This window comes from Kribbella sp. NPDC050241 (assembly GCF_044459685.1).
Lineage (GTDB): Bacteria > Actinomycetota > Actinomycetes > Propionibacteriales > Kribbellaceae > Kribbella.
Genome location: NZ_JBITJE010000007.1, coordinates 280173 through 384043 on the forward strand (window position 1 = coordinate 280173; position 103871 = coordinate 384043).

111 protein-coding genes and 3 tRNA genes (1 of these 114 only partly in view) are annotated in these 103871 nt (G+C 68.1%); 41 read left to right on the forward strand and 73 right to left on the reverse strand.

Translation table 11 applies throughout. The features are described from left to right. A protein-coding gene (locus ACIBG5_RS30315) for a S8 family serine peptidase (RefSeq protein ID WP_396394903.1) crosses the window boundary here: on the reverse strand, positions 1-2795 show its 5' portion. The gene continues 1228 nt to the left of window position 1, outside the view; only the first 2795 of its 4023 coding nucleotides appear in the window; the start codon lies at positions 2793-2795; its stop codon lies off the left edge, out of view. Between the two features lie 155 nt (positions 2796-2950). Here ACIBG5_RS30315 and ACIBG5_RS30320 point away from each other — a divergent pair, with 155 nt between their 5' ends. Beyond that, positions 2951-3727 (forward strand): TrmB family transcriptional regulator, encoded by a 777-nt coding sequence (locus ACIBG5_RS30320; RefSeq protein ID WP_396394904.1) that lies wholly within the window; start codon positions 2951-2953, stop codon positions 3725-3727. Beyond that, the gene (locus ACIBG5_RS30325; protein ID WP_396394905.1) at positions 3727-4230 is read left to right on the forward strand and encodes a winged helix-turn-helix domain-containing protein; all 504 of its coding nucleotides are present in this window, start codon (positions 3727-3729) and stop codon (positions 4228-4230) included. The genes ACIBG5_RS30320 and ACIBG5_RS30325 overlap by 1 nt, the downstream gene beginning before the upstream one ends. Here ACIBG5_RS30325 and ACIBG5_RS30330 read toward each other — a convergent pair. Next, positions 4224-4754 (reverse strand): hypothetical protein, encoded by a 531-nt coding sequence (locus tag ACIBG5_RS30330; RefSeq protein WP_396394906.1) that lies wholly within the window; start codon positions 4752-4754, stop codon positions 4224-4226. The genes ACIBG5_RS30325 and ACIBG5_RS30330 overlap by 7 nt on opposite strands. Before the next feature lie 88 nt (positions 4755-4842). On the opposite strand from ACIBG5_RS30330, the gene ACIBG5_RS30335 reads away from it, so the two are divergent. Together ACIBG5_RS30335 and ACIBG5_RS30340 are read left to right on the forward strand one after the other, a co-directional pair. Continuing rightward, positions 4843-5349 carry a sigma-70 family RNA polymerase sigma factor gene (locus tag ACIBG5_RS30335; RefSeq protein WP_396394907.1) on the forward strand — a complete coding sequence of 169 codons (507 nt, stop codon included), beginning with the start codon at positions 4843-4845 and terminating at the stop codon, positions 5347-5349. Further along, on the forward strand, positions 5346-5960 hold the full coding sequence (locus ACIBG5_RS30340) for an anti-sigma factor family protein (protein WP_396394908.1): 615 nt from the start codon (positions 5346-5348) through the stop codon (positions 5958-5960). The genes ACIBG5_RS30335 and ACIBG5_RS30340 overlap by 4 nt, the downstream gene beginning before the upstream one ends. 1 nt (position 5961) lies before the next feature. Here ACIBG5_RS30340 and ACIBG5_RS30345 read toward each other — a convergent pair whose 3' ends face one another. The 4 genes from ACIBG5_RS30345 to ACIBG5_RS30360 form a co-directional block, all read right to left on the reverse strand. Beyond that, entirely contained in the window at positions 5962-7221 is a 1260-nt protein-coding gene (locus tag ACIBG5_RS30345) for a hypothetical protein (protein ID WP_396394909.1), read from the reverse strand. A 7-nt stretch (positions 7222-7228) separates the two neighbouring features. After that, complete coding sequence (locus ACIBG5_RS30350; protein WP_396394910.1) at positions 7229-8764, reverse strand: alkaline phosphatase D family protein; 1536 nt, start codon at positions 8762-8764, stop codon at positions 7229-7231. 145 nt (positions 8765-8909) lie between these two features. Continuing rightward, positions 8910-9284, reverse strand: a complete 375-nt coding sequence (locus ACIBG5_RS30355; protein WP_396394912.1) for a DUF1304 family protein — start codon at positions 9282-9284, stop codon at positions 8910-8912. Further along, the gene (locus tag ACIBG5_RS30360; protein WP_396394913.1) at positions 9281-9655 is read right to left on the reverse strand and encodes a cupin domain-containing protein; all 375 of its coding nucleotides are present in this window, start codon (positions 9653-9655) and stop codon (positions 9281-9283) included. The genes ACIBG5_RS30355 and ACIBG5_RS30360 overlap by 4 nt, the downstream gene beginning before the upstream one ends. 149 nt (positions 9656-9804) lie before the next feature. On the opposite strand from ACIBG5_RS30360, the gene ACIBG5_RS30365 reads away from it, so the two are divergent. Continuing rightward, positions 9805-10845, forward strand: coding sequence for a helix-turn-helix transcriptional regulator (locus ACIBG5_RS30365; RefSeq protein ID WP_396394914.1), 1041 nt, complete (start codon positions 9805-9807; stop codon positions 10843-10845). On the opposite strand, the gene ACIBG5_RS30370 is transcribed toward ACIBG5_RS30365, so the two are convergent. The 7 genes from ACIBG5_RS30370 to ACIBG5_RS30400 form a co-directional block, all read right to left on the reverse strand. Then, positions 10846-11958, reverse strand: coding sequence for an N-acetylglucosamine-6-phosphate deacetylase (locus ACIBG5_RS30370; RefSeq protein ID WP_396394916.1), 1113 nt, complete (start codon positions 11956-11958; stop codon positions 10846-10848). Next, positions 11949-12692, reverse strand: coding sequence for a sugar isomerase domain-containing protein (locus ACIBG5_RS30375; protein WP_396394917.1), 744 nt, complete (start codon positions 12690-12692; stop codon positions 11949-11951). The genes ACIBG5_RS30370 and ACIBG5_RS30375 overlap by 10 nt, the downstream gene beginning before the upstream one ends. Continuing rightward, positions 12685-13425, reverse strand: coding sequence for a 6-phosphogluconolactonase (locus ACIBG5_RS30380; RefSeq protein ID WP_396394918.1), 741 nt, complete (start codon positions 13423-13425; stop codon positions 12685-12687). The genes ACIBG5_RS30375 and ACIBG5_RS30380 overlap by 8 nt, the downstream gene beginning before the upstream one ends. After that, positions 13425-14261: a fumarylacetoacetate hydrolase family protein gene (locus ACIBG5_RS30385; RefSeq protein WP_396394919.1), complete on the reverse strand. Its 837-nt coding sequence runs from the start codon at positions 14259-14261 to the stop codon at positions 13425-13427. The genes ACIBG5_RS30380 and ACIBG5_RS30385 overlap by 1 nt, the downstream gene beginning before the upstream one ends. Further along, positions 14258-15784 (reverse strand): hypothetical protein, encoded by a 1527-nt coding sequence (locus ACIBG5_RS30390; RefSeq protein ID WP_396394920.1) that lies wholly within the window; start codon positions 15782-15784, stop codon positions 14258-14260. The genes ACIBG5_RS30385 and ACIBG5_RS30390 overlap by 4 nt, the downstream gene beginning before the upstream one ends. Positions 15785-15846: 62 nt before the next feature. Continuing rightward, complete coding sequence (locus ACIBG5_RS30395; protein WP_396394921.1) at positions 15847-16755, reverse strand: carbohydrate ABC transporter permease; 909 nt, start codon at positions 16753-16755, stop codon at positions 15847-15849. After that, a complete protein-coding gene (locus ACIBG5_RS30400; RefSeq protein ID WP_396394922.1) occupies positions 16755-17636 on the reverse strand; it encodes a carbohydrate ABC transporter permease in 882 nt (293 codons plus the stop codon). Before ACIBG5_RS30400 ends, ACIBG5_RS30395 begins: the two co-directional genes overlap by 1 nt. Positions 17637-17827: 191 nt before the next feature. On the opposite strand from ACIBG5_RS30400, the gene ACIBG5_RS30405 reads away from it, so the two are divergent. Genes ACIBG5_RS30405 through ACIBG5_RS30435 form a run of 7 tightly spaced genes read left to right on the forward strand, consistent with a single transcriptional unit; the run spans position 17828 to position 26701 of the window. Then, complete coding sequence (locus tag ACIBG5_RS30405) at positions 17828-19153, forward strand: ABC transporter substrate-binding protein (RefSeq protein ID WP_396394923.1); 1326 nt, start codon at positions 17828-17830, stop codon at positions 19151-19153. 57 nt (positions 19154-19210) lie between these two features. Further along, complete coding sequence (locus ACIBG5_RS30410) at positions 19211-20278, forward strand: Gfo/Idh/MocA family protein (protein ID WP_396394924.1); 1068 nt, start codon at positions 19211-19213, stop codon at positions 20276-20278. Continuing rightward, positions 20275-22458, forward strand: a complete 2184-nt coding sequence (locus ACIBG5_RS30415; protein ID WP_396394926.1) for a heparinase II/III family protein — start codon at positions 20275-20277, stop codon at positions 22456-22458. The genes ACIBG5_RS30410 and ACIBG5_RS30415 overlap by 4 nt, the downstream gene beginning before the upstream one ends. After that, on the forward strand, positions 22451-23212 hold the full coding sequence (locus ACIBG5_RS30420) for an amidohydrolase family protein (RefSeq protein WP_396394928.1): 762 nt from the start codon (positions 22451-22453) through the stop codon (positions 23210-23212). The genes ACIBG5_RS30415 and ACIBG5_RS30420 overlap by 8 nt, the downstream gene beginning before the upstream one ends. Beyond that, positions 23209-24012 carry an amidohydrolase family protein gene (locus ACIBG5_RS30425; RefSeq protein WP_396394929.1) on the forward strand — a complete coding sequence of 268 codons (804 nt, stop codon included), beginning with the start codon at positions 23209-23211 and terminating at the stop codon, positions 24010-24012. The genes ACIBG5_RS30420 and ACIBG5_RS30425 overlap by 4 nt, the downstream gene beginning before the upstream one ends. Beyond that, positions 24005-25372, forward strand: a complete 1368-nt coding sequence (locus tag ACIBG5_RS30430; RefSeq protein WP_396394930.1) for a hypothetical protein — start codon at positions 24005-24007, stop codon at positions 25370-25372. Before ACIBG5_RS30425 ends, ACIBG5_RS30430 begins: the two co-directional genes overlap by 8 nt. A 21-nt stretch (positions 25373-25393) precedes the next feature. Then, complete coding sequence (locus tag ACIBG5_RS30435) at positions 25394-26701, forward strand: aspartate aminotransferase family protein (protein ID WP_396394931.1); 1308 nt, start codon at positions 25394-25396, stop codon at positions 26699-26701. Positions 26702-26788: 87 nt separating this feature from the next. Here the strand turns inward: ACIBG5_RS30435 and clpX are convergent, their stop codons facing one another. The 5 genes from clpX to ACIBG5_RS30460 form a co-directional block, all read right to left on the reverse strand. Continuing rightward, positions 26789-28084 carry an ATP-dependent Clp protease ATP-binding subunit ClpX gene (clpX, locus tag ACIBG5_RS30440; RefSeq protein ID WP_360370783.1) on the reverse strand — a complete coding sequence of 432 codons (1296 nt, stop codon included), beginning with the start codon at positions 28082-28084 and terminating at the stop codon, positions 26789-26791. 227 nt (positions 28085-28311) lie between these two features. Then, positions 28312-28923 (reverse strand): ATP-dependent Clp protease proteolytic subunit, encoded by a 612-nt coding sequence (locus ACIBG5_RS30445; protein WP_396394932.1) that lies wholly within the window; start codon positions 28921-28923, stop codon positions 28312-28314. A gap of 29 nt (positions 28924-28952) precedes the next feature. Next, positions 28953-29576 (reverse strand): ClpP family protease, encoded by a 624-nt coding sequence (locus tag ACIBG5_RS30450; protein ID WP_131349683.1) that lies wholly within the window; start codon positions 29574-29576, stop codon positions 28953-28955. 415 nt (positions 29577-29991) lie between these two features. Then, on the reverse strand, positions 29992-31395 hold the full coding sequence (tig, locus tag ACIBG5_RS30455) for a trigger factor (protein ID WP_396394933.1): 1404 nt from the start codon (positions 31393-31395) through the stop codon (positions 29992-29994). A gap of 77 nt (positions 31396-31472) precedes the next feature. Further along, a tRNA-Pro gene (locus tag ACIBG5_RS30460) sits at positions 31473-31545 on the reverse strand. Positions 31546-31675: 130 nt separating this feature from the next. Between ACIBG5_RS30460 and ACIBG5_RS30465 the strand changes: the two genes are divergently transcribed. Then, positions 31676-31749: transfer RNA gene (locus ACIBG5_RS30465), tRNA-Gly, on the forward strand. Between the two features lie 104 nt (positions 31750-31853). Here ACIBG5_RS30465 and ACIBG5_RS30470 read toward each other — a convergent pair. Beyond that, on the reverse strand, positions 31854-32213 hold the full coding sequence (locus ACIBG5_RS30470) for a hypothetical protein (RefSeq protein WP_396394934.1): 360 nt from the start codon (positions 32211-32213) through the stop codon (positions 31854-31856). 153 nt (positions 32214-32366) lie between these two features. Here ACIBG5_RS30470 and ACIBG5_RS30475 point away from each other — a divergent pair, with 153 nt between their 5' ends. Continuing rightward, positions 32367-32873 carry a DinB family protein gene (locus ACIBG5_RS30475; RefSeq protein WP_396394936.1) on the forward strand — a complete coding sequence of 169 codons (507 nt, stop codon included), beginning with the start codon at positions 32367-32369 and terminating at the stop codon, positions 32871-32873. A 17-nt stretch (positions 32874-32890) separates the two neighbouring features. On the opposite strand, the gene ACIBG5_RS30480 is transcribed toward ACIBG5_RS30475, so the two are convergent. From ACIBG5_RS30480 to ACIBG5_RS30495, 4 genes are all read right to left on the reverse strand, one after another. Continuing rightward, positions 32891-33304 carry a cytidine deaminase family protein gene (locus ACIBG5_RS30480; protein ID WP_396394937.1) on the reverse strand — a complete coding sequence of 138 codons (414 nt, stop codon included), beginning with the start codon at positions 33302-33304 and terminating at the stop codon, positions 32891-32893. Between the two features lie 103 nt (positions 33305-33407). After that, positions 33408-33776 (reverse strand): YciI family protein, encoded by a 369-nt coding sequence (locus ACIBG5_RS30485; RefSeq protein ID WP_396394938.1) that lies wholly within the window; start codon positions 33774-33776, stop codon positions 33408-33410. Between the two features lie 184 nt (positions 33777-33960). Beyond that, positions 33961-34512, reverse strand: coding sequence for a GNAT family N-acetyltransferase (locus ACIBG5_RS30490; protein ID WP_396394939.1), 552 nt, complete (start codon positions 34510-34512; stop codon positions 33961-33963). 55 nt (positions 34513-34567) lie between these two features. Further along, the gene (locus ACIBG5_RS30495; protein WP_396394940.1) at positions 34568-34948 is read right to left on the reverse strand and encodes a VOC family protein; all 381 of its coding nucleotides are present in this window, start codon (positions 34946-34948) and stop codon (positions 34568-34570) included. 124 nt (positions 34949-35072) lie between these two features. Between ACIBG5_RS30495 and ACIBG5_RS30500 the strand changes: the two genes are divergently transcribed. Beyond that, a complete protein-coding gene (locus ACIBG5_RS30500) occupies positions 35073-35588 on the forward strand; it encodes an AAA family ATPase (protein ID WP_396395017.1) in 516 nt (171 codons plus the stop codon). 2 nt (positions 35589-35590) lie between these two features. On the opposite strand, the gene ACIBG5_RS30505 is transcribed toward ACIBG5_RS30500, so the two are convergent. The 4 genes from ACIBG5_RS30505 to ACIBG5_RS30520 form a co-directional block, all read right to left on the reverse strand. After that, positions 35591-36166, reverse strand: a complete 576-nt coding sequence (locus ACIBG5_RS30505) for a nucleotidyltransferase domain-containing protein (protein ID WP_396394941.1) — start codon at positions 36164-36166, stop codon at positions 35591-35593. 165 nt (positions 36167-36331) lie between these two features. Next, complete coding sequence (locus tag ACIBG5_RS30510) at positions 36332-36859, reverse strand: DinB family protein (protein WP_396394942.1); 528 nt, start codon at positions 36857-36859, stop codon at positions 36332-36334. Continuing rightward, positions 36856-37047, reverse strand: a complete 192-nt coding sequence (locus ACIBG5_RS30515) for a hypothetical protein (protein WP_396394943.1) — start codon at positions 37045-37047, stop codon at positions 36856-36858. Before ACIBG5_RS30515 ends, ACIBG5_RS30510 begins: the two co-directional genes overlap by 4 nt. 32 nt (positions 37048-37079) lie before the next feature. Further along, complete coding sequence (locus tag ACIBG5_RS30520) at positions 37080-38957, reverse strand: hypothetical protein (protein ID WP_396394944.1); 1878 nt, start codon at positions 38955-38957, stop codon at positions 37080-37082. 186 nt (positions 38958-39143) lie between these two features. On the opposite strand from ACIBG5_RS30520, the gene ACIBG5_RS30525 reads away from it, so the two are divergent. The 5 genes from ACIBG5_RS30525 to ACIBG5_RS30545 all read left to right on the forward strand — a co-directional run bounded on the left by ACIBG5_RS30525 (position 39144) and on the right by ACIBG5_RS30545 (position 46509). After that, positions 39144-40370, forward strand: a complete 1227-nt coding sequence (locus ACIBG5_RS30525; protein WP_396394945.1) for an MFS transporter — start codon at positions 39144-39146, stop codon at positions 40368-40370. A 318-nt stretch (positions 40371-40688) separates the two neighbouring features. Beyond that, positions 40689-42353, forward strand: coding sequence for an ABC transporter ATP-binding protein (locus ACIBG5_RS30530; RefSeq protein ID WP_360457805.1), 1665 nt, complete (start codon positions 40689-40691; stop codon positions 42351-42353). Then, positions 42350-44221 carry an ABC transporter ATP-binding protein gene (locus tag ACIBG5_RS30535; protein WP_396394946.1) on the forward strand — a complete coding sequence of 624 codons (1872 nt, stop codon included), beginning with the start codon at positions 42350-42352 and terminating at the stop codon, positions 44219-44221. The genes ACIBG5_RS30530 and ACIBG5_RS30535 overlap by 4 nt, the downstream gene beginning before the upstream one ends. Before the next feature lie 143 nt (positions 44222-44364). Next, positions 44365-45321 (forward strand): phosphotransferase family protein, encoded by a 957-nt coding sequence (locus ACIBG5_RS30540; RefSeq protein WP_396394947.1) that lies wholly within the window; start codon positions 44365-44367, stop codon positions 45319-45321. A 39-nt stretch (positions 45322-45360) separates the two neighbouring features. Then, complete coding sequence (locus tag ACIBG5_RS30545; RefSeq protein ID WP_396394948.1) at positions 45361-46509, forward strand: AAA family ATPase; 1149 nt, start codon at positions 45361-45363, stop codon at positions 46507-46509. Here ACIBG5_RS30545 and ACIBG5_RS30550 read toward each other — a convergent pair. Continuing rightward, the gene (locus ACIBG5_RS30550; protein WP_396394949.1) at positions 46506-46940 is read right to left on the reverse strand and encodes a PaaI family thioesterase; all 435 of its coding nucleotides are present in this window, start codon (positions 46938-46940) and stop codon (positions 46506-46508) included. The two genes, ACIBG5_RS30545 and ACIBG5_RS30550, sit on opposite strands and share 4 nt — an antisense overlap. Before the next feature lie 71 nt (positions 46941-47011). Between ACIBG5_RS30550 and ACIBG5_RS30555 the strand changes: the two genes are divergently transcribed. Then, entirely contained in the window at positions 47012-47614 is a 603-nt protein-coding gene (locus tag ACIBG5_RS30555) for a TetR/AcrR family transcriptional regulator (RefSeq protein ID WP_396394950.1), read from the forward strand. Between the two features lie 79 nt (positions 47615-47693). Continuing rightward, positions 47694-48410 carry an MFS transporter gene (locus ACIBG5_RS30560; RefSeq protein WP_396394951.1) on the forward strand — a complete coding sequence of 239 codons (717 nt, stop codon included), beginning with the start codon at positions 47694-47696 and terminating at the stop codon, positions 48408-48410. Between the two features lie 15 nt (positions 48411-48425). On the opposite strand, the gene ACIBG5_RS30565 is transcribed toward ACIBG5_RS30560, so the two are convergent. The 10 genes from ACIBG5_RS30565 to ACIBG5_RS30610 all read right to left on the reverse strand — a co-directional run bounded on the left by ACIBG5_RS30565 (position 48426) and on the right by ACIBG5_RS30610 (position 56376). Next, positions 48426-50114, reverse strand: coding sequence for a SulP family inorganic anion transporter (locus ACIBG5_RS30565; RefSeq protein WP_396394952.1), 1689 nt, complete (start codon positions 50112-50114; stop codon positions 48426-48428). A 130-nt stretch (positions 50115-50244) separates the two neighbouring features. Further along, positions 50245-51090: a hypothetical protein gene (locus ACIBG5_RS30570; RefSeq protein WP_396394953.1), complete on the reverse strand. Its 846-nt coding sequence runs from the start codon at positions 51088-51090 to the stop codon at positions 50245-50247. Then, positions 51091-51819 carry a CDP-alcohol phosphatidyltransferase family protein gene (locus ACIBG5_RS30575; RefSeq protein ID WP_396394954.1) on the reverse strand — a complete coding sequence of 243 codons (729 nt, stop codon included), beginning with the start codon at positions 51817-51819 and terminating at the stop codon, positions 51091-51093. A 176-nt stretch (positions 51820-51995) separates the two neighbouring features. Further along, the gene (locus ACIBG5_RS30580; RefSeq protein WP_396394955.1) at positions 51996-52439 is read right to left on the reverse strand and encodes a nitroreductase family deazaflavin-dependent oxidoreductase; all 444 of its coding nucleotides are present in this window, start codon (positions 52437-52439) and stop codon (positions 51996-51998) included. A 47-nt stretch (positions 52440-52486) separates the two neighbouring features. Next, entirely contained in the window at positions 52487-52924 is a 438-nt protein-coding gene (locus tag ACIBG5_RS30585; protein ID WP_396394956.1) for a nitroreductase family deazaflavin-dependent oxidoreductase, read from the reverse strand. A 75-nt stretch (positions 52925-52999) separates the two neighbouring features. Further along, complete coding sequence (locus tag ACIBG5_RS30590; RefSeq protein WP_396394957.1) at positions 53000-53413, reverse strand: hypothetical protein; 414 nt, start codon at positions 53411-53413, stop codon at positions 53000-53002. Positions 53414-53427: 14 nt separating this feature from the next. Next, positions 53428-53856 (reverse strand): SRPBCC domain-containing protein, encoded by a 429-nt coding sequence (locus ACIBG5_RS30595; protein ID WP_396394958.1) that lies wholly within the window; start codon positions 53854-53856, stop codon positions 53428-53430. 48 nt (positions 53857-53904) lie between these two features. Continuing rightward, positions 53905-54354: a hypothetical protein gene (locus ACIBG5_RS30600; protein WP_131363917.1), complete on the reverse strand. Its 450-nt coding sequence runs from the start codon at positions 54352-54354 to the stop codon at positions 53905-53907. A gap of 33 nt (positions 54355-54387) precedes the next feature. Next, positions 54388-55485 (reverse strand): PP2C family protein-serine/threonine phosphatase, encoded by a 1098-nt coding sequence (locus tag ACIBG5_RS30605; RefSeq protein WP_396394959.1) that lies wholly within the window; start codon positions 55483-55485, stop codon positions 54388-54390. Between the two features lie 66 nt (positions 55486-55551). Continuing rightward, positions 55552-56376 (reverse strand): Fpg/Nei family DNA glycosylase, encoded by an 825-nt coding sequence (locus tag ACIBG5_RS30610; protein ID WP_396394960.1) that lies wholly within the window; start codon positions 56374-56376, stop codon positions 55552-55554. 16 nt (positions 56377-56392) lie between these two features. Between ACIBG5_RS30610 and ACIBG5_RS30615 the strand changes: the two genes are divergently transcribed. Next, positions 56393-56599, forward strand: a complete 207-nt coding sequence (locus ACIBG5_RS30615; RefSeq protein WP_396394961.1) for a hypothetical protein — start codon at positions 56393-56395, stop codon at positions 56597-56599. Here ACIBG5_RS30615 and ACIBG5_RS30620 read toward each other — a convergent pair. From ACIBG5_RS30620 to ACIBG5_RS30630, 3 genes are all read right to left on the reverse strand, one after another. Then, positions 56563-57030 carry a ribose-5-phosphate isomerase gene (locus ACIBG5_RS30620; RefSeq protein WP_396394962.1) on the reverse strand — a complete coding sequence of 156 codons (468 nt, stop codon included), beginning with the start codon at positions 57028-57030 and terminating at the stop codon, positions 56563-56565. The genes ACIBG5_RS30615 and ACIBG5_RS30620 overlap by 37 nt on opposite strands. Positions 57031-57046: 16 nt before the next feature. Next, the gene (locus ACIBG5_RS30625) at positions 57047-57856 is read right to left on the reverse strand and encodes a hypothetical protein (protein WP_396394963.1); all 810 of its coding nucleotides are present in this window, start codon (positions 57854-57856) and stop codon (positions 57047-57049) included. 74 nt (positions 57857-57930) lie between these two features. After that, positions 57931-58545 carry a DsbA family protein gene (locus ACIBG5_RS30630; protein ID WP_396394964.1) on the reverse strand — a complete coding sequence of 205 codons (615 nt, stop codon included), beginning with the start codon at positions 58543-58545 and terminating at the stop codon, positions 57931-57933. Between the two features lie 108 nt (positions 58546-58653). On the opposite strand from ACIBG5_RS30630, the gene pepN reads away from it, so the two are divergent. The 3 genes from pepN to ACIBG5_RS30645 all read left to right on the forward strand — a co-directional run bounded on the left by pepN (position 58654) and on the right by ACIBG5_RS30645 (position 62755). After that, positions 58654-61224, forward strand: a complete 2571-nt coding sequence (gene pepN, locus ACIBG5_RS30635; protein ID WP_396394965.1) for an aminopeptidase N — start codon at positions 58654-58656, stop codon at positions 61222-61224. An 85-nt stretch (positions 61225-61309) separates the two neighbouring features. After that, complete coding sequence (locus ACIBG5_RS30640) at positions 61310-61840, forward strand: hypothetical protein (RefSeq protein WP_396394966.1); 531 nt, start codon at positions 61310-61312, stop codon at positions 61838-61840. Positions 61841-62176: 336 nt separating this feature from the next. Beyond that, positions 62177-62755, forward strand: a complete 579-nt coding sequence (locus tag ACIBG5_RS30645) for a hypothetical protein (protein WP_396394967.1) — start codon at positions 62177-62179, stop codon at positions 62753-62755. Here the strand turns inward: ACIBG5_RS30645 and ACIBG5_RS30650 are convergent. The 8 genes from ACIBG5_RS30650 to ACIBG5_RS30685 form a co-directional block, all read right to left on the reverse strand. Then, positions 62725-63321, reverse strand: a complete 597-nt coding sequence (locus ACIBG5_RS30650; RefSeq protein WP_396394968.1) for a GNAT family N-acetyltransferase — start codon at positions 63319-63321, stop codon at positions 62725-62727. The two genes, ACIBG5_RS30645 and ACIBG5_RS30650, sit on opposite strands and share 31 nt — an antisense overlap. Next, positions 63318-63716 carry a DUF5130 family protein gene (locus ACIBG5_RS30655; protein ID WP_360456241.1) on the reverse strand — a complete coding sequence of 133 codons (399 nt, stop codon included), beginning with the start codon at positions 63714-63716 and terminating at the stop codon, positions 63318-63320. Before ACIBG5_RS30655 ends, ACIBG5_RS30650 begins: the two co-directional genes overlap by 4 nt. Beyond that, entirely contained in the window at positions 63703-63984 is a 282-nt protein-coding gene (locus tag ACIBG5_RS30660; protein ID WP_396394969.1) for a hypothetical protein, read from the reverse strand. Before ACIBG5_RS30660 ends, ACIBG5_RS30655 begins: the two co-directional genes overlap by 14 nt. A gap of 138 nt (positions 63985-64122) precedes the next feature. Further along, positions 64123-64626 (reverse strand): hypothetical protein, encoded by a 504-nt coding sequence (locus tag ACIBG5_RS30665; protein WP_396394970.1) that lies wholly within the window; start codon positions 64624-64626, stop codon positions 64123-64125. Positions 64627-64708: 82 nt separating this feature from the next. Next, the gene (locus ACIBG5_RS30670; RefSeq protein WP_396395018.1) at positions 64709-64924 is read right to left on the reverse strand and encodes a lytic polysaccharide monooxygenase; all 216 of its coding nucleotides are present in this window, start codon (positions 64922-64924) and stop codon (positions 64709-64711) included. After that, the gene (locus ACIBG5_RS30675) at positions 64857-65114 is read right to left on the reverse strand and encodes a lytic polysaccharide monooxygenase (RefSeq protein ID WP_396394971.1); all 258 of its coding nucleotides are present in this window, start codon (positions 65112-65114) and stop codon (positions 64857-64859) included. The genes ACIBG5_RS30670 and ACIBG5_RS30675 overlap by 68 nt, the downstream gene beginning before the upstream one ends. Next, positions 65098-67215: a 4-alpha-glucanotransferase gene (gene malQ, locus ACIBG5_RS30680; protein WP_396394973.1), complete on the reverse strand. Its 2118-nt coding sequence runs from the start codon at positions 67213-67215 to the stop codon at positions 65098-65100. Before malQ ends, ACIBG5_RS30675 begins: the two co-directional genes overlap by 17 nt. 53 nt (positions 67216-67268) lie before the next feature. Next, positions 67269-68270, reverse strand: coding sequence for a hypothetical protein (locus ACIBG5_RS30685; RefSeq protein ID WP_396394974.1), 1002 nt, complete (start codon positions 68268-68270; stop codon positions 67269-67271). A 45-nt stretch (positions 68271-68315) separates the two neighbouring features. Here ACIBG5_RS30685 and ACIBG5_RS30690 point away from each other — a divergent pair, with 45 nt between their 5' ends. Next, positions 68316-69113: a mechanosensitive ion channel family protein gene (locus ACIBG5_RS30690; protein WP_396394976.1), complete on the forward strand. Its 798-nt coding sequence runs from the start codon at positions 68316-68318 to the stop codon at positions 69111-69113. Here the strand turns inward: ACIBG5_RS30690 and ACIBG5_RS30695 are convergent. The 5 genes from ACIBG5_RS30695 to ACIBG5_RS30715 form a co-directional block, all read right to left on the reverse strand. Next, the gene (locus ACIBG5_RS30695; protein ID WP_396394978.1) at positions 69061-69753 is read right to left on the reverse strand and encodes a GNAT family N-acetyltransferase; all 693 of its coding nucleotides are present in this window, start codon (positions 69751-69753) and stop codon (positions 69061-69063) included. The two genes, ACIBG5_RS30690 and ACIBG5_RS30695, sit on opposite strands and share 53 nt — an antisense overlap. A gap of 93 nt (positions 69754-69846) precedes the next feature. Then, positions 69847-70275: an OsmC family protein gene (locus ACIBG5_RS30700; protein WP_396394980.1), complete on the reverse strand. Its 429-nt coding sequence runs from the start codon at positions 70273-70275 to the stop codon at positions 69847-69849. A gap of 28 nt (positions 70276-70303) precedes the next feature. Then, the gene (locus ACIBG5_RS30705) at positions 70304-70723 is read right to left on the reverse strand and encodes a globin (protein ID WP_396394982.1); all 420 of its coding nucleotides are present in this window, start codon (positions 70721-70723) and stop codon (positions 70304-70306) included. Between the two features lie 15 nt (positions 70724-70738). Further along, positions 70739-71158, reverse strand: a complete 420-nt coding sequence (locus tag ACIBG5_RS30710) for an acyl-CoA thioesterase (protein ID WP_396394983.1) — start codon at positions 71156-71158, stop codon at positions 70739-70741. Further along, complete coding sequence (locus ACIBG5_RS30715) at positions 71155-71580, reverse strand: thioesterase family protein (protein WP_360456212.1); 426 nt, start codon at positions 71578-71580, stop codon at positions 71155-71157. The genes ACIBG5_RS30710 and ACIBG5_RS30715 overlap by 4 nt, the downstream gene beginning before the upstream one ends. 90 nt (positions 71581-71670) lie before the next feature. On the opposite strand from ACIBG5_RS30715, the gene ACIBG5_RS30720 reads away from it, so the two are divergent. Further along, positions 71671-72426: an SDR family oxidoreductase gene (locus ACIBG5_RS30720; protein WP_396394984.1), complete on the forward strand. Its 756-nt coding sequence runs from the start codon at positions 71671-71673 to the stop codon at positions 72424-72426. An 11-nt stretch (positions 72427-72437) separates the two neighbouring features. Continuing rightward, positions 72438-72893 (forward strand): MaoC family dehydratase, encoded by a 456-nt coding sequence (locus ACIBG5_RS30725; RefSeq protein ID WP_360456206.1) that lies wholly within the window; start codon positions 72438-72440, stop codon positions 72891-72893. A gap of 12 nt (positions 72894-72905) precedes the next feature. Here the strand turns inward: ACIBG5_RS30725 and ACIBG5_RS30730 are convergent, their stop codons facing one another. From ACIBG5_RS30730 to ACIBG5_RS30740, 3 genes are all read right to left on the reverse strand, one after another. Further along, positions 72906-73790: a GNAT family N-acetyltransferase gene (locus tag ACIBG5_RS30730; RefSeq protein WP_396394985.1), complete on the reverse strand. Its 885-nt coding sequence runs from the start codon at positions 73788-73790 to the stop codon at positions 72906-72908. A gap of 68 nt (positions 73791-73858) precedes the next feature. Continuing rightward, a complete protein-coding gene (locus tag ACIBG5_RS30735; RefSeq protein ID WP_396394986.1) occupies positions 73859-74686 on the reverse strand; it encodes a retropepsin-like aspartic protease in 828 nt (275 codons plus the stop codon). Next, a complete protein-coding gene (locus ACIBG5_RS30740; protein WP_396394987.1) occupies positions 74687-75595 on the reverse strand; it encodes a GNAT family N-acetyltransferase in 909 nt (302 codons plus the stop codon). Positions 75596-75845: 250 nt separating this feature from the next. Between ACIBG5_RS30740 and ACIBG5_RS30745 the strand changes: the two genes are divergently transcribed. Beyond that, a complete protein-coding gene (locus ACIBG5_RS30745; protein WP_396394988.1) occupies positions 75846-76376 on the forward strand; it encodes a hypothetical protein in 531 nt (176 codons plus the stop codon). Here ACIBG5_RS30745 and ACIBG5_RS30750 read toward each other — a convergent pair. Beyond that, positions 76367-77338 carry a helix-turn-helix transcriptional regulator gene (locus tag ACIBG5_RS30750; protein ID WP_396394989.1) on the reverse strand — a complete coding sequence of 324 codons (972 nt, stop codon included), beginning with the start codon at positions 77336-77338 and terminating at the stop codon, positions 76367-76369. The genes ACIBG5_RS30745 and ACIBG5_RS30750 overlap by 10 nt on opposite strands. Positions 77339-77391: 53 nt before the next feature. Between ACIBG5_RS30750 and ACIBG5_RS30755 the strand changes: the two genes are divergently transcribed. After that, positions 77392-77961, forward strand: coding sequence for a TIGR03086 family metal-binding protein (locus ACIBG5_RS30755; RefSeq protein WP_396394990.1), 570 nt, complete (start codon positions 77392-77394; stop codon positions 77959-77961). Here ACIBG5_RS30755 and ACIBG5_RS30760 read toward each other — a convergent pair. From ACIBG5_RS30760 to ACIBG5_RS30770, 3 genes are read right to left on the reverse strand one after another with little or no spacing between them, the layout of a single operon-like run. Beyond that, positions 77958-78713, reverse strand: a complete 756-nt coding sequence (locus ACIBG5_RS30760) for an SDR family oxidoreductase (RefSeq protein WP_396394991.1) — start codon at positions 78711-78713, stop codon at positions 77958-77960. The genes ACIBG5_RS30755 and ACIBG5_RS30760 overlap by 4 nt on opposite strands. Beyond that, positions 78713-79933 (reverse strand): acetyl-CoA C-acetyltransferase, encoded by a 1221-nt coding sequence (locus ACIBG5_RS30765; protein WP_360456184.1) that lies wholly within the window; start codon positions 79931-79933, stop codon positions 78713-78715. Before ACIBG5_RS30765 ends, ACIBG5_RS30760 begins: the two co-directional genes overlap by 1 nt. A gap of 12 nt (positions 79934-79945) precedes the next feature. Then, entirely contained in the window at positions 79946-81091 is a 1146-nt protein-coding gene (locus ACIBG5_RS30770) for an acyl-CoA dehydrogenase family protein (RefSeq protein ID WP_396394992.1), read from the reverse strand. Positions 81092-81164: 73 nt separating this feature from the next. Between ACIBG5_RS30770 and ACIBG5_RS30775 the strand changes: the two genes are divergently transcribed. Beyond that, positions 81165-81764 carry a TetR/AcrR family transcriptional regulator gene (locus tag ACIBG5_RS30775; protein ID WP_396394993.1) on the forward strand — a complete coding sequence of 200 codons (600 nt, stop codon included), beginning with the start codon at positions 81165-81167 and terminating at the stop codon, positions 81762-81764. Between the two features lie 56 nt (positions 81765-81820). Here ACIBG5_RS30775 and ACIBG5_RS30780 read toward each other — a convergent pair whose 3' ends face one another. Next, positions 81821-82396 (reverse strand): YceI family protein, encoded by a 576-nt coding sequence (locus ACIBG5_RS30780; RefSeq protein WP_396394994.1) that lies wholly within the window; start codon positions 82394-82396, stop codon positions 81821-81823. A 127-nt stretch (positions 82397-82523) separates the two neighbouring features. Between ACIBG5_RS30780 and ACIBG5_RS30785 the strand changes: the two genes are divergently transcribed. After that, positions 82524-82988, forward strand: a complete 465-nt coding sequence (locus tag ACIBG5_RS30785; protein ID WP_396394995.1) for a MarR family winged helix-turn-helix transcriptional regulator — start codon at positions 82524-82526, stop codon at positions 82986-82988. Positions 82989-83029: 41 nt separating this feature from the next. Here the strand turns inward: ACIBG5_RS30785 and ACIBG5_RS30790 are convergent, their stop codons facing one another. Further along, entirely contained in the window at positions 83030-84397 is a 1368-nt protein-coding gene (locus ACIBG5_RS30790) for an FAD-dependent oxidoreductase (RefSeq protein ID WP_396394996.1), read from the reverse strand. Between the two features lie 92 nt (positions 84398-84489). Here ACIBG5_RS30790 and ACIBG5_RS30795 point away from each other — a divergent pair, with 92 nt between their 5' ends. Both ACIBG5_RS30795 and ACIBG5_RS30800 read left to right on the forward strand, forming a co-directional pair. Beyond that, a complete protein-coding gene (locus tag ACIBG5_RS30795) occupies positions 84490-84954 on the forward strand; it encodes a MarR family winged helix-turn-helix transcriptional regulator (RefSeq protein ID WP_396394997.1) in 465 nt (154 codons plus the stop codon). 43 nt (positions 84955-84997) lie between these two features. Continuing rightward, positions 84998-85864, forward strand: coding sequence for an aminoglycoside phosphotransferase family protein (locus tag ACIBG5_RS30800; RefSeq protein ID WP_396394998.1), 867 nt, complete (start codon positions 84998-85000; stop codon positions 85862-85864). Here the strand turns inward: ACIBG5_RS30800 and ACIBG5_RS30805 are convergent. From ACIBG5_RS30805 to ACIBG5_RS30815, 3 genes are read right to left on the reverse strand one after another with little or no spacing between them, the layout of a single operon-like run. Beyond that, positions 85861-86487 (reverse strand): dihydrofolate reductase family protein, encoded by a 627-nt coding sequence (locus tag ACIBG5_RS30805; RefSeq protein WP_396394999.1) that lies wholly within the window; start codon positions 86485-86487, stop codon positions 85861-85863. The two genes, ACIBG5_RS30800 and ACIBG5_RS30805, sit on opposite strands and share 4 nt — an antisense overlap. Continuing rightward, complete coding sequence (locus ACIBG5_RS30810) at positions 86484-86960, reverse strand: SRPBCC domain-containing protein (protein WP_396395000.1); 477 nt, start codon at positions 86958-86960, stop codon at positions 86484-86486. The genes ACIBG5_RS30805 and ACIBG5_RS30810 overlap by 4 nt, the downstream gene beginning before the upstream one ends. Beyond that, the gene (locus ACIBG5_RS30815; protein WP_396395001.1) at positions 86957-87295 is read right to left on the reverse strand and encodes an ArsR/SmtB family transcription factor; all 339 of its coding nucleotides are present in this window, start codon (positions 87293-87295) and stop codon (positions 86957-86959) included. Before ACIBG5_RS30815 ends, ACIBG5_RS30810 begins: the two co-directional genes overlap by 4 nt. Before the next feature lie 165 nt (positions 87296-87460). Here ACIBG5_RS30815 and ACIBG5_RS30820 point away from each other — a divergent pair, with 165 nt between their 5' ends. After that, positions 87461-88492: an alpha/beta hydrolase gene (locus ACIBG5_RS30820; RefSeq protein WP_396395002.1), complete on the forward strand. Its 1032-nt coding sequence runs from the start codon at positions 87461-87463 to the stop codon at positions 88490-88492. 24 nt (positions 88493-88516) lie between these two features. Here the strand turns inward: ACIBG5_RS30820 and ettA are convergent, their stop codons facing one another. After that, positions 88517-90199: an energy-dependent translational throttle protein EttA gene (ettA, locus tag ACIBG5_RS30825; RefSeq protein WP_396395003.1), complete on the reverse strand. Its 1683-nt coding sequence runs from the start codon at positions 90197-90199 to the stop codon at positions 88517-88519. 144 nt (positions 90200-90343) lie between these two features. Here ettA and ACIBG5_RS30830 point away from each other — a divergent pair, with 144 nt between their 5' ends. Both ACIBG5_RS30830 and ACIBG5_RS30835 read left to right on the forward strand, forming a co-directional pair. After that, positions 90344-90841 carry a single-stranded DNA-binding protein gene (locus ACIBG5_RS30830; RefSeq protein WP_396395004.1) on the forward strand — a complete coding sequence of 166 codons (498 nt, stop codon included), beginning with the start codon at positions 90344-90346 and terminating at the stop codon, positions 90839-90841. Positions 90842-90920: 79 nt separating this feature from the next. Further along, positions 90921-91538, forward strand: a complete 618-nt coding sequence (locus ACIBG5_RS30835; protein ID WP_396395005.1) for an SRPBCC family protein — start codon at positions 90921-90923, stop codon at positions 91536-91538. Positions 91539-91669: 131 nt separating this feature from the next. Here ACIBG5_RS30835 and ACIBG5_RS30840 read toward each other — a convergent pair whose 3' ends face one another. From ACIBG5_RS30840 to ACIBG5_RS30850, 3 genes are all read right to left on the reverse strand, one after another. After that, positions 91670-93349 carry an ABC transporter gene (locus ACIBG5_RS30840; RefSeq protein WP_396395006.1) on the reverse strand — a complete coding sequence of 560 codons (1680 nt, stop codon included), beginning with the start codon at positions 93347-93349 and terminating at the stop codon, positions 91670-91672. After that, positions 93346-96435, reverse strand: a complete 3090-nt coding sequence (locus tag ACIBG5_RS30845) for an AAA family ATPase (RefSeq protein ID WP_396395007.1) — start codon at positions 96433-96435, stop codon at positions 93346-93348. The genes ACIBG5_RS30840 and ACIBG5_RS30845 overlap by 4 nt, the downstream gene beginning before the upstream one ends. Before the next feature lie 467 nt (positions 96436-96902). Continuing rightward, positions 96903-98531, reverse strand: a complete 1629-nt coding sequence (locus ACIBG5_RS30850; RefSeq protein WP_396395008.1) for a PrsW family intramembrane metalloprotease — start codon at positions 98529-98531, stop codon at positions 96903-96905. A gap of 159 nt (positions 98532-98690) precedes the next feature. Here ACIBG5_RS30850 and ACIBG5_RS30855 point away from each other — a divergent pair. Then, positions 98691-98767, forward strand: a tRNA-Arg gene (locus tag ACIBG5_RS30855). A 194-nt stretch (positions 98768-98961) separates the two neighbouring features. On the opposite strand, the gene ACIBG5_RS30860 is transcribed toward ACIBG5_RS30855, so the two are convergent. The 3 genes from ACIBG5_RS30860 to ACIBG5_RS30870 all read right to left on the reverse strand — a co-directional run bounded on the left by ACIBG5_RS30860 (position 98962) and on the right by ACIBG5_RS30870 (position 101109). Further along, the gene (locus ACIBG5_RS30860) at positions 98962-99702 is read right to left on the reverse strand and encodes a hypothetical protein (protein ID WP_396395009.1); all 741 of its coding nucleotides are present in this window, start codon (positions 99700-99702) and stop codon (positions 98962-98964) included. Continuing rightward, entirely contained in the window at positions 99699-100214 is a 516-nt protein-coding gene (locus ACIBG5_RS30865; RefSeq protein ID WP_396395010.1) for a sigma-70 family RNA polymerase sigma factor, read from the reverse strand. The genes ACIBG5_RS30860 and ACIBG5_RS30865 overlap by 4 nt, the downstream gene beginning before the upstream one ends. Before the next feature lie 574 nt (positions 100215-100788). Next, the gene (locus ACIBG5_RS30870; RefSeq protein WP_396395011.1) at positions 100789-101109 is read right to left on the reverse strand and encodes an Lsr2 family protein; all 321 of its coding nucleotides are present in this window, start codon (positions 101107-101109) and stop codon (positions 100789-100791) included. A gap of 593 nt (positions 101110-101702) precedes the next feature. Here ACIBG5_RS30870 and ACIBG5_RS30875 point away from each other — a divergent pair. Continuing rightward, positions 101703-102467, forward strand: coding sequence for a phosphotransferase (locus ACIBG5_RS30875; RefSeq protein WP_396395012.1), 765 nt, complete (start codon positions 101703-101705; stop codon positions 102465-102467). Positions 102468-102838: 371 nt separating this feature from the next. Beyond that, the gene (locus ACIBG5_RS30880; RefSeq protein ID WP_396395013.1) at positions 102839-103528 is read left to right on the forward strand and encodes a hypothetical protein; all 690 of its coding nucleotides are present in this window, start codon (positions 102839-102841) and stop codon (positions 103526-103528) included. The last annotated feature ends 343 nt before the right edge of the window (positions 103529-103871 follow it).

Genomic DNA, 103871 nt, shown 5'->3' on the forward strand with positions numbered 1-103871 from the left:
TCGGCCGGAGCCGTCCCGGTGTTCTGCACCGTGAACCGGGCTGTCGCGACGCCGCCCGCCTTGACGTCCATGGTCACGGCACCAGGTTTCACAGACAGTTCCCCGGCCGACAGCCGGAGGTCGACCCGGCTGATCCGCCGGCTCTGCACCTGCACCCGCTCGGAGCTGTCCTGGTAGTCGACGAAGCTCGTGCCCACTGTCTGACGTCCGGCCGGCGAGAACATCCAGTAGAAGCCGTCGCCCACTCCGCCATCGGCCGGCGTCGCCGCGGTCCGGACGGTCCGATCCGCAAGCTGAACCGATGCGCCGTTGAGCACCGCACCGGTGTTCCGGTCACTGACCTGTCCGAGCACCAGACCGCCGGTCACCGGACCGCAGGTCAGGTCACCGACGAACACGTCGTCGACCTGCCAGAAGTAGGTGTTGTACTTCGCGTCCCAGTAGTGGAACCGGACCCGGACGCCGTCCTTGCCGGCAGCCTGCGGGATCGGTACGACGGTCCGCTCCGGCTGTACGTCATCCGGCTGGTCCAGCACCGTCTGCCAGGTCATGCCACCGTCCAGACTCAGATCGACGTCGCTGTTCTCGCTCAGTGACTGCAGGTTCTGGCGGAAGGTGATCACCGGCGACTTCCGCCCGCGCAGATCCAGCGCCGGCGACACCAGGCTCGCGTCGAGCACGACTGGATTGCCCGGAGTCTGCCCGATCGCGAACCCGCCGTTGCCGCCGGTCCGGTTTCTCGTCCGGTATGGATCGTCGAACCGCCATCCGTTGTTGGTCCAACCAGCCGGCTGACCGTGATCGAAGTCCGTCGAGACTCCGGCATAGCTGTAGCCAGGGGCAACACACGAGTCCGGATCAACCGTCAGCGACACATCCCGCCTGACATCCTGTCCGCGGACATCGATCGCCACGGAGCCGGCCCGGTACCCCGGATAGACCGCCTCGACCTTGTAGCTGTACGACGCGTTGGCCGGCAACTCGAAGCTGTAGCGACCGTTCTCCGGCTTGGTGTAGAAGACTCCACCCGGCACGTCGTCGACCGTGAGCTTGGCGTACAACGGCCAGCCCTGACCGGATCCGTCCTCGACCGTTCCCGACACCGTGACCCGCGGCATCGAGCGCAGCCGCACCGCCACCTGAGTCGTCTTCCCCGCGGTGACAGTCACCTGCGCGGTCCCACCGTCGTACCCGAACGAGGACGCCGCGACGCTGTACGTGCCGACCGGAAGCGGCAGCGAGTACTTCCCGTCGTCGCCGGCCGTGCGCTCCCGGCTGACAGGCCCGGTGATCTTCAACCCGGCCGACGGAATCGCCTTGCCGGTCCGTGAGTCCGTCACCGCGACGGCCAGCGTTCCGGTGTCGCCCACCGGTGCGGAGTCCACCAAGGCCAACGCGTTCAACCGGCCCTCGCCGTACACGTTGTTGTCGGCATCTGTCCCGCCACACTGTCCGTCCGGCGTATCCGCGCTGCTCCCGTCGAGCAGAGCGCGCGTCGCGTCGACATCACCCACCAGCCCGGGGGCCGCCGACCACAGCAGTGCTACCGAGCCGGCCACGTGTGGTGCGGCCATCGAGGTACCACTGGCGTAGGCGTAGCCGCCCGGAACGGACGACCGGACGTCGACACCAGGTGCGGACAGGTTCGGCTTGGTGACACCGTCCTGGCCGCTGCCGCGGCTGGAGAAGTCCGCGATCGTGTCGTTCACGTCGTACGCGCCGGTCGAGTAGTTCGACGCCAGGCTGCCCGGTGAGCCGCTGGTGTGGCAGCTGAGGCCGTTGTTCCCGTTGGACCACACCGCGAATATGCCGGACGCCGCCCACGCCTTGGTGATGTCCTCCATGAACGGATCGTTCGACGGTGTCTCGCTGCCCCAGGAGTTGTTGATGATCTGCGGGCGACGGCCGGCGTCGGGGTTCTGTCCGGCCAGGTCGGTCGGCTGCAGCATCCACTGGCCCGACGCGATCAGCGACGCGTCGCTCGGGCAGCACCCGTTCGCCGCGATCCAGTTCGCCTCGGGTGCGACTCCGATGCCATCGGCGCCGATCATCGTGCCCATCGTGTGGGTGCCGTGACCGTCGTGGTCGCACGGCACCGGTCCGCAGGTGCCGGCCGCGTCGAACCAGTTGTAGTTGTGGTCGAACGTCCCGTCCGGCTTCGTGCCGCGGTACTGCTGGACCAGGGCGGGATGGTCGTACTGCACACCGCTGTCGATGCTGGCGACGGTGATCCCGGCGCCTCGATCGCCGTACTGGTTCCACACGTCGTCGGCGTTGATGTTCGCGATACCCCACTCGACCGCCGCGGCCTCCTTCGCCGCCGCGGTCTTCTTGTCCAGTTCGGGCGGCTGGTACGACGTCGTGGCGTACAGCCCCTCGACGTCGGCCGACGCGGCGAGTTGCTCGGCCATCGCCAAGCTGCCGCCGGTGACGCGGATCGCATTCGTCGCCCAGAACGACTGGTACGACGTCCCAGCCGCGTCGAGCTGGGCCCGGATGTCGTGTTGCGACGACTGGGCGGCGCGCTGCAGCGCCTCGGCGACCGCCGTGCCACGCGCCTTCCAGTCGTCGATGGCGGCAGCCGTCGACAGGTCCGGCTGCGTGCCGAACCGGACCCAGAAGGCGACGGGAGCGACCGACTTGCGGGTCAACTGGTCCCGTAGTGCCGGCTGGATCTTGTCCGCCCGTGGCGTCCCGGCCGGCGAGGTTGCCGCCGGTGGATTCGCCCGGGCCGGAGCGCTGAGCAAGGTTGCGAGCAGTGCGATGCAGGCGATGACGGCCGCCCGGAGTCTCATATGCCGACCTTTCCGTGGAAATGGCAGGGTGGCCGGTGACTTTATGTCGCCTCGGCGGCAGAAAGCGGGGCAAACTGTCGGCACTTTGTGGGCAGATGTCGTCCAGCGACTGGAGAACTTGTTGACTGGAGCTAGGACGTCCGGGAGGGAGCCAGATGGACACGGAGTCGTTGCTGGAAAAGCTGGGTCTGTCGAAGACCGAGGCCAAGGTCTACCTCTGTCTGCTCGGCGAGGCACCACTGCCCGCCGCGACCATCGCCGACCGGACCGGGACCTCGCGCAGCAGCGTCTACCTGGTACTGCGTTCGCTCGTCGACAAAGGACTCATCGACGCGGGCGCCGGCTACAGCAGCCGCTACCACGCCGCTCCCCCGGACCGGGCCTTGGCCGCACTGCTGGAACGCGAGCAGCAGGAGCTCGAGAACCGCAAGCAGCAGGTCGAGCAGGTGTTGCCGGACCTGTCCAAGTTGTTCGAGCAGAGCACCGGCGCGGACGGCGAACTCGTCGAGATCCTCCGCACCCCGAGCCTGGTCGGTCAGCGGTTCGACCGGCTCCAGTCCGAGGCACGCGAGAGCATCGACGTGGTCGTCCGCGGACCGCTCCAGGTCGGCGGCTCGAACGAGGGCGAGCTCGGCGCGCTCCGGCGGGGCGTCCGGGCCCGGGCGATCTACGACAAGGCGATCCTCGCCGATCCGGTGGTCGCGAAGAACCTGCCGTCCTGGACGTCGGGAGGCGAGCAGGCGCGAGTGTATCCGGGCGCGCTGCCGATGAAGTTCGCCCTGTTCGACGCGCACACCGTGGTGATGCCACTGGTCGCGCCGGGGGTCACCGGCGTGGTCGCGATCATCGTCCGCAACGACGAACTCGCGGCCGCACTCGAGTTCCTCTTCGACACGTTGTGGAGCGCCTCCGAACCACTGAAGCAGGCCTGATGGACGGCACCGCCGCTGTCCCGGTCGTCGTCTGTATCGCCAGCAGTCCCGAGGAGCGCAGCCGGCTCGCCGCTCAGTTCGACGGCATCGGTGTGCTCGTAGTCGCGTCCGACCCCACTGTCGCCGGTCAGTTCCTCCGCCAGTTCCGCGGATCCGGCGGAGGCCATCCCGCCGGCGACGCGTCCGTCGTACGCGTAGGCGGTCTGCGCCTGGACGATCACGAGGCGACCTGGCACGGCGTGCCGTTGCCGTTGACACCGCACGAGTTGAAGGTTCTCGCGTGCCTGGCGGAGCGGCCCGGCCGGATCTGGACGTACCAGCAACTGCACGACCGGGCCTGGGACGGTTCGTACTTCACCGGACCCGCGGCCGTGCAGTCGGTGATCAAGCGCCTCCGGGCCAAGCTGCGGCTGGCCGGCGTCCTGGTCCACATCGACGCCGCGCGCGGCCTCGGCTTCCGCCTGGTCGACGGGAAGGACCTCCGGCTGATCCGCGGTCAGTAGCCATAGCCCCCGTTGCCGTTGCCGGAGCCGGACGAGGTCGACGGAGCCGGCGAGGGAGCCGCGGCCGTGGTGGTGGCGGCGTGCCAGGTGAAGCTGGCGCCGTCGAACTCGTCGGTCAGGTCCTGGCCCTTGTGCAGGCCCGCTGCGGTGTCGAGGCGGAAGGTGTACAGCGGCTTGCCCTGGAAGGTGAGCTGGCTCTTGCCTGTGTCGGACCGCTGGACGACCCCGAGACCGTCCATGGCCTTGGCCGCGCTGTCCGTTCCCTCGACCGGCATCCAGAATTCCAGGCAGCCGGCCGTGCACTTGATCATGCCGCCGGCCTCCTGATCGGCGAAGTAGACGGTCTTGCCGGCCGGATCGACCAGGGTCTGGCCGATACCGCTCACGTCCTTGACCGACACGGCGCCGTTCGCCGCAGGGGCAGGTTGGTCACCGGCGGCCTGCTGGTTGCTGCCACCGGCACCGCACGCGGTCAGCGTGGCGAGCGCTGCGGTTGCCCCGAGCAACAGATTGAAAGCTCTCATGGGATGTTCTCCTCTCCGGGACAACTACGCACGCGCTCCGGAGATGGTTCAGTTGAACCTTTGACGGCTCTGGCGCGTATCTCCTTGTGTGGATGACGAAACGGTGATCCGCGCGCTGTACGACAGGTACCGGCGACCGTTGTTCGGCTACGTCCTGCGTTCGGTGGGCGGCGATCACCAGTACGCCGAGGACATCGTGCAGGAGACGATGGCCCGGGCCTGGACACATGCGGACCAGCTGGATCCGGAACGGGCCGGTCCGTGGCTGTTCACGGTGGCGCGCAACCTCGTCATCTCCGGGCGGCGCAAACGCGTGGCCCGCGTCACCGAGGTGCCGTTGGACGGGCGGCGCGACCCGGCGGCCGAGGCCGACGACATCGACCGGGTCCTGCAGGCCTGGCAGGTGGCCGAGGTTCTGCACGAGCTGAGTCACGACCACCTGCAGGTGATCGTCGAACTGTTCTACCGGCGGCGAACTGTCGCGGAAGCCGCCGTCGTGCTGGGGATCCCGCCCGGGACGGTGAAGTCGAGGAGCTATTACGCGCTGCACGCGTTGCGGGCCGCACTGGAGGAACGGGGAGTGACGGGGTCATGAAGTGTCCGGAGACCATCGCTATCGGGGCCTACGTCCTTGGTGCCCTGGACAGCGCGGAGCGCCACGCCACTGATCAGCACCTGCGCACGTGTGCGTCCTGCCGCGAGGCGTTGCTCCAGTTCGCACCTCTCCCCGGCCTGTTGCACACCGTTCCGCCCGACGACATCGAGGCGGAGGATCCGGCGCCACTCCCACTGCCCCCACGTCCGGTACGACGTACCCGTCGGTGGATCCTGGCTGCGGCGGCCACCGTCGCGGTGGTGACGGCCGGCGGGGTGGTGGGCTGGCAAGCGATAGACACTCCGGACTCTGTGACGTGGACGGCGACGAACGGCGTGAGTGGGATCGACACGACGGCGGAGCTGACCAGCAAGGGCTGGGGTACCGACATCCAGTTGCGGATGACCGATCTGAAGCCCGGGGAGCACTGCGAGCTCCTCGTCCACGGCCGGGACGGCAGCGTGGAGACCGCGGGCTGGTGGGCGACCACGAGTACCTACAAGGCGAACGTCCCGGCAAGTACGTCGATCGCGCTGAAGGACATCGAGCGGCTCGAGGTGGTGACCTCCGGGAACACAGTGCTGAGCACGGTGTCCCCGGAGACGCGTTGAATCACCAGCTGTTGTTGGAGATTCCGGTGCCCAGATAGATCTGGTCGTACGTGTTGCCGTCGTTGTCGTCGGTGTAGGCGACAGCGACCTCGGCGAACGGTGAGACGGCCACCGTCATCTGTTCCTGGCGCAGGTCCGGGACCGAGCTGAGCTGTTGCGCCGACAGCCGGCCGGTGTCCGTGCCGGTGGTGCCGAAGCCGCGGACCCAGACATCGAGGTCGGTGGCCTGAACCGTCCAGCCGACGACCGTCTGGGCCTGGTCGTCGATGCCGATCGACGGTGCCTTGGCGCCGGTCGCGACCTGGACGTCGGCGTACCGGGCCGTGCCGGTCGATGTGAAGTTGCGCGTCCACGACCCCGCGGTCCCGGTGTGGTCGGACTCCCACGCGACCGCGAAGTCACCGTTGAAGTTCGCCGCCACCGCTGGATGCGTTTGCTGACCAGTGGTGTTGGAGTTCGCGACCCGGCGGGACAGCGTGGCCGCACCGTTGGTCCGGGCGAGCCGGATCAGCCCGACCTCGTACGATGCATTGGCGTCGCCGTCGTCCTCCCAGACGACAACCGCATCGCCGGAGGCCGACGCCGCGACATCCGGGTTGTGGTGCTGGCCGGTCGTGGTCGACGCTGTGACTTCCCAGGCGCGGGTCGTCGGACCTGTGAACCCGGCCGCCTTGACCGTCGGTTGGGTGCCGGTCTGGATGTCCTCCCACACAACGGTGAACGCGACCGCCGCAGTCGACGGTGCACCGTCCGGATCAACCGACACCCGCGGGTTGATCTGCTGGCCGTCGGCGCTGGTGTTGGCGTTGCCCGATGCGGTCACGGTGCCCGCGGTGTTCAGGACGCGGTACGGGATGTTGTAGAAGCCGTTGCCGTCCGGGTCGTCCTGCCACACGACGACCGCGTTGCCCTTGTCGTCCAGGCCGACGTCCGGGTGCAGGTGGCGCCAGTTCGTCACCCCACTGCTGCCGGCGGCGGACACCTTCTTCTCGTACAGCGCGGTCCCGTTGTGGTACGCCCGCACGAAGATCTCGCTGTGCACGTTGTCGGTCGCGTTGTCGGTGTCGCGGTCGTCCTCCCACGCCACGGCCACGTAACCGTTGCGGTTGGTCGCGATCGACGGCGCGTCCTGGTCACCGGTCGACACACTGTTGGCGGTCACCCAGGTCGGTGCGGCGATGTGCGCGTCCGCACTGGGAGCGGCGAGTACGGCGGACGACAGCAGGGTGATGGCTGCGACAGCAGCTGCGGAAAGCTTCATGATCCCCTCACACAGCCTGCAGGCCGGGCTGGCCCTCTTGGATGACGAACGACTTCGCGGTCGTTGCGGCCGCACCGTGTTCCGACACCTTCGCCACCGCACGGAAGTCGGCGCGCAGCTGCGTCGGGCTGATCGTCGTCCGGACGTAACCGCGACGGTTGTTGTAGAACTTCAGCCACGGGTTGGTCCCGACATCCGGGATCGTGGTGGCACCGTCGCCGTCACCGCTGGACGTCACCGAACTGGTGACCAGCTCGGAGCCGATGGTCGCCGAGTTCGCGTTGTTGTAGTCGGCCTTCAGGTCGCTCGCCCAGGCGCGGTGCACGTCGCCGGTCAGTACGACGGGGTTGCGCGTACCGCGGTCGACCCAGCCCTGCTGGATCCGGGCCCGGGACGCGCGGTAGCCGTCCCACGAGTCCATGCTCGCGCCGGTCGAGTTGAACCGCCGCGCGAAGAACACCTGCTGACCGATGATGTCCCAGGTGCCCAGGTGCTGGTTCAGACCGTCGAGCAGCCAGGTCTCCTGCGCATTGCCGGGCAGGCTGCGCGAGGCAAGGTCCGCATCCGAGCAGATCTTCCAGCCGTCGCCGCAGGCCTGGTCATTGCGGTACTGGCGGGTGTCGAGCATGTGGAACGTTGCCAGACTCCCCCAACGCAGCCGCCGGTACAGCGGGATGCTGTTGCCGCTGTTGGCCTGGGCCGGCCGCAGCGGCATGTTCTCGTAGTACGCCTGGTACGCCGCCGACCGCCGTGCGGTCCACTGCGCGGCCGTCAGCGCCGGAGTGTTGTTCTCGCGGATCGTGCCCGCGTAGTTGTTCTCCACCTCGTGGTCGTCCGGCACGACGATCCACGGCGCGACCGCGTGCGCGGCCTGCAGATCCGGGTCGGTCTTGTACTGCGCGTACCGCCGCCGGTAGTCCGCGATCGTCACGATCTCGGCCCCCAGGTGCAGCCGCGGCCGCCCGGAGGTGGCGCCGTACTCGTAGATGTAGTCGCCCAGGTGCAGGATGACGCCCGGGTTCTCCTCGGCCATCCGGCGATAGACGGTGTAGTACCCCTCCTCGTAGTGCGAGCAGGAGGTGAACGCCATCGTCAGGTCGCGTCCGGCTGCGCCGATCGCGGGCGTGGTCCGGGTGCGGCCGACCGGCGAGACGTGGCCTTGGGCACGGAATCGGTAGAAGTAGTCGGAGTCGGGGTTCAGATTGCCGGCGACGACATGGACGGAGTGGGCGGTCGCGTACGTCGCGGTGACCTGGCCGTTGGCGACCAGCGTGCTGAAGGTGTCGGTGGTGGACACCTGCCAGTCGACGACGATGTTCGTGTCGGTCATCCCGCCGTGGCCGTCGGCGTTCAGCGGCGAGGGGGCCAGCCGGGTCCACAGCACGACGCTGTTTGCGTCGGGCTCACCGGACGCGATGCCGAGCTGGAACGGGTACGGTACGGCGGCGGTCGCCGCGATCACGGCCGAGCGGACCGGCAGAGCGCTGACGCCGGCCGCGGCGAGTCCGCCGAGGACAAGGGTTCTGCGACTGATTGGGCTCATGAGCCTCACCTTCACGGGTACTCAGGGCGGCAGGGTCCCCGGCTGGATGAAGCTGATGGTGACATCCGGAGAACCTTGAGTGATGGTGCTTGATGCCCATAGTTGCGCAAGACCCGTAAGTTTCCTACACCTCGCGCCGTACTGCTCAGTTGAGGGCGAGGATGAGCAGCACCGCCGCGGGGACTCCCTCGAGGAGCGCGTTGAACCACAGCTTCCGCTGCGACACGACCAGGACGACGGCCATGAACGTGTGCTGAGCCGCGGTGAAGACGACCAGAGCCTGTCCTTGCGCGACGTGATCGTTGCGCGCGAGCAGCACGCCGACTACCAGCGCGATCGCTGTGGTCAGGTTGTAGAAGCCCAGGTTCACGGTCCACAACCGGACCGCGTCGAAGTCGCGAGGCTTGGTCAGGAACATCGGGTACAGCCGCGGGTTCCGGTACAGGAACGACTCCATCACGAACACCGACACGAGCATCACCGCGATCACGATCGCCAGCACCTGCGTCGCCGTACTCATGACCGCACCTCGGCGAGCTCGGCGAAGAGCGCGCTCATCCGGCCGGTCTGGCTGATGGCGAGGAACTTGGCCGATGGCGTGAGCACGGAGAACGTGTTCAGCGTGCCGGCCGGGATGGTGATCGAGGCGCCTGGGCCGAGGTCATAGCCCTGATCGCCTGCCTGCACGAGGATCCGACCGGTCAGGACGTAGAACGCCTTGCTCCAGGACTCGCTGTGCGGTGGCGCGGCCGGGGCGCGCGGTGCGTCGATCTCGAACACCTCGTACTGCGCGCCGGTGTGCTCGCTGCCGACCTTGACCGTCACGATCGCGTCCGGGGCGGCGTACTCCGCGCCCGTCCCGGCTGTGCTCAGGTGTACCGACTCGTTCATGATGCCTCCCTTGTGGCTGCGACTGTCTGGCTGCGACGGTAGGCAGCGGTGAGCGGCGGTTCCATCCCGTCCGCCGGGGGTCTGGATCGCCGTGGATTCCCCACATTTCAGGGATAGGCGGGTCCGGTACGGCGGCGCATACTGAGCCCATGTGGGAGGGCCGGGCGCGAGCCGCGCGCCGGGACATCGCGGCACTGGCGACGTCCGGACTGAGCGTCGCGGAACTGCACGCCGCGGCGATCGAGGTGGTCGAGCAGGTCGTCGGCAGTGAGCTGACCTGCTGGGCCGCGATGGATCCGGGCACGCTGGTGATCAGCTCGATGACGAGCGGCCGCGACCACATCCCGCCCGAGTACGAACCCACACTGGCCGAGACGGAGTACGCCGGCACCGTCCCGAACTCGTTCGCCGACCTGGCCCGCCGGCCGTACCCCGTGGCGCGACTGTCCGACCTGCCGTACCGCGAGGTCGTCGGGCACCGGCGGCTGAACGAGATCTGGCGGCCACTCGGGATCGAGCACGAGGTGCGGGCCGCGTTCACCGTCGACGGGGACTGCTGGGGCGCGGCCGGATTCGTCCGGAGTGGTCCCGAGTTCAGCGACCGCGAGGTCGAGTTCCTCGGCTCGGTGGCGCCGGCGATCGGTGCGGCGACCCGGGTGGCGGTGCGGACCGATGCGCACGGCTACAAGGGCGGGGGCGGACCGTCCATCGTGGTGACCGGCCCGAGCGGTGAGCCGCGCGCGATCACCGCAGCCGCGCGGACCTGGCAGGCCGAGCTCAACGAGATCGCACCTGGGCGGTTCAGCACCCTTCTGCGTGCCGTGGTGACCGGGACTCGGGCGGCCGGAACGTTCCAGGCACGGGTGCAGACCGCGACCGGTGGCTGGGTGGTGCTGCAGGGCAGCCGGCTCATCAGCGACGACGACCAGTCAGAGGTCGTCGTCACGATCGAACCGGCCGGTGGTCACCACCTGGTCGGCATGCTGCTCGCGGCGTACGGACTGACCACCCGGGAGCGTGAGATCTGCCTCGAGGTCATCTCGGGCCACAGCACAACGGAGATCGCCGACCGGCTGTCGATCTCGCCGCACACGATCCAGGACCACCTGAAGTCGGCGTTCGCCAAGGTCGGTGTGCGGAGCCGCGGCGAACTCGTCGCCACCCTGCGCCCGGACGACCTGACGCGCTGATCAGCAGGCGAGAGTGCGGTCGCCGGGTTGCCAGCCGAACGTGATGACGTCCTCGACCGGAACGCCGGGCCGCAGCCGGCCGTCCGTCCCGTCGATGATCCGGCGGGGCGTCGTGACGGCCATGGTGAGGGCCTCGGGCAACGAGAAGGCGGCGGCGGCCCAGGCGACGCCGTCCGCGAGCGGCGCGGCCGCTCCAGCCAGGTACGGCGTACCGCGGACGACCAGCCGTCCGTCATCGGTGAGTTCCACCTCGCCGCCGACAGACGACGAGTACACCCCCGGTGGCCGGCCGCCGGTCGCCACCGAGTCAGAGACCAGGAAGGACCGATCCAGGCCCTTCGCGCGGACCATCGCCACGAACGTGTCCGCCGGGAGATGGTGGCCATCGGCAATGAACCCGGCGCTGAGCCGGTCCTCGGCCAATTGTGCCCACAGGTAGTTCGGGTGGCGCGGCAACTGGGCGTGCGCGCCGTTACCCAGATGGGTGGACAGCGTCGCGCCGGCCTCGGCCGCGGCACGGATCTGCGCACCGTCCGCGTGGGTGTGCCCGACCGCCACTCGGGTGCCGGCGGCAACGACCTCCGCGATGAAATCAGCGCTGTCAGGCCAATGCGGAGACACGGTGATCAAGCCGACGAGTCCGTCCGAGACGTCCTGGCAGAGCTCGAACTCGGCCAGATCGGGCGGACGGACGAAGGCCGCGTCGTGAGCGCCGCGCGGACCGTCCTGGTCGGAGATGTGCGGACCCTCGAGATGCACGAACGGAACGGCAGCCGCAACCTCGGCGTCCTGCCGCCTCGCCTCGGCCACGATCCCGAGAGCACGACGGTTGCGCTCCGGGCTCGCCGTGATCAGCGTCGGCACGAAGACCGTGACTCCGACCCGCCGCAAGGCCTCCCGCAGACCGCGGACCGTGTCGACGGACAGATCGTCGCCGTTCAGGTCGTACCCGGCGTACCCGTTGACCTGCAGATCGACGAGTCCCCGGCTGATCCACGGCAGGTCTGCGTCTCCGGGCGCTCGCTCGATGCGGGAGATCAGGCCGTCGACGTACTCGAGGTGGAGGGTCTCCCCCGACCACGGGTCCCGGCCGGACAACCTGTCTAGAGCCACCGCACCCGCTCCCTGAACCTGCCGACGAAGGCCGCGTTCGCCTCGTCCCCTCCGGGTGCGTTGCCGCTGCGCCACACCGGCGGTACGACGTCCTGCTCGATCAGCCGCTCGATCGTGGCCAGCACCATCGTGTTGAGCGTGAACGCGTTGGCGAAGGTGGAGACCGCGGCGACCCGCTCGGGCATCCCGGCGACCTCGATCACCGCGTCGCCGATCGGGACCTTGGTGTCCACGGCAACGTCGACGACCTCGTGCAGGTTCGCACCGGAGGGATGCCGCGCCGGATGCGACTTCGCCGTCTGCTCGGCGTGCTCACGGGAACTCACGCCGATCGTCCGCGCGCCGCGCTCGCGAGCGGTCAGGGCCGCGTCGATGAGCGCCGCGTTGATCCCGTAGGCGTTCACCAGCAACAGCAGGTCGTCCGGGCCGAGCCCGGCGTTCTCGATCACCATCCGACCGTAACCCGGCGTGCGCTCCACGGCCATGGAGCGGAGCGCACCGTTCGACAGCAAGGTGCCCTCGTCGAGGATCGCGGAGACGTGCATCAGACCGCCGGCCCGGAAGAAGATCTCCTGGGCGGCCAGGTTCGAGTGCCCGCCCGGTCCGTACACCTGGATCAGCTGATCGGCGGCAACCTGCTCGGCCATCAACCGGGCAGCGGCCGCGATGGACTCGCCTTCCTCCGCCTCGATCCGGCCGAGCAACGCCGTGATCGCGGTCAGGTACTCACTCATCGGGACTGGCCTCCTGATCGAGATACAGCCGGGCCCGCGGATGCGTCCGCAGCGCACTCGCCGGTACGCCGGGATCCACCGGACCGTGCAACGTTCGCCGTACGGCGTCCGCCTTGGCCGGACCGGACACCATGCAGAAGATGTCGCGCGCCGACAGCAGGAACGGAACCGTCAGCGTCCAGGCATGGGTGGGTACGTCGTCCAGCGACACGAACAGCCCTTCGTCCACCTGCTGCCGGCGGCTGATCTCGTCGAGTGCGACCACCTGCACGACGTCGGTGGTGGTGAAGTCGGCCGGCGGTTCGTTGAACGCGAGGTGCCCGTTGACACCGATCCCCGCCAGCACGATGTCGATCGGCGCGGCCGCGACCAGCGCTGCATAGCGAGCCGCCTCGGCCACCGGCTCCGCGCCGCCGGCCGGGTCGAAGACAGCCAGCGGCGCCGGGGCGGTGAAATGCCGGCCCAGCCACCGGCCGAAACGTTGCTCCGCAGCGACCGGCAGCCCCACGTACTCGTCCATGTGGAACGCCTCGACCCGTGACCAGTCGATGCCCTCGGCAACGGACAGCGCCGCCAGCGTGTGCTGCTGGCTCGGCGCCGCCGCGAGGACCAGCCGGGCCGAGCCCTGCGCCTGGATGATCCGGCGCAGGGACTCGGCCGCGGCCGCTGCTGCCGCCGCCCCGACGGCTGCGGGATCCGGAAGCGTCTCGACCTCCAGCTTGTCGACGACCATCAAGGCGCGGAGACCAGCCGGTTGTGCTGCTCACCCAGGCCGTCGGCCCACACGCGCACGACATCGCCCTTGCGCAAGAACCGCGGCGGCTTCTGTCCCGCACCGACGCCGGCCGGCGTGCCGGTGCTGATCACGTCGCCCGGGTAGAGCGTCATGTACTGCGAGATGTAGTGCACCAGGTGCGCGACGCCGAAGATCATGTTCGCCGTCGAGCCGTCCTGCAGTACGTCGCCGTTGACGTCCAGGCCGAGCTTGATCGCCTGCGGATCGGGGACCTCGTCGGCGGTCAGGATCCACGGACCCAGCGGGCAGAAGGTAGCTGCGTTCTTGCCCTTGTCCCACTGGCCGCCACGCTCCAGCTGGAAGTGCCGCTCCGACACGTCGTTGGCCAGCACGTAGCCGGCGACGTACTCCAGCGCATCCGCCTCGCTGTCGAGGTAGGCCGCCGTACGCCCGATCACGACGCCGAGCTCGACCTCCCAGTCGGTCTTCTCGCTGCCGCGCGGGATGACGATGTCGTCGCGAGCGCCGACCACGGTGTCCGGTGCCTTCATGAACAGGATCGGCTCGGCCGGCGCGGCCTGACCGCCCTCGGCCGCGTGGTCGGCGTAGTTCAGCCCGACGCAGACGATCTTGCCGGGGCTGAGCGGTGCGGCGAGCCGTACGTCGTCCAACGCGGCAGCGGTCCCCACGTCGGCGAGGGCCGCGGTGGCGCGCTCCCGGAGACCGGCCGGGTCGAACGCCCCGGGCTCCCCGGCCAGCGTCACCACCCGGTCGTCCTCGGTCAGCACGGCGTCACGCAGACCGTCGTCGGTGTGGACACGTAGCAATCTCACTGATTCCTCCAAGGAGCTTGTTTGGCCCAGTTCAGATACGCGATACCCAATGCGTGCGAGCCTTGCACCGGATCGAGCTGCACGGCGTCGTACACGCGGAGGGCCTGCTGGTAGACAAGGAGATCCTGCTCAGCGTACGCACCCCATCGTGCACACTGCACCGCGTTCGCGGGCACCGCGGTCCCGGTCCCGTCCACCCGGAACCAGACCTCGGTCTCGGACCGGACCACCCGCTGCGTGAACGTCTTGGTGAACCGCAGCACGTCCGTGGCCACGTCGGTCTCGATCTTCGCGTCGTACGCCGCGTGCACGAACTCGGTACTGATCGCCGCGTGACTGATGTCCTCGATCTGGGTGGACGCGGAGTACCCCGGCGTGTACTCCGAGATCCCGGCGGTCTTCGGGAAACCGGCGTACATCTGGCTGTACGGCGGCCAGTAGGGCCAGACGTAGGCGCCGTCGGCAGCGAGGGTCAGACCTGCGCGGTACGCCTTCAGCATCTCGACGACCCGCGTCCGGTAGCGCTGCTGCCGTGTCACGCGGTAAAGCTCGACCAGCACCTGGCCGAGACCCTGGCTCTGGTTGTACGGCTGGATCGTGCCGTCGAACGGGATCGGCGCACCCTTGGGCCAGACGTAGTCACCGGTCCCGTCCGCGTGGGAGACCCACTCCCGGTCGTGGAACGCCACAGCCACGGTGGCCGCGTCAAGCAGGTCCATGGCCACCTTCTGCCTCGGGCCACGCCGCAACTTCGGCGACTGCAGCACCATCCGGGCATAGCGGGCGAGCGGGAACGCAATCATCCCGGTGTGGACGGCGAACACGTAGTACTGCGACTCGAAGGCGATCGTGGTCGCCGCCGGGGCGGGGCCGGCGGCGGGCGCGGTCCGAAGGTCGACAGCAGTCCAGCGGAGCCCTGTGGTGTAGGCGTTGTTGACCGCCGTCACGACGTACGACGTGGCAGCCGGATCGAGGGAGACACCGCGCAACGTCACAACACCGGTGGTGGCCGGGTTGCGCAGGATCAGGTCGAAGGTGTCGCCGCTGACGTTCGACACCTCGGCCGTCGACTCGGCCGCCCTGCTGCCGGCCCAGCGCAGTTGCACGGCCGACTTGCCCTCGCCGTCCGGGAGCACGCCATGGCCCGCGGTGTAGTTGCCGGCCGTGCGCCACACCTTGCCGGACCGGCCGGCGTAGTCCTTCACGTGGCGGGCGTGGTCGGTGGTCGCCATCACGTGTTTGGCGCGCTGCTCGAAGGTGTTCAGGTAGCGCTCGTCCTCGTACGCCTCGTACATCCGGAGCAGGCTGAGCAGGAAGTAGGACTCGCCCCACGCGTACACCCCGGCCTCGTTGTTCTGCGGGTCGGACGCGAGATACCCGGCCTGGGCCACGTCGAAGGCCTCGGGCGAGTCGTAGACGATTGGCGCGGCGGACGCCTGGAGAGCCGGAAGCCCGGTCCAGGCGAGGGCTCCGCCGGCGGAGCCGAGGAGCAAAGTACGGCGACTGAGCTGCGGATTCAACATGATGCCTCACTGGGGTGGACGGGAAAGGCGGGAACCACACGGGGGCGGGCGGACGTGGCGACTCAGCCTTTGACCGCACCGCCCATGCTGTTGAGGATGCGTTTCTGCAGGAACAGGAAGACCATGACGACCGGGACCAGCGAGATCACCGTGCCCGCGGCCAGACCGCGGACGTCGGTCCCGCTGACGCCGCTCAGGTAGGCGATGCCGAGCGCGATCGGGAACTTGGACTGACTGGTCAGCGTGACCAGCGGCCAGATGAAGCTGTTCCAGACCGAGACGAAACCGAGGATCGCCAGCACGGCCAGCGTCGGAGCGACGATCGGCACCGCGATCCGCCAGAAGATGGCGAACTCGTTCGCACCGTCCATCCGGGCCGCCTCGACGATCTCGTCGGGGATCTGCGAGAACGCCTGGCGGAGCAGGAAGATCCCGAGCGACGAGAGAATGGCCGGCAGGATCACCGAGGCGAACGTGTCGGTCAGGCCCAACTGGCTCATCACCAGGAAGCGCGGGATCAGCATCAGCTCACCCGGCAGGAACATGATCGACAGGAACAACAGGAAGAACACGCCGCGGCCGCGGAACGCGATCCGGGCCAGCGGGTAGGCGGTGAGCGCGGAGACCACCAGGTAGATCGGGACCGTGATCCCCACGTAGATCAGCGAGTTCACCAGGAACCGGGCATACGGGATCGTTGTCCACGCCTCCCGGAACCAGTCGGCCACCGGCGGGCGCGGGATGAGGTCGGGCGGGAAGCCGAACACGTCCTGGCTGGCCGGCTTGGTGGCCGAGCTCAGCAAGATCAGGAAGGGGCCGATGAACAGGGCCGCCACCGCGATCAGCAGTACGTAGAGCCCGATCCGCCGTACCGTGCGCCGGGAGGTCCCGGCCGGCGTCGGTTGCGATGTGGGCGGAGCGACGCGTGGCAACTGCCCGGCACGCCGGGCCAGTCGGCTCCGGGTCGCCATCAGCCGTCCCTCCGCCGGGTCACGACCAGGTTGAAGCCGGCCAGGACGATCATGATTGCCCACAGCAACAGGCCGACGGCGCTCGCATAGCCCATGTCGTAATCCTCGAAGGCCTTCGACCAGATGTAGTAGCCGAGGGTGAGTGTGGAGTCGAGCGGACCGCCGCGGGTCAGCACGTAGACGGACTCGAAGGCGCGCATCGCCTCGAGCATGCTGAGGATCAGCGTGACCGCGAACGTCGGCCGCAGCGACGGGACGATGACGTGTCTGAGCCGCTGCCAGCTGTTGGCGCCGTCGATCGTGGCCGCCTCGACCTGGTCGGGCGGGACCGCCTGCAGTCCGGCCAGGTAGATCATCATGAACAGGCCCGCGTTCTTCCACGCCTCCAGCAGCACCACCGTCGGCAGTGCCCAGTGCCGATCGAGCAGGAAGTCGATCGGACCCGCCCCGACCAGGCTGAGCAGCCAGTTGATGACGCCTTCGCGGTTGAAGACGTACCGCCAGGCGACCGCCACCGCGACCATCGAGGTGATCACCGGCAGGTAGTAGAGCATCCGGAACGCCTGGATCGCGCGCAGCTTCAGGTTCACCAGCATCGCCAGGAACAGCGGGACGACCACGGTGAGCGGCAGGAACATCACCACGAACAGCAGTGAGTTGCGCAGCGCGATCCAGACCCGCGGGTCATGCAGCAGCCGGGAGAAGTTGTCCAGCCCGGAGAACCGGACCGGGCTGACGATGTTGTAGTCGGAGAAGGCCAACTGGATCGCGATCACGGCCGGCCAGGCGAACATCGCGGCGTACATCAGCAGCCCGGGCAGCATGAACGCGTACGGCGTGTACCAGTGCTGACCGACCACGCGGCCCCGGAGACCCGGCATGCCTTCCGCCTCTCGTGTCTGAAACCTGGCTTTCAGCTTCGCGGTTATGCGGAACCGTAGCTCACCACACCCGCCGCCGGAAGCGCTAATTGGCAAGATTTTGGAAGTCATCGGTTGACGCCGGCCGATCGATGGCAAACACTGTGGTGTCTGTAAGCACCATTTAGGACACACATCCCGAGGAGCTCGCAATGTCGCGACGCACACGATCCCTGCTGAGGAGACGCCTCGTCCCCACCGTCGCGATGGTTCTGGCCTTGCCGCTGGCCCTCGCCGGATGCGTTTCCGGCAGTCCGGCCGGCGGAGACGAGCCAGAACAGCAGTCGACCGACGCCTACTCCGGCGAGGTCGAGTGGTGGACCATCAACCTGCAGAAGAACTACGGGCCGGACATCCAGAAGTGGATCGACGCCTACCAGAAGGAACACCCGAAGGTGTCGATCAAGTGGGTCGACGTCCCGGGCCAGGACATCACCACCAAGCTGCTGGCGGCGATCGCCGGCGGCAAGGTGCCGGACGTCGTCAACTTCACGTCCGCCACCACCGGCCTGTTCGCCGGCTCGATGGCCGACCTGAACGGCCTGTTCAGCAAGGAAGACGTCGCCGCCTACCTGCCGAACCTGGCCGACCCGCTGGTTGCCGACGGCAAGCGGATCGCGATCCCCTGGTACAACGGCGGCACCTCGCTCGCGTTCTACAACAAGGATCTGCTGGCCAAGTCCGGCTTCGACCCGGCCACGCCGCCGAAGACGTACGACGAGGCGCTCGCCCTGGCCAAGGCGTACCACGACGCGACCGGCAAGTCCGCGACCAACTTCATGGCCTACTCCAGCGTGGTCCAGGCTGACGGCGTCAAGCTGCTGTCGGAGGACGGCAAGTCGGCGGCCTTCAACACGCCGGAAACGCTGGCTCTCGTGGAGAAGTTCAAGACCCTCTTCAGCTCGGGCGCGATCGCACCCGGCAGCCTCGGCGAGAACCAGCGCGATCTGCCCCAGTCACTGGAGAACAAGCTGATCGCCTTCAACCCGGCGGCCGTGTCCAGCTCACTGCTGAACGTCGAGAAGAACTCCCCGGCCGTCTACAAGTCGATCGTCGTGGGACCGCCGGTGACCGGTGCCGACGGCAAGTTCTACATGCCCGGCCAGCAGGTGATGGGTATCCCGGCCAAGTCGGACAACCAGGCCGCCGCGGCCGCGTGGCTCAAGTACGTCGCCGCGCCCGAGCAGCAGCTCGCGCTGTGCAAGCTGGTGCCGATCTACCCGTCGTCGGTGAAGGCACTGGCCGACCCGTTCTTCACTGACATCCCCGGCACCACGTCCGCCGACGAGGCGCGCAAGATTCTGCTGGACACGTTCAAGAACAGCGTGGACGCGTCAATGGGTTCGGGCAACGACGAGCAGCTGCGGAAGCTGTTCGACGACCAGATCCGGGCGTACATGTCCGGGACCAAGTCCGCCAAGGATGCGCTGGACGCCGCCGAGAAGGCGTGGAACGACACCCTCGCGAAGGGCAAGTGAGTTGGCGCTCGCGTCGGACAAACCGGTGAGCCGCGGAATCGAAAGGTCGGTGGGTTGGTGAGCAACGGGGTGCGGATCGGGATCGTCGGCGCCGGGATCATGGGGCGAGGCAATGCCTTGTCCCTGTCCGGGCTGCCGGAGGTCGAGGTCACCGCGGTGACCAGTCGTTCGGCGGACTCCGCCGGACGGCTGGCCGACGAGATCGAGGGGCGCGGTGCACCGCGGCCGGCGATCCATCCGGACCTGGAGGCCGTGCTGGCCGACACGTCGGTGGACGCGGTCGTCCTGACCACGCCGGATCATCTGCACGGCGAGATGATGGTCCGGGCCGCCGAGGCCGGGAAGCACATCCTGGTCGAGAAGCCGCTGACCACGTCCGTCGCCGAGGCGGACGCGGCGGTGAAGGCGATCCGCGAGAACGGTGTGGTCGCGATGTGCCTGTTCAACCACCGCTGGGTTCCCGCCTACGCGCAGGCCCACGATCTGCTCGCGGATCTCGGTGATGGAGCGGTCGCGTACGCCCGCAAGGACGACACCATCTTCGTGCCGACCGAGATGCTGTCCTGGGCCGACCGCACGACCTGCGCCTGGTTCCTGTCCAGCCACGACATCGACCTGGTCTCGTGGCTGCTGCGCGACCAGGTCCGCCGGGTCTACGCGACGGCCCGGTGGGGCAAGCTCCGGTCGCTCGGCATCGACACCCCGGATGCGATCCAGATCCAGGCCGAGTATTCGCGCGGGGCGGTGGCGACGTTCGAGTCTGCGTGGATCTACCCGAACACCTTCCCGACCACGGTCGACTCCTACGTCTCGGTCGTCACCGACAACGGCGTGGTCCAGCTCGACCGGCAGAAGGAGAGCGTCGTGGTGGCCCGCCCGGACGGGTACAGCTACCCGAGGAACATGCTGCAACGGGTGATGCACGGCATCCCGGCCGGTGCGTACGCCGACGCGATCGCGCACTGGGTCACCTGCTGCCGCACCGGCAGGCAGCCGCTGATCACGATCGAGAGCAGCCGGAACGTGACCGCCGTACTGGAGGCCGCGCACACCTCGATCGAGACCCGGCAGCCGGTCGACGTCTCGATGCTCGCTGAGCTGGCGTCCGACTCAGGGAACGCATGAACGCCACCACAGGCCCCGAGAAGCCGCGACACATCGACGGCCGGATCAACCGGATCGGGACCGACGACCTGATCAAGGCGTTCGGCTCCCCACCCGGCGTCCAGGACGTCGGTGCGTTGCGTGCCTTCGTCGCGGGCAGGCTCCGGCGGCCGGCGTGGCCGCTCCAGGAGTGGACCGACGCGATCCGATCCACGTCCGCGGCGGACGACGTACTCGCTGCGGCAGCTCCATTGCTGACCGGGGTGGAGGTGACCGGGCGCGAGCGCGGCCGGTCGCAGCGGTACGGCTTCCACTACCTGGGCTGGCTGTCGCCTGGTGTCCATGCGTGGATGTTGACCGGCTACGACCGGTACCTGCACGCGTTCGAGCAGCACCTCGAGGACTGGGTCGAGCAGCGTGACTCGGTGACCGGCGAGTGGCCGGGTCTGGACGTCATCTGGTACTCGCTCGGTACGTGGGCGCGCTGCCGGAATCTCCTGCCCACGCTGGAGGTTCTGACCGACTCAGCGCTGTCGGACCGCGCATGGGGCAGTCTCGTCGCCACGCTGGTCGGCGGAGCCCGCTGGGCGTACGACGAGCATGACGTCTTCCGCCATGGGAACTGGCAACTGGTGTGTGCGACCGAACTGCTGCACATCAGCGTCGTTCTGCCTGACCTGGTTGAGGCCAGGAGCTGGGCGGAGCGGGCGCGTGAGCGCATCGACGAGCACTTGCTGCTGGACGTCTACGGAGACGGCGGGCACTACGAGCGCTCCCCCGGCTATCACAAGATGTGCCTGACCGCGCTGCAGACGGCCGCTCTGCTCGACGCGGACGTGGCGGCGCACCCGAAGGTCGCCGCCATGCACCAGTGGTTGTGCGAGCTGGTCTCCCCCGGCGGCTGGATCCCGCACCTGCAGGACAGCGGCATCGAGTGGCCGGCCACGTCACTGCTGCGTGGCAGCTACGTGCTCGACAACCCAGCGCTGGCGCGGATCGCCGCGCAGTGGCTGTCTGCCGAGGACTTCGGGGTCGAGGCGGCGGCGCTACCCGCTTGGGACGACGCGGACAGGCAGCGGCGTTGGCTGGACACGGTTGCCACTGCACGGGAAGAGGCAGTGCCCACTCCAGCGCGGAGCACCGTCCTGGCCGACACCGGCTATGTGATCCTGCGCAGCGACGATCTGCAGGCCGTCATCAACTACGGACCGCATATCGAGCACGAGCTCGAGTCGCACTCACATCGCGCAGTACTCGACCTGGTCCTCGAGGGCTGGCAGCGACCGCTGCTGTGGGAGGCCGGTGGTCCGCCGAGCTATGACGATCCGGACTACCTGACCTGGTACCAGTCCGGTCGGGGTCACAACACCGTGCTCGTCGACGACCAGGAGCTGAGCACGGATCGCGGCGTACACGTCGATCCGCTCGTCGACACCGGGCAGGTCGCGGTCTTCTCCGGTCGCCACCACGGCAGCCTCGTACCGCAGTCGCGCACCATCGCGATGGTGCGCGAGGAGCCGGCCGTCGTGGTGGTCTCCGACGACAGCGCCGCCGGGGAGCACACGTTCCGCGCGCACTGGCACGCCCTCAACCCGTGGCAGCAGGTCGGTCCCCTCGCGTACGACGCTTCTGCCGCGGAGGGACCGGGGTTGCTTCTGCTCGAGACGGGCGATCCCTCGACCACAATGGTCGAGACATCTGAGGGCGTCGCCCGGCGCCCGCTCGTCGACAAGCCGGTCGCGGAGTACGGTCCGCTCTACTCGCTCGGGCTCACGCGTGACAGTGGGGAGTTCACCACCGTTCTGCTCCCGCATGCCAACGCTCAGGTGCCGGAGGTCTCGGTCACCCGTGACGACGACGGGTTGACGATCGATCATGGTGACACCGTCGACCGGGTGAGCCCCTCGACCTGGGTCCGGACCCGGTCCGGAAGGTTGTCCTGGGCAACTGGTTGGCGGACCCGCGCGCTGCTCGACCTGCTACGCACTTCGGAGGACGTGGACGTCTCGGCCACCGTCGCCGACGGGGCGCTTCGCCTCGAGGTGACCTGCTCCGGTCGTTGTGGGCTGTGGACCCGGCCGCTTGGTGACATCCGGCTCGACGGCGTGCTCGTCACCGCGGAGAGCGATGGCGACGGCTGGGCGCACCTCACCCTGCCGTACGCGGGGCGCTGGACGGTCGATGGGGCTCGCCATGACTGACGATGCCACCACCGGATGGTTCGACGCGCGCATCGTGACCGGTGCGCACCCGTCGTCCCTGGTGCCGTCCACCGACCGCGACGAGATCGCCGCTCACCTGGACGCCTATGCCATGTCGGGCGCTCTGGTCAGCGCGATGGCGTCGTGGCTGCATGACCCGCTGGGCGGTAACGCCGAGGCGACCGCGGTGGCCAACAGCCTCGCGGACCGCGGTGTGCTGGCCTGCTGGACCGCGGTTCCCACCACGCCGGGCGAGCTGGACTCGCTCGACAAGCTGGTCGCGCAGGCTCTGGCCGAAGGCGTCGCGGCGTTCCGGATTCATCCTCACTCCCACGGGTACGCACCGGATGCCTTGCTGGAGCTCTATGCAGCACTCGAGGGCAGCGGACTGCCGCTCTGCGTCGACACCGCGGAGATCGGCTGGTCGGACCTGGATGCGATCGCCACTCGCTTTCCGATGCTGCCGATCGTCGTGTCGAATCTCGGCTACCGCCAGTTGCGCAGGCTGTGGTCGGCGCTGCGCGACCACGACAACCTCTCCGTCGATCTCGTCGACTTCGCTGCGCACCAAGGCGTGGAGTGGCTCGCCGCGGAAGGGCTGAGCGATCGGCTGGTGTTCGCGACCGGACTCGGCGTACGTGATCCGGGCGAGAGCATCGTCCGTCTCGCCTGGTCCGGGCTCGACGACGACACGGTCACCCGGATCGGTGCAGATAACGCACGCCGGTTGTTCGCGGCAGGAGGACTCTCATGATCGGACGCCGGCCGCACCACCGGGTCGTCGACGTGCACGCGCACCTCGGGCCGTACTCGCTGTTCTACATCCCCGATCCCGACGCCGCGACGATGGTGTCGGTGATGGACCGGACCGGGACCGAGGTCACCGTGGTCGCCGCGAACCGCGCGATCCAGCAGGACGCGCACCTCGGCAACACCCAGGCCCTCGCCGCCGTCGACGCGCACCCCGGCCGGATCGCGGCGTACGCGGTCATCAATCCGTGGCAGGACCCGGAGCGCGAGCTCGAACGGCTCGCCGCCGACGAGCGGTTCGTCGGCATCAAGGTGCACCCGTCCCTGCACAAGTACCCGGTCACCGGAGCGCGGTACGCCGCCGTGTGGGCCTTCGCCGAGGAGACCGGTTGCCCGGTGCTCAGTCATTCCGAGCATGGATCGGCGTACGACGCTCCGGTGCTGTTCGAGGCGGTCGCGGCGAAGTACCCGCGGGCGCCGATCATCCTCGGCCACGCGGGCATCACGCCGGCCGGAGTGGACGAGGCGATCGAGGCCGCGGCCGGGCATGAATCGCTGTGGCTGGAGGTGTGCGGCTCGCAGATGACCGGGCCGCTGATCCAGGCGATGATCGATCGGGTCGGTAGCCGGCGGGTGCTGTTCGGCTCCGATTTCCCCTTCATCGACCAGCGGATGTCGCTCGGCCGGGTGGTGTGCGCGCCACTGACGGCAGGTCAACGCCAAGATGTTCTCAGCGGGAATGCCCGCAGACTGTTCCGGTGGCGCCAGCTGCCGGGAGGGACAGGGGAGGACGTCGATGAGTGAGGAACTCAGAGCGGCGGAGCCGGCGAACGGTGATCGCCTGCCCGCGGTGACCGTCGGGCTCTTCGGCCCGCGCAAGCTGGTGCGGATGATGTCTGAGGTGGCGATCGACGTCGCGCTGCGGCCTCAGAACCGGGTCCGGTTCGTGCCCGGCGGGTACGACGACCCGGGTGAGGCCGAGGAGCGCTACCTGCGGCTGCGGGACCGGATCGACTCGGCAGTGTTCCCCGGGCCGTGGGTGTTCGACCTGGCGACCGACGGGCACTGGCTGACGGTTCCGTCGACGCATCTCCCGCTGACCGGCGCCGCGCTGTACGCCGCCCTGCTCCGGGCGTCACTCACCATCGAGGACGTCGATCTCAGCCGGGTGAGCATCGACTCGCTGTCCGCGGCGGACGTCGAGGAGGCGTACGGCGAGATCGGCCTCGACACCACCAACGTCTACGACATTCCGTACGAGGGGCCGGAGTCGGTCGCAGGTTTCGCGGCCTTCCACCGAGAGAAGTGGGAGCAGCAGCACACCACGGTCGCCCTGACCACCATCCTCGCGGTCGAACGCGAGCTGCGGACCCAGGGCATCCCAGTGCTGCGGGTCGCCCCGACCCGAGCAAGTGTGCGGGACGCCCTGGAGACTGCGGTGCTGCTTGGCCAGGGCACCCGGATGGGCGCACACCAGCTCGCGATGATCGCCGTCCAGCTCATCCCGTCCGGCACGTCTCGCGCCGAGTCGGGTGACTACTGGCAGCAGGAGCTCGCACTGCTGACCCACCAGAAGCTGCTGTCGGAGGCACGACAGGTCGGCGCGTCGGTGGCGCGCCGGTCAGACACGTTGTTCCTCGTCACCACGACCCACGGTGCGCTGGTCCGGCTGACCGAGCAGTTCACCGTCGCCCCGTTCCTCAGTGCTCTGACGGCGCAGCTCGGCGTGCCCGTTGCCGTTGGTGCCGGTGCCGGACAGACGGCGCGAGCTGCCGAGGCCAACGCGCTGATGGCGGTGGAGGACTCCGTCAACGCCGGCGGCAAGGTAGCGGTGTACCTCGACGACACGAACGTGCGGACCGATCTCGCGCCGGGTCCGGCGGTCACCGAGACCGCGCCGCAGGACAGTACGCCGTCGATCGATCCGCGCGCGCTCGAGATCGTCACCTCGATCGCAGCCGCGACCACACCGGTGGCCGGCCAGCAGGTGGTCGTCGACGTCGAGAGCGTCGCGGACATCATGCAGGTCACCCCACGGACCGGCCGCCGGATGCTCAAGGAGCTGGTCGAGGCCGGCCTGGCCTGGCCGGTGCCGCCGGCGCGTTCGACCGGTGGCGGCCGTCCCCGTCAGCAGTTCCGGCTGCTCACCGAGAAACTCGACTGATCCGCCCCTTTGGAGGATGTTGTGCAGACCGTTGCCCGAGGCTACGAACGCACCGAGCGCCTGTACGAGCGCGCCCGCCAGGTGATCGCCGGCGGCGTGTCCAGCGACGCCCGGCGCGCCGACCAGCCGCTGTTCGTCGACCACGCCCGCGGTGCAGAGCTCTGGGACGTGGACGGCAACCGGTACGTCGACTACGTGCTCGGGCAAGGCCCCAACCTGCTCGGCCACGCGTCCCCGCTGGTCGCCGAGGCGGTCTCCGCCCAGGTCAGCCGCGGCGTCGCGTACGCCGCTCAGCATGAGCTGGAAGCGGTCGTCGCCGAGCGCCTGTGCTCGATGGTCCCGTCCGCGGAGCTGGTGCGCTTCAACAGCGTCGGCTCCGAGGCAGTGCACGGTGCGATCCGGCTGGCCCGCGGCCACACCGGCCGACCGAAGATCGTGAAGTTCGAGGGCAACTACCACGGCTGGCTCGACCCGGTCCTGTACAGCGTCCACCCCGACCTCGCCCTGGCCGGCGACGCGCAACACCCCGCTGCCGTCGGCGGTACGGCGGGCCAGCCCCGCAACGGTGCGGAAGACCTGATCGTCCTGCCGTACAACGATCTGCCCGCTGTCGAAGAGGTCTTCGCGGAGTCCGGCGACCAGATCGCCGCGGTCATTCTCGAGCCACTGCTGTGCAACACCGGCTGCATCACCCCGCAGCCCGGCTACCTCGCGGGACTCCGGGAGCTCACCCGTCAGCACGGCGCCCTGCTGATCTTCGACGAGATCATCTCCGGCTTCCGCGTCGCTCCCGGCGGTGCCCAGGAGTTGCTCGGCGTCGTTCCCGACCTGTCCGCCTTCGGCAAGGCGATGGCCGGTGGCATGCAGGTCTCGGCGCTGGTCGGAACCCGCGAGGTGATGGGATCGATCGCCAACGGGACAGTGGCTCATGCCGGCACCTTCAACTCGCACCCGGTCGCGATGGCCGCGGCAGACGCAGTACTGCGCCATCTCGACGTGCACCGCGACACCGTGTACCCGCCGCTGGTCGCCGCGGGCCAGCGGTTGATGGCCGGTCTGCGGGAATCGGCCCAGCGGCATGGCGTGCCGATGCTCGTCGATGGGCCCGGGCCGGTGTTCCAGACCTACCTGACGGACCAGGCCGAGGTGACCGACTACCGGTCGTTCGCGGCCTGCGACCGGCCGGCGATGACCAGATTCCACGCCGGGCTGTACGCGGCCGGGATCAACATCGTCCCCCGCGGCCTGTGGTTCCTGTCCACCGAGCACACCGACGACCAGATCGACGAGACGATCCGGGCAGCGGACGACGTGCTGGCCTCGTTGTAGCGTCCGTCGGCAGCTCGTATCCACCACGAGAAGGAGGCCGGTAGTCCGCCGTACTGCGGACTCCCGGCCTCCGTTTCGAGACTTGCTTTACGCGGTCTTCTCGCGGCGCTCGCGCTTGCGCTCGATCTGGTCGCGCGGGATCAGCGTGGGGTTCACGTTCTCCAGTACGACCTCGCCGGTGACGACGACCTTGGCGACGTCCTCGCGGCTGGGCACCTCGTACATCACGTTGAGCAGGACCTCTTCCATGATCGCCCGCAGGCCGCGGGCGCCGGTGCCGCGCAGCAGCGCCTGATCGGCGATCGCCTCGACCGCGTCGTCACTGAACTCCAGCTCGACGTTGTCGATCTCGAACAGCCGCCGGTACTGCTTGACCAGCGCGTTCTTCGGCTCGGACAGGATCTTGATCAGCGCATCGCGGTCCAGCGGGGACACCGTGGTGATCACGGGGAGCCGGCCGATGAACTCGGGGATCAGACCGAACTTGAGCAGATCCTCCGGCATCACGTCGGCGTACCCGCCGAGCTCCTTCGGCTTCTCCGGCTCGCGCGAGGTGTTGAAGCCGAGCGTCTTCTTGCCGACCCGCTGCTCCACCATGTGGTCGAGGCCGGCGAACGCGCCGCCGACGATGAACAGCACGTTGGTGGTGTCGATCTGGATGAACTCCTGGTGCGGGTGCTTGCGGCCACCCTGCGGCGGCACCGAGGCCGTCGTACCTTCCAGGATCTTCAGCAGCGCCTGCTGCACACCCTCGCCGGAGACATCGCGGGTGATCGACGGGTTCTCGCTCTTCCTCGCGATCTTGTCGACCTCGTCGATGTAGATGATCCCGGTCTCGGCCTTCTTGACGTCGTAGTCGGCCGCCTGGATCAGCTTGAGCAGGATGTTCTCGACGTCCTCACCGACGTACCCGGCCTCGGTCAGCGCGGTGGCGTCGGCGATCGCGAACGGAACGTTCAGCATCCGGGCCAGCGTCTGGGCGAGGTACGTCTTGCCGCAGCCGGTCGGGCCGATCAGCAGGATGTTGGACTTGGCCAGCTCGACCGCTTCGTCCTTGGCGTGCCGGCCGGCGCTCGAGCTGCCTTGACCGTCACGGACCCGCTTGTAGTGGTTGTAGACCGCCACCGCGAGTGCCTTCTTGGCCACGTCCTGTCCGACGACGTACGCGTTGAGGAAGTCGTAGATCTCGCGCGGCTTGGGCAGCTCGGTGAGTCCGACCTCGGAGCCTTCGTTCAGCTCCTCCTCGATGATCTCGTTGCAGAGATCGATGCATTCGTCGCAGATGTAGACGCCGGGACCGGCGATGAGCTTCTTGACCTGCTTCTGACTCTTCCCGCAGAAAGAGCATTTCAGCAGATCGCCGCCGTCACCTATGCGTGCCACCGGGACAGATCCCTTCTCTGAGCAGTCGAACCGTGGGCCAAGGGGGCGTAGAGGCCGCTCGGACCGGGTGCCGTGTGGCACCTCGGATCCCGATTCGACGGTACCGCGCCGATGGCCGAAAAGCCGCGCCCGCCGCCGCGTTGTGACTACGCCGCTGGCGAACGCGCTCCGCTATTGACAGCCCTCGTGTCAGCACCGTCGAACCGGGTCAGACCTGACTGAGACGCTCAGACACCGGCCGGAACCGGGGCCTTGAGGGTCTCAAGCACGTCGTCGATCAGGCCGTACTCGATTGCCTGCTGAGCGGTCAGGAACTTGTCCCGCTCGATGTCACGCGAGACCTCCTCCAGCGACTTGCCGCTGGCGTCGGCGATCATCTTCTCCAGCAGCGCGCGCAGCCGGAGGATCTCGTTCGCCTGGATCTCGATGTCGCTGGACTGCCCGTAGGTGCCCTCAGTGGCCGGCTGGTGGATGATGATCCGGCTGTTCGGCAGCGCCAGCCGCTTGCCCGGCGTACCGGCCGCGAGCAGTACCGCGGCGGCCGAGGCGGCCTGGCCCAGGCACACCGTCTGGACGTCCGGCTTGATGTAGCGGACGGTGTCGTAGATCGCGGTCAGCGCGGTGAACGAGCCGCCCGGGGAGTTGATGTAGATGCTGATGTCGCGGTCGGAGTCCATCGACTGCAGGCACAGCAGCTGCGCCATCACGGCGTTCGCGATCTCGTCGGTGATCGGCGTACCGAGGAAGATGATGCGGTCCTCGAACAGCTTCGTGTAGGGGTCGATCCGGCGCATGCCGTACGACGTGCGCTCCTCCCACTGCGGGATGAAGTAGTTCATGGTGCGTCCTTAACTGACGGAGTGGGAGATCAGGAGTTCGGGCTGCCGGAGGTCAGCTGCGCGGCGCTGGCGACCACGTGGTCGATGAAGCCGTAGTCCTTGGCCGCGTCGGCGGTGAACCAGCGGTCCCGGTCGGCGTCGTTCTCGACCTGCTCGAGCGGCTGGCCGGTGTGCTCGGCGATCAGCTTGAACAGCTGCGCCTTGATGTGCAGCGACTGCTCGGCCTGGATCTTGATGTCCGACGCCGTACCACCCATACCGCCCGACGGCTGGTGCATCATGATCCGCGCGTGCGGCAGGGCGAAGCGCTTGTCCTTCGCACCGGCGCAGAGCAGGAACTGGCCCATCGAGGCGGCCAGGCCCATCCCGACCGTCGCCACGTCGTTCGAGATCCACTGCATGGTGTCGTAGATCGCCATGCCGGAGTCGACCGAACCGCCCGGCGAGTTGATGTACAGCCAGATGTCCTTGTTGGGGTCCTCGGCGTTGAGGAGCAGCATCTGCGCGCAGATCGCGTTCGCGTTGTCATCGCGAACCTCGGACCCCAGGAAGATGATCCGGTTCTGCAGCAGGCGCTGGTAGATGTGGTCGTCGAGTCCGCCGGATCCGTTGCCGCCCGCGGCGGTGGGGCTGGCTGCAAATGTCTCGTTCACGAAGCCGACATTACTGGGCGGGGGCGACAGACCTAAGGCTGGGCCACAGGTGTTCGCTCACGGCGCACCGTGTCTGCCGTGAGCGAATTCCGGAAGCAGCCGCCTGCGAGGTTCGCGGCGCCGTACACAGGCGGCTGCGGTCTCCGGTGAACACCGTTCACCCCGGTTGGCCGGGAGTCACCAGCCGCAGACTGCGACCGCGCCGGAAGCGTCGGCGGGAACTCGATCCCGGGGAGTTCCGGCGCTCTCAGCAGGTACTTCGACCCGGGCGGCCGGCTGGTCCTGCACCGGCACGCGTGGTTCATCGAGGGAACAGGTCATGGCGCCAACGCTAGGGCGGCCGCCTTTCAGTTCCCTTTCAACGGCGAACGGCCCGGAACCACAGTGGGTTCCGGGCCGTTCGGCGTACTGCTGGTCAGGCCTTCGCGGGCTCCTCGGCCGGAGTCTCCTCCGCCGGGGCCGCCTCGGCCGCCTGCTCCGCATCCGGGTCGGCGTAGCTGCCGTCCGGCTGCAGGGTCTTCAGCTCGACCACGTTGCCGGAGGCGTCGGTCACCTTGGCGTTCTCGACCAGGTGGGCGAGCGCCTTGCCGCGGACGACCTCGGAGACCAGGCTCGGCACCAGGTTGTTCTCGACCGCGTGCTGGGCGAACTGGTCCGGGCTGACGCCGGAGCGCTGCGCGTGCCGCACGATGTGCTCGGTCAGCTCCTGGTCGTTGACGCTCAGCTCCTGCTGCTCGGCCACCAGGTCGAGCACGAACTGCGCCTTGATCGCGTCCTCGGACCGCTTCTTCAGGTCCTCGTCGAACTCGTCCTGGGTCTGCTCCTCGCCCTCCAGGAACTGCTCGAACGTCATCCCGGAGTACCCGAGCTGCTGCTCCAGGTTCTCCTTCCGGGCGGCCAGCTCGTCGGTCAGCAGGCCCTCGGGCACCGGCACCTCGACCAGGGTCAGGATCTTCTCCAGTACGGCGTCGCGTGCCTCGCCGGCCTGCTCCAGCCGCTTGCCGCGCTCCAGGCGGCCCTGCACGTCCGCCTTCAGCTCGTCGGCGGTGTCGAACTCCGACGCGGTCTGCGCGAACTCGTCGTCGAACTCCGGCAGCTCCTGCTCCTTGACCGCGGTCACGGTCACCTCGACGTCGACGTCCTCGCCCTTCAGCGAGCCGCCGACCAGCTGGGTGACGAAGGTCTTGCTCTCACCGGGGTTCAGCCCGACGACCGCCTCGTCCAGGCCGTCCAGCAGCTGGCCGCTGCCGACCTGGTAGGACAGGCCTGTCGCCTGCGCCTCCTCGACCTTCTCGCCGTCCTTGCTGGCGGACAGGTCGAGGGTGATGAAGTCGTTGTCCTGGACCGCGCGCTCGACCGGGTTCAGCGAGCCGAACCGCTGCCGCAGCGCCTCGATCTGCTCGGTCACATCGTCGTCGGAGACGGCGATGTCCTCGACCTCGGCCTCCAGGCCCTCCAGGTCCGGCAGCGTGATCTCCGGGCGTACCTCGACCTCGGCGGAGAACTGCAGACTCTCCTTGTCGTTGAACTCGGTCACGTCGACCTCGGGCCGGCCGATCGCCTTCACCTGGTTGTCACTCACCGCCCGCGAGTACAGCTTCGGCAGCGCGTCGTTGATCGCCTCCTCGAGCACCGGCCCGCGGCCGACCCGCTGGTCGATCACCTGCGGCGGGACCTTGCCCTTGCGGAACCCCGGGACGGTGATCTGCGAGGCGATGCTCTGGTACGCCGCGTCGAGGCTCTGCTTGAGTTCCTCGAACGGCACCTCGACGATGAGCTTGACCTTGGTCGGGCTCAAGGACTCGACGGTGCTCTTCACGGTGGCGGTTCTCCTTGATCGATGACGTTCACAGCGTGGGCGACAGCCCGCGCTGCAGCGGTGCTGCAGGGGGTTTGTCGGGGCGACAGGACTCGAACCTGCGGTCTCCTGCTCCCAAAGCAGGCGCGCTAGCCACTACGCTACGCCCCGCAGTGACCGGACGAGTCTAGTCGACCCGAACCAGTGCTCGCGCCACCACCCCGACCGACCATGCCGATCAGGACTCCACCCGTGGCGTTTTGAGTCCACCCCAGGGTATGTGGAATCATGTCCGAGCACCGCGGGTGTAGCTCAATGGTAGAGCCCCAGTCTTCCAAACTGGCTACGCGAGTTCGATTCTCGTCACCCGCTCCAACAGAAGCAGGCCCCAGCCACAGGGAATCGGCTGCTGGGGGCCCTCTCACTCCGGCGGGGATCGGCCGCCTCGCCGCCGATTCGGACGACCTTGCCAGCAGGATTCAGCGGGTGGGGTTCGGCTCGATGTAGTCGGGGGCGGGGTCGGTGGTGAAGCGGGTTGCGGCGATGGTTGTCGAGCCGGTGAGCCAGGCCTTCGCGATTCTGTGGCCGCCGTCCATCAAGCGTCCGTCTGCCGACAGGATCACCGGGTACCGGAGATCGGCCTTCTGGATACGGTCGGCGTGCTGGGCGACCATTCGGCAGGTGACCGGTCCGCCACCGAACCAGCAGTCCTCGTCGAACTCCCGGATGGTGTCGATCAGCACCAGCTCGACCGGAAGATCTTCCGCCAACTTCCAGAGCCGTTCGGTCAGGTAAAAGGCTCGGCCGCCGGGCACAGTGCGTGAGTGTCGTTCAGGCATCGCACCATCATCACTCGTTGGTCCACTCGGGTTTAGCGGCGTCGACGTTGCGACGTACTTGGGAACGGCGTTGATGTCGGCGTGGTGGCAGGCCTGCGTTGGGCTGTCTTAGCCGGCTGGCCAAGGGGGCGACACGTGGGTAGGGTCGCCCGGGTGTCGACGTGGACCACGCCTGAGCGACCCGAGCCGCCGTACAACCCGGTCGATGAGCGGGCCGCGCTCGAAGACCGCCTCGAGTTCCAGCGGACGACCTTGCTGCTGAAATGCGGCGGGCTGACGCCGGAACAACTGGCGCTGCGGTCGGTGCCGCCGTCGAAACTCTCGCTGCTCGGCCTGGTTCGGCACCTGTCTGGAGTCGAGGCCTGGTTCCATGCGTACGACGGGCAGCCGGACCACCTGTTCTTCTGGGACTACGCGCCCGGCTCGAAGGAAGGCTCCGAGGCGGTCGACATCGCGCATGCCGCCGACGATCTGGCCAGCTATCAAGCAAGCGTCGCCCGGTCGCGTCGGGCCGTGGCCGGTCGCAGTCTCGACGAAACCAGTCCCGGCGAGGACTACACCCTGCGGTGGATCTACCTGCACATGATCGAGGAGTACGCCCGCCACAACGGCCACGCGGACCTCCTCCGCGAACGCATCGACGGCACCACGGGCGAATAACCAGCCCGCCGGTTGGCTCAGTCCAGCGAGACGGGCCAGTCGTTCTCGGGGAGGAGTTCGCGGAGGGTCGACGTTCGGTGGCGGCCCAGAATGACCTCGGTATCAAGGTTTGCCGGGTCGATCTGGCGGATGAACTCTCGGCAGCGCCCGCAGGGCGGCACTACGTGCAACGCGCCGTGGTCGTCGGCTTGGCAGACGGCCACGATCCTCGCGATTTTGTACTCACCGGCAGTCACCATTGCCGCGATGGCAGCGTGCTCGGCACAGAATCCGGTACCGGAGGTGGTGTCGATACACACGCCGACGTACACACTGCCCGTGTCAGTGACGAGAGCCGAGGCCACATCTCCGAAGACTCGATCACCGACATGGTGAGGACGCAGTACGGCCGCGGCCGCGTCGATGAGGCTGTCGTTACTTTGAACGATCACGCACGGGAACCTAGCGGCGAAGTCCAGCTCGGGGCTATGGGATCTCGTCAGTGACCCAGGGCAGAAGCACGATCCTCTATCCTGGGCCGTTCGCTTCCGACGTTCAGGTGGTCTCGGGCTCGGCGGCGGTTGCGTACTGGAAGCGTCGTACTTCCTGTGGCCAACCGCAGGCCACCGCGATCTTTCCCGCCCACAGCCGCGCAGCCTCCTCGTCGGCCACGTCGACGACGGCAAAGCCGCCGAGGTACTCCTTGGTCTCGATGTACGGACCGTCTGTGAACAGCGGGGCACCGCTCGACGCGTCGACGCTGAACACGGGCGCAGCGTCGTCGAGGCCGCCGGTGAAGATGAGAACGCCGGCAGCCTTCATCTCTGCCCTCAGCGCGGTAGTCCGCTTGGACGCCGCGCGTAGATCGTCGTCCGTGAGATCGGGCACCCATACGTCGTTGAATGCGATGAGGTACTCCGTCATGTCTCCTCCTTCGCGGGGCGGCCCCTACGGCCACTCTCCACCTTCTCCACGAACGGCGGCAGCCCGATCCGACACCGCATCAGAAGGTCACAGGTCGCACCGCTCGCCGAGCTGCCGCTGCCGAGGTAGTCCTCGAGCGCCGTCCGAGCACCTGCCTTATTGCCACGGGCAGTCGGCAGGGGGCTCAGGCGTGGGTGTTTTGGATGGCTGGGCGGTGGAGGACGTAGCGCAGCATGGTGCCTGACTCGCCGTACTCGCTGGGGTCGGCGATTCCGTCGTACGTGAGGCCGGCGCGTTCGGCTGTGGCGCGGGAGGCGAGGTTGCGTTCGTCGATGGTCGCCACGACACGGTCCACCGGCCAGTTCTCGAACGCCCAAGCGGCCACGAGTGGGATCGACTCGGAGGCCGCACCTTTGCGCCTGCTCGCGGGGAAGACCACGTAGGACAGGTAGGCACTCCCCTGTCCTCGATCCGCTACGTCGATGCCGCCTGCGAGTACGTCGCCGAGCCAGATCCCCCAGGCACGCTTGCTCCCGGAACTCGCCCAGCTTTCGCGCGTCTCGCGGATGTACCGCACGACGTTCTCCCGCGGAGCGCGCCCCGGCGCCTCGAACCACCGCTGCTGCTCCACGTCATCACCAGCGTGCCAAGTATCAACATCGCCCATCGTGAGCACCCGCAAGACCACCCGAGCCCCCACCAACACAGGCCAATCCGAGTCCGCAGTTCCAGCCACCAACGGACCGTAGCAGTCGGCCGTGTCGCCTTGGCTTCCGCTGAAATACCGTAGGTCAGTTGGGCATCCAACAGAGGCAGAACGGGTGGCCGGCGGGGTCGGCGTACACCTGGACGCCGCGTGGGGCTGTGCGGTCGTCGGCGGCTTTCAACAGTCGTCCGCCGAGGCTGATCACCTGCTCATGGGCTGCGTAGTGGGCCTCAAGCCCTTCGAAGTAGAAGTCGAGATGCATCTGCTGGGGCGCGCCATCGGGCCAATCCGGCGGCACATGGTTCGGAGCGGACTGGACACCCAATGCCCACTCGCCATCGACCCAGATCGCGCGCCATCTGTCGCCCCACGCCTCGACAGTGCCACCCAGGAACGCCGCCCAGAACGCACTCTCCGCATCGATATCCGCAGCGTCGAACACGATCATCCGATGTTTGATGTCCATGGCTCGTCAGTGTGGCAGCACGCGGTACGTCGCACGCGCGACCGGCATGGACGCAGACCGAACACACCTCAGCGTGGGCTAGGGTCGCCGCGTGGGTCGGGTTGGGGATGGGACTTCGCGGTTGGTGGTTCTGCGGGGGAATTCGGGGTCGGGGAAGAGCACTACGGCGCAGGCGGTGCGGGAGCGGGTGGGCCGTGGGGTTGCGTGGATCGAGCAGGATTATCTGCGCCGGATCCTGCTGCGGGAGCACGACAGACCCGGTGCGCCGAACGTCGGTCTGATCGACCAGACCGCGCGCTACGCGCTGGAGAACGGCTACCACGTGATGCTGGAGGGCATCCTGTACAGCCCGACGTACGGCGACATGCTGCGGCAACTGATCGCGGATCACGTGGGCCGGACCGGCGTGTACTACTTCCAGCTCTCGTTCGACGAAACCGTCCGGCGCCACGCGACCCGCCCGCTGTCCGAGGTCGTCACCACCGAGCAGATGCGCGACTGGTACCAGCCGTGCGACCTGCTCAACGTTCCAGGCGAGCAGGTGATCGATCCGTCCAGCAGCCTCGACGAGACCGCCAGTCGCATCATCACCGACCTCACCTGGACCACGGGCGGCCGCGCGGCGAACCCACTCGACTGAGCTCAGTGCAGCGCAGGGAACCAGAGGTGGTCGGGAGCGATGCGATCGCGGAGCCAGTGACGGCGGTCGGCGTCCAGGAGGTGTACGACGTCCGCGAAGTCGTCGTTGTCCTTCGGCCGGCCACCGCGTGACTTGAACAGGAGCACGATTTCCGGCGCGAGGTACGGCGTACCGTCCGGCGACGTCAGCGTGATCTCGATGAGCGGCTTCCGGATGGTGCCTCGGCCGCGGTGGAAGACCCACTCGTCGGCGTCGGATGCGGCGAGCAGGATCTGGATCGGGCAGGGGTTCGCGTCGTCGGGGAAGACGAGCGCGTCGGGGCCGGGGGTGAGTTGGTCGTCCGGTTCCCACGGACGGCGCGTGCCGGACTCGGGGTGCTGGACCATGGGCCGCGGCATGGTGAACGTCTTGGCGACCTGATCGAGATCGCGGGCCAGAACCAGTACATCCACGTCGCTGTGCGGCCGACGTACCCGGCCCGCGAACAGATCCAGCGCCCACCCGCCGGCCACCCAGTACGAACTTGGATAGCCGTCGAAGAGAGAACGGGCCGCCCGCAACTGATCAAACGAATCCACAACAGGACTCCTCGCATGAGTTGGATGCGGTGAGCCCCGAGAGGGTCAGAGCCGCCGGGGAGATCGGCGAGGCGGCACCGCGCAGATAGACCGCATGTGCACCACCTCCTTCACGCTCTGACTCGACCGCAGGCTAGCAGCGCAGTGCGCCGACCACCCAGGCAATTACCGAGCGCGGAAGTGGTGCGCGGCCTCCTGGACTGTGGTCCACCGGTCGGACTGCTGCTCGCCGTGGATCAGCTCACGGATGATGTCGGCGTGACCGGCGTGCTGGGTGGTCTCCGCAACCATGCGGATCAGGAGTACGCCGAGGGTGGTGGCCTGATGGCCCTCGCTCCAGTGCGCCACGTGACCGGGACTGTCGAGGTCGAGCTCAGCGATCGTGTCGTCGGAGTGAGCCCAGGCCTGCCGGTACACGCCGGTGATGTACTCGCTCGACTCGTCCGGCGTCGCCCACATGTCGATCTCGTCGTACGGGTTGTCCCTGAACCACGACGGCCGCTCGACCGGAGGACGCCCGAACGCCTCCCCCAGGTACCCGTACTCCAGCCCGGCCAGATGCTTCACCAACCCCAGCAGATTGGTGCCGGTCGGAGTCAACGGCCGCCGCCGGTCGTACTCCGACAGTCCGTCCAACTTCTCGAGCATTACAGCCCGGCTCGCTTGCAGCGCGCGCGACAACTCCCGCTTCACGTCGGTACGTCCAGTGCTGTGAGGAGGTTGTCGACGACCTTCGATGGTGGCGGCGTCGCGTCGACGATGAGGGCGCCGTACCGCGCGTTGTTGAGTTCCGCTGTGGCGTGCCAGGCGAGCTCCAAATCGTCATCCCGGTCCGCCGACTTCCCCACCCCAGACCCGCCAGTCACGTACACCAAAGACACCCGCGCATTCTCCACCCAGCAGCGCGGTCGAGCTACGGGTTCTGGCGGAGGAAGGCGATGCCGTCGATGGTGGCTGGGGCGGTGGACGTGGAGATGATCTTGACGGCGCCGGAGCGGTAGGGAGTGATCGGGAGGTAGGTGACCTTGCGGGCCGTGGTGGTGGCGGCCAGGGAGACCGTGCCGATCTTGATGTTGGCGTGGTAGATGTCGACGCGGCCTTGACCGGGACCGTGGATGGCGACCAGGGCGATGCGGGCGCCGGCCTCGGCGGTCTTGGTGAGGTAGGCGCCGTTCGCCTTCAGGATCGAGGTGGTGCCCTTGAACGCGAGCGTGCTGGTCGAGCGGGTGACGGTGCCGGCCGAGGTGAGCGCGCGGTCGTCCTGCGGTGCCACCGAGCAGAGCTGCGCCGACCACGCGGTCGTGTTGCCCAGGTAGTCACGCGCCCGAACCATGAAGCACTCGTCCCAGCCGAGGCGTGGGGTCCACGCGATCGACCGGATCTTGGTCTTCTGCCAGGCCGGCGGGTAGATCCACGCACCCAGCGGGTTCCCGGGCGACGCGACCTTGTAGACGATGTCGTACGAATCGACGTCCGTGTCGTCCTTGTACCCCCAGCTGAACACCGCCGACCCGAGCTGCACCCGGTCCCCGATCCGCAGTGTGATCAGACCGGGCGCCGTACCGTCGACTTCACTGCAGTACGACGTACTCCACCCACTCAGGTTGCCTGCGTAGTCACGTGCACGGACCTGCCAGCAGGTGTCCGTGCCGAGCGGCGCGGTGGTGCTCGCGGCGGTGCCCTTCAGCCCCTGCCAGCCTGCCGGCTGGTTCCAGGCGCCGTACGGCGAGGTGCGGTTGGGGCGCGTCTGGGTACGCAGGTCGTAGGTGGCGACACCGGACGCGGGAGAGTTCGGGTCGGTCGGGTCGGTGAAGGCCCACTGGAACGAGAGGCTCGTGTTGTCGCGGATCCGGTCGCCCGCGGACGCACTGGTCAGCACCGGCGCAGTGGTGTCGGGCCGCTGCTGCGGATCGGCAGCGAGCCAGGTCAGGCTGATCACCCGCGCCCGGTTCTGCGGGTCCGCGTACACGATCTTGGTCGCACCGGAGCCGTCGGTGCTGAGGCTGGCCGGTGCAGTGCGGATCGGTCCGTAGAGGCGCTGCCCTAGGGCCTGGTCGTTCAGATCGGTGACCAGCAAGTTCCCGGACGCGGTCTGGACCGTGAAGCCGTTGCCGACCTGGGCGTCGGCGGCCACGATCAGGTTGCGCGGAGCCTCCGGACCCTTCACGTCGACCAACTGGTTGCAGCCGCTCAGCAGCGCCCAGCGTCCGTTGACACGGCCCGGACCGACCGTGCACGCGCTGGCGACGAGGATGGTCTTCTCTGCGTTGGTACTCAGGTCCTTGCCGATCAGCTGACCGGGCTCAGTCACCTTCCACACCGTGCTGTCGGCCATGGCGAACGGCGGCGCGTAGTCCGCCAGCTTCGCCTTGGTCGCGACGTCGTACACCTCCACAGTGGCGGCGTTCGGCGTACGGTGCGACACGAGCTTGCCGCCCTTGCCCAGCACGACCTCATCGGTCGCCGGGAACGTGAGCCCGCCGACCTTCGCCGTACCGGAGTCAAAGGTGAGCAGCGACGACCCCTCCAGCTGGAGCGGCTTGGTGTCGTTGGAGCCGCCGGTCGCGGTCCAGGTGGTGCCGTTGTTGCTGGTCTCGTAGACCGCGTGGTCCGTGGTGTCCGACGCGACCACACGCGCCCCGGACATGCCGACATCAGCCACCGTGCGGCCGGCGACCAGCGTCCCCTCCCCCAGGTGCTGCGGTGGATCGGCGGCCATGACCTGACTGGCAGCCAGCGGAACGAGTACGACGACACAGGCGGCAGCCACCTTGACCCGCAGATTCAACACCAGACTCCCCCTCGCGGCGCTCCCCAGCACCTCTGCACAAGGGGGCACCCTAGCCACCAACCCCCAACCAAGGGAAGTCGCCCCATCACCGACGGCCAGGGCCCGTGTTTCGCGTGCAGTGAACACGCTCTGCCGGGGGCGAACACAAGTAGTCGCATGACTCTGCTGAGTGACAGGTTGCTTGGCATGGCATGGGTTGTGAGGGGCGAGTTCCGCAAGCTGTGGATCGGGCAGCTGGTGTCGGCGTCGGGCAGTGCGATCACCACTGTGGCGCTGCCGCTGGTGGCTGTCGTCACGCTGCAGGCGTCCGCACTGCAGATGGGTCTGCTGTCCGCTCTGAGCATCGCGCCGCACCTCGTCTTCGGCCTGCCGGCCGGTATCTGGGTCGACCGGTGGCCGCTGCGCCGCATCCTGATCGTCACGGACCTCGGCCGCGCCGTACTGCTCGGAACCATTCCGTTGGCCGCGGCAACGGATTCGCTGCGCATCGAGCAGCTGTACGTCGTCGCCGTACTGACCGGAGTGCTGACTCTGCTGTCGGACACGGCGTCCCTGACCATGCTGCCGTCGCTGGTGCCGCGGGAGGATCTGATGCGGGCCAACAGCGCCGCTCTGCTCAACCTGAACCTGGCCTCGACCATCGGTCCGTCGGTGGCCGGCTTCCTGGTGCAGCTGGTGACTGCGCCGTTCGCGATCCTCGTCGACGCCGCGTCGTACCTCGTCGCCGCTACGGCGTCGTACCTGATCCGCGAGCCGGTACGGGCGTCTGCGGCGCACACCCGGGCGCGCCTGACCACCGGGCTGCGGGCGATCTTCAGCGACCGGATCCTGACTTCTCTGACGCTGTCCGCGACCACGGCCGCACTGGCCGGCGCGATGCAGGGGCCGCTGGTCGTCCTCTACCTGGTGCGTGAGCTGCACTGGTCGCCCGGGTTCGTCGGCGTCGCTCTGACCGCGTTCGGTGTCGCTGCCGTGGCAGGGACCTTCGTCGCCACCGCCTGGTGCAGCCGGGTCGGCATCGGCCCCGCGTACATCTCCGGCGTACTCCTGGCTTCGCTGAGTGGTGTTGCCCTGGCCACGGGCGTCACTCCGATGATCTACGCCGCTCAGGCGCTGTCCGGGCTCGGCATGGCGCTCTTCGGTGTTCCCCAGCGCACTCTCCGTCAGTCCCTGGCCCCGGCCCACCTGCTCGGTCAGGTCACGGCCACCTGGCGGACGGTCGTGATCGGAGGCCAAGCCGCCGGCGCCGCCACCTCAGGCGTCCTGGCCACCGCGATCGGCATCCGGCCGACCCTCCTCCTGGCCACCGCAGGCATGCTCCTCGGCGTCCTGATCGCTCTCGTCTCCCCGCTCCGGACCTTCCGTTCGCTCCCGGCCATAGACCCGCAGCCGCGATCGATGGCTGAAGACTGATTGCGAAACGTGATGAGTGTGACGGCTGCTACCGCGTGGGGCGGGAGGCGCTTATTGCAACAAGTGGTAATTCATCCAGAGGGAATGGAATTGGGAGGACAAGCGCTTACCTGGTGAGCGATACTGGAAAGTGCGCCGTTTTCCGGTCGCGAAAACCCCTTACCGAGCATGATGGGAAGTGCGCCCGTCCAGATGCCGTCCGAGCACCCTGCCCAAGCGCCGTCGATCGCTGCCCCTACCACCCGAGTCCCTGCACGCAGCCGCAACCTCTGGCGGCTCCGGCCCTACCTCCGGCCACACCGCTGGCGCCTGTCGGTGATGTTCACCACCGCCATGCTGGGTGTGGGCGTCAGCCTTACCGTTCCACTGGTCACCCGGGCCATCATCGACGGCCCGGTCACCCGCCACGAGCTGGACCTCCTGGTCCCGCTCGCTTTCCTTGCCCTCGGGCTGAGCATCGCCGAAGTCCTGCTGGTCTGGGCCCGCCGGTGGGCGCAGTCCCGCACCGTCAGCGACCTCGAGGCCACCCTCCGGCACGACCTGTACGTCCGGCTCCAGTCGCTGCCGATGGAGTTCCACACCCGCTGGCAGAGCGGTCAGCTGCTGTCCCGGGTCACCACGGACCTGTCCATCATCCGCCGGTTCATGGGCTTCGGCCTGTTGTTCCTGGTGATGAACATCCTGCAGCTGGGGGTCGTCACCATCCTGCTGCTGCGGCTGTACTGGCCGCTCGGCGTCGTGGTCCTGCTGGCCGCGGTGCCGATCATCACGCTGTCGCTGAAGTTCGAGAAGAAGTACCTGCTGATCTCCCGCAAGGTCCAGGACCAGCAGGGCGACCTGGCCACCCGGGTGGAGGAGTCGGCGCTCGGCTTCCGGGTGATCAAGGCCTTCGGCCGGCGCGGGCACGTCCAACGGCAGTTCGACGACGAGGCCGTCACGCTCTACACCACCGAGGTGGAGAAGGTCCGGCTGGCGTCGCGGTTCTGGAGCTTCCTCGGCGTGATCCCGAACCTGACCCTGGTGATCGTGCTGCTGCTCGGCGCCCTCGCAGTGGGCCGTGAGGCGATCACGCTCGGCACTCTGGTCGCGTTCATCACGCTGATGCTGTCCCTGATCTGGCCGGTCACCTCGCTCGGCGCGATCCTGGCGATGGCTCAGGAGGCGATGACCGCGGCGGACCGGATCAGCGAGATCCTCGACACCTACTCGGTGATCAAGTCGGGTCCGGACGAGCTGGTGAACTCGAAGGGTCATCTGCGCTTCGAGCATGTCGGCTTCCGGTTCTCCGACGACTCCAGCGAGATCCTGCACGACATCAACCTCGACCTCACCCCCGGTACGACGCTCGCCCTGGTGGGCGCGACCGGGTCGGGCAAGACCACGCTCACCGCACTGGTCCCCCGGCTGTACGACGTGACCGCGGGGCGGATCACCATCGACGGGCACGACATCCGTGACCTGTCGCTGGTCTCGCTGCGGACCGCGGTCGCCTCCGCGTTCGACGACCCGACGCTGTTCTCGATGAGCGTCCGGGAGAATCTGACGCTGGGCCGGCCGGACGCCTCCGAGGCCGATGTCCAGCAGGCCCTGCAGGTCGCGCAGGCCGAGTTCGCCAACGAACTGCCGTGGGGCCTGGAGACCCGCGTCGGCGAGCAGGGCATGTCACTGTCCGGCGGTCAGCGCCAGCGGCTCGCGCTGGCCCGGGCCGTGCTCGCCAAGCCCGCCGTCCTGGTCCTCGACGACACGTTGTCCGCACTCGACGTGCACACCGAGGCCCTGGTCGAGGAGGCACTGCGCAACGTGCTCTCCGAGACCACCGGCATCGTGGTCGCGCACCGCGCGTCGACCGTGATGCTGGCCGACAAGGTGGCCCTGCTCCAGAACGGGACCATCACCCACGTCGGAACCCATCACGATTTGCTCGAGCAGGTCCCGGCGTACCGGAACCTGCTCGCGGCGGAGGAAGAGGAGGTGCACGCATGACCACGACCCAGCAGACACCTCCTCCTGAGGAAACCAAGGACGACGAGGCGCAGCAGGACACCTGGCGGGGTCAGTTCGACGAGGACCCCGACCGGGAGTTGTCGAGGGCAACGACCGTCCGGCTGAAGGAGGACTCCCGCAAGCTGCTCGGTGAACTGCTCCGGCCGCACGCCAAGCTGATCTGGCTGCTGGTCGTGATCGTGGTGGTCGAGAACGGTGCCCGCCTCGCGGTCCCGTACCTGGTCCACCTCGGCATCGACAACGGCATCCCGCCGATCATCGCCGGCGAAGGCTCGCGGGAACTGATCACCGTCGTGTCCCTCGTCCTGGTGATGGCCCTGCTCCAGGCCTTTACCCGGCAGCTGTTCCTGATGCGGTCCGGCCGGCTCGGGCAGACCATCCTGCTCGGCCTGCGCAAGCGGGTGTTCGACCACTTCCAGCGACTCAGCCCGTCGTTCCACGACAAGTTCACCTCCGGCCGGGTGATCTCGCGGTTGACGTCCGACGTGGGCGTGATCGACGAGATGCTGGCCAACGGGTTCGACGGCCTGGTCACGGCAGCCCTGACCCTGATCGGTACGTCGATCCTGCTGCTCACGCTCGACCTCAAGCTCGGTCTGATCGCGCTGCTGTCGTTCCCGGCCCTGATCCTGCTGACGGCTTGGTTCCGGAAGCGGTCGGCGGTCGTGTACCGGCAGACGCGTGAGGCCGTCGTACTCGTCATCGTGCACTTCGTCGAGTCGATGACCGGGATCCGCGCGGTCCAGGCGTTCCGCCGGGAGCCGCGCAACGAGGACATCTTCCACGGCGTCAACGACCGGTACCGCCAGGCCAACCTGAAGTCGTTCCAGCTGAACGCGATCTTCATGCCGTCGATCAAGGGCGTCGGCAACATCACGATCGTGGCGATCCTGGCGTACGGCGGTTACCAGGCCTACCACGGTCACGTGACGGTCGGCGTACTGACCGCGTTCCTGCTCTACCTGCGGCAGTTCTTCGAGCCGCTGCAGGACATCTCGCAGTTCTACAACACCTTCCTGTCCGCGAGTGCGGCGCTGGAGAAGCTGTCCGGCGTCCTGAACGAGACGCCCGATGTCCCCGAGCCGATCGAGCCGGCCAAGCCCGGTCGCGCGCGGGGTCACCTCGAGTTCCGCAACGTCCGGTTCAACTACGTCGACGACGTACCGGTCCTGCCCGGTCTCGATCTGGACGTGCCGGCCGGTCAGACCCTGGCCCTGGTCGGTACGACGGGGGCCGGCAAGACCACGATCGCCAAGCTGGTGGCGCGGTTCTACGACCCGTCCGACGGCCAGGTGCTGCTGGACGGGATCGATCTGCGGGACCTCACCGAGGACGACCTGCGCAAGCGGGTCGTGATGGTGACGCAGGAGAACTTCCTGTTCACCGGCTCGGTGGCCGACAACATCCGGTTCGGCAAGCCGGAGGCCACGATGGAAGAGGTGGTCGACGCGGCCAAGGTGATCGGCGCGCACGACTTCATCACGGCCCTGCCGAACGGGTACGAGACGTCGGTGGAGAAGCGCGGTTCCCGGCTGTCCGCCGGCCAGCGCCAGCTGGTCGCGTTCGCCCGGGCGTTCCTCGCGGATCCCGCCGTACTGATCCTGGACGAGGCGACCTCCAGCCTCGACATCCCCAGCGAGCGGCTGATCCAGCGCGCGCTGCGGACCATCCTGGCCGACCGTACGGCGATCGTGATCGCGCACCGGCTGTCCACGGTGGAAACCGCGGACCGCGTGATCGTGCTCGAGCACGGCCGCATCATCGAGGACGGCGCCCCGCGCAACCTCATCACCACCGGAGGCAGCTACGCCGGCCTCCACCAAGCCTGGGAAGAGTCCCTGGCCTAAACCCCCTCCCCGAACTGCCCTCGGTCCCCAACGGACCGAGGGCAGTCCGCTTTCCCGGCCGCGTGCGACGTCGTGCGCGGACAGCTAGGGGGTGGCAGAAATGGCGCACGCAGATTCGAGCAAGCGAGGTAGCCTCGGCCGTGATGAGGTGGTTGGAGGAGTGCTCGCCGTCGGCGGTTGCCGGGGCGTTGCGGGAGGTTGTGCCTGCGTTGGGCGATTGCTCGATCGTGCTTCGCGAGACGTTGGGCGAGGAGGATCCGCTGTGGTGGGCGGCGAGTGCGGTCGTCGGCGGACGGTTCGTGGCGAAGTTCGCGTGGTCGCCTCCTGCCGGGCTTCGGCTGGCGCATGAGATCGCCGTTCTGGCGGCGTTGGCACGCGAGCCGGGCATTCCGTTCCTGCCGAACGTAGTTGCTAGCAGCACCGATCCACTGCTTCTCGTGACCGAACTGGTGCCTGGCAAGTCGCTGTTCGAGGTCGTGGACTCGCTCGACCGGGACGATGTGGGTCGGCAGCTCGCGCACTTTCTGGCTGCGTTGAACCGTTCAGCGACCCTGGAACGCGTCGAAGCCGTCATCGGCGAACTTCCCCCCGCGATCCTCCAACCAGCCGCAACCAAGGATTTGCGCCACCGGTTCCCGAAATGGGCTCGTCCCGATCAGCGCCCGGCGGTCATGCAGTGGTGCGACTGGGCGGACGACGTACTGGCGACGCCGGGCCCGAACGTACTGGTCCACGGCGATCTGCACGGCGGCAACCAGGTATGGGAGGGCGAGCACCTCCGAGTAGTCGTCGATTTCGAGACCGCCGGCCTGGCCGAGGCCGAGTACGACCTGCGCGCCCTCCCCGGAACGGGTCCCGGCGTCGAGCTGCTGACCGCGACCCTCCACCACTACAAGCAGCTCACCGGCCATGAACTGTCAGCCGAGCGCGTGATGGCCTGGCATCTGCGCAATGCCCTCGGGGATGCACTCTGGCGCAGCGAAGCGGGCGTCCCGCTACCGGATCACCGAACACCGCACGCCTGGGTCGACGACCTCGCCCAGCGCTTCACCGCCCTGGGCATCGACCCGGACGCGCGGCCGCTCCTCCGTTCTGTCTGACAGTTCGTTCTGTCGGAGCAGGTCGGTAGCGTGACGGACATGCTCACGACGCTGGCGGTGGAGAACTACCGGTCACTGCGCCGCGTTGTGATGCAGCTGCGCGGGCTCAACGTCGTGACCGGAGCCAACGGGACCGGCAAATCCAGCCTCTACCGAGCACTTCGCCTGCTCGCCGACGCCTCACGCAATGGGGCGGTCGCCGCGTTGGCCCGAGAGGGCGGTCTTCAGTCGACGCTCTGGGCTGGGCCGGAGCAGGTACGCAAGAATCGGCCGGTTCAGGGCACGGTGCGGACCGGGCCGGTGAACCTGCGACTGGGATTCGCGGGTGACGACTACGGCTATCTGATGGATCTCGGGCTGCCGGTACCGCATGGTTCTGTGTTCGATCTCGATCCGGAGATCAAACGGGAAGCCCTGTGGGCGGGGCCGTTCCTGCGGCCGGCATCGCTGCTGGTGGAGCGCGTCAACCGCGAGGTGCGGATCCGCGCCGGCTCCGGCGAGTGGTTGCGCGGTGGTCACCAGCTCCAGACCTTCGACAGCATGCTGAGCGAGTTCGCCGATCCCGAACGCGCGCCGGAGCTGCTGACCGTGCGCGAGCGGCTGCGGTCCTGGCGCTTCTACGATCACTTCCGTACCGACGCCGATGCGCCTGCCCGTCGTGTGCAGATCGGCACGCGTACGCCGGTGCTCGGTCCGGACGGCGCCGACGTCGCGGCCGCGTTGCAGACGATTCGTGAGATCGGCATCAAGGGTGCGCTGGACGAGGCCATCGAACTGGCGTTCCCGGGCAGCACCCTGGCCATCGTCAATGCCGGCGGGCGGTTCGAGATCTCGTTCCGGCAGCACGGGTTGCTGCGGCCGTTGTCCGGGGCGGAGTTGTCCGACGGGACGCTGCGGTACTTGCTGTGGGTCGCCGCGTTGCTGACTCCGCGACCGCCAGAGCTCCTCGTGCTGAACGAGCCCGAGACCAGCCTGCATCCAGACCTCCTGCCGGCCTTGGCGAATCTCGTCGTCACCGCCGCCAAGGAAGCCCAGGTCATCGTTGTGACGCACTCCCGGCCGTTCCTCGCCGCACTGGATGCCCTGGATGACCTGCACACGATCGAACTCGTCAAAGACCACGGCGCCACCACGATCGCCGGCCAAGGCCCACTCGACGAGCCCGCCTGGAAGTGGCCGTCGCGCTAGGCGGCTGACGGGAGGTCGATGACTCGAGCGGTGGCGGTTGCGGTGGCGACGATCTCGTTGTCGGTGCCGTAGAGCGTTCCCTCGAGCGCGGCGTGGTCGTCGACGCGGGTGACGACGCGACCGTGGCCGATCAACCGGCCCATGCGCGCCGGACGGACGAACGTGGTGTTGAGGTCGAGCGTCTCGATGAACCGGCCGGGCGGGAGCGTGGCCAGCAGCGCCGGGCCGACGGTGTCGTAGAGCATCGCGGCGAGGAAGGCGCCGAGGACCTCCCCGAACGGATTGGTGAACGCCTCGACTCCGGCGAACGCGACGGAGATCGTGCCCTGCTCCGGATCGGCCTCGAGCAGTTCGAACCCGAGCGTGCGCGCCGCGTGCGGTATCGGCGCCCGCCCTTCCACGCCGTCCCAGAACACTCCGGTGCGAGTCATCCTTGCCTCCTCCGATCGACTCTCCGGCGAATAGCGAATCACAGATTCACTATTCATGCTAGGCTTTTCGTGTGCCGCAGGTGCTGAAGGATGACGTCCGGTCCCGGATCCGCGCAGCCGCACTCCGGGCGTTCGCCGTCCACGGGTACGCCGGCGCCACCATGGCCGGTGTCGCGGCCGAGGCCGGGATGGCACCGGCGAACCTGTACCGCTACTACCGCAACAAACAGGAGTTGTACGACGCCGTCGTACCGGATGAGGTCGTCAACACGCTGGAGCAGGTGGTCGGTCGCCGGGTCGACGACTTCGCCGCGCTGGTGAAACGTGCCGGCACGACCACGGATGTCGCGGACGACATGATGCGGTTCTGGCTGCAGTACCGGCTCGAGTCCGTCGTGATCCTCTCCGGTGCGGCGGGGACGCGGCACGCGGACGTCGTCGCGCGCATCAACAGCCTGTCCGTGGAGGCTCTCGTCAACGCGCTGCCGGCCGACTCGGTCGCGGCCGGCGACCTCGACCTGTTCGAATCCATCTGGACGAACACCTCGAGAACCGTCGCCCGGATCCTGCTCCACAACGAGACCGAGGCGGACCTCCGTGCCACGATCACCAGCTTCTGGCGCTACCAGGTCGCCGGCCTGACCGCCCTCCTCCGCCACCTCGCCCAGCGCTAGCCGCTTTCACGCTGCTTTCGCGGCGGGACCGGGGCGGCGGTGACAGCGATCTGAAAGTTGCGCCGCCTAGCGTCGGCGCATGGCCAGCCGTCCGACCATCCGCGAAGTCGTGGGCGTGGCCGAGTTCCGAGCCTTGTGGATCGCGCACGCGCAGTCCCGGCTCGGCGATCAACTCGCCCGGGTCGCAATCGCCGTACTGGTCTTCGACCGGACCGAGTCCGCCGCCGTCACCGCGTTGACGTACGCCCTGTCGTTCCTGCCGCCGTTGGTCAGCGCCCCACTGCTGACCGGGCTGGCGGACCGGTTCCCGCGCCGTACGGTGATGGTGGTGACAGACCTGAGCCGCGCGGGTCTGGTGACCGCGATGGCGATCCCCGGCCTGCCGGTCGCCGTACTGGCCGCACTGCTGATCGTCGTCGTCGGACTGCAGCCGCTCTACAGCGCTGCTCGCAACGCGATCCTGCCGACCGCCCTGGAGGGAGACCGGTACGTCGTCGGAGTCGGCCTGGCCAGTGGGACCGACAGCATCGTCCAAGTAGCCGGTTTCGCAGCGGGCGGAGTGCTGGTCAGCCCTGACCGGATCGCACGTCGCGCTGGCGCTGAACGCGTCATCGGGCTTGCCTCGGCGGGATTGCAAGCGGTCCAAGGTCTCGGTGTCGCCGCTGCCGGAGCGGTGGCAGGAGGGACCTCACCGTCAACCGCGGTAGGTGTCATGGATGCCGCCGGCGCGTCGCTCGCCATCTTCGCCGGTCGATCCTGGATCGCTGCCGCGAACCGGGCGGCAGAAGTGCCGTGATATTGCTTGCGGCAACTATTCCGGCGCCGTGGTCTCCAGACGGAAGGCCTCGACTGCGGTGGGCAGGGTGTAGAAGAGGCGGTCGGGGCCCAGGCGGTCGAGGAAGCCGGCGGCGTCGAGGTCGTCGCGGAGGTCCTGTTTGACGCGGGCCAGGGCGAGGACGATGCCGCGGGAGGTGAGGTCCTCGCGGAGGGAGTCGAGCGCATCGATGGCGGTGATGTCGATCTCGACGTTCGCCTCGGCGTTGAGGAGCAGCCAGCGGACCGGCGCGTCGGCGTCGTCGACCGCGGCCATCGCTCGGCGACGGAAGTCCTCGGCGTTCGCGAAGAACAGTGGCGAGTCGTAGCGATACACGACCAGACCCGGGACCGGCCTCGCGTCCGGGTAGTCGTCGATGTCATGCATGCCGGCGATCCCCGGGACATAGCCCAGGATGCCGTCGTGCGGGCGGGCGACGCGACGCAGTACGTCGATGACCGACAGGGCGACCGCGACCAGGACGCCGTACAGGACATCCAGCGCGATCACGCCAACCGTGGTCGCCATCGCCAGCAGGAACTCGCTGGTGCGGAAGCTGGCGATACGGCGGAACTCGGCCAGTTCGATCAGCCGTAGGGCGGCGAACACCACGAGCGCGCCGAGCGCGGCGATCGGGAACGTCGACAGCAACGGGCCGGCGAAGAGCAACGTCGCGACGATGACGGCTGCGGCGACGAGCGAGTACACCTGGCTCTTCGCGCCGGTGGCCTCCGCGAGGGCGGTCCGGCTTCCGCTGCTGCTGATGGGGAAACCACGAACCAGGCTGGTGGACACGTTGGCCAGGCCGAGAACGAGCAATTCACCGTCGGGGTCGACACGCTCTTGACCACGGGACGCGAACGCGCGCCCGGTCAGCACCGTGTCGGTGTAGCCGACGAGGGCAACGCCGAGGGCCGGCAACGCGAGCAGGCCGACGTCCGCGACCGAGATGTCCGGAAGTCGCGGAACGGGAAGGCCGCTGGGCACGTTGCCGACCACGGTCACTCCCTTGTCGCCCAGCCCTGCCGCCCACGTCACCAGGGCAGCGAGCGCGACCACGATCAGCGGACCCGGGAGTCGCGGCGTCCAGCGAGCGAACGCGAGCAACAACCCCAGCGAAGCCAGTGACAACACCAGCGGCGCCGCCTGCCATTCGGCGTACAGACGAATCACGGACAGTACCTCGGCGGGCGGCGAGTCGCCGGTCACCGGAGCACCGGTCAGGCGGCCGAGCTGGCCCGTGATCATGATCACCGCGATGCCGGCCAGGTACCCGACCAGCACCGGCTTGGACAGCAGGTCCGCGAGGAACCCGAGACGCGCAAGCCATCCCAGCACGCAGATGGCACCGACGATCAGCGCCAGTACGGCGGCCAGTTGCGCGTAGCGGACCGGATCACCCGCTGCGAGCGGCCCGATCGCCGTGGCTGTCAGCAACGCGGTCGTCGACTCCGGGCCGAGCGACAGCAGTCGCGACGAGCCCAGCAGGAAGTACAACAGCAGAGGCCCGATAGCCGCCCACAACCCGGTCACCGCCGGCAACCCGGCCAGCTGCGCGTACGCCATCACCTGGGGCACGAAGTACGCCGCCACCGTGACCCCGGCAATCACATCCGGCCGCAACCAGCCCAGCCGATACTCCCGAAGCGTCGCCACCCCGGTCACCGACACAGACCACCTACCCATGCCCATCCCCCTACCCACGCCCTGCCCGACGAGACCACAAGTACAACACCGCCACCCCACCCACACCGCACAGTCCGCCGAGACGTTGAAGCGCGGGCGGCAGCCCGCAACACACCGGGCGGGTGGGGAACTACCTCGGGTCGGGTTTGACGGATTCGAAGCGGACGAGGATCAGGGAGCCTGCGGCGGAGAGGAGGAAGCCGGCTATTGCGGCGGGCCACCAGCCGGAGCGGACCGCGTCGTCGAGGACGAAGACGCCGACGGCGGCTGGGGTAATGGTCTGCAGGGCGATCATCGGAGTGGTTGCCAGCGTCACCGACCCACGCTGCAACGCGAGCGAGTAAAGAATGAACGCCATCGCCCCACTGATAGGCAGCGTGTACGTCGTGGGGCTGCGAAGCAACTCACCCACCGACCCGTCCTGCAACAACCGCGCCGAGATCGCGACCCCGGCGTACCCGAGACCAGCCAGCAGACCAAGCAACGCCGTAGACACACCACGCTGCGACCGACTCGCGAGCGCACCAAGAACCGCAATCGCGACCAAACCGACGATGACCCCGATCGTCAGGCCGTGATGCTCCGTGCTCTCCCCCGCATCCCCCGCCGACACTGCCAGCAGCCCGAGCCCCACACAGACCGCAAGCACCGCAGACCACTCGAGCGCACTCAGCTGATCCGACATCAGTCGCGTCGCAAGCAACGCGGTCACGACCAGACTCACCGCGATCCCCGCCTGCGCGAGGTACAGCGGAAGGAGGCGAAGGGCAACGAAGTGCAACCCGAAGCCGGCCAGGTTCAGCACCAGCGCACCAACGAACGCCGGCTGCTTGAGCAGCGCGACCACGAACCCGCCGAGCCGCCGGGGATCCAGCTCAGACTCGGTCGGGACCTTGCGCGAGCCGACTGCCTGCAGGATCGAGGCGATACCGAAGAGCACCGCGGCGCCGAGCGCCGCCCCCAGACCTAGGACCACTCAGGCAACCTTGCGGCGTGGGACCCAGAAGGTCATGTAGAGGCTCAGCACCGCGTAGTACAGAAGGTAGGCCAGCGAGACGGCGACCACGATCGCGTTCGGGTCGGGCATCTGGGCGAGGAGTACGGCGTACGACGCCAGCCAGATCGCGGTGGTCAGCAGGTTGAGCGACCGGAACGCCTTGGTCCGGGACGGGTAGACGTACTTGACCGGGATGAAGACCAGGATCGAGCAGACCACCAGGATGATGCCGGTGACGACCGGGGTGAGGCTGAGGACGACCACGTAGAACGCGACCACGTTCCAGTAGCTGGGGAACCCGAGGAAGAAGTGGTCGTCGGTCTTCGCGTCGACCCGGCAGAACTGGTAGCTGGAGGCAAGCAACGGCAGCGCGGCGAGCACCGCGCCGAGCGCGCCGGAGGGCAGGTAGTCGCCGGTCCAGAGCAGCACGATCGGGGCGAATGCGTAGGTCAGGTAGTCGACGATGTTGTCCAGCATCGCGCCGTCGAACCACGGGAGAGTCTCCTTGACCCGCAGCCGGCGGGCCAGCATCCCGTCGGTCCCGTCGATCACCAGCGCTGCCAGGCCGAGCCAGAGCGCACGGACCGCGTCCCCGTCGATGGCGGCGATGACGATCAGCAGCGCGAGCACCGTTCCGCTCGCGGTATAGGCATGCAGTGCCAGTCCGGCCAGACGCAACCGCGTCGACCCGACGAACGGTTCCTGCACCGCGTCGTGTGTGGTCAGGACGACTCCCAGAACTCGGTCGACGCAACGCGCCGAACTACCGAGCCCAGCGTCTCACAGTCCCTGGACCGCTCTGAGCAGCCTGTACCGTTCCGCCGTGGAACTGTTCACAGACTTTACTGGGATGACATAGGCCCCGCGTGACCGACGGCGTCGTCTCAGTTACTGACCGGGTCCAGCAGGAACAGTGGGATCTTCCGGCTGGTCTTGGTCTGGTATTCGGCGTACGGCGGGTACGCGTCGACGGAGCGCTTCCACCACTCGTCGTACTCCGCGCCCTCGATCTCGCGAGCGACGTACTCGTTGGTGACGTCGCCGTCCTGCAGGGTGATCTTCGGGTCGGCCTTCAGGTTGTAGTACCAGACCGGGTTCTTCGGGGCGCCGCCGAGCGAGGCGACCGCGGCGTACACGCCGTCGTTCTCGACGCGCATCAGCGGGACCTTGCGGAGCTTGCCCGACTTGGCGCCGCGCATGGTCAGCAGCACCACCTTGAGCCCGATGATGTCGACCGCGTCGGTGGTGCCGGCGGCTTCGACCTTCTCGACCTGGTTGCGGACCCAGTCGGTCGGGCTCGGCGCGTAGTCCTCATTGCTGGTTGTCATGTCACCAATGGTAATAGTGACGCATCACCATCACTAATCGCGGCGCGTCACACCGGGTCGAGCAGGAACAGCGGGATCTTGCGGGTGGTCTGGTCCTGGTACTCCGCGTAGAACGGGAATGCGGCGACCGCCCGCTGCCACCACTCGTCGTACTCCGCACCATCGATCTCGCGGGCGGCATACTCCTTGGTGACGGTGCCGTCCTGCAGGGTGATCTTCGGGTCGGCCTTGAGGTTGTGGTACCAGACCGGGTTCTTCGGAGCACCGCTGGTCGACGCGACCGCCGCGTAGACGCCATTGTGCTCGACCCGCATCAGTGGGACCTTGCGGAGCTTGCCGGACTTGGCACCGCGCATCGTCACCAGCACCACCTTCTGCCCGCGGATCTCGACGACGTGGGTGGTTCCGGCCGCCTCGACCTGCTGGACCAGGTCGCGAACCCAGTCCCTCGGGCTCGGGGCGTACTCGTCGTTGGTGGTTGTCATGTCACCGATGCTAGATCGGTGATGCATCACTATCGCCGGTTTTTCACCTTCTGGACAGCGGACCTGGTGCGGATGTCATCGGGAGGGAGTCTTCGTCGTGCGTCGGTAGCGTTCGGGGTCGCCGTACTGGTGGCGTAGCTGCATTTCCGACAAGGGTTCGATCCCGGTGAAGACGGACCAGATCAGGCAGTTCCGCACGGAACTGTCCTTCGCGTCGAAGACGATGCTTGTTCCCGGTCCCTCGTCAGGGACCTCCGTCAGCTCCCAGGTACCGGTGCCGGATATCCGTTGGTGCTCGAAGGCGTCGTCCTCCTTGCTGCAGAGGTTGTTGAGCGCGATGTTCGTGGCCACGAACCGGCCGTCGTCGTAGAACTCCATCCGCCCGCCGGACTGGCTTTCCCAGCTGCCGATGGCATCTGCCCGCGTCGCCGCGGGTTCGATGGTGCATCCGAACGTCAGCGCGACAGTCGCCGCGACCAGGGCGGCCATCCGCAGGTGAAGTCTCACAGTGTCGGCGCCAGAGCCGCCAGCGCCACCAGGCCGGCTTCCCAGGACTGGGCGGATTCGTCCGGGTGGGCCAAGGCGGGCGGATCCAGACGGTCGAAGCCGGACTCGACCACACCGAGCCGGGCACCGTCGCCCTCCGGCGTGAGGGTGAACTCGACCAGGTTCGCGTTACCCGGCGCCGGGTCGGTGTCCGCCTCGACGGCGTACCGGTAGGCGAAGCGACGGCCGGGCTCGACCTTCTCGACGAAGCCGAGGTAGCGCCCGTGCTCATCCCACTGCAGCACGATCCGGCCGCCCGGCTTCAGGTCGATGTCGGCCCCGCCGAACGCGTACCACCGGGTGAAGTTCTCGCCCTGGGTCAGCGCCGCCCAGACCTGGTCCGGCCGCGCCTCGACGTACACCTCACGTTCCACCCTGCTGTCCATGGCCACCACCCTGCCAGCGGCGGTAGCCGCAGACCAGCCGGCCGGGGTTCACGGCGCGCAGGACTGCAACTGCCTGGCGGTCGCGATGGTGGCCTCGATCCAGCGCCGGCGGAGGAAGTGCGCCTTGAGCAGCCGATGTACGCCGTCCAGCACGACCAGGCGGCCGCGGTACGCGACCAGGTTGATCGGGTGGTCGAGGTCGGAGTCCATCACCCGCTGGTAGCTGGCGCGGAAGTTCATCGGGGTCTCGGCGACCTGGTTCGGGGTGATCTTGAACCGTTCGCCGTCGAGCTGCCACAGCGGCAGGTCGAACATCCAGACCAGGTCGGCGATCTCCACCGGTTCGACCTTGAGGTCCAGCGCCCACAGCTTCTCCAACTGCCAACGGTCCGGCGGGAACGCGTCCCGGACCGCGTCGGGCATCAGCGCGACCAGTTCCTCGAACGACACGTCCGGCGCCGCCCGGTCAGCATCCTTGTCGAAGCCCTCGCTCGTCACGATCGTGCAGGCTACGCCATCACGAGCGCAGGCCTAGCCGTGGGCCAGGCGGTGGATGATGACGATCGCCGAGTCGTCGCCGGGGCCGCCGGCATTCGCCACCAGCGCTTCAGCGCCGCCCAGAAAGCCCTGTCCGACAAGGCGTTCCGCGTGCCCGGCCAGCCGGTCGGTGCCGCGGACGATGTCGCGGCGAGGTGTCTCGACCATCCCGTCGCTGTAGAGGAAGAGCGCGTCGCCGAGCTTCAGCTGCCCATGGTTCACCGCGAACTCCGGCGCCTCCATCAGCCCGAGCAGCGGCCCGTCGGACTCGCGCGTCTGCCAGCGCCCGGCCCACGCATCGAACAGGATCGCGGGCGGGTGACCAGCGGTCCGTACGTCGAAGTCCCCGGTCAGCAGGTCGACCGCGACGTGCACCACGGTGGCGAAGTCGTCGTCCCAGTCCTGCCGGCGGATGTAGCGGTTCGCCGACGGCAGGAAATCCTGGGCCGGGACGACGCCGAGCAGCCCGCCGAACGCACCGGATAGCAACAGCGCCCGGGTGCCGGCATCGATTCCCTTGCCCGAGACATCGACCAGCGCGACCTCGAGTGTCTGCTCGTGCGTCGTCGACACCACGAAGTCACCGGAGAACGTCGACCCACCGGCCGAACGGATCGCCACCTCGAGCCGCCAGCCGATCGGAATCTCGGGCAGGTCGCTCTGGGCCGTCAGCGTGTCGCGCAGCTCCATCAGCATCGACTCGCCGCGCGTCCCCGGAACGCCGAGCTGGTTGCGCACCTTCGCGTTGGTGATCACGATCCAGCCGATCACCCCGAGGACCAGCACGAACCCGGTCTTCGGCAGCGCCGCTGGACGGGACATGACGACGAACGAACTGACCGTCAGCGTGAACAGCGTCAGGACGAGCAATTGCTTGAAGCGCAGCAGCAGCCCGCCGAGCAGCAGCGGGATGATCAGCGCCGACGCCGGGAAGTGCGTCTTCCAGCTCAGGCTGGCGACGGCGAAGACCACCGTCATCAGCAGGATCGCGGCGAACGCCATCGGGTGCGACCGGCGCGCACGGCGTACCAGCGCGTCGACCCGGCGGCCGACCCGTCGCACTACTCCAGCGAGACCGCCGCGCCAGTTCATGGTGTGAAGAACATAACGGCACTCCCTGGTCCGCGCATATCATCGTCATACAACTGTTGGCTGCCATCACTTGCGAGTGAGACCTGTCCGCTGGCATTTGGGGCACCAGAAGAGGTTGCGCCCGGCCAGGATCTCGGTCCGGATCACCGAGTGGCAGACGTGACACCGCTGGCCCTGGCGGCGGTAGACGTACACCTCGCCGCCATGATCGTCCTGCCGTGGGTCACGGCCCATCGCCTCAGGTGTGTGGTCGTCGGCAACGGTATCGATGCGGCCGGTCTCGACGCCGTACTTCATCAGCTCGAGCAGGTCGTTCCACATGCCTTGCCACTCGCGCTTCTTGACCAGGTGGCCGCGCGTCATCGGGTGCAGCTTCGCGCGGAACAGTACCTCGGCGCGATACACGTTGCCGACACCGCTCAGCACACCTTGGTCCATCAGCAACTGGCCGATCGGCAGCTTGCTGCGATGGATCCGCTTCCACGCCAGTTCCGGGTCCGCGTCGTCGCGCAGCGGGTCTGGCCCGAGCCGCGCGATCAGCACCTCGCGTTCGCCGTCGGCCAGCACCTCGCACACGGTCGCCCCGCGCAGATCGGCGTACGACGTGGCGTTCTGCAGGCGGAGGCGGACCTGGCCGACCGGTTCGGGCACCGGCGCCGTACCGAAGTCGACCTTGCCGATCAGACCGAGGTGGATGTGCAGCCAGCCGGCGCCTTCGAAGTCGGCGAAGAAGTGCTTGCCATGGGCCTCGGTCTGCCGCAGCACGTGGCCGTTCAGCAGCGCGGCGCCGTCGACGAACCGGCCCTGCGGACTGGACGCCTGGACCGGCCGGCCGCCGAACGCGTCCCAGACGTCGCTCGCCAGGCGGTGCAGGGTGTGACCTTCAGGCATGATTCCTCTTATGGGGATGACCAATGGAACGCAGGGCTCGTCGGGAGCCAAGGGCCGCAGCGGTCCGCCCACGCCGGCCGTGGTCGGCACGGGCCGCTCGATGCGGGCCCGCGACGTCTCCCGTCCCCGCCGGCCCGCCGACCGCCGCCCGGCCAAGACCGGGACAGCCGCCGACGCGCCGGAGGATCACGACAGCGGCGGCAGTTCGCCGGTCGACTCGTAGCCCGACAGCATGTCGATCCGGCGGGTGTGCCGCTCCTCGCCGGAGTAGTCGGTGGCCAGGAACGTCTCCACGAACCCGGTCGCCTCCTCCTCCGAATGCATCCGCGCGCCGACGCTGATCACGTTGGCGTTGTTGTGCTCCCGGCCGAGCCGCGCGGTGTCGGTGCTCCAGGCCAGCACCGCCCGGACCCCCTTCACCTTGTTCGCGGCGATCTGCTCACCGTTGCCCGAGCCTCCGATCACGATGCCGAGGCTGCCCGGCTCCTCGACCACCGCTACCCCGGTCCGCAGACAGTACGGCGGGTAGTCGTCGACGGCGTCGTACACGGCGGGGCCGTGGTCCACGACGTCATGCCCGGCAGCCGTGAGGTGCTGGACCAGGTGGTTCTTCAACTCGAAGCCGGCATGGTCAGAGCCGATGTGCACTCGCATGGCCAGAAGTCTCGCATCAGCTCGCAGGCCGCCGTACGCCGCCCGGCACGGTCAGCGCCGCGGTCAGAGCCGTCACGTCCGCGTAGGCCTTGTCGTACTGCGTTCCGCGCGGGTGCAGGGTGAACACCGCGACGATGGTGCGATCGTCCACCCCGACCGTCCCGGTGGTGTGCAGTGCCTCGCTGACCAGATCCAGCGGGATGTCGACCGGCTTGGCCTTGTCGGAGCCGTAGCCGCTCGAGCCGAGGAATCCCGACCAGCCCTGCTTGATGCTGAAGTCCGGGTCGAAGACGGACGCGATCCCGAAGTACTGGTCGAAGCCGTCAGTGCCGAGGCGGGTCGGCTCATGCAGCAGGCCCATCACGTACTCGCGCACCGGTGCCGGAGCCTCGTCGAGGATGTGGCGATAGATCCGGACCGTGTCCGCGGCGGTGATCGCGACGTACCCCCAGAAGCCCGGGTGCGTGGCCGGCGGCGCGGCCGTGTGGGTCAGACCGAGCCGCCGAACCATCCGCTCGACGATCCCCGCACCACCGAGGTGATCCCAGTAGTAACTCGCCGCGTCGTCGTCGCTGCTGCGCAGCATGACCTCGAGCCGGGCCCGGTCCTCGGCCGGGACGTCGTACGCCGGTCCGCTGTCCCAGAGCAGGTCGAGCACGATCAGCAGCTTCACCACCGACGCCGACCGGAACCGATGGTCGGCGTTGTGTTGCTGGACGAACTGCCCGGTCCCGCGGTCGAAGACGGCGATCCCCGCCGTCAGTCCCGGGGGCACGGCAACGGTTTCGGGAAGTTCGCCACGCAACGTCATATGGTCCCTACTCACCGCTCGAGAACTACTTGGTGAGTAACCTTCACCATCCGGGCGGTGCGAATTCAAGCCTTGAATCACAGACCGAATCAGTCGAAGATCGGGCCCCGGTCGCGGGTGCGCTTGATCTCGAAGAAGCCCTCGGTACCGGCCACCAGGCGGACGCCGTCCCAGAGCTTGCCTGCCGCCTCGCCCTTGGGCGCAGGCGTGACGACGGGGCCGAAGAACGCGGTGCCCTCGACCGAGATCACCGGCGTACCGACCTCCATGCCGACCTGGTCCATGCCGGCGTGATGCGACTTCTTCAGCGCGTCGTCGAACTTGTCGGTGTCGGCGGCCTCGATCAGCGACGCGGGCAGGCCGACCTCGGCGAGCGCCTCCTGGACCACGTCACCCTTGCCGTCGCCGATGCCGCGGCCCTCGACGTGGATCCGCCGGCCGAGCGCGGTGTACAACGGCAGCAGCACCTCGTTGCCGTGCGCCTGCTCGGCCGCGATCAGCACGCGGACCGGGCCCCAGGCGTTGGTCAGGAAGCTCTTGTACTTGTCCTCCAGATATTCGCGGCCATCGTTCAGGACGGCCAGGCTCATCACGTGCCAGGTCGTCTTCACATCCCGGACTTGCTCGACCTCGAGCATCCAGCGAGACGTCATCCAGGCCCAGGGGCAGGCCGGGTCGAACCAGAAATCGGCGGGGGCAGTCATGTTCTCGATCATACAAAATCAAACAATCAGGCACCGGTTTGGTATCCATGCGCAATGTCGCGGGGAATCCGTCGGCGAAGCCAGGAGCCAGGTGCATAGGATGCCGACATGCCTGGAACCAACCTGACGCGCGACGAGGCGCGTACCCGTGCGGGCGTGGTCAGCGACGTGAGCTACGCGATCGAGCTGGACCTGTCCAACGCCCCGAGTGGCTCCCCGACGTACCCGTCGGTGACCACCATCACGTTCGCCGCCGAGGCGGGCGCGAGCAGCTTCGCCGACCTGATCGCGGAGAAGGTCCGCGAGGTGACGCTGAACGGCCGCGCGCTCGACCCCGACACGGTGTACGACGGCGCGCGGATCCAGCTGGACGGGCTGGCGGACCGCAACGAGCTCCGCGTGGCCGCCGACTGCCTGTACTCGCGCACCGGTGAAGGGCTGCACCGCTCGGTCGACCCGGCCGACAAGGAGACCTACCTCTACACGCAGTTCGAGGTGCCGGACGCCCGCCGGGTGTTCGCCACCTTCGAGCAGCCGGACCTCAAGGCCCCTTTCACCTTCACCGTGTCCGCACCGGCCCGCTGGGTCGTCATCTCGAACGCTCCGGCCCCTGAGCCGACGCCGTACGCCGGTGCGAACGGCGAGGAGCTTGCCCGCTGGGAGTTCCCGCCGACCGAGCGGATCTCGACCTACATCACCGCTGTCGTGGCCGGGCCGTACCACGTCGTCACCGACGTGTACGAGGGCCCGCACGGGTCGTACCCGCTGTCGCTGCTGTGCCGTCCTTCCCTGCAGGAGGCACTGGACATCGACGACCTGTTCGAGGTGACCAAGCAGGGCTTCGAGCTGTACGAGAAGGCGTTCGGTACGCCGTACCCGTTCCACAAGTACGACCAGGCGTTCGTGCCGGAGTACAACATGGGCGCGATGGAGAACGCCGGCTGCGTGACACTGCGGGACGAGTACCTGTTCCGCAGCCGCACCACCCACGCTGAGATGGAAGCGCGCGCCAACACGGTGCTGCACGAGTTGGCGCACATGTGGTTCGGCGACCTGGTGACCATGACCTGGTGGGACGACCTGTGGCTGAACGAGTCGTTCGCCGAGTGGGCCAGCCACTGGGCGCAGGCGGTGGCCACGACCAAGTACGCCGGTGCCTGGACGACGTTCTGCAACGCGCGGAAGAACTGGGCGTACCGCCAGGACCAGCTGCCCTCGACGCACCCGATCGCGGCCGACATGGTCGACTTCCACGCGGTCGAGGTGAACTTCGACGGCATCACCTACGCCAAGGGCGCGTCCACGCTGCGGCAGCTCGTCGCATTCGTCGGTGAGGACACCTTCATCACCGCGCTGAAGGAGTACTTCGCCGACCACGCCTTCGGCAACACCGAGCTGACCGACCTGCTCAAGCCGCTGGAGAAGGCGTCCGGCCGCGACCTGGACGACTGGACCGAGCGCTGGCTGCGGACCGCCGGGGTGAACACACTGCGGGCCGACTTCGCCGTCGACGCCGAGGGTGCGTTCACGTCGTTCGCGATCGAACAGACCGCGACGGAGAAGTTCCCGGTACTGCGGCCGCACCGGCTGGCGGTGGGTCTGTACCGCCGGACCGACGACGGACTGGTCCGCACCGAGCGGTTCGAGGTGGACATCGACGGCCCGCGCACCGAGCTGCCCGAGCTGACCGGCGCCACCCAGCCGGATCTGGTGCTGCTGAACGACGACGACCTGACCTACGCCAAGATCCGCCTGGACGAGCGGTCCCGGGCCACGCTGGTCGAGTCGATCGACCAGCTGTCCGAGTCGCTGCCGCGGGCACTGGCGTGGGGCGCTGCCTGGGACATGACCCGCGACGCGGAGATGCCGGCCAGCCAATACGTCGGCATCGTGCTGCGCGGGATCCGGGCCGAGACCGATCTGACCGGCGTACGGTCGCTGCTGACGCAGGCGACCAGTGCCATCAACCTGTACACCGCCCCGGCGAACCGGCCGGCGCTGCGGACGCAGTTCGAGGAGACGTTGGCGAGTCTGCTCGCGGACGCCGAGGCGGGCAGCGACCACCAGCTCGCGTTCGCCCGGGCGTACAGCTCGGCGGTGTTCTCCGACGCCGGCGCGGACCGGCTGACGGCTTGGCTGGACGACCGCGACCTGCCGCCCGGTCTTGTCGTTGACACCGACCTGCGCTGGACGCTGATCGTCGCACTGGCCCGGCTGGGCCGGATCGACGCAGCGGAGATCGACGACGAGCTGACCCGCGACACCACCATCACCGGTGGCGAGCGTGCGGCTCAGGCGCGGGCAGCGCGGCCGACCGCCGAGGCCAAGGAAGAGGCGTGGCGGATCGCGGTCGAGTCCGGGGACACCCCGAACGAGACGCAGTTCAGGACCATCCTCGGCTTCCAGCAGCCGGGCCAGGAGGACCTGCTCCGGCCGTACGTCGAGAAGTACCTGAGCGCGGCCAAGGATGTCTACACCCGCCTCGGCTCGTCGATGGGCGAGAACGTGCTGGTCTACCTGTCGCCTCGGCACCTCCCGGAGCAGTCCACCCTGGACGCGCTCACCGGGTGGCTGTCGGTGGAGTCGACGTCGGTCGACGCCCCGACGCTCCGCTACGTCACCGAGGCCCAGGCCGACCTGACCCGCGCGATCGCGGCGCAGGAGCGCGACGCCGGCTGACCCGTCCTCCCGCACAGCGCCGGCCCCACTCCGATGTGGGGCCGGTGCTGTCGTGGTCGGCCTGATGACCTGTAGAACTGATGGGGTGCCCGCTTCTGACCCCGCCCTGGCCGGTGCGGCAGCCGTTGCGCTGACCGGACTCGCAGAGGCGTACCGCCCGCGACCTGTCACGCCGCTGATGCCCTGGCGGTACCCGCACCGGCTCGTGAAGCCGTACGTCGTCACCGCACGCGGACGGCAGTGGGACGACCACATGGTGGAGGTCGCCCGTGCCACCGCCACCAGGCAACTCGAGTTCGACGACGCGATGGGCGCGCTCGGTCTGGCCGTGGTCGTGCTGCACCTCGGCGACGACGCGATCTACCTCGTCGTACAGAGCTGGTCGAAGGACTTCCAGTCGCGGCTCAGCATCTTCAGCGGGATGGAGGCCGACGATCTGCGGCCGGCCCCGATCGGCGCGGGTCCCTGCGTCTGGGAACAAGAGGTCCTCAGCCACGAGCGTGCGTCGTACGTGACTCACATCCTCGGCGCAGGTGTCGACATCGACGCCTGGCTGGACGACGCCCTCGACACCCGGCCGCAACCCAAACTCGACGGCATCCCCTCCGGGACGTAGCTCCAGTCACCGCTCCGACGCAGCGCGTGAGGTTCAAACGATTGCTCGTCGGCGCATCGTGAGGACACGTGCGCGGACGGCGATTCCCTTGTGGAGAAGGAGATTCTCGCCACCTGAAGAAGACTCACTTACTCGCTGGTTCGGTTTAAGCTGCGGGTGATTCAGCCGATTGCAGGGAAACTGTGGGGAGAGGCCCTTGCCGTGACACCCGTGGATCACCGCAGGCCGCCCGCCCGGGCAGCACGGAGACATCACCGCCCTTCACGGCACCGCGAGTCCCCCGCGGAGCAGCCGCGGAAGGCCCAGCGGTCGCACAGCGCCATCGGCGCTTCGATCGTGGCCGCGGCCGCGATGCTTGCTGTGTTCGCGTTCATCCTGACGCGGGGATCGGCCGGGCCGACGACCGACGACGGTCTGCGGACGGGCGCCGTACCGAACGGCGCCGCGGCTCCAGCCGAGGGTGGTGCGACAGCGAGTCCGGATCCGGAGCCGTCGGCCGGCACGGCCAAGGCGGACCGCAAGCCGCCACCCAGCACGCCGGCACCGAAGGCGCGCGCCACTACGCCGGCGGTCAACACCGGCCCGACCTCGCCGGCCTTCAAACGCGGCCAGTGGATCGCGGTCCTCGACAAGTACCCGACCGACGTCGGCCTGGAGGCCGACACGGTCGCGAAGGGTACGGCGGCCAAGCTCATCGCGGCCGGCGTGCCGGCGAAAGCCATGCTGGTCAACGGTCAGTACCCCGGCCTCGCGGACAGCTCCATGGAGCCGATGACCGACAGCTGGGTCGTCTACCTCGGCCCGGGCTCATCGTCGGAGCAGGTCCTCGAGGTGTGCTCCGCGCCGAGGACCCAGAAGGCGTACAGCAACCCTGCCTGCCCCACCTACGAGCCTGCGGCCGCGCCGGGCAGCTGAGGCGGCGGATCGGTCGCGAGCCGCGCATGCAGGTGCGAGTCGTGACGCTCGCCGTTCGCCTCGACGAAGTAGTCCCGCATGGTCCCTTCCAGGTGGAAACCCGCCCGCGTCGCCACCCGGCACGAGCCCTCGTTGATCAGCGAGTGGTCCAGCGAGAGGCGGTGCAGCCCGAGACCATCCGACGCGAACGCCCACCGGGCCGCCGCGTCGAGTGCACGGGCACCGAGCCTGCGGCCGCGCGCCGAGGGGCTGACCCAGTAGGCGACGACCGCCTGCTCAGGCACCCGGTTGACGTCGCGGACTGACACGGTGCCCACCACCTGGTCCGTCGCCGCATCCGCGATGGCGAACACCGCGCTGCCACGCGCCCAGCCGTCGATCCGCGGCTCCAGCCACCGCCGGGCGCGATGTTCCGCCGGAGTGCGGATCACCGCTGTACCTCCGGTCCAGCGCAGGATGTCCGGGTCGCGCAGCGCATCGGCCACCTCGGTTTCGTCCGACCGGACGAACGGACGCAGTACGACGTCGCCGAGCTCGATCCGGCGTGGCTGGAGCGCCGGGCTCACTGCTTGTGCGGCTCGTTCGCGTGCAGCAGCGGCGCCTGGTGCGCGTGGGTGCCCAGCTGCTGGACGCCGGTGACCAGACCGCCGGTCAGGTCACCAGTGGCGAACGAGGTCTGCATCGCCAGCGCGGCCAGACCGGCTGCCGTGTCCGACAGCTGCCGCTTGGCGAGCGCTCCGGTGACGATCTCCAGGCGGCGCCCCGCGGGGTCGACGTACACCAGGACTGTGTGGTCCGGGTCCTCGAGCTCGTTCAGCAGCTCCAGCGCGAACGGGCGGGTCTCGGAGTCCGCTCCACCGACGTACACGGAGAAGTGCAGGCCGGACACCTCCTCGGCGTGCCGGACCGCTCGCTCGATGTCGTAGAGCTGGTCAGGAGTGAATGCGTCACCAGCTGGCACTTGCGCCTCCGGTCGTGCGGGCGACGCCGCTGCCGGCGGTCGCGGGGGTCCCCGGCGCACCGGGCAGCTCGGGCAGATGGGCCGGGTCCGGCTTGGTCGCGACCGGACCGTTGATCCAGACCGGCGGAGCCCACCAGGACAGGCCTGGGCGGTAGCGCGGCCCCTTCGCGATCGACGGCGCGAAGACCAGCAGCGCCACCACCGCGATGACCAGCACGGGGATACCGACGAACACCAGCACGGTGTGGCCGGAGAGCAGAGAGATCACGCTCCAGAGCCTAGTCCCCCACCCCTCCACGGTTGCCCCGGGGCTCACCCCGAGACAACCATGAAGAAGAGACAAAGCTGTCAGCAACCACCGCGGTTGCTCCCTCCAGCACAGCGCGAAGCGCTGTTGGTTCTTCTCTCAGCAACCACCGCAGTTGTAGTACGTGATGTCCCAGTGGTTGCCTTCGTTGGCGTAGATGTTGCCGGCGCCCGAGCGCCACTGCTGGGCGCCGTCACCACGGTCGGCGATCCGGGTGAAAGTGCCGCGGATGTAGTTGCTGACACACGTGTACACCGAGATGTCGACCTTGTAGCCGTTGCGGTGGCTGTAGGTGCCACTGGCGTGACCAACCTCGGTCCCACCCGTGATGTTCACGGCGCACCCACTCGCCTGCTTCAGGGTGCGGACGCCGTACACGGTGGAGTCGTTGATGTTCGTGAACGACGTACAGGTCGGGTTGTTCCAGTCCGAGCAACCGCCGCTGGACGACCAGGTGATGCCGGCGGCCCTGAAGATCGCGGTCGCCTGCGAGTGCGTGAGCTTGGTGAGCGCGGACGCCTGGTCGACGGCGACCACCGCGGGCAGCAGCCCGGCGATGACGGCGACGACGGGGATGAGGACACGACGGAGCACTGACTTCATGGGGGACACTCCTCGAAATACGGGGCGGATATTTCAAGGAGTGCACTTCCCCCGAAAGTAATTCACGAAACGTCCCGTTGAATCAGAAATTAACGTCCGAACACTGGTAGAAGGCGTTCGCGGTGTCGTTGATGGTCCACACCGCCAGGATCATGTGCCGTCCGGACCGGTTCGGCAGGGTGCCAGGGTGGCTGACGTCGTTGGCGGGCGGCCGCCGTTCATCGGCACCGTCAGGAACGGGTCCAGGTCGAGCGCGGCGGGTGAGTGGGACGTTCTGATCCCACCCCTGCTTGGTGATGTAGTACTTGAAGGTCGGTGGTGGAGTGCGGTGCGGTCAGGTGCCAGTTGAACGTGTAGCTCGCACCCGAGGTGAGCTGAGTGGCCGGCCACGCTCCCCCGCGCTGGTCGACACATAGAAAACAACCGTTCAAATCTATTGTCAACGGTTCGTAAGCACCCGTGCGCAGAAAGCTAGATGTTGAGGGCACCGATCAGTCGGCGGAGGCGCTGGTTGTTGGGCAGGTCCTCGATCATCACGGGCTGGCCGTCCGGGCCGCCGAGCGGCACGCGCCAGTTCGGGTACTCGTCCGTGGTGCCCGGTTGGTTCTGAGTACGACGTTCGCCGACGGCGTCGGTCAATGCCACGCCGACCAGCTTCGCCGGCGTATGAGCGACGTACTGGTGCAGCGCCTCGACGATGCGCTCCACGTCGCCGTCGGTGTTGCTGAGCAGATGTCGCTCGCGGAGCGCGTTCAGCCAGGAGTCGCGATCCGCCTCGTCCACTGCGAGCTCCTCCTCGACCGGTCTGGTGAGCAGACCGAGCCGGTTGCGCAGTTCGACGTGGTCGCCGGCGAGGTAGCCGGCCGTCGGGGGCAGGTCGTGAGTGGTGACCGTGGCCAGGCAGAGCTCCCGCCAGCGCTCCGGTGCCAGCGGGTTGCCGTCCCGGTCTCCCTCGAACCACAGCACCGACGTACCGAGGATGCCGCGCTCGGTCAGGTAGTCACGCACCCACGGCTCGACCGTGCCGAGGTCCTCGCCCACCACCGTCACGCCGGCGCGCGTCGCCTCGAGTACGAGGATGCCGACCAGCGCCTCGTGGTCGTAGCGGACGTACGTGCCCTCGGTCGGCCGCTCCGGCGACGTCACCCACCAGAGCCGGAAAATGCCGAGGATGTGGTCGATCCGGAGCCCGCCACCGTGCCGCATCACCGCCCGGACCAGATCCCGCCAGGCGGCGTACCCGGTCTCGGCCAGTGCGTTCGGCCGCCACGGCGGCTGCGACCAGTCCTGACCCTGCTGGTTGAACGCGTCCGGCGGTGCACCGACGTGGATGCCGGGAGCCAGCACATTCTGCAGCGCCCAAGCGTCCGCGCCATCCGGATGTACGCCGACAGCCAGGTCATGGACGACGCCCAGCGACATGCCCGCGGCCCTGGCCCGCGCCTGGGTGCGAGCAAGCTGTTCGTCCATCTGCCACTGCAGCCAGCAGTGGAACTCCACCGCGTCGGGATTCTCGTTGCGGAAGGCAACAACAGCCGGTGCGGTCGGCTCCTGCAGTTCCTCCGGCCACTTGCTCCACTCCGGCCCGTGCACGTCGGCGATCGCGGCCCACGTGGCGAAGTCGATCAGCCCCTGGCTCTCGCGGTCGCAGTAGGCGCCGTACTCCGCGATCCGGCCGATCGACGGGCGGACACCGAACAGCAGCTGCAGCGCCTCCCGCTTCGCCGCCCAGACAGTGTCGCGGTCCAGCGCGGTCGGGTCCTCGCTCAACGCCCGCGTCTGCAGGCTGAGTGCCCGGACCCGATCCCGCTCCGCCGGCGCCAAGTCGCCGTACTCGTCGATGTCCTCGATCCGCAGGTAGATCGGGTTGGCGAACCGCCGCGAGGCCGGCAGGTACGGCGACGGCTCCATCCGGCCGGACGTCTCCGCGGCGTGCAGTGGGTTCACCAGCACGAAGCCGGCGCCCAGGTCGTTCGCGGACCAGGCGGCGAGGTCGGCTAGGTCATGCAGGTCACCGATCCCCCACGACCGGCGCGAGCGAACCGAGTACAGCTGCAGAACCCAGCCCCAGGTACGTCGCAGCCTCTCCGGCTCCAGCTTGCGCGGTGTGACGATCAACGTGCTGACCGAGATCTCCGGACTGGTCCCGACTCGCGCGCAGAGCCGGTGGTACCCGAGCGGCAGGTCGCCCGGCAACTGGAACGTCGCCTCACCGAGCTGCACACCGTCGATCCACTCCGGCTCGACCCAGTGGTCCTGCTGCGGGATGTCACGCCGCTGCCCACCGTCCTCGAGGTCCACCCACACCTCGGCGCTGGACCCATGCGGCAGGTGAACGGCGAACCAGGGCGTCCACCCCTCCCGCATCACCACAGTGGCGGGCAACGTACGACGCCAGCGCGTCTGCTGGTGCTCCGCGAGCGCGTCGGCCGCCTTCTCCGGCGTGGAAGCGTCCACCCCGAGCGCCGCGAGCACGGCGGCGACCACCTCGCTCGAGACGATCACATGCTCGCCCTGCCAGTTCCAGTACTCCGTCGCCACCCCATGGGCAACCGCTAGCTCGACAAGGGCCGGAGTAGGAGCAGTCACCTCAGCGAGTCTGCCGCATCAACCGCCGTACTGCGTAACGCCGCGCGCCGCGTTCACTGGTTCGCGTTGGAGCGGCGACGGCTCAGCAGCAGCACGGCGAACAGCAGCGCGGCACTGGCGACGACCAGACCGATGGCCACACCCGCGACGTTGTCGGTCAACTGATAGAGCGCGGTCGGCCAGATGACCAGCAGGATCGCGCAGCCCACCACGGCGTACGCCGATGCGTGCCGGCGACCGTACGCGACCAGCAGAGCGGCCGGACCGGCCGTGCCGACGGCCAGAGCCATGATTTCGCCGCGCTCCTGGACCAGCCAGCAGATCGACGAGCTGAACATCGCTGCCCCGGCCAGCGACCACGCGGTCACCTGGTCCCGCACCAGTCCGAGCAGCGCCATCACGAACGCCACCAGGATGAACCCGGTCCCGGCGATCCCGGCCGTATTGGTCGCCGTACCGTCGTCCGGAGTGAGCACGTCCGCGGTGAGCACCAGGACGCCGACGGCCAGGATCCCGAACGTTGCTACAAGCAACGAAGAGCCGGCCAGCCACCACACCCCGATCGCGACCAGCGCCAGCGCCACCGCGACGCCGATGACCCGCCCCGTCTCCCCCTCGATGGCGACGTACGTCGCGAAACCGGCCACGCAGCAGCCGAGAGCCGCCAGCGCCGAGCTCAGCTGGTCCTGACGGCGCAGCAGCGCGAGGATGGCGGCGGCGCCGAGCAGGACGATCGTGGCGCTGGTCCCCGTGGTGACCCGGGCGGCGTGGCCCATCTCACCCCAGTTCGCGATCGTCAGCAGCGCGACCGCTCCCAGCAGCAGTGCACCGCCGATGTAGCCGAGCACCTCGATGAGCGCGCCTGCATGCGACACAGCCGGCGGGGCCTTCGGCTTCGGTGGCTGGGCGGGAGCTTCCGGCCGGCCCCGCCCAGGATCGGCCAGCGCCGCGTCGATCTCGGCGTCCGCAGCGTCTCGCAGAGCGTCGGCCTGGTACTGGCGCAGCACACCAGCGCTCACGAGCCGGGACAGCTCGTCATCCAGCCGGCTGGGCATGCGATCGCGTCTCCCTTGTCAGCCTTACTAAGATCGGGCGGCGAGATGCCTATTCTGACCAGCTACCTTGTGTCCACGATCAGTCACCCCCTGCTTTCGCTGCCTAAGGACTTCCCGACGTTCTTCCGGATGGGCAACGACGGCAAGCTGGAGGTGACCGACCAGATCTTCATGGTCCCGGCCCGGATCGCCGGGCTGATCATCGGTTTCTTCGTGCTGCGCTGGGTGCTGCACAAGCTGATCCGCCGGTTCGCCCGGCGGACCGGCAACGGCGCCGTCGCCGGGGTGCTGTCGAAGTCGAAGATCGGCCAGGGCTTCGTCGAGAACAACCTGGCCGGCGAACGCCGGACCCAACGGGCCGAGACGATCGCCTCCCTGCTGTGCAGCACGGTGACGATCGTGCTGACGTCGATCCTGGTGGTGATGGTGCTGGCCGAGCTCGGCTTCAACATCCTCCCGGTGATCGCGTCGGCCAGCATCATCGGTGTCGCGCTCGGCTTCGGCGCGCAGACGCTGGTGAAGGACTTCCTGGCCGGCGTGTTCATGATCTTCGAGGACCAGTACGGCGTCGGCGACCTGATCGACATGGAGAAGGCCACCGGTGTGGTCGTTGCCGTGGGGCTGCGCATCACCACGCTCCGAGGCGAGGACGGCACCACCTGGTACGTCCGCAACGGCGAGGTCCTCCGCGTCGGCAACCTGACCACCCGGGACCCAGCCAGCACCGGGTCGTCCGGGGTCGGCAGCGCGACCGAGAAGGAGGAGGCCGAGGCTGAGGCCGCGATCGAGGCTAAGGGCGACGAAAGTGCGGCGACCAGAAAGCAGGACGGAAGCCGAGCTTGAGGTAGAGCCGTTCCGCGTCCGATCCCTCCACCACCTGCAGCGTGAGCCGCCCACCGGCCGCGTCCCGCCGCGCCTGGGCGAGCAGCGCCGAGGCCAACCCGCGTCCCCGGTACGCCGGTTTGGTGGCGACCGCGTAGATCCCGGTCACCGGTCCAGACCGCAGGACCAGCGTCACCGCAGCCGGGTCGCCGTCGACGCGTAGGACGTAGAGCGACTGCTCCGGCGCGGAGTAGTTCTTCACAGCCTTCTCGCGGAGCATCGCCCGCCACCACTCGATGTCCGGATCGTCGTCGTCGAGGAAGGCGGCACCCTGCACCTCGGCGAACGCCACCGCGTCGTCGTCTGTCGCGATCGGCGTGATCGGGTCACCGTCGACTGCGTCCGGCGGCGCCTCCATGTGCACCAGCACCTCGGTCGCCTCGAACCCGGCGCCAGCCAGCCGCTCTTCCCATCCGTCCCCGCTCCACGGCACCAACCGCACTGTGGCGGTCCCTTCCGGGAGCTCCGCATCTGCCGTCAGCGGGATCCACGCCGAGAAGTACGCGTCCTCACCGACCACCTCGATTCCGGTGGCCGTACGTCGGACCTCGCCTCGATGGGCAGCCAGGAACGCCAGGTGGTTGTCGAGCAACTCATGCACCCGCGCAGTATGCCCAGCACCACACGGCACTGTCTCGCAGAAACACGACACCGACCAGGCGCAACGGCTCCTGGTCGGTGTCGGCTGGAGATGTCAGGCGCTGAAGGTGACGTCCAGGGTGATCGGGACGGCGGACAGGGCCTGGGAGACCGGGCAGTTCTTCTTCGCGCCCTCGGCGAACTCGGCGAACTCGTCGGCGGTGATGCCGGGGACCTTGCCGTTCACGGACAGCTTGATGCCGGTGATGCCCTCACCCGGCTGGAAGGTCACGTCGGCCTGGGTGTCTATCGCCTCCGGCGCGTTGCCGGCACCGGCCAGCGCGTGCGACAGCGCCATCGAGAAGCAGGTCGAGTGCGCGGCCGCGATCAGCTCCTCCGGGCTGGTCCTGCCGTTCGCCTCGTTCGCCCGGGAGGCCCAGGTCACGTCGTAGGTGCCGATCCCGGACGACTCCAGGGCAACCTTGCCGGCGCCCTCCATCAGCGAGCCTTCCCAGTGGGCCTTGGCCGTACGAGTGGTAGCCATGCTCGTGTTTTCTCCTTCGAAGAGAGGGTCAGCGGCCGGACACGTCGATCGCGCCGGGGTACTGCGGTTCGTCGGTGTTCACCATGCTCTGCGCGGCCATCACCATGTACGTCCAGATCTGGTTGTCCTGCTCCGGCGTCAAGGCGATCTCGTCCAGTGCCGCGCGCATGTGGCCGAGCCAAAGGTCCCGGGCGCTCGGGGTGACGGCGAACGGGGCGTGCCGCATCCGCAGCCGCGGGTGCCCGCGCTGCTCGGAGTACGTGCGTGGACCGCCCCAGTACTGCTCCAGGAACATCCGGAAGCGCACCTCGGCCGGACCGAGGTCCTCCTCCGGGTACAGCGCGCGGAGTTCGGGGTCGGCGGCGACACCGCGGTAGAACGCGGCCACCAGACGGTGGAAGGTCTCCGCCCCACCGACAGCGTCGTAAAAGCTCTGCTGGTCACTCATGTCGATCCCAGTGTCTCAAGTGGTCTCAATGTGCTTGAGCAGGGCTGCCCGTTCGGACGCCGACAGGGGGCGTTTGGCGTGGGTGTCGGGGTCCGTGGCGACGAGCACGGACACCGCCTTGGCGTACACGTCCTCGCTCTCACCGCTGCGGTCGAGGATCCACGAGCCGAGCGTGTACGACGTCGTACCAACCGCGTCGACCCACACGTCGACGTCGTACGGCGGGTGCCGCAGCAGGATCGGGCGAAGGTAGTCCACGGTCTGGCTGACCAGGACGACCGAGTGCACGGCGAACACGTCGCCGGTGACGCCGAGGACCTCACCGAGGAACGCGATCCGGGCCTCCTGCAGGTAGTCGAAGTACCGGACGTTGTTGACGTGGTCGTAGGAGTCGATGTCCGACCACCGGACCAGAACGGGATGGGTGTACTTCATGCGCCCACCAGCTTTGACAGGGCCTCGCGCTCGATCGGGCTGATCCGGCGCAGGCGGTTGGCGGCGAAGTCGAACGGCACCAGGCGGGTCCGCGCCTCGACGTACGTCCGGCGCTCGGGCTCGGCGTCGAGGATCTCGTAGTCCACGGTGAACGACGCGGCCTTGATCTCGCTGATCCACAGCTCGATCCGCACCGGCTCGGGCCGGTACTGCAGCGGAGCGCGGTACACGACCTCGTGGCGGGCCACCAGCAGGCCGGTCTCCAGGTCGTCCGCGCCGAGCTCCTTGGCGGTCCGGAACAGGAAGTCGACGCGGGCGTCCTGCAGGTAGTCGACGTACCGTCCGTTGTTCACATGCCCGAGGGCGTCCATGTCACCCCACCGCAGCGGGCAGTAGTAGACATGGCGGTTGTGATGATCCACACGGCGATCATCGCATCCGGAGTACTCCCGGCGTGACGGAGCGTGGGTAATGTCATCCCCGGCAGCAGCACGAGCGAAGGAGCAGCGCGGATGACTGATCAGCGGGTAGCGATCGTGACCGGGTCGGCCCGGGGAATCGGCGCGGCCGTCGCACTGCGGCTGGCGAAGGACGGGAACGCGGTGGCCGTCCTCGACCTCGACGAGGGCGCTTGTGAGGGCACCGTCAAGGCGATCACCGAGGCGGGCGGCAAGGCGATCGCGATCGGCTGCGACGTCAGCAAGTCGGATCAGGTGACCGCCGCCGTCGAGCGCGTGGTGGCCGAGCTGGGCGCACCGACGGTGCTGGTGAACAACGCCGGCGTACTGCGCGACAACCTGCTGTTCAAGATGTCCGAGGACGACTGGGACACCGTGATGTCGGTGCACCTGCGCGGCAGCTTCCTGATGTCCCGCGCCTGCCAGGCGCACATGGTCGAGGCCGGCTACGGCCGGATGGTGTTCCTCTCCTCCACGTCGGCGCTGGGCAACCGCGGCCAGGCGAACTACGCGTCCGCGAAGGCCGGCCTGCAGGGCCTGGCGAAGACGCTGGCGATCGAGTTGGGCAAATTCGGTGTCACCGCGAACGCGATCGCGCCCGGGTTCATCGAGACCGACATGACCGCGGCGACCGCGGCCCGGGTCGGGGTGGACTTCGAGGAGTTCAAGAAGGCGACCGCGGCCACCATCCCGGTGAACCGGACCGGCAAGCCCGACGACATCGCCGCGGCGGCGTCGTTCTTCTGCAGCGAGGAGGCCGGGTTCGTCTCCGGCCAGGTCCTGTACGTTGCCGGCGGACCGCGAAACTGAGGGAGTTGCAGATGGCGCAGTCGTTCACCGGTGTCGACGAGGTCGTGCACGCGGTCGGCACCCCACTGGGCGAGAGCCAGTGGCTGGAGATCACCCAGGAGCAGGTGAACACGTTCGCCGATGCCACCGGGGACCACCAGTGGATCCACGTCGACGTCGAGCGCGCCAAGCAGGGGCCGTACGGCGGGACGATCGCGCACGGTTACCTCACCCTGAGCCTGATCGCGCGGTTCGGTGACGAACTGTTCTCGGTCAGCGGCGTGACCGCGAAGCTCAACTACGGCGTCAACAAGGTCCGCTTCCCGGCCCCTGTTCCGGTCGGCACCCGTGTCCGCGCCAGCGCCTCGATCTCCAACGCCGTCGAGACCCCGGCCGGCGTCCAGGTCTCCCTCAACTGGGTCATCGAACTGGAGAACTCCACCAAACCCGCCTGCGTCGCGGAGACCGTCGTACTGCTCGTCCCCTGACCGGGCGAGGGGTTAGAGCGGGCAGATCAGTACGGCGTGGGTGGCGACGCGGTCGTAGCCGAGCCACTCGTTGACGGCGATCATCGGGGCGTTGCCGTCGTAGTTGGCGGTGTAGGCGCCGCGGACGCCGGCCTGGGCGGCGCGGCGGAGGGCGGCGCACTTGACCAGCTTGGCCAGGCCGCGGCCGCGGTACTCCGGCATCGTCGCGGTCATCTGGGACCAGATCTTGGTGTGATCGCCGTTGCCCAGGGTGAACGCGATGATCTCGCCGTCGTAGAGGGCCGCCGTACTCAGGTCGAGCACCATCGACGGCGAGTTCCAGATGCCCGCGAGCCAGTCGTCGTACGGCCGGGTGGTGATCTTGGCGTCACCCGGTTTGGTGCGCTGGGCAACTTCGTCGGCCTCGTAGAGCTTGCGTGGATCGACCTGGTCCAGACCGACCAGCTCCACTCCGGTCGGGGCTCCCGGGACGTCGGGTGCCTTGGGTGGGTGGATGCCCGCGTAGTGCACCTGCCGGGTCTGCCGGTAGCCCCACCGGGCCGCCCATTCCACGGTTGACGGGTCGGCGAACACCCGCGCACTGGTCGCACCGGCCGCCCGCAGGTCCCGGTGGGTTGCCTCCAGCAACTTCGCACCGATCCCCCGGCCGCGGTAGTCAGGCCGGACCAGCACCCGCAACTGCCCGTCCAGCGGTTCCGACCCCGCGATCAGCGCGGTCGACCCCCAGCCCACGACCTCGCCCGCGTCCACGGCGGCGAAGGTTCCCAGTCCCAGCGCGGGCGGAGCCTGCAGTCTGCGGGTCAACGCGGTTCGCGTGACCACCAAGTATGGTGCGAGGGCATCGTGCAACGCGATCGCCCCTTCGACATCCCCCGTTTCGGCAGCCCTGATCTCCATGCGAACTCCTTCAGCGAAGTTCTCCGGAACATAACCCGCAATCAGGTGCAGACCGGATACAGACCCGATTACAGCTGTGTCTCAGCCGTTTCGCCACGGGGACCGAGCACCAAGCGCGCGCCAGTCACGTCGAACGTCATCCTGTACCGCTCCAGGTACCCCGCGCCAACCAGACCGTCGTGAACGATGTCCTGAAACTGAACCCTGGGTGACGATTGGGCGGTTTCGGGCGCGGCCGCCAGGTGCACACTGCCCGGAATCGTGACCCAGCGCCGCGTCCACTCGTAGCCGGTCTCGTCCGTCCCGGTCCGCGTCTCGAGATCCGGGCTCTCGAGATCCACGCCGCAGTCGGCCATGAACCGCGTGTCGAGGATCAGGCTGTCCGACCCGGTGTCCACCTCGACACAGATCTCGCGCCCACTCGGCAACACCAGTTGGGTGAACGGATCCACCGACACCGATTCCCGCCGCACGTCGAGCGGAACCTCGGGACCGTCAGCCTGGAAGCTCTCGCGCGGCAGCACCGTCAGAGTCATCGCGTCCGGATCCGTGGTGACCGTGTGATTCTCGAAGAACCCGGGTCCGATGATCCCGGCGAAACCGTTCGGATCGTCCGCATCCCCGAGGTCGGCGACACCCGCGACCTGCCCGTCGACGGCGTAGTCACCGACCCCGAGCACCGGCAGCCGAACAAGCGGCGCCTCGACCTCCTGACCCGACATCCGCCGCCCGGTGTAGGTCTCGCCCGTGGGCAGGACGTCGGCACGACTCGCGATGGCCGAGGCAACGACCGTGATTCCGATGCCGGTGTCAACGAGGAAGCGGTACTCCGCGTCGCCCAGCCGCACGTGCACCCGGACCAGGTGCTGCACCCGGTCGAAACCGACGGTCGTCATCTACTCGGAGAGCGTGCGCAGGAGGCCGTACTCCGTCTGGACGCGTTGATAGCCGAGCCAGTTGTTGATGGCCAGCATCGGTCCGTTCTCATCGTCGTTCGAGGTGTAGGCGGCGGTGATGCCGGCGTCGGCGGCGCGGCGGAGCGCGACCGACTTGACCAGCTTGGCCAGACCGCGACCCCGGTACGCCGGGTTGGTTCCGGTCATGCCCGACCAGGCGCGGTCGCCGGCGGTCTCGATCACGGTGAACGCCGCCATCTCGTCACCCGCCATCGCGGCAACGCTCAGCGACTTGTCCAGCCCTGGACCGTTCCAGATCTCGTCGAGCCACTCGTCGTAGCCGACGGCGTCGATCGGCGAGTCACCCGGCTCGTCCAGCGACGCGACCGTGTCGGCGGTGTAGGCCTGGTGCGGATCCACCTGGTCGAACGTCATGAGTTCGATGCCGTCCGGGGTCGGCGGCTGCGCCGGCAACTTCCGCGGGTCGACACCTGCGTAGTGCATCTGCCGCGTCCCGTCGTACCCGAGGTTGCGGGCGAACTCGAGGCCGTCAGGATGGACGAACGACCGCACGCGCACAGCGCCCACCTCACTCAGGTGCTGGTGCAGCCGTTCGGCCAGCGCACTACCGATGCCCTGCTTGCGATGGTCCGGGTGCACATAGATCGACACGTGGCTCTGGCCCGGACTGCTGGTCCAGACGTTCAGACCGGCTGATCCCCAGGCGACCAACTCACCGCCGGACTCGGCGACCAGCGCCAGGAACCGCTCGCCCGGCATCTGCACGGTAATCATGTGCCGCGTCGCGGCGGGCGACATGATCTTGTACGAGTAGACCGCGCGTCGCACCTCGGCCACCGCCTCGGCGTCGTCGCCAACGGCCGCCCGGATCAGCATCGGTGTGGTCATGCCCGGACCATAACCAGCTACCTTCCGCCTCGCCACGGAATAACGGGTGAACAGCAACGTGATCGCAACAGGTGCGCGCTCCGGACGATTCGGTGGTGGAACGCCGGGGCATTAGAGTTGCCCGGTGCTGTCGGACTGATCGCCCCGACCGCCGGAAGTGCCATCGTGCTGGGACACGACGGGGTCACCGGCGGCGGGGAGTCCGAATCCTCTTGACACCTCCCGGGTGCGTCAGGAGTAAATAGCAGCTATGGAAATTACCGATGGCGCTGCCGCAGCCAGGGTCCTGGCCGGCCTGATGGTGTCCGACGGACCCCGGCCGGAGTACGCGGAGGCCTTCGCCCCGTTCGCCCCACTGATCGGCAGTTGGGACCTCGACGTTTCCTGGTACGACGAGACCGGCGCGGTCACCCGGACGACCAAGGGTGAGTGGCACTTCGCCTGGGCGCTCGACGGCCGCGCGGTCGCCGACATCTGGATCACGCCGAGCCGGGCCGCCCGGGCGGTCGACGGTGATGGCGAGTGGGGCTTGTCGATCCGCATCCACGATCCCGAGCTGAACGCGTTCCGCTCCACCTGGATGGGTCCGAAGGCCGCCTTCGTGATGCCGTTCATCGCCCACGCGAGCAAGGACACGATCACGCTCGAGTCCCAGACCGCCAAGACCCGGTGGGCCTTCACCGGCATCACCGAGACCGGCTTCCACTGGCGCAACGAGGACGAAGGTGCCGACGGCAACTTCATCCTCCGCCAGACCTTCGTGGCCAGACGTCAGCCGTAGGTCGCGACCGCCTCGGTCGCGAGCTCCAGCAGCCGGGTCCGCAGCTCGACCGGCTCGACCACTTCGACGTCGCTCCCGAAAGCGAGCAGCAGACCGCACGCGGCCTCGCGGACACGGAAGTGCAGGGCGAGGTGCGGCCACTCGTCCTCCGCGGGTACGTCGCGGATCCTCGTCCCCTTGGCCACCATGGGCGTGGCGATCCGGCGGATCACCCCGACCCGCTCCGGGTGCACCCGAACCTCCACCTCCACGCCGACGGGAGCATGCCGCTCGAGCCCGGATCGCAGCCGCTCCCACTCCGCCCGCACATCCAGTCCGTCCGGTCGTTCAGCGGCCTCCTCGAGGATGTCGGCCTCCTCGACCCGGGACACGCGATACATCCGCGCCGCGCCACGATGCGCCGCGACGAGATACCACCGCCCGGCCTGCTCGACCAGCCCCCACGGATCGACGGTACGGCGCTGATGCCCTTCACTCGCGGACGCGTACTGCAGTCGCACCCGTCTCCGCGTCACCACCGCCTGCCGCAGTACCGGCAGCGCCCCGGTGTCCTCGGCCTCCGCGAACCAGCGACGCCGATCCACCACGATCGCACCCGACAACGCATCGGCGTCGTCCTGCAACTCCAGCGGCAACGTGGCCGACAGCTTGCCCATCGCGGACTGCAACGCATCCCGCAGACCCAGCTCGTCGGACAACGCCGATCGCCCCGACCAGGCAAACAACGCCTGCGCCTCCCGCGGCGTCAACCCACTGACATCCGCCCGATACCCAGGCAGCAGCACGCAGCCACCGTTGCGCCCACGCTCGGTGTAGACGGGTACGCCGGCCGCCGACAACGCCTCCATGTCGCGCATCACCGTCCGCGTCGACACCTCCAGGCGCTCGGCCAACTCCCGCGCACTCAACCGCGCATGCCGCTGCAACAGCAGAATGGTCTGCAACAACCGGTCGGCTCGCACGAGTTCAGAATATGCGACAGAAGATGTCGCATATACCCCGCGAGGCTGTCGTCATGAACACCAACGATCCCCGTCCGATGCTCATCCGTGCTCTCGACCAGACGCAGCACCTGATCGACACCACCGGTCCCGACGACCTCGACCGGCCGACCCCCTGCCCGGAGTACGACGTCACCACCCTGCTGGGCCACCTGCTCACCGTCGTCGGCCGGATCGACCTGGCGCTGAACGGTGGCAACGCGCTCGACATACCGCACATCACCACCAGCGTCGACGACGTTCCGGCCGAGTGGAAGCAGCGCCGCACCGCGCTCGACGAGACGCTGGCGGCCGACGGCGTACTCGACCGCATCTGCAAGTTGCCGTGGGCAACGCTTCCGGGCGCGGCCGCGATCGCTGCCTACACCACCGAGCTCACCATGCACTCGTGGGACCTGGCGAAGGCGACCGATCGCCTCGGACAGCTCGACGACGCGCTGGCGACATACTGCCTGCCTCTGGTCCGGCGGTTCGTCCCGGCCGAGCAGCGCGGCGGACCGGTCCCGTTCGGCCCCGTCGTCCCGGTCGCCGACGACGCAGCGCCGTACGACCAACTGGCCGGCTGGCAGGGCCGGCAGCCTTAGGCGACGATTCCGCCGTTTAGGGTGAGGCCGCCGTCGATCGTGATGGTCTGACCGGTGATCCACGACGACTCGTCCGACAGCAGGAACCACACCAGCGAGGCAACGTCCTCCGGCGTACCCAACCGACGCAACGGGTACGTCGAGGCGACCTTGTCCTCACGGCCTTCGTAGAGGGCTCCGGCGAACTTGGTCTTGACCACCGCCGGAGCCACTGCGTTGACCCGGATCTCCGGTGCCAGCTCGACCGCCAGCTCGGCGGTCACGCGCGACACCATCGCCTTGGTCGCGCCGTACCAACCGATACCCGGCGACGGCGCCAGGCCGGCCACCGAGGACAGGTTGACCACGGCGCCACCGTGCGCGCGCATCCAGGCGTCCCGGCACGCCTTCACCCAGGCGATCGCGGCCAGCACGTTCGTGTCGACCATCTTGGCCGCGACCGCGTGGTCGACGTCGAGCAGCTTGCCGTAGATCGGGTTGATGCCGGTGTTGTTCACCAGCAGATCCACCGACCCGTACGTCGCGACCGCCGCGGCCACCACGGTCGCCCGGTGCTCGGGATCCGCGGCCTTCCCGGCGACCGCGAGCGCGTGCTCCCGGCCACCCAGGGACTCGACTGCTTGGTCGAGCGTCTCCTGGGTGCGGCCGGTGATCACCACGCGCGCGCCATCAGCCACCAGGCGACGCGCAACTGCCAGCCCGATCCCCCGGGAGGCTCCGGTGACGATCGCCGTACGGTTCTCCAGACTCATCAGCTGAGACGCTCGAGGACGACCGCCATGCCCTGGCCGCCGCCGACGCACATGGTCTCCAGGCCGAACTGCTTGTCCTCGAACTGCAGCCCGTTCACCAGCGTGGTCATGATCCGCGCACCGGTCGAGCCGAACGGGTGCCCGAGCGCGATCGCGCCGCCGTGCACGTTCAGCTTGTCCTCGTCGATGCCGAGCTCACGCGCCGAGCCGATCACCTGGACCGCGAAGGCCTCGTTGATCTCGACCAGGTCGATGTCGTTGATGCTCATGCCGGCCCGCGCCAGCGCCTGCTTCGACGCCTCCACCGGACCGAGGCCCATGATCTCCGGCGACAGACCGCTCACCCCGGTCGACACGATCCGCGCCAGCGGGGTCAGGCCGAGCTCACGGGCCTTGGTGTCGCTCATGATCACGACCGCGGCGGCACCGTCGTTCAGCGGGCAGCAGTTGCCTGCTGTGACCGTGCCGTTCGGCCGGAACACCGGCTTGAGGCCACTGACGCCTTCCAGCGTCGTCCCCGCCCGCGGTCCGTCGTCCTTGCTCACCACAGTTCCGTCCGGCAGCGTCACCGGCGTGATCTCACGCGCGAAGAAGCCGTTGCCGATCGCCTTCTCGGCCAGGTTCTGCGAGCGGACGCCGAACGCGTCCTGCTCCGCGCGGGAGATGCCCCTGAGCGTCGCCACGTTCTCCGCGGTCTGGCCCATCGCGATGTAGACGTCCGGGATCTGCCCGTCCTCGCGCGGGTCGTGCCACGTGTCGTTGGTCTCGGCGTACTTCTCGGTCCGCTGCACCGCGTCGGTGAATACCGGGTTGAACGAACTCGGGTCACCGACCCCGGCCGAGCCGAAGTTCTTGTACCGCGACACGCACTCGACGCCGGCGCTGACGAAGATGTCGCCCTCACCGGACTTGATCGCATGGAAGGCCATCCGCGCGGTCTGCGTCGACGACGCGCAGAACCGGTTGACCGTCGTCGCCGGGGTGTTGTCCCAGCCGAGCTGGATCGCGACCCGGCGGGCCATGTTGCCGCCGTGTTCGTCGTGCGGTTCCGCACACCCGAGCGCCAGGTCCTCGATCTGGTCGCCGGTCAGCCCGACCTTGCCGACCGCCGCCTGGATCATCTGTACGGCGAGGTCGTCCGGCCGGATCGTGGTCATCGATCCCTTGTACGCGCGGCCGATCGGCGAGCGGGCCGTGGACACGATCACTGCTTCAGGCACAACGCTTCCCTTCTACAGGCCGAGGTCACGGCCGATGAGCTCTTTCATGATCTCGTTCGAGCCGGCCCAGATCTTCGTCACACGGGCGTCCCGCCAGGCACGGGCGACGCGGTACTCGTTCATGTAGCCATAGCCGCCGTGCAGTTGCACGCACGCGTCCAGGATCTCGTTCTGCACCTGGGCGGCCCACCATTTGACCTTGGCCGCGTCCACCGCGGACAGCCGGTCCTCGTCGTGCGCGACGATCGCGTTGTCGACGTACGCCTGGGTGACCTCGGCCTTGGTGACGAGTTCGGCGACCAGGAACTTGTTGTACTGGAACGAGCCGACCGGCTGGCCGAACGCCTTGCGCTGCTTCACGTAGTCGATCGTCTCGGCCAGGATCTGGGTCGCCTGCGCGATGTTCGACACCGCGGCGCCGACCCGCTCCTGGGCCAGCCGCTCCATCATGTGGATGAAGCCGCGGTCGACCTCGCCGAGCACGTTGTCGTCGCCGACGAACACGTCGGAGAAGAACAGTTCCGACGTACCGGACTCGGTCTGGCCGACCTTGTCCAGTTTGCGGCCGCGGGCGAAGCCCTCCATGCCCTCCTCGATCACGAACAGCGTGATGCCCTTCGCGCCCTTGGCCGGGTCGGTCCGGGCGGCCACGATGACCAGGTCGGCCATGTCGCCGTTGGTGATGAAGGTCTTCGACCCGTTCACCACCCAGCCGCCGTCGGCCTTCTTCGCGCTCGTCTTCAGCGCGGCCAGGTCCGATCCGCCGGACGGCTCGGTCATCGCGATCGCGGCGACGTACTCCCCGGAGCAGAACTTCGGCAGCCAGCGCTGCTTCTGCTCCTCGGTGCCCAGATCGACGATGTACGGCGCGCAGCAGTCGAAGTGGATGCCGAAGCAACTGGACAGCGACGCGGAGACCTTGGACACCTCCTCGGCGAAGACCGCGTTGAACCGGTAGTCGCCGACACTCGAACCGCCGTACTCCTCCGGCACGTCGAGACCGAGGAAGCCCTGCTTGCCGGCCTCGAGCCAGGCGGCCCGGTCGACCGTCTTCTCCTCGAGGAACTGCTCCATCCGCGGCACCAGCGAACGGTCGCAGTACTCCTTCGCACTGGCCCGGAAAGCGTGGTGATCCTCGTTGAAGATGACGCGCTCCATGGGGCCTCCCCGAGAGATGAGATTCGTGGCTAAGCGCTTGCTTAGCTTCGCCCGTCCGGTGCATGGTGTCAACGTGTCCGCAGTCACGAGTCCCCTGGTCTGGGAGCATGTCCAGCCGGCCGCCGCGCGCCGGCTGCTGACCGGCGCCGTCGACGCCTTCGCCGAGCGTGGGTTCCAGGCGACGACCACGCGCGACATCGCCTCCCGCGCCGGGATGAGCCCGGCTGCGCTGTACGTGCACTACCCGTCCAAGGAGCGCCTGCTCTTCGAGATCAGCCTGTACGGACACAACGCCGCGTTGGAGGTACTGCGTTCAGCCGACATCGGTCCAACGCCCGCGGACCGTCTGCGCTCACTTGTCTCCGCCTTCACGGCGTGGCACGCGCAGCATCACACGATCGCCCGCGTCGTGCAGTACGAGCTGGCCGCTCTGTCGCCCGAGCACCTCGCCGAGGTCGCGACCATCCGCCGGGCCATCTCCACGCAGATCGAGCAGGTCCTGGCAGACGGCGTACACGACGGCTCGTTCGCGGTGACGGACCTGCCGGGGACGACACTCGCCGTACTCTCGCTGTCCATCGACGTGGCCCGGTGGTACACGCCACACCGGGCAGACCCGGAGGCGTTGGGCAAGCTGTACGCCGACCTCGCGCACCGGATGGTCCAGACATAGGAAGACCCCGCACCCACCCGGTGCGGGGTCTTTCCGACGCTACGTCAGCCGAGGTGTCAGGCCTGCAGAGCCGCCTGGACGTCCAGGTGGATGTCGACCTTGTCACCGATCAGGAGCTTGCCACCCTCGAGCGGCACGTTGAAGTCGATGCCCCAGTCCTTGCGGCTGATCGAGGTGGAGGCCTCGAAGCCGATGATGGTCTGGCCGTAGGCGTTCTGGTCCACGCCGAGGAACTCGACCGCGAGCTCGACCGGCTTGGTCACGTTCTTGATCGTCAGCTCGCCGGCCAGGATGTAGTCGTCACCCTCCGGCTTGAAGGCGGTGCTGGCGAAGGTCATCTTCGGGCTGTTCTCGGCGTCGAAGAAGTCGCCGGAACGCAGGTGCCCGTCACGCTGCTCGCTGCGGGTGTGCACGGAGGCCAGCTCGACGGTGACGTTGGCGCTCGACTCCTCCAGCGAGTCCTTCACGACGATCTCGCCGGCGTACTCCTGGAAGGTGCCGCGGACCTTGGTCATCAGGTGGCGGACGGTGAAGCCGATCTCGGTGTGGGCGGTGTCGAGGGCGTAGGTGCCGGCGACCAGGCCGGGGATGGTGCTGGTCGGGGTCGTGCCGGCATTGATGGTCTCGCTCATGGGTTCCTCTCGAAGGGGGCGTACTGGTCGGGGGCGACGCAGCGTGGAGGTTAAAATTTCAATCTCTTGCTGCGACAGTAGTGAGGAACGGTTTAAAAGTCAATTACATTCCCGGTACACTGATGCCGTGACGACGACGACTGAGACCCGGTGGCTCGACGCCGAGCAGCAGGTGGCGTGGCGTGCGTACCTGCTGGGGACCGCACGCCTGATGGCGAAACTGGACGACGACCTGCGTCAGTTCGGCCTGGGTATCAACGACTACGAGATCCTGGTCCGGCTCTCCGAGGCGCCCGACCGGCGGCTGCGGATGGCCGACCTGGCCGACCGGTTGCACCAGAGCCGCTCCCGCCTGACCCACACCGTGGGCCGGCTGGAGACCGCCGAGCTGGTCCGCCGTACGTCCTGCACCAGCGACAAGCGCGGCGTCTGGGCCGAGCTGACCGAGGCCGGTCTCCAGCTGCTCGAGCAGGCCGCGCCATACCACGTGGAAGGCGTCCGGGAGAACCTGGTCGACCTGGCCACCCCCGAGGACTTCGTGGCGGTCGGCCGCGTCTTCGACGCCGTGTCGGAGCACATCGGCCAGCGCTGACCCGCTGACAGTCGCCGGCCCGATCGTTTCGGGCCGGCTAGTCAACGTGCCGTCGGGGCCGGGCTGATCTCCAGGGCCAGTTCGTCACGGTCAGCCCCGCGGTAGGCGAGCATCGAGTCACGCATCCGCCGCTTCACCGGCGGCAGGTGGTTGACCGTCCGCATCGCGGTGCGCATCCCGGCCAGCGCCAGCCGCCCGATCAGCGGCTTGTACACCGGGTCGTCGGACGTCATCTGCGCCCGCGACTTCAGTACGGCGTCGAAGCCGTACTCGATCATCTTCGCCTCGTACGCCCGTACCGCCGGGATCAACTCCTGGCGACCGTCACGTACCTCGATCAGCTGCCGGCACAGGTTCACCGCGTCCCTCAACGCGGTGTTCGCGCCGACGCCGCGCCCCGGCGTCATCGTGTGAATGGCGTCGCCGAGCAGCGTCACGTTCGTCGTCTGCCACGGCTCCAGTGGGACCGAGGTCCAGATGTTCACCGGGAAGCAGGTGCCGGGGTCGGCCAGCTCGAACAGCCGCCGCAGATTCGGATGCCAGTCCGGTGTGAGCCGGAGGGCGACGTCGATCAGCTCCTGCCCTCGCAGCTCCATGATGTTGCCGGGCATCGTGTCCCTGGTCGCCGACAGGCCCCAGTTGATGTAGTCGCGGGTGTTGTCGAACTGCAGCCCGGGCCAGCGCCGGATCAACTCCTCGGTGTTGCCGCCGATCCCGCTCTTCACGTTGCCGTCACGGTCCCACTGGAACTCCATCACGTGCAGGATGCAGGCCAGCCCGTGCGGCGCGTTGACCATCGAGATGCCCTCGAACACCTTCGGCGGCACCAGCTTCGCGCACTCCGCGGTGATCGGCAGCTTCCCCGCGATCGCGATGATCCCGGTCTCCTCGGTCTTGGCCTGCGGCAGGTACTGGCGTCGTACCCGCGAGCCCGAGCCGTCGGCGGCCACCAGCAGGTCACCGGTCGCCCGGGTGCCATCGGCGAAGTATGCCGTCACCTGGTCGCCGTGCTGCTCGAAGCGGGTGAACTCCTTGCCGAACTCGACCACGTCGTCCAGACCGGTGAGCAACACCTGTCGCAGCGTCATCCGGCTGATCGACTTCTCGCTCTCGACCGGGCCGGTCGATTCCGGCAGGTCGAACGACAGGACCTCCTTCAGGTCCTCGGTGAGCATGTTGAAGTACTTCGGGTCACGCGCCTTGGTCGCCACGAAAGTGTCGTACAGGTCGGCCGGCAGCAGGGCGTGCAGCGCCCGGCTGCCATCTGGGTCGATCCCGACCCGGTAGCCGTGCAGCCCGTCGGTCCGCAGCTCGTCCCGCTCGAACACGGTCACACCGATGCCGGCCCGCTGCAGCCCGTGCGCCAGCGCCAGCCCGCCGGTCCCGCCACCGATCACCAGCACCTTCATCGCTCTCTCCTTTATCTCGATTATTCAAGTATCTTGGTAATCTGAGTATCTTGGAGATCCGAGAGAAATGCAACCCCTATGCTGAGGTGGCCATGACCAGTGCCAGAGAAGAGCTCGCCGGCGAGATCCAGGAGCGGATGATCCACCTGATCGCGAGCGTCGTGCTGTTCAACCACGCGGTCTCCGCGAAGGTCGGTCTGGGCGCCAGCGACTCCCAGTTCATGACGCTGCTGCAGACTTACGGACCGCTGACTCCGAGGGAGCTCGCCGAGCACACCGGCCTCACCTCGGGCACGGTCACCGGTGTCATCGACCGGCTCGAGGCACACGGCTTCGTCACCCGTCGACCGGATCCCGGTGATCGCCGCAAGGTCGTGGTCACGCCGTCGACGGAGGCGATCCAGGACAAGCTCGTCCCGCTCTACGCCGAGCAGGCCGAGCGCATGCACGCGGTCCTGGCGTCGCGAAACACTGAGGAACTGCGGACCATCTCCGCCTTCCTCGCGGACGCGGTCGGCAACTCGCAGCCGGTCAAGGATGTTTTAGCCGATAGCTAAAGCCTTTGATGTGCCTTCACCGCACCCCGGAGAATCTCGTCGCGTGACGGACATTCACGAAGACGGCCGGGCCGGCATCGACGCGGCACTGGTACGGCGGCTGATCGCGACGCAGTTCCCGCAGTGGGCCGAACTGGCGGTGACGCCGGTCAAGGTCGACGGCTGGGACAACCGGACGTACCGGCTCGGCGAAGACCTGACCGCGCGTCTGCCGACGCACGAGAGCTACACCGCCGCGGTGCACAAGGAGCACGAGTGGCTGCCGAAGCTGGCTCCGGTCCTGCCCGTGCCGATCCCCGAGGCGGTCGCGAAGGGCTCACCGGGCGAGGGGTATCCGTTCCACTGGGCCATCCGCCGCTGGCTGGACGGCGCCACCGCGTCGTACGAGACCGTTGCCGACCTCAACGAATTCGCGCGGTCGATCGCCGGGTTCATCCTCGCGTTGCAGGGTGCGGACGCCACGGATGGACCGGCAGCGGGTGCGCACAGCTTCTACCGCGGTGCGCCGCCGGAGCACTACCACGACGAGACCGTCGAGGCGCTCGCCGTACTGAAGGGACGGATCGACACCGACCTGGCGCGCGATGTCTGGGATGCGGCGCTGGCGACGGCGTGGGACCGGCCGCCGGTGTGGTTCCACGGAGACATCGCGAGCGGGAACCTGCTGGTGAAGGACGGCCGGCTGTCCGCCGTCATCGACTTCGGCACCTCAGGCATCGGCGACCCGGCCTGCGATCTGGTGATCGCGTACACGTTCTTCTCCGGCGAGTCCCGCGTCGCCTTCCGGGAGGCCGTCGGGCAGGACGCCGGGACCTGGGCGCGCGCCCGTGGCTGGGCGCTGTGGAAGGCGCTCATCACGACGGACCTTCCAGTCGTCGAACGCGTTCTGGCGGACCACCAGGCCGGCTAGACGAAGGCCGCCACGCCTTCGTACTCCCCGAGTGGAGCGGCGCCGGTGGCGTCGTACTGCAGGATCACCAGACCGTTCGGCGTCACTTCGTGCTCGGTGATGTGGAGTCCGATCGGCGCACTCGGGTGGTCGAGCAGTCGTCGCCCGGAGCCGATCACGGTCGGGGCGACGACGAGTCGGAGCGTGTCGACGAGACCCGCTGCCAGCAGCGCGTTGCCGAGTCGAGCACTCCCGTGGATCTGGAGCTCCCGTCCTGGCTGGGCCTTGAGTTCACCGACGGACTGGACGGGATCGCCACGGAGCACGGTGGTCGGGCTCCAGGTGCCTTCGACGAGGGTGTTGGTGACGACGTACTTCGGCAACGCGTTCATCCGTACGGTGAACGGGTCGTCCGGGTCGGTGATCTGCGGCCAGTCGCGGGCGAACGCCTCGTACGTCCGGCGACCGAGCAGCAGTGCGTCGGCGAGATCGAGCCAGTCCGAGGTACGCCGTACGAAGGCTTCGTCCAGGTAGGGCACGAGCCAGCCGCCACGGGTGAAGCCGTCGCTGGTGTCCTCGGTCGACGAGCCAGGACCTTGGCTGACCCCGTCGAGGGTGACGAACTCCGTGAGTACGAGCTTCACCGCGCGGCCTCGCCCTCGGCGATGGTGGCGAGTTGCTTGGTGACCGCGCCCCAGCCGTCGGCGAAGCCGAGCTCCTCATGGCGGGCACGGGCCGCCGGATCGCCGTGGCGGACGATGACCCGGTAGTCGGTGCCGTCCTGGTGGTCCGCCAACGTGATCTCGGCCGTCATCAGGACCGGTGCAGGTTGTGCGGGACGCCAGGAGCTGTCGAGCGCGGTGGTGAACACGATTCGCTCCAGTTCGTCGACGACGACGAAGCAGGCGTCGAGATGTGGACCGAACTCCGTGCCATCACCGCTCAGCCGAGTCACGAGCGCACCGCCGGGACGCGGCTCCAGGCGCTCCACCCGGCACACGGCCGGCGCCGGAACCCACCATTTCTCGAAGCGGGACGGATCGGTCCACGCGCGCCAGACCACCGCACGCGGCGCGCGGATGACGCGGTCCACTGTCAGGTCGAGATCGGGGTTCATGAATGCTCCTCCATCGGATCGGTGACGAGTCGTTCGAGCCGGTCGGTACGGTCGGCCCAGATCCGGCGCTGTTCCGCGAGCCAGTCGTCGACCAGCGCGAGCCGGTCCCGGTCGAGCACGCAGGTGCGCACCCGGCCGACCTTCACCGTGCGGATCAGGCCGTTGCTCTCCAGCGTCCGGACGTGCTTCATGAACGACGGCAGGGTCATCGGGAACTCGGCGGCGAGCTCGCCCACACTCGTCGGCCCGCGGCCGAGGCGCCGAATGACGCTGCGTCGGGTCGGGTCGGCGAGCGCGACGAACACACCGTCGACCTCCGCCGAATACTGTGCCATGAGGCTAAGTATTGTCACAACCAGACACTTAGATCAAGGGCTAAGTGTTGGGAGCGTCAGAGCCCACCGTCTGGCCGGGCCGTGGTCTTGCCGCGGTGCCGCGAGTGGATTAGCGTCTCGGCGACGCACCTGAGCAGAATTCCGCACCGCCCCCGGAGGTCTCTCATGACGACACGTCCCAGCTCGACTCGGCACGCGAGGTCTCTGCGCAAGCGAGTGTTGCTTGTCCTGGCCGTGATCCTCGCTCTCTGGCCGCTCGCACCCGCGGACGCCGCGATGGCCACGACGGCGGCTCCTTCCGTCGAGACCAGGCACTCCCGCGGCGCGGAGGTCGTCGCCGTCACGCAGGTCGCCGATCGACTGGTCGACCTGTCGGTACGGTCCGAGGCCCTCGGCGGCCGGACCGTGAAGGTCCGGCTGATGACACCGGACGGGTGGAATCCTGCCGACCGCGGCCGCCACTGGCCGACGTTCTGGCTGCTGCACGGCTGCTGTGGTGACTACACCTCGTGGACGGGGACCGACATCGCCACGATCGACAGCCTGCGGAAGGTTCTCGTGGTGATGCCGGAGGCCGGATGGAACGGCTGGTACAGCAACTGGTGGAACTACGGCGCTGGCGGCGACCCTGCGTGGGAGACCTTCCACACCGTCGAGCTGCGCCACCTGCTGGAACGCGACTGGGGTGCCGGCGCCAACCGCGTCGTGGCCGGGCTGTCCATGGGCGGTCAGGGCGCACTGCTGTACGCCGCTAGGCACCCGGGGATGTTCCGCGCGGTGGCGGCGTACTCCGGCTCCGCGCATCCACTGCTGAACGACGAGTCCGTCAACCGGATCATGGGATTCTTCGCAGGCCAGGGCAACGACCCGCTACGCGTCTGGGGTGATCCAGTCGCACAGCGAGACATCTGGGCGGCCCACGACCCCTACTACCTCGCGCACCACCTCAAGTCGTTGCCGGTCTACCTGTCCTGCGGCGACGGCACCGCAGGACCGTTCGACCCACCCGGCAAGACGGATGCGCTAGAGGCCGACTTCAACCGTCAGAACCACGCTCTCGCCGCACAACTCGACCGCGTGGGTGCGAAACACCTGACGACCAATTTCTACGGCCCCGGCACCCATGGCTGGGCCTACTGGCAACGGGAACTCCACGCCTCTCTCCCGATGCTGCTGTCCGCCCTCCACGTCCACTGATCCGAAGGGCACCGGGTCAGTGCTTCAGTCGCGGGTGAGCTTGCGGTAGGTGACCCGGTGCGGGCGTGCGGCCTCCGGGCCGAGCCGCTCCACCTTGTTCGCCTCGTACGACGCGAAGTTGCCCTCGAACCAGAACCACTGCGCCGGCTCCTGGTCGGTGCCCTCCCAGGCCAGGATGTGTGTCGCCACCCGGTCCAGGAACCACCGGTCGTGGGAGACGACCACGGCGCAGCCCGGGAACTCCAGCAGCGCGTCCTCGAGCGACTGCAGGGTCTCCACGTCCAGGTCGTTGGTCGGCTCGTCGAGCAGCAGCAGGTTGCCACCCATCTTCAGCGTCAGCGCCAGGTTCAGCCGGTTCCGCTCACCGCCGGACAGTACGCCGGTCGGCTTCTGCTGGTCCGGGCCCTTGAAGCCGAACGAGGCGACGTACGCCCGGCTCGGCATCTCGAAGTTCGCCACCTTGATGTAGTCGAGCTCGTCGGACACCTGCTGCCAGACCGTCTTCTTCGGGTCCAGGCCGCCGCGGGACTGGTCGACGTACGAGACCTTGACGGTGTCGCCGAGCCTCAACGTGCCCGCGTCCGGCGTCTCCTCGCCGACGATCATCCGGAACAGCGTCGACTTGCCGACACCGTTCGGGCCGACGATGCCGACGATGCCGGCCCGCGGAAGCGAGAAACTCAGGCCGTCGATCAGCTTGCGGTCGCCGAAGCCCTTCTCCAGCTTCGAAACCTCGAGCACCGTGCTGCCCAGCCGCGGGCCCGGCGGGATGTTGATCTCGTCGATGTCCAGCTTGCGGGCGCGCTCGGCCTCGGCCGCGAGCTCCTCGTACCGGGCCAGGCGGGACTTGCTCTTGGTCTGGCGGGCTCTCGCGTTCGACCGGACCCACTCGAGCTCGCGCTCCAGGATCTTCTGCCGCTTGGCGTCCTTGCGACCTTCGACGACGAGCCGCTCCTGCTTGGTCTCCAGGTACTTGGAGTAGTTGCCCTCGTAGCCGTAGGTGCGGCCGCGGTCCATCTCCAGGATCCACTCGGCGACGTTGTCCAGGAAGTACCGGTCGTGGGTGATCGCCAGGACGGCGCCCGGGTACTTCTGCAGGTGCTGCTCCAGCCACAGCACAGACTCCGCGTCCAGGTGGTTGGTGGGCTCGTCGAGCAGCAGCAGGTCGGGCTGCTGCAACAGCAGCTTGCAGAGCGCGACCCGGCGGCGCTCACCACCGGACAGCTTGTCCACGAGCGCGTCGGCCGGCGGGCATCGCAGCGCGTCCATCGCCTGCTCGAGCTGAGCGTCGACGTCCCAGGCGTTGCGGTGGTCGAGCTCGGTCTGCAGGTCGCCCATCTCGGCCAGCAGCGTGTCGTAGTCCGCGTCCGGATCGGCCAGCTCGACGGAGATCTCGTTGAAGCGGTCCAGCTTCTGCTTGGTGTCGCCGACGCCCTCCTCGACGTTCTCGAGCACCGTCTTGCCTTCGGTCAGCGGCGGCTCCTGCAGCAGGATCCCGACCGTCGCGTCCTCGGCCAGCCGGGCCTCACCGTTGGAGGGCTGGTCGAGCCCCGCCATGATCTTGAACAGCGAGGACTTACCGGTGCCGTTCGGGCCGACCACGCCGATCTTCGCGCCGGTGAGGAAGTTCAGCGTGACGTTGTCGAGAACGACCTTGTCGCCGTGCGCCTTCCGGACGTTGCGAAGCGTGTAGATGAATTCCGCCATACCCCAGAGCCTATGTGCTCGGGCCAGCCGGAACCCAATCAGCCCTGAGTTGTCCACAGATCGTCGGATCGGGCGCCGATCAGGGTCGCAACGCGTGCATCTTCTCGGGTGACAGCGCATCCCGCGATCAAGAAGGTGGCGATCATGAGCCTCGGCGAAACCTATGTGACCGTTCTGGGCTGGGTCGGCAGCGACCCCGACTTCAAAGAGGTCGCCCAGACCCCGCACGCGACGTTCCGGATGGGCTCGACACCACGCCAGTTCGACCGCGCCCTCGGGCGGTACGTCGACAAGCCGACCACCTGGTTCAGCGTGGAGTGCTGGCGCGGACTGGCTCAGAACGCCTTCGAATCCGTGCGGATCGGCCAACCGGTCATCGTCACCGGCCGCCTGCGAACGCACGAGTGGACCGACGACGCCGGCGAGCAACACAGCCGCGTCGTCCTCGAGGCGTTCTCGCTCGGCCACGACCTGACCCGAGGTACGACGACCTTCAGCAAGAACCCACCGAAGGTGGACTCGCTGACTCCCACGCCGGTTCCGGATCCGATCGAGGCGACCGCTTCGCCGTACCCCGCGGACGAGTATTCCGTCACATCGCTGCCCCTGACCGCGCAGACCGCCGAGCGGGACGCCGCATGACTATCTCAGCCTTGACTTATATAAGTACCGAACGGCATTCTGGGCTCCACATCAGCCCCCATCAGGAGAGGGAACACCAGTGATCGACATCCTCGAGCACATCAACGCGGTTCATCGGGAGGTCAGCCGGACCGGGGAGACGGCCACCGTGCTGATGCGTCGCTCGTACCAGGCCGAGCCGGAGGAGCTGTGGGACGCCCTCACGGACCCCGAGCGGATGAAGCGCTGGTTCTGGCCGGTCACCGGCGACTTCAAGGTCGGCGGCAGCTTCCAGCTCCAGGACAACGCGGGCGGCGAGGTCCTCGAGTGCGAGCCCCCGAAGCGCTTCAAGGTGACCTTCGGCGGCCCGACCAGCCTCCTCGAGCTCCGTCTCATCCCGGGAACCAACGCCTCCACCGAGCTGGAACTGGAGCACACGGTCAGCGAACTCCCGGCACCCGGCGGCGCCGGCGCCCTATACGTCGGCCCCGGCTGGGAGGGCGGCTTCCTCGCCCTGGCCATGTACGTCGACGGCACGTTCCCCACGGACCGCACTCCGGTGGAGGTCGCCGATGATCCGGTGATGGTGGACTTCAATGAGCAGTCCGTCCGCGCCTGGATGACCGCGGTGCGCGACTCGGGCACGACCACCGAGAAAGACCTCTACGAGGCAGCCGAGCTGTCGATGAACCAGTTCGCCCCCGGCCGGGAGCTCTAGTCCCGCGGTCCCGCCCAACTCACGACGGCTCGTGGGTTGGGCGGCTCACCATCGACCGGTGCCGAGGGCCCGGTGCGTCAGCCCCGGCCGGTGGCGATGGTTCGGTGCGACGGTGACGATAGTTCGGTGCGTCAGCCTCGGGCGGTGGCGAGGCTGTCGCGGCAGGTGGTGTAGGCCTCGAGCTCTTCGCGGGCCGGAGCGACGACATGGCTGTCGGCGACCTTCTCGAGCTCGGCCCGAAGGGCATTCTCGGCCGCGCGGGCCCGGCGGGCGGCGCCACCGGTGGCGAACAACCGGCAGACGAACGCGAGCGCTATCCCGAGGACCGCACCACCGACCAGCATGATCCACGCGTACGGGATTCCACCCGCCTTGGGCAGCGGCGGGTCATCCAGCCCGGCGATCCGCGCCACAAGCAGCGCAGCCAGCCATACACCACCGGCAAGCGTCACCGCGAACAGCAACCACTGCACGAATCGGGCCGCTCCCCACCAACCGGGATTGTTGGCGATGCCAAGATCCGTCCGCGCCACCGCCTGGTCGAGCTCGTCGCCGAGCGACTCCTCACGGCGCCGGATCGCGGAACGCACCGAGTCCGCCCAGGGCCGCGACAGTCCTTCCGCGGCCTTGTTCGTGATCGTCCGCACCGCGGTGTCCATCCGGGCACGCTGCACCGGCGTTGCCGCAGGCAACGAAGCCCGCGCGGTCGCGACCTCGTTGGACGCAGAGCGGCGCAGCTCCTTGCCCTGTTGCCTCGACACCTGATCCAACTGCAGCCGCCGCAGCGGATCTGGCTGGAACCGTCCCAGCCACTTGGTGAGCGGCCATCCCGCCGCGGCACTGGCTCGCTGCAGGTAGGAACGCCGTACGGCGTCGACGACGACCGGCAGGCCGCTTGCGTCGGACAGTGCCTCGACGAGCTCGGTGATGTCGGCCTCGGCGATCTCCGGAGTCTTGGCGTTGCCACACTGGCTTGCCATCCGGTCGGAGACGCGATCGACATCGGCGGCCAGGCGCTCGCGCGCGGACCGTTTGTTGCTGACCCGCTTGACCAGCAAGCCACGCACCTCGTCCAGCCCATCACCGCTGACCGCAGACGTGGCAACGACTGTCGGCGACTTCAGACCGTCCGCCTTCAGCAGCCGGTCCAGGTCGTTCAGGCAGCTCTTCTGCTGGTCCGGGTTGAGCTTGTCGATGTGGTTCAGCGCGAACGCCATCACACCGGAGTGCGAGGCGAACGGCTTGATGTAGCGGTTGTGCAGCGCAGCGTCGGCGTACTTCTGCGGGTCCACCACCCACACCAGCATGTCCACCAACTCGACCAGCCGGTCGACGATCAGCCGGTGCTCGACCTCGGTCGAGTCGTGGTCGGGCAGGTCCAGCAGAACCAGACCGTCCAGATCCTCCGACTGCTGCTCCTCCAGCGAGCTGCGGTGCTGCACCTGGTGGCGCCGCGGGATCCCGAGCCAGCTCAGCACCTCACCGGCCGGCTCCTCACCCCAGACACAGGCTAGCGGCATCGAGCTGGTCGGCCGGCGCGTACCGATCGCGGCCAGGTCGAGGCCGGTCATCGCGTTGAACAGCGACGACTTCCCGGACCCGGTCGCACCGGCTAGCGCGACCACGGTCAGCTCGCCGGACATCCTGAGCCGTTGGCCGGCCCGGTCCACGATCTGCGTGGCCTCGGTGAGGACCACCTGGTCCAACCGGCCCTGACCTGCCTTCGCGGCTGCTTCCAGCGCGTCGATCTTCATCAGGACATCGGTCGCGGCCCGCACCGGGGCCTCGACCGTATCCACTGTTCCCGTCACGTGCAGTCCTCCACCGCGCGCGCGGCCTCGGTCAGTTGCCTGGCTGCCTCAGCGTCGACCGGATGCTGGTCGAGGACAGTCAGATAGCGGGCGAATTCGGCATCCATCAGGGCATGAACCTTACCGTCAAGTTCTTCCCGTGCCTTCGCCACCATGCTCCGAACCGACTCGTCGCCGAAGACCGCCTCCAGCAACCTCTGCCCGACGACTGCGCTCCCGACGCCTGCACTCGCATCGGCACCGGTCGGGATGTCTGCATCACTGGCGAAAAGCGCCACGACCAGCGAGAGTGCCAGCCCGTTCACGCCGTACTCCAGGAGACGCGCGGTCCCGCGCTTCTCGGCGCCCTCCTTGCGGATCAGGTCGAGCACGAAGGCTTGCCACTCGCGGACCGTACGTCCCGCTGCGGCCGCGAAGTCCTCGGACATCGCACCGAGTTCCGGGCCACCGGCTGCGAGCAACTGCCGCCCGGCTGCGCTCGACTGCCATGCCTTCTCAGCACGTTCGGCAGCGGCAGCGGCATGCTCGACCAGCAGTGACTCCAGGCCGGACTCGACCGCGTCGTTGAGATCCCGGGTCGGCGGTGCGGCCTTGGTACCGAGCGTGGCCTTCACCTTGTCGCGGAACCGGCCGACGTTGGACTGCAGGCCCTTCAGCAGTTCGCCGGTGCCGACGAACTCCTGCCAGCGGGCCAGCACTTCGCCACGCAGCAGGGTGCCATCCTCAGCCGCCTTCGCGATGTCCTTCACCGCCTGGTCGTACGCCGACTCGACGGTCGAACGCAGCTCGATCACGGTGTCGGCCTGCGCGCGGACGGCGGCCGCGAACGGCGGAGTGGTCTTCACCATCGCGGTGACGGCGCCGTGCAGGGTCCGGCGGACGACCGCCGACCGGGCCTCCGCGTCGGCGGCCAGGTCGACCAGCCAGTCCTTGATCGAGGCAACGGTCTCGGCCGGCAACATGCCGTTGCTGTCGACAACGATCTCCTTGATCGAGAACAGCGGCGAGTCGCCGAGACCGCGCTCGAGCAGCATCTGGGCCAGGTGCCCGGTGATGTCGTCGATCGTCTCGCCCGGGGCCCGGTCCAGTACGACGGCGACCGCCGTACTGCGGTCCGACGCGCTCTGGAGGAAATCCCACGGGACGGCGTCGGAGTACCGGGCTGCCGTGGTCACGAACAGCCAGAGGTCCGCGGCGCCGAGCAGCTGCGTCGCGAGATCGCGGTTCGCCTCGACGACCGAGTCGATGTCGGGAGCGTCCAGGATCGCCAGGCCGCGCGGAACGGTGTCGGCGGCAACCAACCGGAGCTGCCCCGCGTCCTCCATCCCGCCCGGGCTGTCGGCCGTCGTACGCGCCATCCCCGGCAGCACCCGGTCGCCGACGAACCAGTCCGCGTCGGCAGGGTTGTGGATCAGCACCGGCGAGCGGGTCGTCGGACGCAGTACGCCGGGCTCGCTGACGACCTTGCCGATGATCGTGTTCACCAGGGTTGACTTGCCCGCGCCGGTCGAGCCACCCACGACCGCGAGAACGGGCGCCTCCAGCTGCACCAGCCGAGGCAGGATGTAGTCGTCCAGCTGATCCAGCATGGACTTCTGCTGCTGCCGTGCCTCGTCGGCCCCGACCACATCAATCGGCAACCGACTGGTCGCCAACGCCCCCCGCAACTTCATCAAAGCCGTAATCAGAGCCATAGCAGCCTGCTCAGCCGCCAACCGCTCAGCCAACTGATCCGCAGTCAGCTCCTCAACAACATCCTCATCCTGCTCCCCCGCACCCCCACCATCCTGCTCCCCAGCAGCCTCGCCGTTGTGCTCCCCTGCAGCCTCGCCGTCCTGCTCCGCGGCTTCGCCGTGCTCCGCTCCCGCAGTCGCGCCAGCACCCTGCTCCGCAGCCTCGTTGTCCTGCTCCCCAGCAGCTTCGCCGTCGTGCTCCCCGGCAGCCTCGCCGTCCTGCTCCCCCGCGGGCGCGCCAGCATCCTGCGCCGCGGCCGCGGCGCCTTCCTCGGGTCCGCTCTCGTCCGACGCATCCGCCTCACCAGCTGCGGCGCCACCCTCGGACTCGTCCTCGGCAGCCTCCTCAACCTCAGCAACCGGACCACGCTCCCCGCCGGTCGCCTGGTCCTCGCCGTCTTCTTGCTCCTCGGCGGTTTCCTGCTCCTGGCTGGACTCGGGCTCCACGCTCGCCGTGGCCTCATCCGACGCCTGGCTCTCACCGTCGGCCGCAGCAACCTCCTCCGAGGCCCCCTCCGCGGATCCGTCAGCCGCGTCGCTCGCCCCGGATCCATCAGTCCCGGCCTCGGACGCCTCTGCTTCTGCGCTCACGTCCGCAGACGTACCGCCGTCGTGCGCATCCTCAGCAGGTACGTCGTCCGCGGCGTCCTCCGCATCAGCCCCGGCGGCCGGACCACTCTCCGAGGACTCCTCCGCACCAGCCTCGTCAGCCCGACCACTCTCGGAGGACTCCTCCGCACCAGCCTCGTCAGCCCAAGCACTCTCGGACGACCCCTCCGCGGAGTCCGCAGACTGCTCCGCGTCGGCCTCCTGCTCCTCGGCCGACTGAGCCCTGTCCTCGGGCTTCTCAGTCTCGGCGCTCGACTCAGCACCGTCTTGTGAGGCCTCAGCCGCAGCGTCGTCGCCGGACACCGCAGCAGACGCGTCAGCCGACTCCGCGTCTCCGGCCTCCACCGGGGCAGCTTCATCAGCCGGCCCGCTCTCGGAACTCTCCTCGGCAGCGTCACCCGTGCCGCGCTCCTGCTCCTCGGCCGCCTCTGCATCCTCGGCGTCGGCCGCGGCCCCGTCCGAGACGCCGGCCTCACCGGCCTCGTCGGACTCACCGCCTGCCGTTTTCGGCAGGCCGACGATGATGTTCCCGTACTCGAGCGGGAACCCATCCGGAGACTCATCAGGCTCGTAGACAACCCCAACCGGCGCCCGCGACCGCTCCTCAGCCGGTACGTCGCCACCCTCAGCAGACCCATCCGCCGCGTCAGCGACCTGAGCCTCAGGCTCCTCAGCTACCTCAGCCGCGGCCTGATCGGTCTCCCCGCCGTCGGCTGCGGCCTCCGTGGTCTCGGCCTCAGACACCTTCTCTTCATCGCCTGAGGAAGCACCAGCGGCGCCATCCGACTCGGACCCGCCTGCCGCACCTGCCGCCTCAGGCTGTGCCTCAGCGCCTACAGATGTCTCAGCCGAGGACCCCTCAACCGGAGCAGCACCCGTCGCCTCAGCGCCCGGCTGGCCCTTCTCAGGCTCCGAGGCAGGCACCCCGGCAGGCTCCGCGGCAGGCTCCGGAGCAGGCGGCGCGGCGGGCTCCGGCTGGGACTTCCGGCGCCGGCGGCGCCAGAAGCCCTTGCCCTTGGCATCCGAGTTGGTGATCAAGTTCGCCAGCTCCTGGGCAGGCTGATCCCGGCCCGGAGCCTGCGGCTCCGAACCCTCACCAGCTGCTGACCTGGTGTCAGCCACGACGTCCGCCCACGGACACAGGGTGCCCGGTCGGACAGCGCAGAAGCAAAGTCATCGTCATCCCCGTTTGGCGGCGTGGACGGGTGGCATCACTGCGATGGTGGATACGGACCGTATCCTCCCGGCGATCCTTGCTGGCCAGGGGGTCCCGGCGGGTAACCAGGCTGGCCCCCTGGGTAACCGGGTTGCCCCGACGGATACCCCGGCTGAGGCGGCGGATAACCATCCTGCGGACGCTGATATCCACCTGTTCCCTGACCCTGGTACGGCGACCCTCCAGGCCCACCGGGCGCACCCGCTCCCGGCTGACCGGACCCTTGCTGACCAGGCCCTGCACCCCCAGGCACCGGCGCCCCTTGCATCGGGCCACCAGGCCCGAGCACAGGTCCACCCGGCCCAGGACCACCAGGCATAGGACCACCGGGCGCCCCAGGCATCCCCGGCCCCGGCACCGCCTGGAACTGCGGCGCGGCCTGAGCGAACGCCGGCATCGGCGGGAACGGCACACTCGGCCGCCGCTCCCGCAGCTCGTCCAGCAGCTGCTTCTCGGTCTCCAGCGCGTCCGGCCCGATCACCTGGCGGACGATCTTGTCCCGCAGGTACGCCAGCTCGGTCGCGTTGTGCTGGAACGCCTTGGCTGCCGTTTCCGCCTGAGCGCCGTACCGCTTCGCGTTCTGCCGTAGCGCCTTGCGCCCGCGCAGCGTCGCGATCAGCGGTACGTCCTGTGGGACCAGCCAGCCGAAGCGCACGTAGTCGTACAGCCGGGACGCGATCATCTGTCCCTCGCGGGACCGCATCACCAGCGCGAACACGACCATGCCGATGAAGATCGGCACCATCAGGAAGAGGTAGACGGTAATGAAACCGCCGCCGCCGGCCCAGCTGGCGCCGCCGTTCCAGAGTCCGTGGGCGAGCACCGCAGCCAGGTACCCCACGATCGGGGCGAGATACCGGACGGCGGTACTTCGATGCCTGATCGCAACCCCGATGCCGATCGCGGTGAACGACGTGAAGAGTGGATGCGCGAACGGCGAGATCAGGCCGCGGATCACGAACAGTACGAACGCGCCGCGCAGGCCCGCGTCACTGCCGGCCTCCTCGGACAGCTGGTTGAAGATGCGGCCGTAGTACAGGATGTTCTCGGTGAAGGCGAAGCCGACGCCGACCATTCCGGCGTACACGAGACCGTCGATGATGCCGTCGAACTCCTTGCGGCGGACCAGCGCCAGCAGCAGGATGACCGAGCCCTTGGCGAACTCTTCCACCGGCGGCGCGACGAAGACGGCCGAGCGGTTGCCGCCGCTGCCGGTCTCCTCGAGCAGGTTCGAGACCTCGGTGTTGATGAAGATCGCGGCCAGAGTCGCGATGAACGCACCCCAGCACAGCGCGAACAGGATGTACTTGGTCGGCTCCGGCTCGTAACGATCCAGCCACAGATACAGCGCGATCACCGGGATGACGGGCACGAACGCGAAAACCAGCCCCCAGGTGAAGCCGCCCGCGCCGGTCGACTTGACCACAATGCCGAAGATCACCAGGCCCGCGATCGCGAAAACGACCGCGATCACGATGCCGATCAGGATGCCCTGGTTGCGCCGCTGGCCGGGGACCGGATGGTTCCCCAGCACGTTCGGCTGCGGGTAGGGTCCGCCGGGCGAGTACGCCGACCCCGCCGCGGGTTGCGGCGAGCCGGCTGGGCCTGGTGAGGGGTAACTCATGCCCGCAGCCTAGTTGGAGAGCCCTTCACACGGCAGGACCGCCCACGCAGCGTTACCCGGATGGAACGACAAGCATGTACTTCGTCCACCCCCAACCCCCGAAACCGGGTAACCCAGAGGCGCGGTCGCCCACCGATCTGAGAGACTCGTCCGTGCCACGCGCCCGTAGCTCAGCTGGATAGAGCGACAGACTTCTAATCTGTGGGTCGCAGGTTCGAATCCTGCCGGGCGCGCCACACAAAATCGCAGGTCAGAGGCCCGCCGATCCCACGGCCGTCCCTGCCAGCCCATCCCGCGTGCGGCTATTCGTGGTGCGAAGTCACAGATAGCACAGTAGACAGGAGTGGTCTGTGCCCGCGTCCGAGTCATCTCGGGTGAGGCCATCGGACACGCTCGGCAGCTCGCGAATCTGACCAGCGCCATTCGACTTTCACCTGACGATGATGTCGCCGATCTTCTGGGTCATCCCGCCCTTGGCGGGTGTTCCCGGGGGTGGCGCTGGTGCGCCGTCACACAGGTCGCCGGAGTAGGCGATCCGAGCTATGAAGTAGACCCCGTAGGTGCCGGGCTGGGTCGCTTGGAAGGTGACTGACAGTCGTTGGCCGGCCGGGATGATGTCGACCAAGGGATCGCTGCGGACCAGCTGATTCTCAGCCCGCACCACCGAATCCGCCGGCATCCCCTCCCCCTCGCCAGCGCCGTAACGACTGCCTGGCCTGGCGACGGCGAGGTATCCAAGCACGACACGTGACGACCGAGCAGCCGACCCAACATTCGCGACCTCCACCACGGTCCTGGTCGCGCCTCCCACGTGTGTTCTGGTGAGGATCGGGAACTCATCTTGGCCAGGGCCGCTCACCCCACCGATCAGCCGCGCATAGACCGACGGGGCGCAGCCGGGCCGCATCCCCGCTGGCGGCCTGGTCGACGCGGACGGCTCCGGCGCGGTGGTGGTGACACCTCGGTCCTTGCCGAGGTAAACCACCGACACAACCACGCCGGACACCACCAGGCCGACAGCACCGAGCCCGACGAGGAGGAGCTTGCGGCGGCGGTCGCGTCGGTCGCGCCGGTTGGCGATTCGGGCGACCTCGGCAGGATCCAAGGCATGCACCTCGTTGCTGTCAAGGCTGGTCGCGATCAGCGATTGGAGCTCTTCATCACGAATCATCTGGTCTCTCCCTGCTGAGCAAACTCCCCGGCGTCGTCGGAGGTCATGAGCGCCTTGAGGTTCCGCAGGCCCTTGGCGGTTTGGCTCTTGACGGTGCCGGGAGTGCAGCGCATCGCCTTGGCCGTGTCTTCGACGCTGAGATCGGCATAGAAGCGCAGCACCAACGTCGCGCGTTGCCGCGCCGGCAGCTCCAACAGACACGCACGCACCAACGGCGCTCGGTGATCACTGTCGACCTCGCCGACGACTTGATCAGGAACCAGCGAAGTCGGAACCTCCCGCCGATGGAACCCACGCATACGGCGCCGGTGCACAAGCCGAACCAGGGTCCGATACGCATAGGAATCGATGGCTGCGTCGACCCGAATCGACGGCCACGACCGGTAGACCCGGATCAAGGTCTCCTGAGTCAAATCCTCCGCGAGCTGCGGATCGCCGAGCAACAGGCGCGCAGCCCCGAGCAGTCGCGGCGATCCGACCCGGGCGAAATCGTCGAACGTCTCATAGGGCACCGTGCTGCACCTCCACCTAGTAAGAGGCACACACAGCGATTCCAGGTTGCCTGGGCTCACTGCCCACTCTGGCCCCCTAATGGGTGCCAGACCAAGGGCAGCGCGGCGCGGGTCAACGGTCGAGCGCGGTTTGCTCGATCGCCTCCGACGCCGCAGCCCTTGATGCGTGCCGTGCTGGCCGGACAATCGTGGCAGGGGGACGGGAGCGCGCCCTTGATTCTTGATTCTTGAGAGGTCAATCCGGCAGAGCTGGACGCGGGGCATGGACACCGGCCCTGGTCCTCCGTCGACTGGTCAAGACAGGGACCCCTCAGGTCGCGTGCGCGGACCGGGGGTTGGGTGGAGCCGCCCGTCGGCATCGAACCCACGACCTTCTCATTACGAGGAGGAACGACAGCGTCTCATCTGGCCTCTACCAGCAACTTTGCCATCACGCTCTTCGCACCACGGCCACATATCCCGCACGAGTTGACACCACTTCGCACCACGAACCGCACCACGAACGCGACCGGGCCGGCGGAGGCGACCCAACCTTGATTCAACAATCGCCCCACGCTTTCTGCTGGCTAGCGGGTCAGTTGGCAGCGTCGAAGGCCTCTTTGATGTCGCCAGGAACTCGTCCGCGGTCGTTGACCTCGTAGCCGTTGGCGCGAGCCCACTCCTTCACGGTGCGGGCATCTGCGCCGACGGTCGAGCGGGTGACCTTCTTGCCTCGCTTGTTCCTGATCGGTCGCGCCGCATCGATGTAGACAGCCAACGCCTTTCGCAGCGCCGCGGCGTTCTTGGTGCCGAGGTCGATCTCGTAGGAGCTGCCGTCGAGCGCAAAGGTCACGGTCTCTCCCCTGCCGGCGGGCAGATTGGTGCCGTCGAGATCATCTGTGAGCAGGATCTCCACTCTCTGAGCCACTGGTTGCCTCCTCGGGGAGCAGTGCAGGTAGTGCACAGCATCGTTCACCAACACACCACAGCCGCGCACCGACACCAATCGAGCATCCGGCGGGCGATCCGGACAGAGTCTCGTGACCGGCCGTGAGGCCAATCGGGGTGACAACGCGGGAGTCGAGCAGGACGACGAGTGACGTTGGGGTCAGCCGGGGGCAAGTCACGCGCCAGCCATGCAAACCTCAGGCCGCCTGTGCGGTGACCTTGGGTTTCGTTGGCGCGCTCGGAGGGATTCGAACCCCAACCTTCTGATCCGTAGGAGCCTGCACAGCTCGATGCCCTCCGCCGCGCTTCCGTCGCGCATGCAGCCACCGGTGCCGACCAACGCATCTCGGTAGGGGTCGTTGGGGTCGGACTGGGCTCATCGGCGACCCGTGAGATTGAACGTTGCTGATAAGTCGTCTGATCGAGTCCACACCGTCGTGTTGGGGGCGCGCGCATCCCCCCGATATTCTCGGAACCATCTACACCCGTCGACATCAGTCCACCCGGCGTGTTAGCAAATCCGTTAGCAGTTCCAGAACCTTGACGCGGGAGGCTCGGTTCATGCTGATCAGCGGCCGCCCGCCCGACGATGTAGCCGTGCCTGTGCAGATTCGTCGACTCGGCGGCGACCACTCAGTTACCCCGGTCTGGCGCAACGGCCTTGGCGGCTTGACCTTTCAGGTAGGTGCAGGACCTTCGCGCAGGTTCGCAAAGTGGGCACCGGTCGGATCTGGCGTCGATCTGCCCGCAGAAGTCGAGCGGCTGCAATGGGCCTGTGAGTTCGCATCGGTACCAGTCGTGCTCGACTACGGGGCGGACGCTGACGGAGCTTGGATGCTTACGGCCGGGCTGCCCGGGGACAGCGCTATCAGCCATCATTGGAAAGAGAATCCCGAGACGGCCGTCCGGGCAGCTGGTGTAGGACTGCGAGCGCTTCACGACGCGCTGCCAGTTGACAGGTGTCCATTCACCTGGACGGTGGAAGACAGGATTGAGCAAGCCGCTGTTGCGGGCAAAGACTCGACGAGCGGTCTCCCAGCCTCAACCTCGATAGACAAACTGGTGGTGTGCCACGGTGACGCCTGCGTGCCAAACACCCTCATCACTGAGGACGGTCAGTATTCGGGCCAGGTCGACATGGCTCACCTCGGTACAGCTGACCGATGGGCAGACCTCGCTGTCGCGACTTGGAGTACCGAGTGGAACTACGGCCCAGGCTGGGAGGAAACCTTGCTGTCCGCGTACGGAGTGGAGCCCGATCCGATCCGGACCGCGTACTACCGCGCGCTCTGGGATCTCGACACCACGCCCGCCCCATCCCCCTAATCTCTGCAAGCCCCAGACCAGCACGAACGCACACCTAGCGGTGCCCTGCACATGACTCACACCCCGCGTCTTCCCGTCTGCCGTTCAGCCCACGCGTAGCGCGATCAGGAGACGCCAGAGGGGCCAAGATGGAGCGCCCCGCTGGACGAACGACCCTGGCCCCTCTGGTGGCTCCTGATAGGTCCTGACTGGGCTGAACGGCAGACGGGAAGACGCACCGCCGACCACCTCCGAGCTAGCCGGCCGAAGCTCGCGCGCGGGGACTGATCCTGTGCTTCGCCGAGGTAATCAAGGAAGTGTCGATACTTGAAGTGTCTGCTCCTCGGTGCAAGCTGAGTGAAGAAAATCGGGGATCTGATAAGGGAGTGCCGGTGTCATCATCTCGCGATACTGATGAGTTCCTGGCGAACATCGACTACGGGGCGAGATGGGTGGAGGCCGAGTCCTACGTGGCGAGGGAACTCCATCTCGACCTCGACAAGGGCGAGCACCTTGGAGACGACTGGGTGCTCACACCTGACGAGGTGCGCCTTGCGGGATGCCAGCGGATCATCGTGTCCTCGCCCGGCCCTGCTGTTCTTGAGGTGCTGGTGGCTGCCCTGCGGGCCTCCTACCACCTGCAGCGAGTGCATGCGATGCTGACACAGATCGCGGCGTCTGCCGCCGACAAGTGGCGAACCGGTGACCGTGGCTGTGCCAACCGCGACTTGCTGCGTCGCGTCAGCCAGACCTACCGCTATGGCGTGAAGGCTGCAGATCTCGGCTTCGTCCTCGAGATGTGCAGCGAACCAACCTTCGCGCCACAAGACCCAGACGACGGCGAAGATCTTCGGGCGTACTGGTTCGATTCCCTGGCCAAGATCAAGGACCCCAGAGTCGGCGCCTTCTGCCGCACCATCATCCAGGAGGACCTCGGACATTGGTCCGACTTCCGACTCATTGACGCGCTGCGGGCCGCGGACAAGTCATGGGAACCCTCTGACGCCGAAGCCTTCAGCCGCGTAGCTGCAGAGCACCCCGACAGCTGGATCAGGCAGAACACGAAACGCATCCTCGAATGACACACGTGACGTTCGAACACCCGACCGCGAATGAGCGGCGACCAGACGTGACAGACGCTGTCCACGACGCATACCCCCAGGTCACCATCCCATCCCAGAACCCGAGCTTAAGGGAACGTATGTTCTAGTCCGCATGCGATCGGGCGCCTGGCGATCACTCCATTGCGGTCAGACGCTGTTCCTCGGTGTCGAACCGCTTTCTGACGGCGGCGGCGTTGCGAGCCGCCTGGTTGAAGGCGCGTTCTAGGTGTACTCGGCCGAGACGTTGGTGACGTTGGGGTTGGTGGTTGACGTAGGGAAGACCTCCGGAGTGCGGTGGAGATAGCCGTCTTCACCAGTCCGG

Coding starts and splice junctions, on each gene's coding strand:
- ACIBG5_RS30320 (WP_396394904.1), top strand. CDS start 2,951: ATGGACACGGAGTCGTTGCTGGAAAAGCTGGGTCTGTCGAAGACCGAG.
- ACIBG5_RS30325 (WP_396394905.1), top strand. CDS start 3,727: ATGGACGGCACCGCCGCTGTCCCGGTCGTCGTCTGTATCGCCAGCAGT.
- ACIBG5_RS30330 (WP_396394906.1), bottom strand. CDS start 4,754: ATGAGAGCTTTCAATCTGTTGCTCGGGGCAACCGCAGCGCTCGCCACG.
- ACIBG5_RS30340 (WP_396394908.1), top strand. CDS start 5,346: ATGAAGTGTCCGGAGACCATCGCTATCGGGGCCTACGTCCTTGGTGCC.
- ACIBG5_RS30345 (WP_396394909.1), bottom strand. CDS start 7,221: ATGAAGCTTTCCGCAGCTGCTGTCGCAGCCATCACCCTGCTGTCGTCC.
- ACIBG5_RS30350 (WP_396394910.1), bottom strand. CDS start 8,764: ATGAGCCCAATCAGTCGCAGAACCCTTGTCCTCGGCGGACTCGCCGCG.
- ACIBG5_RS30355 (WP_396394912.1), bottom strand. CDS start 9,284: ATGAGTACGGCGACGCAGGTGCTGGCGATCGTGATCGCGGTGATGCTC.
- ACIBG5_RS30360 (WP_396394913.1), bottom strand. CDS start 9,655: ATGAACGAGTCGGTACACCTGAGCACAGCCGGGACGGGCGCGGAGTAC.
- ACIBG5_RS30365 (WP_396394914.1), top strand. CDS start 9,805: ATGTGGGAGGGCCGGGCGCGAGCCGCGCGCCGGGACATCGCGGCACTG.
- ACIBG5_RS30375 (WP_396394917.1), bottom strand. CDS start 12,692: ATGAGTGAGTACCTGACCGCGATCACGGCGTTGCTCGGCCGGATCGAG.
- ACIBG5_RS30380 (WP_396394918.1), bottom strand. CDS start 13,425: ATGGTCGTCGACAAGCTGGAGGTCGAGACGCTTCCGGATCCCGCAGCC.
- ACIBG5_RS30390 (WP_396394920.1), bottom strand. CDS start 15,784: ATGTTGAATCCGCAGCTCAGTCGCCGTACTTTGCTCCTCGGCTCCGCC.
- ACIBG5_RS30395 (WP_396394921.1), bottom strand. CDS start 16,755: ATGGCGACCCGGAGCCGACTGGCCCGGCGTGCCGGGCAGTTGCCACGC.
- ACIBG5_RS30400 (WP_396394922.1), bottom strand. CDS start 17,636: ATGCCGGGTCTCCGGGGCCGCGTGGTCGGTCAGCACTGGTACACGCCG.
- ACIBG5_RS30405 (WP_396394923.1), top strand. CDS start 17,828: ATGTCGCGACGCACACGATCCCTGCTGAGGAGACGCCTCGTCCCCACC.
- ACIBG5_RS30415 (WP_396394926.1), top strand. CDS start 20,275: ATGAACGCCACCACAGGCCCCGAGAAGCCGCGACACATCGACGGCCGG.
- ACIBG5_RS30420 (WP_396394928.1), top strand. CDS start 22,451: ATGACTGACGATGCCACCACCGGATGGTTCGACGCGCGCATCGTGACC.
- ACIBG5_RS30425 (WP_396394929.1), top strand. CDS start 23,209: ATGATCGGACGCCGGCCGCACCACCGGGTCGTCGACGTGCACGCGCAC.
- ACIBG5_RS30430 (WP_396394930.1), top strand. CDS start 24,005: ATGAGTGAGGAACTCAGAGCGGCGGAGCCGGCGAACGGTGATCGCCTG.
- ACIBG5_RS30445 (WP_396394932.1), bottom strand. CDS start 28,923: ATGAACTACTTCATCCCGCAGTGGGAGGAGCGCACGTCGTACGGCATG.
- ACIBG5_RS30470 (WP_396394934.1), bottom strand. CDS start 32,213: ATGCCTGAACGACACTCACGCACTGTGCCCGGCGGCCGAGCCTTTTAC.
- ACIBG5_RS30485 (WP_396394938.1), bottom strand. CDS start 33,776: ATGACGGAGTACCTCATCGCATTCAACGACGTATGGGTGCCCGATCTC.
- ACIBG5_RS30495 (WP_396394940.1), bottom strand. CDS start 34,948: ATGGACATCAAACATCGGATGATCGTGTTCGACGCTGCGGATATCGAT.
- ACIBG5_RS30525 (WP_396394945.1), top strand. CDS start 39,144: ATGGCATGGGTTGTGAGGGGCGAGTTCCGCAAGCTGTGGATCGGGCAG.
- ACIBG5_RS30530 (WP_360457805.1), top strand. CDS start 40,689: ATGTTCACCACCGCCATGCTGGGTGTGGGCGTCAGCCTTACCGTTCCA.
- ACIBG5_RS30535 (WP_396394946.1), top strand. CDS start 42,350: ATGACCACGACCCAGCAGACACCTCCTCCTGAGGAAACCAAGGACGAC.
- ACIBG5_RS30540 (WP_396394947.1), top strand. CDS start 44,365: ATGAGGTGGTTGGAGGAGTGCTCGCCGTCGGCGGTTGCCGGGGCGTTG.
- ACIBG5_RS30545 (WP_396394948.1), top strand. CDS start 45,361: ATGCTCACGACGCTGGCGGTGGAGAACTACCGGTCACTGCGCCGCGTT.
- ACIBG5_RS30550 (WP_396394949.1), bottom strand. CDS start 46,940: ATGACTCGCACCGGAGTGTTCTGGGACGGCGTGGAAGGGCGGGCGCCG.
- ACIBG5_RS30560 (WP_396394951.1), top strand. CDS start 47,694: ATGGCCAGCCGTCCGACCATCCGCGAAGTCGTGGGCGTGGCCGAGTTC.
- ACIBG5_RS30565 (WP_396394952.1), bottom strand. CDS start 50,114: ATGGGTAGGTGGTCTGTGTCGGTGACCGGGGTGGCGACGCTTCGGGAG.
- ACIBG5_RS30580 (WP_396394955.1), bottom strand. CDS start 52,439: ATGACAACCAGCAATGAGGACTACGCGCCGAGCCCGACCGACTGGGTC.
- ACIBG5_RS30585 (WP_396394956.1), bottom strand. CDS start 52,924: ATGACAACCACCAACGACGAGTACGCCCCGAGCCCGAGGGACTGGGTT.
- ACIBG5_RS30590 (WP_396394957.1), bottom strand. CDS start 53,413: ATGGCCGCCCTGGTCGCGGCGACTGTCGCGCTGACGTTCGGATGCACC.
- ACIBG5_RS30595 (WP_396394958.1), bottom strand. CDS start 53,856: ATGGACAGCAGGGTGGAACGTGAGGTGTACGTCGAGGCGCGGCCGGAC.
- ACIBG5_RS30605 (WP_396394959.1), bottom strand. CDS start 55,485: ATGAACTGGCGCGGCGGTCTCGCTGGAGTAGTGCGACGGGTCGGCCGC.
- ACIBG5_RS30610 (WP_396394960.1), bottom strand. CDS start 56,376: ATGCCTGAAGGTCACACCCTGCACCGCCTGGCGAGCGACGTCTGGGAC.
- ACIBG5_RS30615 (WP_396394961.1), top strand. CDS start 56,393: ATGACCAATGGAACGCAGGGCTCGTCGGGAGCCAAGGGCCGCAGCGGT.
- ACIBG5_RS30620 (WP_396394962.1), bottom strand. CDS start 57,030: ATGCGAGTGCACATCGGCTCTGACCATGCCGGCTTCGAGTTGAAGAAC.
- ACIBG5_RS30630 (WP_396394964.1), bottom strand. CDS start 58,545: ATGACTGCCCCCGCCGATTTCTGGTTCGACCCGGCCTGCCCCTGGGCC.
- pepN (WP_396394965.1), top strand. CDS start 58,654: ATGCCTGGAACCAACCTGACGCGCGACGAGGCGCGTACCCGTGCGGGC.
- ACIBG5_RS30665 (WP_396394970.1), bottom strand. CDS start 64,626: ATGAAGTCAGTGCTCCGTCGTGTCCTCATCCCCGTCGTCGCCGTCATC.
- ACIBG5_RS30685 (WP_396394974.1), bottom strand. CDS start 68,270: ATGCCCAGCCGGCTGGATGACGAGCTGTCCCGGCTCGTGAGCGCTGGT.
- ACIBG5_RS30690 (WP_396394976.1), top strand. CDS start 68,316: ATGCCTATTCTGACCAGCTACCTTGTGTCCACGATCAGTCACCCCCTG.
- ACIBG5_RS30700 (WP_396394980.1), bottom strand. CDS start 70,275: ATGGCTACCACTCGTACGGCCAAGGCCCACTGGGAAGGCTCGCTGATG.
- ACIBG5_RS30705 (WP_396394982.1), bottom strand. CDS start 70,723: ATGAGTGACCAGCAGAGCTTTTACGACGCTGTCGGTGGGGCGGAGACC.
- ACIBG5_RS30710 (WP_396394983.1), bottom strand. CDS start 71,158: ATGAAGTACACCCATCCCGTTCTGGTCCGGTGGTCGGACATCGACTCC.
- ACIBG5_RS30720 (WP_396394984.1), top strand. CDS start 71,671: ATGACTGATCAGCGGGTAGCGATCGTGACCGGGTCGGCCCGGGGAATC.
- ACIBG5_RS30725 (WP_360456206.1), top strand. CDS start 72,438: ATGGCGCAGTCGTTCACCGGTGTCGACGAGGTCGTGCACGCGGTCGGC.
- ACIBG5_RS30730 (WP_396394985.1), bottom strand. CDS start 73,790: ATGGAGATCAGGGCTGCCGAAACGGGGGATGTCGAAGGGGCGATCGCG.
- ACIBG5_RS30735 (WP_396394986.1), bottom strand. CDS start 74,686: ATGACGACCGTCGGTTTCGACCGGGTGCAGCACCTGGTCCGGGTGCAC.
- ACIBG5_RS30740 (WP_396394987.1), bottom strand. CDS start 75,595: ATGACCACACCGATGCTGATCCGGGCGGCCGTTGGCGACGACGCCGAG.
- ACIBG5_RS30745 (WP_396394988.1), top strand. CDS start 75,846: ATGGAAATTACCGATGGCGCTGCCGCAGCCAGGGTCCTGGCCGGCCTG.
- ACIBG5_RS30755 (WP_396394990.1), top strand. CDS start 77,392: ATGAACACCAACGATCCCCGTCCGATGCTCATCCGTGCTCTCGACCAG.
- ACIBG5_RS30760 (WP_396394991.1), bottom strand. CDS start 78,713: ATGAGTCTGGAGAACCGTACGGCGATCGTCACCGGAGCCTCCCGGGGG.
- ACIBG5_RS30770 (WP_396394992.1), bottom strand. CDS start 81,091: ATGGAGCGCGTCATCTTCAACGAGGATCACCACGCTTTCCGGGCCAGT.
- ACIBG5_RS30780 (WP_396394994.1), bottom strand. CDS start 82,396: ATGAGCGAGACCATCAATGCCGGCACGACCCCGACCAGCACCATCCCC.
- ACIBG5_RS30790 (WP_396394996.1), bottom strand. CDS start 84,397: ATGAAGGTGCTGGTGATCGGTGGCGGGACCGGCGGGCTGGCGCTGGCG.
- ACIBG5_RS30795 (WP_396394997.1), top strand. CDS start 84,490: ATGACCAGTGCCAGAGAAGAGCTCGCCGGCGAGATCCAGGAGCGGATG.
- ACIBG5_RS30810 (WP_396395000.1), bottom strand. CDS start 86,960: ATGAACCCCGATCTCGACCTGACAGTGGACCGCGTCATCCGCGCGCCG.
- ACIBG5_RS30815 (WP_396395001.1), bottom strand. CDS start 87,295: ATGGCACAGTATTCGGCGGAGGTCGACGGTGTGTTCGTCGCGCTCGCC.
- ACIBG5_RS30820 (WP_396395002.1), top strand. CDS start 87,461: ATGACGACACGTCCCAGCTCGACTCGGCACGCGAGGTCTCTGCGCAAG.
- ettA (WP_396395003.1), bottom strand. CDS start 90,199: ATGGCGGAATTCATCTACACGCTTCGCAACGTCCGGAAGGCGCACGGC.
- ACIBG5_RS30830 (WP_396395004.1), top strand. CDS start 90,344: ATGAGCCTCGGCGAAACCTATGTGACCGTTCTGGGCTGGGTCGGCAGC.
- ACIBG5_RS30850 (WP_396395008.1), bottom strand. CDS start 98,531: ATGAGTTACCCCTCACCAGGCCCAGCCGGCTCGCCGCAACCCGCGGCG.
- ACIBG5_RS30860 (WP_396395009.1), bottom strand. CDS start 99,702: ATGATTCGTGATGAAGAGCTCCAATCGCTGATCGCGACCAGCCTTGAC.
- ACIBG5_RS30875 (WP_396395012.1), top strand. CDS start 101,703: ATGCTGATCAGCGGCCGCCCGCCCGACGATGTAGCCGTGCCTGTGCAG.